Source organism: Mangrovibacter phragmitis, assembly GCF_001655675.1.
Classification (GTDB): Bacteria; Pseudomonadota; Gammaproteobacteria; order Enterobacterales; family Enterobacteriaceae; genus Mangrovibacter; species Mangrovibacter phragmitis.
This window is the reverse complement of the sequence record NZ_LYRP01000003.1, coordinates 1-115,343: the sequence shown is the minus strand read 5'-3', so window position 1 is coordinate 115,343 and position 115,343 is coordinate 1. Positions and strand designations below refer to the sequence as shown.

Here is a 115,343-nt window from a genome sequence, read left to right as displayed (position 1 = left end):
CCGTCTCCTGGGGTGTTGCACGGTGGCCATTTCATGCAACCCGGACTCCCCTATTGCGCAGGTGGCGGACATCGCTATTTCACCTGTCGTTGGTCCAGAAGCACTTACCGGGTCGACTCGCCTGAAATCCGGCACCGCGCAGAAACTGGTACTGAACATGATCTCTACCGGTGCGATGGTGCGGTTTGGCAAGGTCTGGCAAAACTTAATGGTGGATGTGAAAGCCACTAACGTGAAACTGGTTGACCGTACCTGCCGCATTGTTACCGAGGCGACAGGCCTGAGTTATGAGGCGGCAAAAGCCTTACTGGAACAAACAGGGTATGAAGCAAAGCCCGCTATTCTGATGGCGCTCTCCGGGCTCAATGCTCCAGCGGCAAAAGACAGGCTGGCTCTCCATAACGGTTTTCTGCGTGAGGCGCTGAATGATAAAACCTGAGGAAAATCAGCCAGTGGTAACACCACAATCTGCAGCGCGGCGTATTGTCTTTTTTGACCTGGACGGTACATTGCACCGGGAAGATCTATTCGGTGAATTTATGTTTTTTTTACTCCGCCGCCAGCCATTGAATGCCCTTTTATTACTCGTGGTGTTGCCGCTGGCGGCGGCTGGTTTTTTGTTGCAGGGCCGGGCTGTGCGCTGGCCAGTGAGCCTGCTGCTATGGAGTTTAACTTTTGGTCGCAGGCAGTCGCGGTTGTTAGCACTGGAACAACAGTTCACGCTGGCGTTTCGCGAACGGGCGACAATATTTGAGCAAGTTCAGGCAAGGCTCGAAGATTACGCCCGTCAGGAAGATGTCGACATCTGGTTAATTACTGGTTCACCGGAAAGCCTGGTACGCAAAGTGTATGGGCAGGCACCCTGGTTTGCATCCGTTAACCTGATAGGCAGCAAAATAACCCGGGAGTGTGGTGCCTGGTGCTTGTCCCGGCGCTGTTTTGGTAAAGAAAAAGTGACCCAGCTCAGGTTGCGTATTGGCGAACCTCTGGCGCTATACAGTGGTTACAGTGACAGTGTCCAGGATAACCCTTTGTTGGCTTTTTGCCAGCATCGCTGGCGTGTTACACCTGGTGGTGAACTGGAGCAATGGCGTTGAGCTTGCCTGCTTCATCTTATGCGCTGCCTGTGTATAATGCGCGGCGCCTGGTAAATTTAGCCTTGATTCTTGCATCGCGGGAGTAACCGCGTTGTTGTCCATGTACCAGGCTGGTGTCCCGAAGCCGGGTATCAGGCTGCTTGTTTAGTTCTGCCCGCCAGAACCATCATGTGGAGGCACCTGCCATGCCAATCTTTTTGCTACTCACTGGAGAGAACTGTGACCGAAAGTGAAACCGACCATATTCGCTGGATGCGCCATGCGCTTAGCCTTGCTCAGCGCGCCTGGGATGAAGGTGAGGTTCCGGTTGGGGCAGTGCTGGTTTACCAGGGACAGGTGATTGGCGAGGGCTGGAACCGGCCGATTGGTCACCATGACCCAACAGCCCATGCTGAAATGATGGCCCTGCGCCAGGGCGGAATTGTGCTGCAAAACTACCGTCTGCTTGATACCACGCTATATGTTACGCTCGAACCTTGTGTGATGTGTGCAGGGGCTATGGTACACAGCAGAATAGGGCAATTAATATATGGCGCCAGTGATGTCAAAACGGGGGCTGCGGGCTCGCTGATGGATGTACTCGGGCATCCGGGCATGAATCATAAAGTATCAGTGGCTGGCGGGGTGCTGGCGCAAGAGTGTGCTGGTTTACTGAGTGATTTCTTTCGTATGCGCCGCCAGGTGCACAAGGCTAATAAACAGGCAGCCCGGCAACCATCCGAAGACCAGTGATTATCAACGCAACCTTATCTCAGGCATCAATTCTGCCAGTTGCGTTTTGTCCTGGTTGCTCTGTGCCACTTTCTCTTTTTCACGCAGATATCCGGCAAGGCTCAACTGATAACGCCGGATATTTTCAACATACTTATAAGCTTCATCACCACGCGCATAGCCGTATGTCGTTTTACTGTAATAACGCTTCTGGCTAAGTAGTGGCAAACGCTGCTTAACATCAGACCAACTGTCAGGGTCTCCTTTCTGGCGGGCTGTAAGGGCTCTGGCATCCATCATATGCGCATACCCCATATTGTATGCGGCCAGCGCAAACCAAATCCGCTCATCTTCCGGAATAGTTTGCGGAATTTTGTCCATCAGTTTGGTCAGATAACGTGCGCCACCACTGATACTCTGCTCCGGGTCTAGCCGGTCTGACAGCCCCATGCTTTGTGCTGTGTTGCGGGTTAACATCATCAACCCACGCACACCGGTTGGCGACGTCGCCAGTGGATCCCAGTGGGATTCCTGGTAGGAAATCGCTGCCAGTAATTCCCAGTTCATACCTGTGGCATATTTCTCAAACAGGGGGCGTAAATCGGGTAATACATTGTCAATCGCGCGCAAAAAAGTTCGCGTATCAACATAATCAAAATCACCTACGTGGCCCAGGTATTTTTCTTCCAGGCGCGCAAGGGTACCGTCTTCGCCAATTTGGTTAAAGAAATCCAGCATAGCGGCAGGAAGGCTGCCATCATTTTCTTTGCGGCTGAACCAGGTGACAGGTTGTTCATCGGTGACATCCTGCACAATCGCCAGTTGTGGATGCACCCGCTGAAATACACTGATTGCGACGGAATCGGCAATAGTAAAGTTAATTTTCCCCTCAACCACTTGTTCCATCAACGTTGTCATGTTGTGCCGGGCATCGGTTTGCCAGGTCAGATCCGGGTAGTGGGTTTCCTTCAGCGCCTTCAAGTCATCAATTACTGCCTGGCCTGGGGAGAGCACCAGTTCACCGGGTTTGACACCACCCAGAGAACGTGGGTGTGGGCTACCCATGCGATACACCATTTGCTGTGAAACTGAATAGTAGGTTGGCCCTGCCTGGTAATTTTTAGTGCGCTGTGGGCTGTAGATAAGCCCGGCAGCAAGAATGTCTGCTTTACCACTGTCCAGGTCATCGAACAGTTGATTCACATTCTGGCGAACGGTTACTTCAAGTTTAACGCCCAGGTAATCGGCAAACGCGCTGGCAAGCTGGTAATCCAGTCCATCGGGTTTGCCATTGACGGAGTTCCAGGTAAGTGGTGAGCTAATTGTGCTGACGCGTAAAACTCCCCGGGACTGAATTCCGGCGATTTCATTTTCGGCTTTGCCTAACCAGGAAATTGAGGGCCACAATGCCACTGCAAGCAACAAGGTTACGACACCGATGAGAAGATAATTAATCTTTAACTTTTTCAATTAGTTAAATCTTTACGGTGTAAAACAGTCAGCTAACAATAGTCATTCAGTAGTGGTATCCAGTGAGGAACTGAGCGGCATTTTGCTTAACAAAACGCCAGTTGGCAACCCGTCCGCACAAATTGCCACAATAACAGACACCACTGCTGCGGGATTTTATTTCTGCGCAAACGGTTTCGTCAGCGGCTGGTATTCTCTATAATGACGCCCGTTTTCCCCCGAAATACCTGGCTAAGCGTCTATTGGCCCTTCGAAGACGAGAGATTTAATGATGGAAATTCTGCGTGGTTCGCCTGCATTGTCGGCATTTCGTATTAACAAACTGCTGTCCCGCTTTAAGGATGCTCATCTGCCAGTGAGCAATATTTACGCCGAGTATGTTCACTTTGCTGACCTCAAAGCACCACTCAGTGCCGATGAACTCGCCCGCCTGCAACGCTTGCTGAAATATGGCCCGACCCTGACAGAAAACGCACCGGTTGGGCAGTTAATCCTTGTCACTCCACGTCCTGGCACTATTTCTCCGTGGTCTTCTAAAGCGACCGATATCGCGCATAACTGCGCTCTGGTTCAGGTCAGTCGTCTGGAACGTGGTGTTGCTTACTATGTTCAGGGTTCACTGACAGAGCAACAGTGGCAGCAAGTGTCTGAGTTGCTGCATGACCGAATGATGGAAACCGTATTCAGCAATATGAACGATGCTGAGCGGCTGTTTGCTCACCACGAACCCGCACCCGTTCAGTCGGTCGATATCCTTAGTCAGGGGCGTCAGGCGTTGGTTGATGCCAATATCCGTCTTGGCCTTGCTTTAGCTGAAGATGAAATTGATTATCTGCAGGATGCGTTTACTCAGCTAGGCCGCAACCCGAACGACATCGAACTGTATATGTTCGCGCAGGCGAACTCAGAACACTGCCGCCATAAAATCTTTAACGCTGACTGGGTTATTGATGGTGAAAAGCAGCCTAAATCGCTGTTTAAAATGATCAAGAATACATTCGAAACCACGCCAGACCATGTGTTGTCAGCTTACAAAGACAACGCAGCGGTTATGGAAGGTTCAACGGTTGGGCGTTTCTTCGCTGAGCGCGGTTCTGACCATTATGATTTTCACCAGGAAGAAGCGCATATCCTGATGAAAGTTGAGACTCATAACCACCCAACTGCAATTTCGCCATGGCCGGGTGCTGCAACGGGTTCCGGTGGGGAAATTCGTGATGAAGGTGCCACAGGCCGTGGTGCAAAACCTAAAGCTGGGCTGGTCGGATTCTCAGTATCCAATTTGCGTATTCCCGGTTTTGAACAGCCGTGGGAAGAAGACTTCGGTAAACCTGATCGCATTGTTTCCGCTCTGGATATCATGCTGGAAGGCCCACTCGGTGGCGCTGCGTTTAACAATGAATTTGGTCGCCCGGCATTAAATGGTTATTTCCGTACTTATGAAGAGCGGGTAACCAGCCACAACGGTGAAGAACTGCGTGGTTACCACAAGCCAATTATGCTGGCAGGTGGTATTGGTAATATTCGTGCCGATCATGTTCAGAAAGGGGAAATTCCACCGGGGGCCAAACTGATTGTATTGGGTGGCCCGGCGATGAACATTGGTCTGGGTGGTGGCGCTGCATCTTCCATGACTTCCGGCCAGTCTGATGCGGACCTGGATTTTGCCTCTGTTCAGCGTGATAACCCGGAAATGGAACGCCGTTGCCAGGAGGTTATTGACCGCTGCTGGCAACTGGGTTCTGACAACCCGATTCTGTTTATTCACGATGTTGGCGCGGGTGGTCTGTCAAATGCGATGCCTGAGCTGGTCAGTGACGGCGGGCGTGGCGGGCGCTTTGAATTGCGCGATATTCTGAATGATGAACCCGGTATGAGCCCGCTGGAAGTATGGTGTAACGAGTCCCAGGAGCGTTATGTCCTGGCCGTGGCTCCAGAACAACTGGCCTTGTTTGATGAATTATGCCGCCGTGAGCGTGCGCCTTATGCAGTCATTGGCGAAGCCACTCAGGAACAACATCTGACCCTGAATGACCGGCACTTTGATAACCAGCCAATTGATATGCCGCTGGATGTGTTGTTGGGCAAAACACCGAAGATGACCCGCAATGTAACCCGTCTTAAAGCCGAAGGTAAGGCACTGGCATGTTCAGCGATTAATCTTGCCGATGCAGTAAAACGCGTAATGCATTTGCCGGTGGTTGCGGAGAAAACCTTCCTGGTCACGATTGGTGACCGTACTGTAACCGGAATGGTTGCGCGGGATCAGATGGTGGGTCCGTGGCAGGTTCCGGTGGCAAACTGTGCTGTTACCACCGCCAGTCTGGACAGCTACTATGGTGAAGCAATGTCCATGGGCGAGCGTGCTCCGGTAGCACTGCTGGACTTCGGCGCATCTGCTCGTCTGGCTGTTGGCGAAGCGCTGACTAATATCGCCGCTACGCACATTGGTGATATCAAGCGTATTAAATTGTCAGCAAACTGGATGGCCGCAGCCGGGCACCCGGGCGAAGACGCCGGGTTATACGAAGCAGTGAAAGCCGTTGGCGAAACGCTGTGCCCGCAATTAGGGCTGACCATTCCGGTGGGTAAAGACTCCATGTCAATGAAGACCCGCTGGCAGGAGGGCAACGAACAGCGCGAAATGACTTCTCCGCTGTCGCTGGTTATTTCCGCTTTTGCGCGTGTGGAAGACGTGCGCAGTACCGTAACGCCACAATTGCGCACTGGTGCCAACGCACTGTATCTGGTTGACCTGGGTGAAGGGGCAAACACCCTGGGCGCAACGGCACTGGCGCAGGTTTACCGCGGCCTGGGAGATAAACCGGCTGATGTCCGCGATGCCGCTAAGCTGAAAGGCTTTTACGATGCCATGCAGGCTCTGGTGGCTGAGGGTAAATTACTGGCCTACCACGACCGTTCAGATGGTGGCCTGCTGGTAACGCTGGCGGAGATGGCCTTTACAGGGCACTGCGGTGTTCAGGCGGATATTTCTGGGCTGGGTGACACATTGCCAGCCCTGTTCACTGAAGAGCTGGGTGCGGTTATTCAGGTTGCCGAAGCCGACCGTGCTGTTGTTGAGCAATGTTTGCAAAGCCATGGCCTTGGAACCTGCGTTCACTACCTCGGCCAGGCTGTGGAAGGGGACAACTTTACCCTGACCGCCAACGGTGACACTGTCTATAGCGAAAAACGCTCTCAACTGCGCATGTGGTGGGCGGAAACAACCTGGCAGATGCAGCGCCTGCGTGATAACCCGGATTGCGCTGACCAGGAACATAACGCGAAAGCCAACGAGCAGGACCCTGGCCTGAATGTAGCGTTGACCTTCGATATTAATGAAGATATCGCCGCCCCATATATTGCTACTGGCGCTCGTCCAAAAGTGGCAGTACTGCGTGAGCAGGGGGTCAACTCACATGTGGAAATGGCCGCAGCATTCCATCGTGCAGGTTTTGACGCTATCGATGTCCATATGAGCGACTTACTGTCTGGCAAGCGAGACCTGGAAGCTTTCCAGGCGCTGGTTGCCTGTGGCGGTTTCTCTTATGGTGATGTGTTAGGCGCCGGGGAAGGCTGGGCAAAATCCATTCTGTTTAACGAACGCGTTCGTGACACTTTTCAGGCTTTCTTCCACCGTCCACAAACCCTGGCTTTGGGGGTGTGTAACGGTTGCCAGATGATGTCCAACCTGCGGGAATTAATTCCTGGCAGTGAATTGTGGCCGCGCTTTGTTCGTAACCACTCAGATCGTTTTGAAGCACGTTTCAGCCTGGTTGAAGTGGCGCAGAGCCCATCATTGTTGCTTGAAGGTATGGTGGGTTCGCATATGCCAGTTGCCGTTTCCCATGGTGAAGGCCGTGTGGAAGTGCGTGATGCCGCACACCTGGCCGCGCTGGAAAGTAAAGGGCTGGTGGCGTTGCGCTTTATTGATAACGCAGGCAGCGTAACTGAAAACTACCCGGCTAACCCGAATGGTTCTCCTAATGGTATTACAGCCGTTACCAGTGAAAGTGGCCGTGCGACTATCATGATGCCACACCCGGAGCGCGTATTCCGTACTGTCAGTAACTCATGGCATCCGGATAACTGGGGAGAAGACAGCCCCTGGATGAGGATTTTCCGTAATGCCCGTAAGCAGTTAGGGTAATATCGTTTCAGGTAGCCAAATGGTATTCCGGTGATGTCAGCCGGTTTGTTATTTGTCTGAAGCCTTCCGCAGGGAAGGCTTCTTTTTGTTTTGCTGGTACAGTCTGGTTTGCTGTGTCGCTGGTGTGTCTCTTTTTGCCAACAGAATGAATATTGTAGTGTCTCCATTTGGAGACATTTAACTTATTGATTATAATAATTTTTATGGTTTTTATTATAAGCCGTCTCTTTTTGGCGACACCTCGTCCCGTCGGCTATGATGTTTCTTATCGCTTTTCTGACATTAATCTGATAACAATCAGTATATTAGGCTGTTTTTTTGAACATGGCATGGTATATGCATAAATAAAGCCAGTGGCTCATTCACCTGTTTATGTCAGCCCCATTTAGTTGGCCGCGCTACATAAAACTCGAATGACGCACAAAAAGGTGCCTGCCGTCCAACTACTGATTATTGCATTGCTTTATCAGGCTCAGGGCGAAACGTTGAGTTAGGCACCGCCTGAATTCTGAACAAAGGCAGGGGTTTTATTCCCTGCCTTTGCTGTTTCTCCGCCTGGCGCTTTTCACTGGCTTACTGGTCAGTTAGCATCGAATGATTCAGGATGATGTGAGACAACCATGTTACTACCCCGCCAGCTTACTCCCCGCTCACTACGCCAACTGGTTATTATGGCGTTCTTGTTAGTATTGGTCCCCTTGTTGGTTCTGGCCTGGCAAGCCTGGCAGAGTCTGAATGCTTTGAGCGACCAGGCCGCACAAACCAACCGCAATACTCTGGTGGATGCCCGCCGAAGTGAAGCGATGACCAGCCTGGCACTGGAAATGGAACGCAGTTACCGCCAGTTTTGCGTACTGGACGATGAGACATTGCGCAATGTTTACCAGACACAGCACAACCGATATCTGGCGTTGCTGGATGCGTGGAACAGTGGGTTGCCAGATAGCACAATTTTGCAGCAACTGCGGGGGAATCTGGATGCTCTTTCACACCTGCAGTGTACCAACAGTGTGCCGGAGAAGCGGTCAGCCCGGAATCTGGAGACCTTTGCCGATAACAATGCCTTACTGGTTCAGGCGACAAGGGCAATGGTTTATTCCCGCGGTCAGCAACTCCAGCAAGAAATTGCTGAGCGGGGTCAATTCTTTGGCTGGCAAGCCTTAATTTTATTTATTGTCACTCTGGTGCTGGTGATGCTGTTTACCCGCACTATCATCGGGCCGGTAAAAGCGATAGAAGCAATGATCAACCGGCTGGGTGAAGGGCAATTTCTTTCCAGTGAAGAAAGTGTCAAAGGGCCGAAAGAACTCCAGGTTATAAGCCAGCGTATAGTCTGGTTAAGTGAGCGCCTGGCCTGGCTGGAATCTCAGCGCCATGAGTTTTTGCGGCATATTTCTCATGAGTTAAAAACGCCTCTTGCCAGCCTGCGTGAAGGGACTGAATTACTTGCCGATGAAATTGCCGGGCCGCTCAACGCAGACCAGCAGGATATCGTACAAATACTGGATTCAAGTAGTATCCAGTTACAAAAGTTGATTGAGCAATTACTGGATTACAACCGAAAAATAGCAGAAAGCACGGTCGAACTTATGCCTGTCGATTTGGGGGTATTAATCAACCAGGTTGTCAGTGCTAATGCATTGCCTGCAAGAGCGAAAATGATGCATACCACAATTGAACTTGATGCGCCTTACTGCCTGGCTGATCCTGTTCAGCTCACCACTGCGCTGGACAATCTCTACTCCAACGCCGTGCACTATGGTAATGAATCCGGTAGTATTTACCTGCATTCAGCCCGCTCTGGTCAGTACATCAGTATTGATATAGTGAATACCGGTACGCCCATTCCTGATTCTGAAAAGAATATGATTTTCGAGCCCTTTTTTCAGGGCCGTCAGCAACGCAAAGGTGCCGTGAAAGGCAGTGGGCTTGGCCTCAGTATTGCTCGCGACTGTGTACATCGTATGCAGGGAGAACTGACCATAGTGGAACACGAAAAAGGTGATGTCTGTTTTCGCATTACGTTGCCTGTAGTTAAAACGGAAGTTGAGACGGAACACTTAAAAAATGCCTAATTCTTTTAGTACCTGTCGTTCACCTGTATGCAGGTTCCCTTTGCGGGCTATGTTATACCGGGTTTTATCGGGAGGTATCTTGCTGGTGCTGGCCGGTTGCCAGTCTGGTGGAGAAAATACTTCATCATCCGGCATATTCAAAGCGCCACCAGTACCGCGAACCGAACTGACAGATTACCTGGCCATGCGTTGCTCTGATTTGCTGCAAATGCGTAACCAGGATACAAATGTCATTGAGAACCCACTCTATTGGATGGCTTTTATTTCCTGTGCTCGCCAGACAGAGCCTGATACAGCCCGTGTTATTGCAAACCGCTGGGCTGAGTCTGGGTGGTATAACACTTTGCGTACCGCTATTGTGTTGTCCCGCTCTTTGCCGGAAAACACAGTACGCCAGAATTACCTTAACCAGGTATCGCTGGTACATGAACAGATTCCTGCCAGTGTCACTCCTTTATTCAACATGTGGTGGGACAATGAGCAACTGGCTTTTAAACTGGCAGAACAACAAAGCCAGTATGCTCTGTTGAAAAGCAACACCGACCAGGAGCTTGAAACGTTGCGCCAGCAGCAGCAACTCCTGCACCAGCAACTGGAAACTACAACACGCAAGCTGGAAAATTTAACGGATATTGAGCGCCAGCTTTCAACACGTAAAGCGGGAGGTGCCTATACCCCTGATACAGGCTCAGGCCATTCAGGTACTACGCACTCATCAGGCAGTACATCAGGGCCGGCAGGTTCTGATGGAGAGGAAACACCATGACATTAGTGGTCAACGCACATTTATTATTAGTGGATGATGATCCGGGATTATTGAAACTCCTGGGAATGCGGCTTGCCAGCGAAGGTTACCAGGTTTCGACAGCAGAAAGCGGTCAGGAAGGGTTACGGGTTCTGTCTCGCGAGAAGATTGATCTGGTAATTAGCGACTTGCGCATGGATGAAATGGATGGCCTGCAATTATTCAGCGAGATCCAGAAACGCAGCCCGGGTATGCCCGTGATCATTCTGACCGCTCACGGATCGATACCCGATGCCGTTTCCGCTACCCGCCAGGGCGTCTTCAGTTTTCTGACCAAACCGGTTGACAGAGAAGCACTGTATAAAGCAATTGACGAAGCGTTATCCCAGAGTGGAAGTGCGGTTGATGAAGCGTGGCGGGAAAACATTGTTACCCGCAGCCCACTAATGCAACGTCTGCTGGAACAAGCCCGAATGGTTGCGCAGTCTGACGTTAGTATTTTGATTCAGGGGCAAAGTGGTACTGGTAAAGAAGTGCTTGCCCGGGCCATTCATGCGGCCAGTCCACGGGCAGGCAAGCCCTTTGTCGCTATCAACTGTGGTGCGTTACCTGAACAACTCCTTGAGTCGGAACTGTTTGGTCATGCCAGAGGTGCTTTCACAGGGGCTGTCAGTTCTCGTGAAGGGTTATTCCAGGCGGCTCAGGGTGGTTCACTGTTTCTCGATGAAATAGGCGATATGCCACTGGCATTGCAGGTTAAGTTACTGCGAGTGCTCCAGGAACGTCAGGTGCGTCCGTTAGGGAGTAACAGCGATATTGCTGTAGATGTGCGTATTATTTCTGCCACGCACCGTGACCTGCCCAAAGCGATGGAACTGGGTGAATTCCGGGAAGATTTATTCTATCGGCTGAATGTTGTCAGCCTGAAAATACCGCCCTTACAGGCCCGCCCTGAAGATATTCCTTTGTTGGCAAACCACCTGTTGCGTCAGGCTGCTGGCCGCAATAAACCTTTTGTTCGCCGTTTCTCAACTGAGGCCATGAAATTGCTCGTCGCGGCTGCCTGGCCGGGGAATGTGCGTCAGTTGGTGAATGTGATTGAGCAGTGTGTGGCGCTGACTGCCGCACCGGTTATTAACGAGGCACTTGTCGCTCAGGCGCTGGAAGGGGAAAACACGGCATTACCAACGTTTGCAGATGCCCGCAGCCAGTTTGAACTCAATTACCTGCGCAAGTTACTACAAATAACTAAAGGGAATGTTACTCAGGCCGCGCGAATGGCCGGGCGTAACCGTACTGAGTTTTATAAATTACTGGCCCGCCATGAACTGGACGCCAGCGATTTTAAAGGTACATGATTTTTTTTGGCGCATTTACGTACCGCTGCCCACCCGGTATGTGGTACCGTTAGCGCCCGCTTATGCTGTTCGTTGTTGCCTCCCTGCGTGGCGTTTTAAGGAACCACCATGAAAAAGATTGATGCGATTATTAAACCGTTCAAACTGGATGATGTGCGTGAAGCTCTGGCTGAAGTGGGCATCACAGGGATGACGGTCACCGAAGTGAAAGGTTTTGGCCGCCAAAAAGGCCACACAGAACTCTACCGTGGCGCTGAATACATGGTGGATTTCCTGCCGAAAGTTAAAATTGAAATTGTCGTGACTGACGACCTGGTTGATATGTGTGTTGATACCATTACACGCACAGCTCAGACCGGTAAAATTGGTGATGGCAAGATTTTTGTCTTTGACGTGGCTCGCGTGGTGCGTATTCGTACCGGTGAAGAAGACGACGCTGCAATCTGATAATCAACGCTGGCGTTTACTGAATCATCATTTTTCCAGCCCTCGCAATATGCGAGGGCTTTTTGTATTTACAGCACCTTATGCGGGCCAAAGCATTCGTAGCGAATGCGTTCGGCATTCACACCGTTATCCATTAACTGCCGGGCAATAAACTGCATAAATCCAACCGGGCCGCACAACCACCAGGTCATTTGCGAGTCATTCAGGCTGGAAATGTAAGGGGTTAGGTCCATATGGCCTGCTTTAATGCTGCCCGTCCCGGTAATATCTGCCGGACCTGGCTTGCTGTACCATACTTGCTGTGTAAAGTGGCGCAGTTGTCCCCCTGTATTGTTTACATGGTCAGCAAATGCATGCCGGAGCCCATTTTCCGCAGCATGGAACCAGTTAACCTGGGCCTGGTGTTCGTGTCGTGCCAGTGAGCCCAGCATCGCGAGTAATGGCGTTTGCCCGGTACCTGCTGAAATTAAGCTCACCGGTGTCTTTGGTGTAACATCCAGGTAAAAATCGCCAGCCGGAGGAGCCAGATGGATAATATCACCGGGTTCAGCGCAATCATGTAGCCAGCGAGAAACCAGCCCTTTATTGTCACGTTTAACAGCAATGCTGTAGTGTTGCCCGTCAGGTTGGTGGGTGAGGGAATACTGGCGAATTTCCTGGTTCTCAAAACCAACAGGTTTGATCCATACAGCAGTATACTGGCCTGGCTGGTAAGGCATTACAGGGCCACCGTCTGCTGCGGCAAATCTAAAACCGGTAATGGTTTCACTTTCGCGTGTTTTGGCGACAAGGCGAAAAGGGCGTGTACCTTGCCACCCGCCATCCTGATTCTGGTTACTTTGGTAGATTTCAGCTTCCCGGCGAATAAATATCCCGGCCAGCGCCTGGTAAGCCTTTCCCCATGCATCCAGCACATCCTGCCCCGGGTTGAGCATCTCCTTGAGTGTTGCCAGTAAGTGATAACCAACAATGTCATATTGCGCTGGCTGGATACTGAAGCTGGTGTGTTTTTGGGCGATTTTCTCAACGGCGTTGGTTAGAACCTCCGGTGTTTCCAGGTGGCTTGCCCAGGCACAAATCGCATTGAACAGCGCTTCACGCTGGTCTCCATTACGCTGATTGCTCATATTGAATATTTCCTTGAGCTCAGGGTTATGGTTGAACATGCGCTGGTAAAAGTGTGCAGTCAGTGCCGGTCCGGTTTCAACAACGGCGGGAATGGTGGATTTCACAATGGCGATGGTTTTTGCGTCGATCATCAGATTGTCTCTATTCTATAACATGTATTTTATATGCATCTTATAGAATAAGCCGCAATGTTGTAAATGACTATTTTTTTGCTGGACATAGAGAGGGTGAAGATGAAATAACATGCATGGCATGTTGAGAAAATATCCTGTTCTTTATGCCTGTGATTGTTTTGTTGAAAGCCTTGTGTGGCGTGATGCCAAACGTTTGCGTAAAAACCTCCGTCAACCTCTATCTTCCCTTTGTGAATCGGTTTAAACTGTTGCCCGTTGCCCACAAGGGTCCCCTAAAGCAGTATATTTTTTACCGTTAGCTGAGTCAGGAGATGCGGATGTTAAAGCGAGAAATGAACATTGCCGATTATGATGCCGAACTTTGGCAGGCCATGGAGCAAGAGAAAGTACGTCAGGAAGAACACATTGAGCTGATCGCCTCCGAAAACTACACCAGCCCGCGCGTTATGCAGGCACAAGGTTCCCAGTTAACCAACAAATATGCAGAAGGCTACCCTGGCAAACGTTATTACGGTGGCTGTGAATACGTAGATATCGTAGAACAACTGGCTATTGACCGTGCTAAAGAATTGTTCGGCGCAGACTACGCTAACGTTCAGCCTCATTCAGGTTCTCAGGCAAACTTTGCCGTTTACACCGCATTGCTGCAACCGGGCGACACTGTGCTGGGTATGAACCTGGCTCATGGTGGTCACCTGACTCATGGTTCACCGGTTAACTTCTCCGGCAAACTGTACAACATCGTGCCTTATGGTATCGATGAAACCGGTCATATTGACTACGCTGATTTAGCCAAACAGGCAGAAACCCATAAACCCAAAATGATCATCGGTGGCTTCTCCGCATACTCCGGTGTGGTTGACTGGGCGAAAATGCGTGAAATCGCTGACAGCATTGGTGCTTATCTGTTTGTTGATATGGCGCACGTAGCCGGCCTGGTTGCTGCAGGTGTTTACCCGAACCCGGTTCCTCACGCTCACGTTGTAACAACCACTACCCACAAAACGCTGGCTGGGCCGCGTGGTGGTTTGATTCTGGCGAAAGGCGGCAGCGAAGAGCTGTATAAAAAACTCAACTCTGCTGTGTTCCCGGGTGGGCAGGGCGGTCCGTTGATGCATGTGATTGCCGGTAAAGCGGTGGCACTGAAAGAAGCCATGGAACCTGCGTTCAAAACTTACCAGCAACAGGTTGCTAAAAACGCGAAAGAGATGGTGTCTGTATTCCTGTCTCGTGGCTATAAAGTGGTTTCTGGCGGCACAGATAACCATTTGTTCCTGCTGGATCTGGTTGATAAAGAGATCACTGGTAAAGATGCCGATGCCGCTCTGGGGCGTGCCAACATCACTGTAAACAAAAACAGCGTGCCTAACGATCCGAAGAGCCCATTTGTGACTTCCGGTATCCGTGTTGGTACACCTGCGGTGACTCGTCGTGGCTTTAAAGAAGCTGAAGTGCGTGAACTGGCTGGCTGGATGTGTGATGTGCTGGATAACCTCAATGATGAAGCTACCATTGAGCGTATCAAACAAAACGTACTGGCAATCTGCGCTCGTTTCCCGGTTTACGCATAATTCCGTTTTCGCTTGTTAAAACGCATACAACAGGTCGCACAGTCGGCCTGTTTTTTTATGTATTATCACGCTGTTAATTACTACTTGCATGCCCGTTGCCCCTCAGCGAAACTATCGCCCTTGCACAGGGAGGCAAAATGGTTATGCAGTCTACGCGCTGGCTGGCGCTCAGTTATTTCACCTATTTTTTCAGTTACGGTATTTTCCTGCCTTTCTGGAGTGTCTGGCTTGAAGGCCGTGGGCTTAAGCCCGATACCATAGGTTTATTATTGGGCTGTGGGCTGGTTGCCCGCTTTCTGGGAAGCCTGTTGCTGGCTCCGCGTGTTAACGATCCTTCCCGTCTGGTTTTTGCTCTGCGCCTGCTGGCCTCACTGACCTTCTTCTGTGCACTTGGTTTTTGGGCCGGGAATCAGGTGGTTTGGTTGTTGCTGGTCATGCTGGGATTTAACGTTTTCTTCTCGCCACTGGTTCCCCTGACTGACTCTCTCGCCGGAACATGGCAACGGCAGTTCCCTCTGGATTATGGCCGGGTACGCCTTTGGGGATCGCTGGCATTTGTTATTGGCTCCGCACTGACGGGGAAACTGGTTAGCCTGTATCAGTCCGATGTGATTCTTATTATGCTGATGCTGGGGACGGGAGCAATGGTAGCAGGGATGATGCTCCGCCCGTCTGTCATGCCTCAAGGGGCGTTACGTCAGCAGGATCATACTGGCTTTGCCGGGTGGTGGGCGCTGGTTGTACGCTCATGGCGTTTTATTGCCTGTGTGTCACTGTTGCAGGGCGCGCATGCCGCATATTACGGTTTCAGCGCTATTTACTGGAAAGATGCCGGTTATTCTGCCGCGACTGTCGGGTATTTGTGGTCGCTGGGTGTGGTGGCGGAAATTGTCATATTTGCACTCAGTAACCGCCTGTTTCGCCGCTGGAGTGCCAGCCAGCTGTTATTACTTTCGGCATTCAGTGGTGTCATTCGCTGGTCAATTATTGCTGAAACTACCGCTTTGCCTTTTTTACTGGTGGCGCAGGTGCTGCATTGCGGCAGCTTTACAGTCTGTCATCTGGCAGCGATGCGGTATATTTCTGCCCGCCAGGGTGCTGAGGTCATTCGCCTGCAGGCTGTTTACTCGGCTGTTGCGATGGGAGGAAGTATCGCGCTAATGACGTTGTTTGCCGGTTTCCTGTACCAGCATCTGGGCGCGGGGATGTTCTGGGTGATGGCGGCCGTCGCCTTTCCGGCAATATTCATTCGTCCGGCGCGCCCGGTAGCTAACCAGTCTTAACCTTCGAGAATAGCGCGGATACGTTGTTGCTGGTGGAGTGTTAAAGGCTCCACCGCGTGAATCAGCGGGGGTGATACCAGTGGGAAATGTGTTTCATAGGGGCTAATCACCAGGTCAATTTCCCCTGATGTGCCCTCGTGGTGAAAGGCCTGAACGGTCTGGTACTGGATATTTAATGGTAATAGCGTTAATTCCCGCACCTGTTTTTCCAGTTCTTTTTCTCGTGGTGGATTATCACCCGTCAGTAACAGTACTTGTTTCTCATGTAATGCATCAGCCTGCATGAGCCATGCTCCAAAAATCACGGCAATCAGCCCTGTTTCCTGAGCGGAGAAATGCAACTGGTACTGCCCGGATAAAGGTTGCAGCACTTGTTGTGTTGTACCAATTAACCGCGGGTACAGGCGTACAATCTCATCAGGCAGGTTGGTTTCAATACCAATTCCCAGTATCACCCGTTCCAGCGCCTGAAACAGGTGAATATACAACTGCCGGTGCAGGCCTTCTTCATCACTAAAGTGCAGCCCCGTTTGTGTGCGAAAATCATGGATCATCCGCCGAATTGCGAAATGTAATTGCTCTTCATGCCGGCCTGATGTGCTGACTGGATCGGGGATTTTCAGTAATGAAAAGATAAAACCCAGCAGGTGAGAATGTCCGCTGTGCATCGGCACCGATAATTGCCGACTGATATGTTCGAAAACTTCACTGGCTGCTGAAAACTCGCAACGGCATTCAATCCATTCTCGCTGGAGGCGATTAAATTCAGGTAAACAGGCTGCCAACTGGTGATGCAGGCTGTAGAGTAGCCAGAATCGCAAAAAACGCGCATCACGCTCGCTAAACTGCCGGTTCAGGCGGCGGGCACTTAAAGAGACTAATGCATGCAGATTCATTTCATCATATAAAGCGCGAGCGATGCCTCGCTGTTTGAGGCCTGCTTTAACGCGGGGAATAATCTGGTTTTCGACGAAGTCTGGTGAGATACGCAATGCACGCCTTAACCAGTGAAACAGGCACAATTGTTTGTCGAGACTGGTTCCTTCAATAATGTAGCCGCCAGTGGCTTGTGGGCGGATAGCCAGCCGGTGGCAGGCATGAATTTCTTCATGTGTATCAGCAATATCGCTATGCAGTGTTTCTAAATCAGTATCATTAATGGTGCTAAGTAATTCTGCGGTGAAATGTTGTTCTGAGAGCAGTAGCAATAACAACAAGTGGCACTGGCGTTGCTGACGCGTAAGCACTGTTTTTGCTGGCGCTGGCGTCGTCGTTGTCATGCTGCCTCTCCTGAAGATACATTAAGTAAACTTAAGCATATACGCTGTCAGGCAGCCAGATACGTTTTTATCCGCGGAATTTTGACTGGCTCACAAAATTTTATGTTGAGGAAAGCTGCTTTGAGAAACGTCATGAAATATAAATGGATTTTGCTTGTGACGTTGGCCTGTACAGGCCTGCTTCTGGCGCATCCCCACAGTTTTACTGATATTTAAACTCATGTGGTGGGCAACACACAGCTATCCAGTCTGCAAATGCGCAGGGAGATGGAGATAAATGAAGTAATAGCGGCCGACTTGCCAGACGAGGCCGTCCAGGCGACAGAAGGTGGAGCTGTATGGCAGAAATTGGCGCAGGAAGTCATGGATACTATTCGTCAGCAACATGAGTTAACCTGGTCTGCACCAGATGAAGACCTGGCTTCAGGTGAGCATTTTGCCAAAAAAGTGGAGGTGACATGCCCTTGATCTTCACTCCACGCAGCCAAAGGAGCGGGGCTGGGGGAAAATCCACGGTCCCTTCTCTGCATGGCAGGGAAGGGACCGGCGTAACTTAGCGTTTCAGCGCTTCGCTCAGCTCATCGCGCATGGTAGACAGCATGTTTTTCACTACACGCGGGTTACCAGCAACGATGTTACCGGTGGTCAGGTAGTTGTGACCTCCAACAAAGTCGCAAACCAGGCCACCAGCTTCACGCACCAGCAATTCACCAGCCGCGAAATCCCACGGGCGCAGGCCAATTTCAAAGTAGCCATCTACGCGGCCAGCGGCAACGTATGCGAGATCCAGTGCAGCAGAACCGGTACGACGGAAATCAGCACATTCAATGAACAGTTTACCCATAATATTCATATAGGTGGTGGCATACTGTTTGGCCTTGAACGGGAAGCCGGTTGCCAGAATGGTTCCGTCCAGATCACGGGCAGTGCTGCCACGCAGACGGTAACCATTGAGCTGTGCGCCCTGGCCACGAACGGCAGTGAAAAGTTCATTGCGCATTGGGTCGTAAACAACAGCCACTTCAGTGCGGCCTTTGATACGAACAGCAATAGAAACGGAGAAGTGCGGTAAACGCTTAACGAAGTTGGTTGTACCATCCAGCGGATCGATAACCCATTGTACATCCTCGTCAGTACCGGCAAGTTCACCACTTTCTTCAGTAATAATGGTGTGCTGAGGGTAAGACTTTTGAATAACCTCAATAATCAGACTTTCGGCGGCTTTGTCCACGTTAGTCACGAAGTCGTTGGTGCCTTTCTGGCTGGTTTCAACGCTATCAGGGGTTTCGTAATTTTTGGCAATTAGGTTACCCGCCTTGCGTGCAGCGCGCACGGCGATATTGAGCATTGGATGCATCAGGTTTCTCTCGCTGGATGTTAAAGAACAGGAAAACGGGCGGAGTATAGCAGAGGGTTCGGAATATGTCTCAGGTTTATGCTAATATGGCCTGATATTCTTAATCTGCTGTGAACATTATGCTGCAAAACATACGCGTAGTACTGGTTGAAACGTCTCACACCGGCAACATGGGTTCAGTTGCCCGTGCCATGAAAACCATGGGGTTAACCAATCTTTGGCTGGTGAATCCATTGGTAAAACCTGACTCTCAGGCCATTGCACTTGCTGCGGGTGCCAGTGATGTCATCGGTGATGCACAGATTGTGGATACTCTGGATGAAGCCCTGGCAGGATGCAGCCTGGTGGTAGGCACCAGCGCCCGCTCAAGAACCCTTCCCTGGCCAATGCTGGACCCACGCGAATGTGGTCTGAAGGCTACAGAGGAAGCGCAACATGCGCCTGTTGCTATCGTGTTTGGCCGTGAGCGCGTTGGTCTCACTAACGATGAACTGCAAAAATGCCACTACCATGTTGCTATCGCGGCAAATCCGGATTACAGCTCCCTTAACCTGGCTATGGCGGTGCAGGTTATTGCTTATGAAGTGCGTATGGCATTTTTGGGGCAGAATGATGCCCATAAAAGTGAATCCGAACCCACTCCTTACCCTCTCGTGGATGACCTGGAACGTTTTTATACGCACCTGGAACAGGTGTTGCTCAATACTGGGTTTATTCGCGCTAACCACCCCGGCCAGGTAATGAACAAGCTGCGCCGTTTGTTTACCCGGGCGCGCCCGGAAAGCCAGGAATTGAACATTCTGCGTGGTATTCTGGCGTCGATTGAACAGGGTGAACATCCGCACGAAAAATAGTTGACTAAAATACTCAGGTAAATAGTTGACCAATTTACTCAGGAATGTCAGACTTGTCTCCGCTGTGCAAAACTATTCTAGGATAAACCCCCGGTTCGAGGGGCATTTTTGAGGTTAAGTAAGACATGAGACTGACATCAAAAGGGCGCTATGCCGTCACCGCAATGCTGGACGTTGCACTTAACTCCGAAGCGGGCCCCGTTCCGTTGGCTGATATCTCTGAACGCCAGGGAATTTCGCTCTCTTATCTGGAGCAGTTATTCTCCCGCCTGCGTAAAAATGGCCTGGTCTCCAGTGTACGTGGCCCGGGCGGTGGGTATCTGCTGGGTAAAGATGCCACATCCATCGCTGTGGGTGAAGTGATTAGTGCAGTAGACGAATCGGTAGATGCCACCCGTTGTCAGGGTAAAGGCGGCTGCCAGGGCGGAGATAAATGCCTCACTCATGCTTTATGGCGTGATCTGAGTGACCGCCTGAGTGAATTCCTCAACGGTATTACGCTGGGTGAACTGGTAAATAACCAGGAAGTGCTGGATGTTGCTGACCGCCAGCATGGCGATAACACCCTTCGCAGTTCGCGTCCGCAAGACGCCATCAATGTTAAATTACGCGCATAAAAACGTAATAATATAGTTATTTCGAATCAGGCCAGGGTTACCTGGCCGCTGATATTACGCCGATATTGGCCTGATTCGCCGCATTGAAGTGATGTACGGAGCTTAAGAGCGATGAAATTACCGATTTATCTTGATTACTCAGCCACAACGCCGGTTGACCCGCGTGTTGCTGAGAAGATGATGCAGTTTATGACAATGGATGGGACTTTCGGCAACCCGGCTTCCCGTTCTCACCGTTTTGGCTGGCAGGCAGAAGAAGCTGTGGATGTGGCGCGTAACCAGATTGCTGAACTGGTTGGTGCAGACCCACGCGAAATCGTCTTTACCTCTGGTGCAACAGAATCTGACAACCTGGCAATTAAAGGTGCTGCAAACTTCTATCAGAAAAAAGGCAAGCACATTATTACCAGTAAAACAGAACACAAAGCCGTTCTGGATACCTGCCGCCAGTTAGAGCGTGAAGGTTTTGAAGTAACTTACCTGGCACCGCAAAGCAACGGTATTATTGACTTAAAAGCACTTGAAGCAGCAATGCGCGATGACACCATTCTGGTTTCTATTATGCATGTGAATAATGAAATCGGCGTAGTTCAGGATATTGAAGCTATTGGCGAATTGTGCCGTGCGCGTGGCATTATCTACCATGTGGATGCGACCCAAAGTGTAGGTAAATTACCTATTGATCTGAGCAACCTGAAAGTTGACCTGATGTCTTTCTCTGGCCACAAAATCTATGGCCCGAAAGGTATTGGCGCACTGTATGTTCGCCGTAAACCCCGTGTGCGTATTGAAGCACAAATGCATGGTGGTGGTCACGAGCGTGGTATGCGTTCTGGTACTTTGCCGGTTCACCAGATTGTTGGTATGGGTGAAGCGTATCACATTGCTAAACAAGAAATGGCAAGTGAATCTGCGCGCCTTAGCGCACTGCGTGAACGTCTGTGGAATGGCATTAAAGACATTGAAGAAGTCTATCTCAATGGCAGTCCGGAACACACCGCACCAAACATCCTGAACGTCAGCTTTAACTATGTTGAAGGTGAGTCACTGATTATGGCACTGAAAGATCTTGCGGTTTCTTCCGGTTCCGCCTGTACGTCAGCAAGCCTTGAACCTTCTTATGTGCTGCGTGCTCTTGGTATGAGCGATGAGCTGGCTCACAGCTCGATTCGTTTCTCATTAGGGCGTTTTACGACAGAAGAAGAAATTGATTACACCATCGAACTGGTTCGTAAGTCTATCGGTCGCCTGCGTGAACTTTCTCCGCTGTGGGAAATGTTTAAACAAGGTATCGATCTGACCACCATCGAATGGGCTGAACATTAATCAATAAGCAGGACATAAGGAGAATTCACCATGGCATATAGCGAAAAAGTGATTGATCACTACGAGAATCCCCGTAACGTGGGTTCCTTTGATAACAACGACGAAAACGTTGGTAGTGGTATGGTTGGCGCCCCGGCATGTGGCGACGTCATGAAGCTGCAAATCAAAGTAAATGATAACGGCGTGATTGAAGACGCACGTTTTAAAACCTATGGCTGCGGCTCCGCAATTGCATCCAGCTCACTGGTTACTGAGTGGGTAAAAGGGAAATCCCTGGATGAAGCACAGGCGATTAAAAATACTGACATCGCTGAAGAGCTTGAGTTGCCACCAGTGAAAATTCACTGCTCAATTCTGGCTGAAGATGCCATTAAAGCCGCAATTGCTGATTATAAAAGTAAACGCGAATCAAAATAATGTCTTCCGGGCTTACCCGGAAATTTGAAAGCTTATTGAGGTTGTTGTATGTCGATTACCCTTAGCGACAGTGCTGCTGCTCGAGTTAACACTTTTTTAGCTAACCGCGGAAAAGGGTTTGGCTTGCGCCTTGGGGTGCGTACCTCGGGTTGCTCCGGCATGGCTTATGTACTGGAGTTTGTTGACGAGGCGGCCGCAGAAGATGTGGTATTCGAAGACAAAGGCGTCAAAGTGGTTGTCGACGAGAAAAGCCTGCGTTTTCTTGATGGCACTCAGTTGGACTTCGTAAAAGAAGGCCTGAACGAAGGGTTTAAATTCACTAACCCTAACGTGAAAAATGAGTGTGGCTGCGGCGAAAGTTTTAACGTCTGACAGCGCACCTTCCACCGACCCCATAGCGACATGTTTGCTGTGGGGTATTGCTTTTAGTCTGCAAACTCCGGAACGTTTATGGATTACTTTACCCTGTTTGGGGTGCCGGTAAGTTATTCGCTCGACAGCAGTCAACTGGCGGACCGGTACCAGGAACTGCAGCGTCAGTTTCATCCCGATAAATTCGCCAGCCGCCCACAAGCGGAACAATTACTGGCTGTTCAGCAGTCCGCCAACATCAATCAGGCGTGGCAGACCCTGCGTCATCCTCTTTCCCGGGCAGAATATATTTTGTCCTTGCATGGCTTTGACCTGGCAAGTGAACAACATACGGTGCGTGATACCGCGTTTCTGATGGAGCAACTGGAATTACGTGAAGAACTGGATGACATTGAGCAAAAACGTGATGAGGTTCGTCTGGAAGCGTTTTTAGCACGCGCTACGCAAATGTATAATTTGCGCCATAAAGAGATGGTGGCGTTACTGGATGCCGGGCAGTGGGATAACGCTGCAGACAGTGTGCGTAAGTTGCGTTTTCTCGATAAACTGCGCTCGCAGGCCGAACAACTCGAAGAAAAATTGCTCGATATTTGATGCTGGTGTTTTCCGGCAACCATCAACCACCTGGTAACCCTGGTGATGAATTTGGAAGCTTAACATGGCCTTATTACAAATCAGTGAGCCCGGCATGAGTGCTGCGCCGCATCAGCGTAAGCTGGCTGCGGGGATTGACCTGGGGACCACAAACTCGCTGGTGGCGACGGTCCGTAGTGGGCAAACCGAAACCCTGGCTGACCATGAAGGGCGTCATTTGCTGCCATCAGTGGTGCACTATAGCGCCACACAACATTTGGTTGGCTGGGAAGCGCGTGCAAATGCCGCACAAGACCCTGCCAATACCATCAGCTCAGTAAAACGCCTTATGGGCCGTTCATTGAGTGATATTCAGACTCGCTACCCGCATTTACCTTATCAATTCCAGTCCAGTGAAAATAGCCTGCCGCTAATCGTTACTCCGGCAGGCGCACTGAACCCGGTACGGGTTTCTGCTGATATTCTCAAAGCACTGGCGGCACGGGCGGTTGAAACGCTTAATGGCGAGCTGGATGGTGTGGTTATTACTGTACCGGCTTATTTTGATGACGCTCAGCGTCAGGCAACCAAAGACGCAGCCCGCCTTGCGGGTTTGCATGTACTGCGTCTGCTGAATGAACCTACAGCTGCGGCGATTGCGTATGGTCTGGATTCCGGCCAGGAAGGTGTAATTGCCGTATATGACCTGGGCGGTGGTACTTTTGATATTTCTGTTCTGCGCCTGAATCGCGGCGTGTTTGAGGTGCTGGCAACCGGTGGGGATTCCGCGCTGGGTGGTGATGACTTCGACCATTTGCTGGCAGACTGGCTCTGTGAGCAGGCTGGTCTGAATACTCCGCTGGATAGCCGCCTGCAACGCCAGGTGCTGGATACGGCGATTGCCACTAAAATAGCCCTGAGCGACGCGCAACAAACTGATGTGCGTATTGGCGACTGGCAGGGCACAGTTACGCGTTCACAATTTAACGAACTGATTAGCGCACTGGTTAAACGGACTTTACTCTCATGCCGCCGCACGTTGAAAGATGCCGGTATCGATGCCAGTGAAGTGCTGGAAGTCGTGATGGTGGGGGGCTCCACTCGTGTACCACTGGTGCGTGAACGGGTAGGTGAGTTTTTTGGCCGAACCCCGCTGACTTCAATCGACCCGGATAAAGTTGTGGCAGTTGGCGCAGCGATTCAGGCAGATATTCTGGTGGGTAACAAACCTGACAGCGAAATGCTGTTGCTGGATGTCATCCCCTTGTCGCTGGGTCTGGAAACGATGGGCGGCCTGGTGGAAAAAGTCATTCCGCGTAACACCACAATCCCTGTGGCCCGCGCCCAGGAGTTCACCACCTTTAAAGACGGCCAGACAGCAATGGCGATTCATGTCTTGCAGGGGGAACGTGAGCTGGTAAGTGATTGCCGTTCACTGGCTCGTTTCACCTTGCGGGGTATCCCGGCAATGCCGGCTGGTGGTGCGCATATTCGCGTCACTTTCCAGGTAGACGCTGACGGCCTGCTGAGTGTAACCGCAATGGAAAAATCGACCGGAGTAGAAGCGTCGATTCAGGTCAAGCCTTCTTACGGCCTGTCTGATGGTGAAATTGCGTCCATGATCCAGGATTCCATCAGCTTTGCTGAGCAGGATGTCAGCGCCCGCATGCTGGCAGAACAAAAGGTTGAAGCTGCCCGTGTTCTGGAAAGCCTGGCCGGAGCTCTTGATGCAGATGGTGCCTTGCTGGATGAAGAAGAGCGCCAGGCGATAGATGCTGCAGCAGCACAACTGCAGGATGCCGCTCAGGGAAATTCCCCTGACGCCATTGAAAATGCGATAAAAAATGTTGATAAGCAAACCCAGGAATTCGCTGCGCGCCGGATGGATGCCTCCATTCGTCGGGCGTTGAAAGGCCATTCCGTCGACGAGGTTTAATATGCCTAAGATTGTTTTTCTGCCTCATCAGGATCTTTGCCCGGATGGTGCAGTTCTGGAAGCACAGACGGGTGAGACGATTCTTGACGTTGCCTTGCGCAACGGCATCGAAATCGAACATGCCTGTGAGAAATCCTGCGCCTGCACTACATGCCACTGCATTGTGCGCGAAGGTTTTGATTCCCTGCAAGAAAGCAGTGAAGATGAAGACGATATGCTGGATAAGGCCTGGGGTCTGGAACCAGAAAGCCGCCTGGGTTGCCAGGCGAAAGTAACGGATGAAGACCTGGTGGTTGAGATCCCGCGCTATACCATTAACCATGCTCGTGAACACTAACAGGAGAACGACATGGGGTTAAAATGGACCGATAGCCGTGAAATTGGTGAAGCACTGTACGACAGCCGCCCGGATGTTGACCCGAAGACGGTACGCTTTACCGATATGCATCAGTGGATTTGCGAACTGGATGAATTCGACGATGATCCCAGTGCATCCAATGAAAAAATTCTTGAAGCCATTCTGCTGGTTTGGCTGGATGAAGCGGATTGATACCAGGTACGGGCTGCAGCTAGCGGCCCGTTTTTGCGTCTGTTTGCGGCCAATTTTTTGTGTGAATCGTTACACAAAGTGTTAAGGATACCAACAATGACAACTGAAGTGATGAACATCACGCTGTCCGGCACACCCGCCGATGCGCGCTGGGGCGAAAAAGCACTGTACAGCATCAATAATGAAGGAATCACCCTGCATTTAACCGGCAACAATGATAATGCGTTGATCCAACGCGCTGGTCGCAAAATTGATGGCCTTGGATTTAAACAGGTCGCTCTGGCTGGCGAAGGTTGGGATGTTGAAAAAAGCTGGGCGTTCTGGATGGGCTACCGTGCGCCAAAAGGTGTGCACAATGTTGCATGGCCGGTGCTTCCTGAAGCAGAGCAGCAGGAGCTTAATAATCGCCTCAAGATTATTGACTGGGTGCGTGACACCATTAACCTGCCGGCAGAAGACCTGAGCCCGGAACAACTGGCAACCCGTGCTATTGATTTATTAGTGGATGTGGCGGGTGACCAGGTGAGCTACCGTATTACTAAAGGTGAAGATTTACGTGAACAGAACTATGCCGGTATCCACACAGTTGGCCGTGGTTCTTCGCGTTCACCTGTGTTACTGACTCTTGATTTTAACCCGACAGGAAATGCAGACGCTCCGGTATATGCCTGCCTGGTGGGTAAAGGCATCACCTTTGATTCTGGTGGCTACAGCCTGAAACAAAGCAGCTTTATGGATTCCATGAAGTCTGACATGGGTGGTGCCGCGCTGGTGGCGGGCTCACTCGCTTTCGCAATTACTCGTGGCCTGCAAAAACGCGTCAAACTGCTGTTATGTTGCGCAGACAATATGGTGAGTGGTAACGCGTTTAAACTGGGTGACATCATTCGCTACCGCAACGGTAAAACGGTTGAAGTGATGAATACTGACGCCGAAGGCCGTCTGGTGCTGGCCGATGGCCTGATTGATGCCAGCGCATTAAAGCCAGAGCTGATTATTGATTGCGCGACATTAACCGGTGCGGCGAAAACTGCGTTGGGTAACGACTACCATGCACTGCTGAGCTTTGACGATGCACTGGTCAGTAAACTGATGACCAGTGCAACTGCGGAAAATGAAGCTTTCTGGCGTTTGCCGCTTGCGGAGATCCACCGCCATCAGTTGCCATCCAACTTTGCCGAGCTGAATAACACTGCCGGAGCCGTTTCCCCAGCGGGTGCCAGCACGGCTGCGGGCTTCCTGTCGCATTTTGTCGAAAACTACCAACAGGGGTGGTTGCATATCGACTGCTCGGCGACATACCGTAAGTCTGCCGTTGATCTGTGGTCTGCTGGTGCGACCGGGATTGGTGTGCGCACACTGGCTAATCTGCTGACCAACGACTGAGCTGCCTGTGTAATCCGGAGCCTGAGGGTATTATCCCTGGCTCCTTTCTTCCCTGTACTTGATGAAAAGCACGATGGCCGATAACCAATCTCAACCTACTTCTCAAAATCAACTGGAAACATTGCTGGAACAGGCTGCGACCGAACCAGCATGGCGTCCGGCATTTTTCCGTGAATTACTTGATGCCAGCGTTTGGGTGCCGGGCTCTTCGCCTGATGAAGCCGTGATTACGGCAGATTCTGTAGTCGATCTGCAGCACTGGGAAAAAGAAGACGGCACATCCGTGATTCCGTTTTTTACTTCTGTACAGGCGCTCGAACAGGTAGTGGCTCACGAGCAGGCTTTCATTGTTATGCCTGCCAGAGTGCTGTTTGAGATGACCCTGGGAGAAACCCTGTTTTTGAATGCTCGTTTACCAACCGGGAAAGAGTTCCTGCCCGGCGAAATCCGCCACTTGTTAAGTGAGCAAGGCTCACCACTGGCAGAGCACACGGTGCTGGAAGGTGGCAGCCAGTTGCAACTTTCTGCTGTGGAAAACCCACCGGCACAGTTAGTTGAATCGCTGACTACGTTATTTAAAAACCATAACCAGGTTAAACGCGCGTTTCTGTGCACGCTGAAAGAGTCACCTGAAGAGGCGGGTAATTACCTGATTGGTATTGAAGCAGAAGGGGATATTGAACCTATCATCTATGAAGCCGGGGATGTGGCTGCCGATACGCTTACGGGCGATGAGCCGGTAGACATTTGCCTGGTCGCTGAAGGCGAAGCGGGAATCAGCCACTTTATGCTGGCCCACCTGACGCCTTTTTATGAGCGGCGTTGGGGCAGTTTCCTGCGTGATTTGAAGACACAGCGTATTCTGTAAATCACTGCGCAAAATCACCCCGGCAGGGTTTCCGGTACAAACCGCCGGGGGAATCTGTTAACTCAGGGTTCAACCGGTAAATCTGTTCGGCTGCCCCATTCACTCCATGAACCGTCATACAGTGATACACCATTCACATCCAGTGAAGTCAGTGCCAGCACAATCACCGCGGCAGTGACGCCAGAGCCACAACTGGCAATAATCGGCTTGCCAAAATCCACACCTGCGCGAGTGAATATTGCGGCTAACTCTTCCGGCGCTTTTAATTTGCCATCCTCAACCAGAGTCCCCCAGGGCACATTTAACGAGCCCGGTATATGCCCGCGGCGTAAACCTGCACGGGGTTCATCAACTTCTGCGTTGAAACGCGCAGCTGCCCGGGCATCAACAATTTGGGCGGTGCCTTCGTGGCTTGCCAGCAACACATCCGTGACGTTTTTCATGACCTCCGGGTCGAAATGGACATCAAAATCGCTTTCTGGAAGAGACGCTACGCCCGTTTCCAGTGGCAAATTTTGTTTGCGCCATGCGGCCAGACCACCGGACAGAATCGAAACAGTTTCCACGCCAAATGCCCGCAACATCCACCAGGCCCGCGGTGCAGAGAACAGGCTGCCATCATCATAAATGACCAGGTGTTTATCCTGATGAATACCCAGTTCACGCATCGCAACCGCAAAGGTTTCCGGGCGTGGCATAGTGTGAGGCAACGGGCTGTTGTGGTCAGATAATGCCTCAATATCAAAAAAAGGCGCGTTGGGGAGATGGCCTGCCAGATACTCTTGCTGTATATCGCACTTTTCATTGCCCACGGCTGCCATGCGGGCATCAATGACCTGGACTTCCGGGTCGTCCAGGTGCTCAAGAAGCCACTCAGGGGTGACAAAAAAAACAGTACTCATGTTGGCCTCCTTTAATCATTTATCGGTTAATTCTCGGCGTTTACGTGCGTAATTACAACCAACATGCGCATGACATTGACCGGGCTAACATACCGAATCCAGGGATATGGCAAAAAGCGAATCTTTAGCATAATACTGGTTTATCTTTTTTACCGGCCTTTTTCGGCCAGGGATATCCTCATGAAATATGTCCGCTATGCTTGTGTGGCCGCCTTATTCTGTGCCCTCAGCGCACTAAGTGGTTGCGATGATAATACAACGCCTGCGTCAGGTTCAGTGCCGCAGTCACACGTTTCTGCCCCTCAGGAACAAAAAGCGGATGCTGCGCAACGGGAAAAATTGGCGAAAGCGAGTGCCGGAAAGCCGTTTACACTCCAGGATTCCTCTGAAATTCAGCTCGACGGAGCCAGCACTCTGGCTCTGACATTTTCCGTTCCCCTCGACCCTGACCAGGATTTTTCCCGGTTTGCACATGTAGTGGATAAAGAAAAAGGGAAAGTGGACGGTGCCTGGGAGTTATCAGATAACTTAACTGAACTACGCCTGCGTCACCTTGAGCCACGCCGTGAATTAACCATTACTCTCGACCCTGGTCTGAAAGATATTAATGGACAGGCTTTTGGGAAACGCTGGCAATCTTCACTAACCACGCGTGATATTGAACCGGTTGTGGGTTTTGCCAGCCGTGGCTCACTGCTCCCGACAAAAGTGGTAAAAGGCCTGCCAGTAATGGCGTTAAATATCAGTCAGGTTGACGTTAATTTCTACCGAGTAAAACCGGAGTCTCTGGCGGCATTTATCAGCCAGTGGGAATACCGTAACAGCCTGAGTAACTGGGAATCAGACACGCTGCTGAAAATGGCAGACCTGGTGTATACCGGGCGGTTTGAACTCAACCCGGCAGCCAATACCCGGGAAAAACTGTTGCTGCCGCTTGGGGATATCACTCCGTTACAGCAGCCCGGTGTTTATCTTGCAGTTATGAACCCGGCGGGGCATTACAACTATAGTAATCCGGCAACATTATTTACCCTGAGTGATATCGGGCTGTCACTGCACCATTATCACCAGCAAATGGACATTTTCACGCAAAGCCTGGAAAACGGCAGCGGGCAACAGTCCGTTGATATTCAGTTGCTCAATGAAAAAGGCCAGGTACTGGCGAATGCCACTACGGACAGTCAGGGCCACGCCAGCCTGAAAACCCCGGACGGTGCTGCACTGTTACTGGCAAAACATGACGGGCAAACCACAATGCTCGATTTGAGCCAGCCAGCGCTGGATCTTGCCGAGTTCAATATTGGTGGCAAACCGGGTTACAGCAAACAGTTTTTCATGTTTGGCCCGCGGGACCTTTACCGCCCAGGAGAGACCGTTGTCATCAATGGATTACTGCGTGACAGTGATGGTAAACCTGTGGCAGACCAGCCCATAAAACTGGACATCGTGCGTCCTGACGGGCAGGTAGCGCGCACCACTGTTTTGCAGCCGCAAAACGGCCTGTACCAGTACCGTGTCACTCTGGATAAAAATGCATTAACCGGCCAGTGGCATCTGCGCGCCAATGTGGGCGATAACCAGGCACGAAGCTGGGATTTTCAGGTTGAAGATTTTATGCCTGAACGCATGGCGTTGCGTGTGGATGTCCAGCCACAGCCTCTGGCTCCGGGAGCTGATGCGGTATTCCGTGTTCAGGGGCGCTATTTGTATGGTGCTCCGGCTTCGGGTAACACCCTGCAAGGGAAACTCTTCTTGCGCCCATTACGGGATGCCGTTCCTGCGTTGCCCGGTTTTGAATTTGGCAACATTAGTGAAGCAAACCTCAGCCGCAGCCTTGATGAAGTCCAGACCACACTGGATAACACTGGCCGGGTAGATATTTCTGAAACCAGCCAGTGGAGTGATACCACTTCGCCAGTAAAAGTGATTTTCCAGGCAAGCCTGCTGGAATCAGGTGGCCGCCCGGTTACGCGCCAGCGTGAACAGGCTGTCTGGCCGGCAGATGTGTTACCGGGTATTCGCCCGCAGTTCGCTAAAAAAAGCACTTACGATTACCGCACTGGCACTGAATCCAGCCAGGCGGTAGTTGATGAGAACAGTCAGGCCGGGTTCGATATTGTTTATGCCCGCCCTGATGGCACGCGTGTGGCAGTGAATGGGCTGGCAGTGCGCCTTATTCGCGAGCGCCGGGATTATTACTGGAACTGGTCCGAAGACGATGGCTGGACATCGCGCTACGATCAGAAAGACCTGGTGGAAGGGGAGCAAACCCTGAACCTTGCTGCTGGTGAAACCGGCAAAGTGAGCTTCCCGGTAAGCTGGGGATCTTACCGTCTTGAAGTGAAAGACCCGGAGGGGAACCTCAGTAGTGTTCGTTTCTGGGCCGGTTACAGTTGGCAGGATAACAGTGACGGCACCGGTGCCCAGCGCCCGGACCGCGTGACGATGAAAATCGATAAACCCTCTTATCAACCTGGCGACACTATTCAGTTGCATCTGGCAGCGCCACAAGCCGGGAAGGGATATATTATGGTGGAGTCCAGTGATGGCCCACTATGGTGGCAGGCCATTGATGTTCCCGCCGATGGCATGGATCTGAGTATTCCGGTAGACAAAACCTGGCATCGCCACGACCTCTATCTCAGTGCTCTGGTCGTCCGTCCTGGCGACAAAACACAGGCACTTACCCCAAAACGTGCAGTTGGCCTGCTTCATTTGCCACTGGGTGACCAAAGCCGTCGCCTGGATGTGGCGTTGCAGGCACCGGTTAAAATGCGCCCCAACCAGCCGCTTACTGTGAAGGTACAGGCCAAATCTGCCAACGGTGCTTTGCCGGATAAAATCTACGTTTTGCTCTCCGCTGTAGACAGTGGTGTGCTGAATATCACTGACTATGTTACGCCAGACCCGTGGCAGGCCTTCCTGGGCCGTAAACGGTATGGCGCCGATATTTATGATATCTACGGCAATGTGATTGAAGGCCAGGGCCGCATGGCGGCACTGAAGTTCGGTGGTGACGGTGACGACCTGAAACGTGGTGGTAAGCCGCCAGTGAATCACGTCAACATTATTGCCATGCAGGCCCAACCGGTGGCGCTGAATGCACAAGGGGAAGGTACGGTCACTTTACCCATCGGAGATTTTAATGGTGAACTGCGTCTGATGGCGCAGGTGTGGTCCGCTGACCGCTTTGGCAGTAGCGAAAGTAAAGTCGTTGTTGCCGCACCGCTGGTGGCTGAGCTCAGTACTCCGCGCTTTCTGGCCGGAGGCGATCACTCCCGCCTGATGCTGGATCTCACCAACCTGACCGACAAGCCCCAGCATTTAAATATCAATTTTGCAGCCAGTGGGTTGCTCAGCCTGGATGCCGGGAACACACAAAGTGTGGCGCTGGCACCACAGCAACGTACCGCGTTGTCTGTTCCGGTTCAGGCCGGACAGGGCTATGGCGATGGTGTGCTGGATGTGACGATTAGCGGTATTTCTCTGCCCGGCGAAACGTTCAATCCGCTGAGCAAACAGTGGAAAATTGGTGTGCGTCCTGCTTTTCCTGCACAAACTATCAGTGCCGGAACCCAGTTGATGCCGGGTGAACAGTGGCGCTTGCCTGCAGGCTGGCTGGACGGATTATCGGCATCAACACTGGAAGGTAAATTATTGATAAGTGGAAAGCCGCCGCTGAATCTGGCCCGTTATATCAGCGAACTGTATGCCTGGCCTTATGGCTGCCTTGAACAAACCACCAGTGGATTGTTCCCGTCGCTGTATACCAACCGGGCGCAGTTACAGTCACTGGGCATCAAAACGTCAAGTGATGAAAAACGTCGGGAGGCAGTAGAAAGCGGTATCGCTCATCTGATTGAAATGCAACTAGAAAATGGCGGCTTTGGTCTGTGGAGCAAAGACAGTGCGGAAGAATACTGGCTTACCGCTTACGCCACTGATTTCCTGATTCGCGCCAGTGAGCAAGGTTACAGTGTGCCAGTTGCCGCTCTGGAGAAAGCCAATAACCGGTTATTACGTTACCTGCAAGACCCTGGCATGATTAGTGTGCGCTACAGTGATAACCTGGCAGCCAGCCGTTTCGTGGTACAAAGCTATGCGGCTCTGGTGTTGTCCCGCCAGCAGAAAGCACCGTTGGGTGCTCTGCGGACTCTGTGGGATAAACGTGCTGCAGCGCCATCTGGTTTGTCACTGGTGCAGTTGGGCATTGCGCTCAAACGCATGGGGGATACAGAGCGTGGTGAGCAGGCACTGTTAAGTGGTATAGCTATGCCCCGTAAGACGCATGCCTGGTTAGGTGATTACGGTAGCCCGGTGCGTGATGAAGCACTGGTATTAAGCCTGCTGGAAGAAAATAACCTGATGCAAAACCAGCAGCCTGCCTTACTGTCAGCTCTTTCTCAGGCGGCATGGAGCGAATCCTGGTTGTCAACTCAGGAAAATAATGCGCTGTTCCTGGCAGCCCATAATACCGCACAGCAAGGAGCAGGCTGGAAGGTACAAAACCAGAACGGTGATACCCTGTCAGGCAAAACTGACCAGGTTTCTGTGCTGTCGGCGGCCCAGCAATCTGCTCTGAATCTTACTAACACGGGAACCGCGCCACTGTGGGTGCGTATGGACAGCACTGGTTACCCTGAACAATCACCTGCACCTTACAGTAATGTGGTACACATTGAGCGCCATTACCTGGATACGCAGGGCAACACCCGCTCACTCAGTAATTTGCACAGTGGTGAATTAGTGCTGGTATGGCTTGATGTCTGGGCGGATAAACGTGTTCCTGATGCACTGGTGGTTGATTTACTCCCCGCCGGGCTGGAGCTGGAAAACCAAAACCTGGCAAGCAGTTCGGCCTCGCTCAGTGAGAATGGTTCACAGGTGCAAAACCTGATTAACCAGATGCAACAGGAAGATATTCAGCATATTGAGTTCCGTGATGACCGTTTTGTTGCGGCAATGGCCCTTAGTGAAGGGCAACATTCAACACTGGTCTACCTTGCCCGTGCGGTGACACCAGGTGTTTACCAGGTACCAGTGCCTCAGGTTGAATCTATGTATGTGCCGCAGTGGCGCAGTACAGGAAATACGATGGGCCTGTTGCATGTGGTGCCCTGATTGATGCCACCAGGAAAATATAAAACTTGCTGGAAACTGTGGGGCGGCTGCCTGGCCGCCTTTTTCTTGCTAATTGCTGGTTTGTTGCTTGCGGACAGGCTTTGTCCTTTGCCATTACACAATGTTCGCCCTGCCCGTATTGTGGTGACAGAAGACGGCACCCCGCTGTGGCGTTTTGCGGATGAAAACGGAGTCTGGCGTTATCCGGTAGAGCCCGATGAAGTTTCCCCCCGTTACCTGGAAGCGTTAATCAATTATGAAGACCGCTGGTTCTGGCATCATCCTGGCGTGAATCCGCTCAGCCTGGTTCGCGCAGCCTGGCAATGGGTTCGCAATGGTGAAGTGGTGTCAGGGGGAAGTACGCTGACCATGCAGGTGGCACGCCTCATAGACCCGCAACCCCGTACAATCACTGGTAAACTGATTCAAACTGCCCGTGCGTTGCAACTGGAATGGCATCTTTCCAAAAAGCAGATACTGACACTTTACCTCAACCGTGCACCTTTTGGTGGCACGCTGGAAGGGGTGGGCGCAGCCAGTTGGGCATACCTTGGCAAATCGCCAGCACATCTGACAGATGCAGAGGCCGCATTACTGGCTGTGTTGCCACAGGCTCCCAGCCGGTTACGCCCGGACCGTTGGTCTGAACGCGCACAAAAAGCGCGCGATAAAGTGTTGGCGCGAATGCAGTCAGAGCATATCTGGTCTGCCAAACGGGTGCGTGAAGCTATGCAGGAACCTGTATGGCTTGCGCCCCGGCAAAGCCCGCAACTTGCACCATTATTGGCGCGTTACTTGCTGACCCAGGACAATCACCAGCGGATTGTCACCACGATTGATGCCACATTGCAGAGCCAACTGGAAACCCTGGCTCTCAACTGGAAACACCGCCTGCCACCGAAAACATCGTTGGCGATTCTGGTGGTTGACCACCAGACCATGAAAGTGCGCGGTTGGGTGGGCTCGGTCGATTTAAACGATGACAGTCGGTTTGGCCATGTTGATATGGTACGGGCAGTCAGGTCTCCGGGGTCATTACTGAAACCTTTTTTGTATGGCCTGGCGTTGGATGAAGGGTTAATACACCCCGGTTCATTACTTCAGGATGTACCCCGGCGCTTTGGCGATTATCGCCCGGGAAATTTTGACAGCGACTTTAATGGGCCGGTAAGCATGAGTGAAGCGTTGGTTCGCTCGCTTAACCTGCCCGCAGTGCAGGTTCTGGATGCTCTGGGGCCGAAAAACTTTGCTGGTCATTTGCGTAACATAGGGTTAAATCTGCGCCTTCCCGCCGCTGCGGAACCGAATTTGTCATTAATTTTAGGTGGGGCAGGAACCCGGCTGGATGAACTGGTCTCTGCTTACAGCGCGTTCGCCCGTGAAGGGAAGGTTGCCAGGTTGCGCCTGCAGCCACAGCAGCCGTTGGTTGAACGGAGGTTATTGTCACCCGGTTCAGCCTGGATAATTCGCCGCATCCTGGGCGGAGAAGAACAACCCTTGCCAGATGCCGCACTTCCTGCCGTTGCGCCTTTTGCCTGGAAAACGGGCACCAGTTATGGCTACCGCGATGCCTGGGCAATTGGTATTTCGCCCCGTTACCTGATTGGTGTCTGGACCGGGCGTCCGGATGCGACGCCGGTTGCCGGGCAGTATGGCTTTGCCAGTGCCGTACCCGTGATGAACCAGGTTAACACTCTGCTCAGGGCAAACACAGGCCTGGCACAAAACCGTGAGCCTGCAGACCCAAGACCAGGTAGTGTGACATCCGGTACTATTTGTTGGCCTGGCGGCCAGAGCCTGCCTGAAGGTGACAGTAATTGCCGTCGGCGGGTGTTCACCTGGTTACTGAATGACAGCCAACCACCAACCTTACTGGCTCCCGGCCAGGAAGGGCCTTCAGGTATAGTGCAGCGCCTTTGGCTGAACTCAAAAGGGTTACGTGTTGGGGCAGATTGCAAAGATGCACACTCGGCAACATTGCTGTTGTGGCCGTTGCCACTGGAGCCCTGGTTACCGGCAAGGGAGCGGCGTGACATGCGTTTGCCAGCAGTATCCACCCAGTGCCCGCCAGTAATGCAGACAAACCTCAGCCCACTGTTATTGCTCGGTGTCCGTGATGGCGCTATGGTGAAACCACCTGCAGGGCAGACGATGCTGAGTATGCCACTCTCCACGCAGGGCGGCGGGCATGAACAGTGGTGGTTTTTGAATGGTGATGCCCTGCCACAACAGGGTAATCATGTGACTTTGTCCTTGAAGCATTCAGGGGAATACCAGGTGCTGGTAATGGATGACAGCGGGCAAATTGCGGCAGCGCACTTTACTTTGCTGCCCAAATGAATGGCAAGGTCATCAGGTTGTGTGGGTTTGTTGCTAAAACGCAGCTTATTTTAAAAAAATGTTACCTTTATCCATAGGCAAGGCGGTAACAGGTCATTATAATCTGCGCCACTTTGTTGCCGGGTTTCCCTGGCATTTTTAGAGAACAAACAGAGGTAATCATGGCAATTGAACGTACTTTTTCTATCATCAAACCAAACGCTGTTGCAAAGAATGTGATTGGCAGTATTTTTGCGCGTTTTGAAACCGCCGGGCTGAAAATTGTTGCCACTAAAATGGTGCACCTGACTCAAGAGCAGGCGCGCGGTTTCTATGCTGAGCATGATGGTAAGCCGTTCTTTGATGGCCTGGTTGAGTTTATGACTTCTGGCCCTATCGTTGTTTCTGCACTGGAAGGTGAAGACGCAGTACGCCGTCACCGTGAAATTCTGGGTGCCACTAACCCGGCAAACGCACTGGCAGGTACACTGCGTGCTGATTACGCGGACAGCCTGACTGAAAACGGTACTCACGGTTCAGATTCTGTTGAGTCTGCTGCCCGCGAAATTGCATTTTTCTTTGCCGAAGGCGAAGTGTGCCCGCGCACTCGTTAATTACTGCCTTTATTTGTGCTGTGATGCGTTAAGGCGTAGCATCACTGGCAGAGAATTTGTACAATGCTGCGCCCCGGATGAGCGAGCCTGCTCACCCGGGGCGTATCTATTTACTCATTTACCTGGGGCCATAACGTGTAACAACGAGGCCGGAAAACTTTATGTCACAACAGATTACCGTACCTGAAACCGTCACCGTTTCTGACTTGTCAAATTCAAATACCGGCAAAATCAATCTGCTGGATCTCAACCGCCAACAAATGCGTGCTTTCTTCACTGAAATGGGTGAAAAACCGTTTCGCGCGGATCAAGTCATGAAGTGGATCTATCACTATTGCTGTGATGATTTTGACGAAATGACCGACATCAACAAAGTGTTACGTGGCCGGCTTAAAGCTGTCGCTGAAATTCGCGCACCAGAAGTTGCTGAAGAACAACGCTCTTCTGATGGCACAATTAAATGGGCAATTCAGGTTGGCAGCCAGCGTGTTGAGACCGTGTATATCCCTGAAGATGACCGGGCTACACTGTGTGTTTCCTCACAGGTTGGGTGCGCGCTGGAATGTAAATTCTGTTCCACCGCTCAGCAAGGCTTTAACCGTAATTTACGGGTATCTGAAATTATCGGACAGGTGTGGCGTGCCGCTAAAATTATTGGTGCGGCGAAAGTCACGGGCCAGCGCCCAATTACTAACGTGGTAATGATGGGAATGGGCGAGCCACTGCTCAACCTGACCAATGTGGTTCCTGCCATGGAAATCATGCTGGATGATTTTGGCTTTGGCTTATCCAAGCGCCGGGTAACGTTATCCACATCAGGTGTGGTGCCTGCACTGGATAAACTGGGCGATATGATTGATGTAGCGCTGGCAATATCGCTGCATGCGCCAACAGATGAAATCCGTGATGAAATTGTCCCGATTAATAAAAAGTACAATATTGAGACATTTCTGGCAGGTGTGCGCCGTTACCTGGAAAAATCAAATGCCAACCAGGGGCGTGTCACAGTTGAATATGTCATGCTCGATCATGTGAATGACGGTACTGAACATGCACATCAATTGGCGGAATGTTTGAAAGATACGCCATGTAAAATTAACCTTATTCCCTGGAACCCGTTCCCTGGGGCACCTTATGGCCGTAGCTCCAACAGCCGCATTGACCGTTTTTCCAAGGTGCTAATGGAGTATGGTTTTACCACCATCGTGCGTAAAACGCGTGGCGATGATATTGATGCTGCCTGTGGTCAGTTAGCCGGTGATGTTATTGACCGGACCAAGCGTACAATGCGGAAACGCATGCAGGGTGAACCGATTGCAGTGAAAAGTGTCTGACAGGCAGACCTGTGGGCGAAGGCCTGAATATTCAGGTTTTCGTTCACCGCTTGTGGGGTGTCATCAATTGTGACAACGAAAGTCTCTGTTGGCGCAATAATTACGGTGCGTTTTTTTGCACTTTGAGGCAGTATGTAGCGGCACAACAACAGTTTAGCCTCGTAGCTCACCAGGCAGGCGTTATTTGGTGAGAAAGTATCCAGATAAGGTGCGGGCATATGCCCGGAACCGTTGTAATGAGCCAGAGAGTTATCTGGCGCTGGGTATGCTGGGTGTTTCGGGCGAGCGGGGTGTAACACTTCGCAACAGGTAATTTCGCGGCGCGGGTCAGTGAGGTCGCTATTGGTGACAGTGCTGGCCGGAGCCAATTTTTTCATTCAAACAGTACCAGCAGTTGTAGCTAATGAATACTGAAGCCACTCACGAACAAAATATCGCACAAACCACGGGCGAACGCCTCCGGGCCGCACGTGAGCAACTTGGACTCAGCCAGCAAATTGTGGCTGAACGCCTGTGTTTGAAAGTTTCTACAGTTCGGGATATCGAGGACGATAAAGCGCCTTCGGATCTGGCTGCGACCTTTCTCCGTGGCTATATCCGCTCCTATGCCCGCCTCGTCCACGTTCCGGAAGAAGAACTCTTGCCTGCGCTGGCAAAACAAGCCCCCATCAGAACCGCTAAAGTTCAGCCAATGAAAGGTTATGCCATCGGGAAGAGCCGTAAAAAGCGCGATGGCTGGCTGATGGGCTTTACCTGGCTGGTATTACTGGTTGTTATTGGCCTGACTGGCGCCTGGTGGTGGCAAAACCATAAAGCACAGCAGGCAGAAATTAATTCAATGGCAGATCAGTCAGCCGCGCCGGGTGATACGCCTGCTGATAATGGGCAGTTTGTGCCTTTGCATAATGCAGGGAGCGATGGAAGCTCTGCTGCCGCGCAGGGTAATCCGGCGCCATCTTCTGATAACACCAGCACAGACCCGGCACAGGCGAATACGCCTGCTTCTGTGCCAGATAACAGTGCCGCGCCAGCCGATAATACGGCGGCGGTGGTTTCTCCTGGGCAGGCGAACACCGATTCTTTAACCAATACCGCACCTGCTACAACCAGTCAGGATTCCGGCTCATTACCTGCAGCTCAGGCAACCACGTCTCCTGCGGCCAGTGGTGATTTGGTAATGAATTTCACTGCTGACTGCTGGCTGGAAGTGTCCGATGCAACGGGCAAAAAATTGTTCAGTGGTCTGCAACACAAAGACAGCACCTTAAACCTGGCAGGTAAGGCACCCTATAAACTGAAAATTGGCGCACCCCGTGCGGTCACTATTCAGTTCCAGGGTAAACCCGTTGATATGAGCCGCTATATCCGGTCCAACCAGGTTGCCCGCCTGACGCTTAATGCAGAACCTTCTGCAACTCAGGTGCAGTAACGTCGCGTTTTCGGAGATTTTTATGCATAACGAAGCGCCCATTCAGCGCCGTAAATCAAAACGGATTTACGTAGGGAATGTGCCAGTCGGCGATGGTGCGCCCATCGCCGTTCAGTCTATGACAAATACCCGCACCACAGATGTTGACGCCACAGTACAGCAAATTAAGGCGCTGGAGCGTGTTGGTGCGGATATCGTCCGCGTATCTGTTCCCACGATGGATGCCGCAGAAGCCTTCCGGCTCATCAAGCAACAGGTTGCCGTTCCTCTGGTTGCTGATATTCATTTTGATTACCGCATTGCGCTGAAAGTTGCCGAGTATGGTGTGGATTGTCTGCGCATTAACCCCGGCAATATTGGCAATGAAGAGCGTATTCGCCAGGTGGTGGATTGCGCTAAAGACAAAAACATTCCTATTCGCATTGGTGTGAATGCCGGATCCCTTGAAAAAGATCTGCAGGAAAAATACGGTGAGCCAACACCACAAGCGTTGCTTGAATCTGCTATGCGTCATGTTGATTACCTGGACAGGCTCAATTTTGATCAGTTCAAAGTCAGTGTTAAAGCCTCAGATGTTTTTCTGGCTGTAGAAGCTTATCGTTTGCTGGCAAAGGCCATTGATCAACCTCTGCACCTTGGGATAACCGAAGCAGGCGGAGCAAGAAGCGGCGCAGTTAAATCAGCAATCGGGCTTGGCCTGCTGTTGTCTGAAGGGATTGGCGACACACTGCGTGTTTCGCTGGCAGCAGATCCGGTCGAAGAGATCAAAGTTGGCTTCGATATACTGAAATCCCTGCGTATTCGCTCGCGTGGGATCAACTTTATTGCCTGTCCAACCTGTTCACGCCAGGAGTTTGATGTTATTGGCACTGTGAATGCGCTGGAACAACGCCTGGAAGATATCATCACGCCAATGGATGTTTCTATTATTGGCTGTGTGGTGAACGGGCCCGGTGAAGCGCTGGCTTCAACACTGGGTGTCGCAGGTGGTAACCGCAAAAGTGGTTTCTACGAAGATGGTGTCCGAAAAGACCGTCTGGATAACGACAATATGATAGACCAGCTCGAAGCGAAAATTCGCGCCAGAGCATCGGTACTGGACGAAAGCCGTCGTATTGACGTGCAGCAAGTTGAGAAATAACAAAACATGGGAAGCCTGATGCTTCCCGTGTATGATTGAACCCACAAAGCAGCCTGGCAACGTATAACCGGGTTGATTCGGGTTCATTTTTTTGTATTCAGGAACTGAGATAACGTGGCAAAGAATATTCAAGCCATTCGCGGCATGAACGATTATCTGCCTGGCGAAACGGCCATCTGGCAGCGTATTGAACGCACATTAAAGCAGGTGCTCGGCAGCTACGGTTATAGTGAAATCCGTTTGCCGATTGTAGAGCAGACACCGCTATTCAAACGCGCGATTGGCGAAGTGACCGACGTGGTTGAAAAAGAGATGTATACCTTCGAGGATCGTAATGGCGACAGCCTGACACTGCGTCCGGAAGGTACGGCGGGCTGTGTGCGTGCCGGTATCGAGCATGGTCTGCTGTACAATCAGGAACAGCGCTTGTGGTACATCGGGCCGATGTTCCGCCATGAGCGTCCACAAAAAGGGCGTTATCGCCAGTTTCATCAGTTAGGTGCCGAGGTGTTTGGTCTTCAGGGGCCAGATATTGACGCTGAGCTGATTATGCTGACGGCGCGCTGGTGGCGTGCACTGGGTATCGACCAGCATGTCAGCCTTGAGCTGAACTCCATTGGTTCGCTGGAAGCCCGGGCAAATTACCGTGATGCACTGATTGCTTATCTGGAACAGTATAAAGATAAGCTGGATGAAGACTGCAAGCGCCGTATGTATACCAACCCGTTGCGCGTTCTTGATTCAAAAAACCCGGAAGTTCAGGCTCTGTTAAACGATGCGCCTGCGCTGGGCGACTATCTGGATGAAGAATCTCGTGAACATTTCGCCGGTTTGTGTGCTTTCCTGGACGACGCCGGTATCGGCTATACCGTCAATCAGCGCCTGGTGCGCGGCCTTGATTACTACAACCGCACTGTCTTTGAATGGGTAACCAACAGTCTTGGAGCCCAGGGGACTGTCTGTGCCGGTGGGCGTTACGATGGCCTGGTTGAACAACTGGGTGGGCGTGCGACGCCTGCTGTTGGCTTCGCTATGGGGCTGGAACGTCTTGTTTTGCTGGTTCAGGCAGTTAACCCGGAATTTACTGCAGATTCTGTTGTCGATATTTACCTGGTGGCATCTGGCAATGGTACCCAGTCTCCTGCAATGCAACTGGCGGAGCAGGTACGTGACAGCTTGCCTGGCTGTAAACTGATGACCAACTACGGTGGCGGGAACTTCAAAAAGCAATTTGCCCGGGCAGATAAATGGGGCGCTCAGGTTGCTCTGGTTCTGGGTGAAAATGAAGTCGCAAACCAGAAAGTCGTGGTGAAAGATTTGCGTTCAGGCGAGCAGGAAACCGTTTCTCAACGTGACGTGGCTGGCCATTTGAAAACGCTGCTGGGCTAATCCCGGTAACTTATCGTTAAGGAGAAGGATTGCGTGGAGATTTACGACAACGAGAACGAACAAGTTGAAGCAGTCAAACGCTTCTTCATCGAGAACGGCAAAGCGCTGGCTGTCGGCGTTGTGTTAGGTATTGGTGCACTGGTAGGCTGGCGTTACTGGGCAAGCCACCAGGTGGACTCCGCCCGTGAGTCATCTATGGTGTATCAGAACACGGTTCAGGCATTGAAAGCGGATAAACCTGGCAGCCTTGCTGCTGCGGAAAAATTTGTCGCTGATAATAAAGGCACTTATGGTGCTCTGGCATCACTGGATGTAGCAGAACAACTCGTCAACAAAAAGGATTTTGCCAATGCTGCCGCACAACTGAAGGCAGGGCTGGCTGATACCTCTGATGAAAACCTTAAGGCACTGATTGGCTTGCGTCTGGCGCGTATTCAGGTGGAGTTAAAACAGGCTGATGATGCGCTGGCAACACTTGGCAGCATTAAAGGTGCTGGCTGGAGTGCCATGGTTGCTGACATCAAAGGCGATGCACTGTTAAGTAAAGGCGATACCAAATCTGCCCGCGAAGCGTGGAGCAAAGGTGTGGGCATTGCAGATGCTTCGCCAGCACTGCGTAATATAATGCAAATGAAAATGAATAATTTGTCCAGCTGAGAGGGCACCGATGCAATTGCGTAAATTAGTTTTGCCAGGGCTGCTGTCTGTTACTTTGCTGAGTGGGTGCTCACTGTTTAACGGTGAGGAAGACGTAGTGAAAATGTCCCCACTGCCCACCGTTGAAAATCAGTTCACACCCTCTACTGCGTGGGATGTTTCTGTTGGAAGCGGTATTGGCAAGTATTATTCAAACCTTCACCCGACAGCAGATGCGGGCGTGGTTTATGCCGCAGACCGTCATGGTCGTGTAAAAGCGCTCAGTGAATCTGACGGCAAAGAAGTCTGGTCGGTTGACTTGTCAGAAAAAACAGGCTTTTTCTCCAGTAACCTGCCCGCTCTGCTTTCTGGTGGCCTGACTGTGGCAGGTGGTCATGTTTATGTGGGGAGTGAAAAAGCGAAAGTTTATGCGCTGAATACTTCCGACGGCAGCGTTGCCTGGCAGACGACAGTGGCTGGTGAAGCACTATCCAGTCCGGTTGTGAGTGATGGCGTAGTACTGATTCACACAGGTAACGGTATGTTGCAGGCACTGGATGAAAACAGTGGTGCCATCAAATGGACTGTAAACCTGGATATGCCTTCGCTGACACTGCGTGGCGAGTCTGCACCTGCTACAGCTTACGGTGCTGCGATTGTTGGTGGCGATAATGGCCGTGTTACCGCGGTATTACTGCAACCAGGTCAGATGATTTGGCAACAACGCATTTCGCAGGCTACCGGGCCGACTGAGATCGATCGCCTGAGTGACGTCGATACCACGCCAGTTATCGTTAACGGAGTTATCTATGCGCTGGCATACAACGGTAACCTGACAGCACTTGACCTGCGTTCCGGCCAGATAATCTGGAAACGCGACCTGGGTTCAGTGAATAACATAGTGGTTGACGCTGGTCGTATCTACATGGTTGACCAGAATGACCGTGTACTGGCTTTGAGCACTGATGGTGGCGTTACCCAGTGGACACAGAGTGATTTACTGCATCGCCTGTTGACTGCGCCAGTGTTGTATAATGGCTACCTGGTTGTGGGCGATAGCGAAGGGTATATGCACTGGATAGACCCTGACAATGGCCACTTCGTCGCACAACAGAAAGTGGACAGCTCAGGATTCCTGACCAATCCGATTGTCGCGGATGGTAAATTGCTGATTCAGGCTAAAGATGGCACGTTATATGCCATAACCCGCTAAACTATCCGGGTGTGATATCAGCTAAACGGCTCCTGATTTCGCCAGGGGCCGTTTCCTGTTTATAGTCAGGCGCACTTTTTGGGTGGTGCCTGGCTGGTTTTTTTTAAGTTATGAGGCTTTGAAAATGATACCTGTGGTCGCGCTGGTCGGGCGCCCGAATGTGGGTAAATCCACATTATTTAACCGTTTAACGCGCACCCGCGATGCACTGGTGGCGGATTTCCCTGGATTAACCCGGGACCGTAAATATGGTCGCGCTGAAATTGAAGGCCGCGAGTACATTGTAATTGATACTGGCGGCATCGACGGCACTGAAGACGGCGTAGAAACGCTGATGGCAGAACAATCACTTCTGGCAATTGAAGAAGCGGATGTGGTGTTATTTATGGTGGATGCTCGCGCGGGGTTGATGCCTGCCGATAAAGCCATCGCCAAACACCTGCGTAGCCGTGAGAAGCCTACTTTTGTCGTCGCAAACAAAACTGACGGTATTGATCCGGACCAGGCTGTTACGGATTTCTATGCTTTGGGCATGGGGGAAATTGTCCCTATTGCTGCAGCCCATGGACGTGGTGTTACCAGCCTGCTCGAACAGGTTCTCCTGCCCTGGATGGAAGATGTCAGCCCATCTGAACCTGTTGATGAAGATGCGGAGTATTGGGCTGCTCTGGCGGCAAAAGAAGCCGGTGAACCGGAAGAAGAGCCAGAGGATGATTTTGACCCGCAGTCTTTACCTATCAAACTGGCCATTGTGGGCCGCCCTAATGTGGGTAAGTCAACACTAACTAACCGTATTCTCGGTGAAGACCGGGTTGTGGTTTACGACATGCCTGGCACCACGCGTGACAGTATTTATATCCCGATGCAACGTGACGAGCGTGAATACGTGTTGATAGATACCGCGGGTGTGCGTAAACGCGGCAAAATCACCGACACCGTTGAGAAATTCTCGGTGATTAAAACTCTGCAGGCGATTGAAGACGCGAACGTAGTGCTGCTGGTTATTGATGCCCGCGAAGGGATTTCAGACCAGGATCTTTCCCTGCTGGGCTTTATCCTCAATAGTGGGCGTTCACTGGTTATTGTCGTGAACAAGTGGGATGGTCTGAGTCAGGAAGTACGTGAGCAGGTAAAAGAAACTCTGGATTACCGCCTGGGCTTTATTGACTTCGCCCGGGTTCACTTTATTTCCGCCCTGCATGGTAGTGGTGTGGGTAACTTGTTTGAATCAGTACGCGAAGCCTATGACAGCGCCACAAAACGTGTGAGCACCGCCATGCTGACCCGTATTATGACGATGGCAGTAGACGATCATCAGCCACCTCTGGTGCGTGGTCGCCGTGTGAAACTGAAATATGCCCACGCAGGTGGTTACAACCCACCTATTGTGGTAATTCACGGCAACCAGGTGAAAGACCTGCCGGATTCCTACAAACGCTACCTGATGAACTACTTCCGCAAGTCACTGGAAGTCATGGGCACGCCGATTCGTATTCAGTTTAAAGAAGGCGATAACCCGTATGCGAATAAGCGCAATACGCTGACCCCAACACAAATGCGTAAGCGTAAGCGTCTGATTCAGCACATTAAGAAAAGCAAATAAGCAGTCGAATATTGTTTATTGAACCAGAAAATACAGTGCCTGTGGGTGCTGTATTTTTTTAAGCTTTTGCAGCGCAAAATGTTACTGAACAGGCAGGCCAGGGCGCGTAAACTACCACCAGAAATACAGAATAACCAGGGAGTATAAATGGAGTATCGTTGCCCCGAATGCCAGGGTGAATGCACCCAACAGGGTGAACACTGGGTGTGTGAGAAATGCCATAAAACTATGGTGTTACAGCCGTTGTGCCCTGAATGCCATAAACCGCTTGAAGTCCTGAAAGCCTGCGGTGCAATAGATTATTTCTGCCAGAACGGCCACGGGCTGATTTCCAAAAAGCGCGTGGAGTGGCAACCTGCAGCCGGTTAATCCTGCGGTGTTTTACGTGCCCGCTGGCGGCCTTTCTTGACCGGGGAAATCGCAGTAACCTGGCTTTGTACCACGCCATCTTTGAGCCGGGTCGTTAAGGTCTCGCCAGCCTGAATTTGGGTAACAGCTTTAACCACTTCACCTTTCCCGGTGACAGTCACGCTGTAACCACGGGAGAGTGTTGCTAACGGGCTGACTGCTTCCAAATGAGTAACCGCCAGACCAAAGCGCTCACGGGTTTGCCCTAACTGGCTGCGAATTGCCTGGGTCATACGGAAGTTTGCCTGCTGCAGTGTAGCGCTGGCGCGCTGGATCCGCATGCCGGGGTGCTGCTGCTGTAAACGCTGGTTAAGGCGTTGTTGTTGCAACTGGCCGCGTTTCAGGCGAGTTTCCAGCGCGGAAGACAGGCGCTGGCGCAGAGCCAGCAACCGTGTTTGCTGGCGAGCCAGGCGCAACTGTGGGTGCTGTTGCTCCAGGCGGTGACGCAACTGGCTGAAATGCTGCTGGCGCTGCGCAATATAATAATCCATTGCCATTTCCAGCCGCTGTTGCTGGCTGGTGAGCTGGCGCACCAGTTCTTGTTGGTTACGGCTGACAACTTCGGCGGCTGCGGAAGGGGTAGGGGCGCGTAAATCGGCAACGAAATCGGCAATGGTGATGTCGGTTTCATGGCCGACTGCACTAACGACCGGGATGCTGCTTGCCACAATAGCCCGCGCCACCGCTTCTTCGTTAAAACACCATAAATCTTCCAGTGAACCACCGCCACGGCCAACAATCAGAACATCACATTCGGCCCGTTTATTGGCCAGTTCTATCATCCGCACTATTTGCCCGGTGGCATCTGCCCCCTGAACGGCTGTGGGGTAAATAACCACCGGCAATGCCGGGTCCCGCCGTTTGAGAATGTGCAGAATATCCTGCAAGGCCGCCCCGGTGGCTGAGGTCACGATACCAACACAGGTTGCCGGCGCAGGAAGCGGTTTCTTGAGAGCCGGGTCAAACAAGCCTTCATCAGCCAGACGTTGCTTGAGCTGAGCAAATTTTTGCTGCAGCAAACCTTCACCAGCAGGTTGCATGCTTTCTGCAATAAGCTGGTAGTCCCCACGGGGTTCATAGAGAGTGACACTGGCTCGCACTAATACTTGTTGCCCGTGTTGTGGGCGGAAAGTGACACGACGGTTGCTGTTGCGAAACATAGCGCAACGCACCTGGGCATTGTCATCTTTGAGAGTGAAGTACCAGTGCCCGGAAGAGGGCTGCGAAAGGTTGGATATTTCACCGCTGACCCAAATTTGCCCAAGGTCTTGCTCCAGCAACGTGCGCACTGCCTGATTCAGCCGGCTAACAGAAAAAATTGATGGAGAATTAAACTGTGACATGTGACCTGGATCAAATTCTAAATCAGCAAGTTATTCAGTCGATAGTAACCCGCCTGTCGGTGAAGGCAAGACTTTTTAGTAAAAAAATGTAGCCGCCACCCTTTATGCTCTGTATAATGCCGCGGCAATATTTTATCTGTTCTCATTCATCCCAGGTTGAGATATTGCCATGCTACGTATCGCTAAAGAAGCACTGACGTTTGACGACGTTCTCCTTGTTCCCGCTCATTCTACTGTCCTGCCGAATACTGCAGATCTCAGTACTCAATTGACGAAAACCATTCGCCTGAATATTCCTATGCTGTCTGCTGCCATGGACACCGTGACAGAAGCGCGCCTTGCTATTGCACTGGCTCAGGAAGGTGGGATTGGCTTTATCCACAAGAACATGTCCATTGAACGCCAGGCAGAAGAAGTTCGCCGGGTGAAAAAACACGAAAGCGGCATTGTTACTGACCCACAAACCGTTCTGCCAACCACCACCTTGCGTGAAGTAAAAGAACTGACCGAACGCAATGGTTTCGCGGGCTACCCGGTTGTGGCGGCCGATAATGAACTGGTCGGGATCATCACCGGGCGTGATGTCCGCTTTGTGACTGACCTGAACCAGGCTGTCAGCGTTTATATGACGCCGAAAGAACGACTGGTTACGGTTCGTGAAGGCGAGTCACGCGATGTTGTGTTGTCTAAAATGCATGAAAAACGTGTTGAGAAAGCGCTGGTGGTGGACGAAAGCTTCCATTTGCGCGGCATGATAACCGTTAAAGATTTCCAGAAAGCTGAACGTAAACCGAACGCCTGTAAAGACGAACATGGCCGTCTGCGTGTCGGTGCGGCGGTAGGTGCTGGTGCCGGCAACGAAGAGCGTGTAGATGCACTGGTTGCAGCTGGCGTTGATATTCTGCTGATTGACTCTTCTCATGGTCATTCTGAAGGTGTGCTGCAGCGTATTCGTGAAACTCGCGCTAAATATCCTAACCTGCAAATCATTGGTGGTAACGTGGCAACGGCTGCGGGTGCTCGTGCACTGGCAGATGCCGGTTGCAGCGCAGTGAAAGTAGGGATTGGCCCAGGTTCCATCTGTACTACCCGTATCGTAACCGGTGTGGGTGTACCGCAAATTACGGCTGTTTCCGACGCAGTAGAAGCGCTGGAAGGCACTGGTATTCCGGTTATCGCTGATGGCGGTATTCGCTTCTCTGGCGACATAGCGAAAGCGCTGGCTGCTGGTGCAAGTGCGGTTATGGTTGGTTCCATGCTGGCAGGTACTGAAGAATCTCCGGGTGAAATTGAACTCTATCAGGGCCGTTCTTTTAAATCCTACCGTGGGATGGGTTCTCTGGGCGCTATGTCCAAAGGTTCTTCAGACCGCTATTTCCAGAGTGATAACGCAGCGGACAAACTGGTACCAGAAGGAATTGAAGGCCGTGTTGCCTATAAAGGTCGGCTGAAAGAAATCGTTCATCAGCAAATGGGTGGCCTGCGTTCATGTATGGGCCTGACCGGCTGTGGTACTATTGATGAATTACGCACTAAAGCGGAATTTGTACGTATCAGCGGTGCCGGGATTCAGGAAAGTCACGTTCATGATGTGACCATCACCAAAGAGTCTCCGAACTACCGTCTGGGCTCATGATTATTCACGCCCGGCAATTGTGCCGGGCGATTCTTTATTCTCTGCCTCGGAATTAGCGTCAATGACGGAAAATATCCATAACCATCGCATCCTCATTCTTGATTTCGGTTCTCAGTACACTCAGTTGGTTGCGCGCCGCGTGCGTGAACTGGGCGTTTATTGTGAACTGTGGGCCTGGGATGTAACAGAAGAACAAATCCGCGCCTTTAATCCGAACGGGATAATCCTGTCTGGCGGCCCGGAGAGCACCACAGAAGAAAACAGCCCTCGTGCGCCGGAATATGTCTTCACGGCAGGCGTACCGGTACTGGGTGTATGCTACGGCATGCAAACCATGGCAATGCAGTTAGGCGGCCATGTAGAAGGTTCTAATCAGCGTGAGTTTGGTTATGCTCAGGTTGAAGTGATGACGGATTCTGCCCTGATTCACGGCATCGAAGACAGCCTGAGCGGCGAAAACCGCCCGTTGCTTGATGTCTGGATGAGCCATGGCGATAAAGTCACTGCAATTCCGTCTGACTTTGTGACTGTCGCCAGCACAGAGAGTTGCCCGTTTGCCATTATGGCTAACGAAGAAAAACGTTTTTATGGTGTACAGTTCCATCCGGAAGTAACGCACACCCGCCAGGGGCAGCGTATTCTGGACCGTTTTGTACGCGATATTTGCCAATGTGAAGCTCTGTGGACGCCTGCGCGAATTATTGATGACGCGGTATCCCGCATTCGCGAGCAGGTAGGTTCAGATAAAGTGATCCTTGGCCTGTCTGGCGGGGTGGATTCATCTGTAACGGCTATGCTGCTGCATCGCGCTATTGGTGAGAACCTGACTTGCGTGTTTGTAGATAATGGCCTGCTGCGACTTAACGAAGCCAGCCAGGTGATGGAAATGTTCGGTGACCGTTTTGGTCTCAACATTGTTCATGTGAATGCAGAAGAGCGCTTCCTGACTGCTCTGGCTGGGATTGATGACCCTGAAGCCAAACGTAAAACCATTGGTCGCGTGTTTGTTGAAGTTTTTGACGAAGAAGCACTGCGCCTGGAAGACGTGAAGTGGCTGGCCCAGGGCACTATCTACCCTGATGTTATCGAGTCGGCTGCTTCTGCAACCGGTAAAGCACATGTGATTAAATCACACCACAATGTGGGCGGCTTGCCGAAAGAGATGAAAATGGGCCTGGTTGAACCGCTCAAAGAACTCTTTAAAGATGAAGTCCGCAAAATTGGTCTGGAGCTTGGTCTGCCATACGATATGCTCTATCGCCACCCGTTCCCGGGGCCGGGCCTTGGTGTTCGCGTGCTGGGGGAAGTGAAGAAAGAATACTGCGATCTGCTGCGTAGTGCCGATGCCATCTTTATTGAAGAACTGCGTAAAGCCGATCTCTACGATAAAGTTAGCCAGGCGTTCACTGTATTCCTGCCGGTACGTTCTGTTGGTGTGATGGGCGATGGCCGTAAGTACGACTGGGTGGTTTCTCTGCGCGCTGTTGAAACTATCGATTTCATGACAGCACACTGGGCGCACCTGCCGTATGACTTCCTTGGCCGCGTTTCCAACCGGATTATTAACGAAGTGAACGGTATTTCCCGCGTGGTTTATGATATTTCCGGTAAACCGCCAGCTACGATTGAGTGGGAATGAGTTTCCAACCAGAAACGTCTGGCGCTCACAGGCACTAAATCAAGCTTAAGCCCGCGTAACTGCGGGCTTTTTTTGTTGTGCACAGAAAACCCCCAGCTAGGCTGGGGGTTCAGTAAAGCTTTCAGCTTTGGGCCAGTTATAAAAACCCCTTTTGATTTGTTAAAACAGGTTGCGGTCTGGCAACTGCAAACGTTCAACAAGAAATCAAAAGGGGGTCCCAATGAGGGACGAAAAGAGCTTAGCGCACACGCGATGGAACTGTAAATATCATATGGTTTTTGCGCCGAAGTACCGAAGACAGGTGTTCTACGGGGAAAAACGGCGAGTAATTGGCAGTATTTTAAGAAAGCTGTGTGAATGGAAAAACGTGAATATTCTGGAAGCGGAATGCTGTGTGGATCATATCCATATGCTTCTGGAAATCCCACCCAAGATGAGTGTCTCGGGATTTATGGGATACCTGAAAGGAAAAAGCAGCCTGATGCTTTATGAGCAGTTTGGGGATTTGAAGTTCAAATACCGAAACAGGGAGTTTTGGTGCCGAGGATATTACGTTGATATGGTAGGGAAAAATACGGCCAGGATACAAGAATACATAAAGCACCAGCTTGCAGAGGATAAAATGGGGGAACAGCTGTCAATCCCTTATCCGGGCAGCCCGTTCACGGGCAGTAAGTAATCGTTAGATGCAAATGTCAGATCGCGGTGCGCCTGTTAGGGCGCGGCTGGTAACAGAGCCTTACAGGCGCATATGAAAAACCTCCGGCTATGCCGGAGGATATTTATTGTTTTTGGCTTAGTCATTTTTAGCAATGTCTGGCAACGCCAGGTACGGTTTGACCGTGGTATTTTGATGGGGATGATTCATCGGTAATGCCATGGATTACGTCCGCTATCATGTTGAGTGTTTTTGATGGTGTATGGTAATAATCGGTCGAAAAATGCTGACTGATACCAGACTACGCAATCTTATACCCAAAGATAAACTGGCACATTCAGGTACATAGCCAAATCTAATTAGGCCGACTACTCTGTGTCAGAAGTGGACCTGAGTGGTACGTAAGCGTAGTAATTATTAAACACATATAAATTGCGAATCTTAAAGAGAATTAGGAAACATCATTCTACGCTTATCTTTTAAACTTGCTCTGGGGGATATTATCATTTTAAAAAAATGAATATCATTAGAACAGTTTGCTAGTTTTTATTTTTATATACATCTATTAATTCCTCTATTAACTCACGAGCCAGAATGGATGTCATAATATGGTCTTGTGCATGAACCATAATAAGAGTTATAGGTAATTTTCCACAGCCTTCATCCAGACCTATAAATTCAGTTTGGACCACATGCGCTTTATTAGCAGCTTGCTTTGATTTTTCTATTAACTCTTTTGCTTTCTCAAACTCTCCTCTCTTTGCATATGATAAGGCCTCAAAAGCATAGGACTTCGATTGCCCCGCATTTATAATGAGTTCCATGATCGCAGACTCTAAATTCATATGATTATACAAAATACCCCCTCAAACTAATTGAAAGTTATTAACTTATCTTTATACTGTTGCATTTATTAATGATTAATTCCGGAATGTTTTGGCCGATGCCTGGTCTGTCTGGAATAGTGATATAGCCATCAATCGGTTGGATATCATATTCCCCCAGGTTTCTACTGAAGTTACTTAAATTTCCTATATGGTGTTCATGAATGCAGAAATTAGGAATTGTTGCTTCTATCTGTAAAGCTGCCGCAACTGAAATTGGGCCACCACAAATATGTGGCTGAACTAACACATCATATATTCTCGCCATGTCACAGATTTTTTTGGCTTCCGAAATACCACCACAAGTAGCAATATCTGGTTGAATGACATCAAGAGAACGATTCTCTAAAAATGGCCGAAAACCATATCGAGAGAATATTCTTTCACCAGCTGCAAGTGGAACATCAACGTTATTACGTAGCTCTTTAAATAGTGCTGCATTTAGCGATACGCATGGTTCTTCCATATAAAGGATATTAAGATCCTTAATAAGTTTATTAATTTGCAAAGCCGAGTTGAAATCTGTCTTGGCATGTAACTCCAGTATAATATCTACATCGTCGCCAATCGCTTCGCGAATAGCAACTAGTCTATCCCTGCAAAGTTTCAACTTTTCATGAATTAAAAAACCATCATTTCTCTTATTTTTATTTCCATGAATATCTCTTTGTAAAGGATCGACTTTAATAGCTGTATAACCTTCACTTACTGCCTTCTTTGCAGCATCTGATAATTGTGTAATTCCTGGTAACGGTACTTCTTTATTATCCCAACCAAATTGAATTTGGCTGGCGTAGGCTCTAACTTTGTCTTGACTTTTCCCTCCTAATAATTCATATACGGGCACATTTAATGCCTTACCTTTGATATCCCAAAGGGCAATATCAATAGCACTAATGGCTGAAAAAATTATTGTACCTCCACCTTGTCCCCAGAAAGTATCTCTGTAAAGTTGATCCCAAATTTTTTCTATTGCAAAAGGATCTTGTCCGATGATCAACTTGCCAAAGTCCTGCAGTTGCCCAATGGCACCGAGTTTTGCATTACCATAGGCAACGCCTGCTTCACCAAAACCGCTAATTCCTTCGTCCGTATTAATTCTAATAAAAACAGGTTCGTTTGGTGAGGACGGTTCAAAATCCGCGCAAAAAATTTCTATATCTTTAATTTTCATCTTTCACCTTCTTATATTTTATATAATCGGAATTAAAAATTAGAATAGCAATTAATAAAAATTAATCAGCAGGCTCAAGAAACATTTTCATGGCAAAATTTAAAACCCTGGCACCATTCATTGAACCATAATCCAGCATATTTATGACATCACATGGTACATTAACTTTATTACATAATTGTTTTATCTCAGGTAATTTATAGCTAATCTGTGGTCCTAACAAAACAGCGTTTGCACCATCTAGATTTGATTTTAGTTGGTCAGCAGCTACTGCATATATTTCACATTCTATGTTTGCTTCATTAGCTGCACGCTGCATTTTAGCAACCAACATACTCGTGGACATACCTGCCATACAGCATAAAATTATCTTTTTCATCGTATAACCTCATCGGTGATTAAGTTCACATAAATTTTCTATTGTTAAACTGCAATATCTTGTTCTTTTTTGAGTTCTTCTTGACATTTTTGTCTGTCGAAGACTTTGAAAAAAGGATAATAAATAACACCAACAATCAGTAAGTTAACAGCGGTCAATATAACAGCAGCAACACTACCATTAGTAGCTAAAAAACCATACACTCCTATTGGAGTCGTCCAGGGGAGGGTGACCCCGGTCAATCTAGGGACAATATCTGTTGCCATAGCAAAATAGGTAGTCGTTGTAGCAATAAGCGGTGCAATAATAAAAGGGATAAGTAGTAATGGATTAAGTACAATTGGAACACCAAAAATAACAGGTTCGTTAATATTGAATATTCCTGGTACTATCGATAATTTACCAATTTCTTTCAAGTGTTGAGATTTCGCCAGAAATGCCATAAATAACACCAGTACTAATGTCGAACCAGCTCCTCCCATTTTTGTTGAGAAGTAAAAGAAATCAAAGGTAACTATATTGGGTATTTCTTTACCTGATTCGAAAGCAATCCTGTTTTGATCCATCAGGGTTAACCAAATCGGCATCATTACCGCCTGAACGATAGTTGAGCCATGAAGACCTACCGCCCATAGTATACTAATAAAAAAAGTAGTGAGCATTGCACCCCAATAGGAACCACCAGCATGTAAAAGTGGTTGTGATACGAATGTTTGAATGAGTATATGTATATTTTTCCAGCTGGTATTTTGGATTCCAATACGTAAAGCAAGAGCGAATAGAACTATAAAGAATATGGGTACTAATGCTGTGAATGATTTAGAGACAGCAGAGGGAACACTATCTGGCATTTTGATTACCAGATTTTTTCTAACAAAGAATCGCATTATTTCAACGGAAAATATAGCCATCAGAATAGATACAAACATTCCTTTGGCACCCATGTAATTTAGATTAATTCCAGATACATCTATGTTTTTACCTAACTCCTTAATAAAAACAGAAATTTCGTATGGTGAAACAATCATGAAGGCAGTTACCGAAGCAAGAGCAGAGGTAACGGCATCCAAAGAATATTTCTCAGCCAATCTGTAAGCAACCCCAAAACTAACAAATAAACCGAGCAGGCCAAAGGTAGCACCTACAGGTATAGATAGCGCCTCTTTCCAGCCATTGCCGAAGATAGATGCCATTAGGTTGGCATATCCAGGAATCGGTATATTACCGATAATTAAAAAAATTGAACCAACGATAACTAACGACATAGACATAACTAAGCCATCTCTGATAGCTTGTAGATGTCTTTGATTAGCAATTTTTGCCGCATATGGGACAAAATGCCGATCCAGAAATGATGTTAATTTATCCATAACTCTTGTCATGTTTGAACCTTTAGATTTAAAAGCAAGCTATCATTCAATTCTTAACAACACTGAAATATTTATATGTAAATTAAATAAAGTGTTATTGGTTCCTAATTAATTAAAATTTAACTTTTGTCAAACATCCAGAGAAATTGAGGCATGTATTCTTGGTTTTCAAATACCGTTTCTTTGAGAGCCTCATCCAATATCGTACCAGTATTTACGATTGGATTTAGAATTAGACCTCGTTTTGCTGCAACAAGATCGCCCTTTACTGCGGCTTCAACTGTCAGCGTTTCGAATTCTTTCATAAGCTGGATAAGCCGTAGTGTATCATCAGGAAATGGCTCGACATTAAGAGGCAATGGACCATTTTTAGTGATGATTGAGCTGACTTCAACGACACAGTCGTTGGGCAATCCGCTGATTGCGCCATTGTTTCGAGTATTAACATGCATGATTTTTCGTTTATCATTATATATGGAGGCCATTAGCTCACATGCGGCCTCGGAATAATACTGTCCACCTCTTTTCTCGAGTTCCTTAGGTTTTTCTTCAAGTGCTGGGTTCTTATAAATATCAAAAAGTTTTTTCTCTATTTCTTTAACTACTTCACCACGAGTTCCTTCACCATTTGCCTCAATTTGCTCCTGCTTCATAATGTCATCACTCATGTAATAATATCGTAGATATGCACATGGGATCATTCCCATTTTCCTCAGGAGATCGTCAGGCCATTCAAACGGAGGAATATTGGAAGGAACCAGAGGATCATTACCTTTAAGTATTTCATCCATGACAAAATCTAACTTATCATCGCCTTGGTATAGTACTTTACGCGCCCATATCAAATGATTAAGGCCAGCCACTTGCATAATAAACTCACCTTCTCGGGCATTAATTAGTTGAGAAATTCCTTTCTCCATAATTACTGGTACATTACATAATCCAATGGCTTTTATTTTTGTGTACTTCAGAATTGCCTCGGTGACCATTCCTGAAGGGTTCGTGAAGTTAAGAAACCAGGCATCTGGACAAAGTTCTTCCATTTCTCGACAGATTTCAAGTGTTACAGGAATAGTACGACATGCATTGGCAAAACCACCCAAACCATTAGTTTCCTGGCCAATCATTCCGTACTTAAGAGAGATGCGTTCATCTCGAATACGGCCATCCAGACAACCTGCTCTAAATTGAGAACAAACAAAGTCGGCATCTTTGAGAGCAAGGCGGCGATCAAGGGTAACTTTAATATCGATATGTAACCCTTTATGTTTTATCATTCGCTTTGCAAGTTCAGAAATGATATTAACTTTTTCTCTTCCTTCTTCTATATCTACTAGCCATAATTCACTGACTGGAAACTCAGTATGACGACTTATTAGGCCATCAATCAGTTCTGGTGTATAGCTGGAGCCTCCTCCAATAACGACAACTTTTAAGTTATTACTCATTATGGTTATTCCTTAGATAGATTGTTATGTTAATCTTTCATAAAACAACCAATATCGACAAACAACATCGCGTAGCTTATGCATTAAAATAGCTTATACATGGAAGCGAATACCTATGGCCAACAAAGAGAATGTTTTAGCAAATCTGTATACTTTCAGTGTGGTAGCTAAATTTCTTAGTTTTACCCTTGCTGCAGAAGAATTGTGTTTAACGCAGAGTGCTGTAAGTCAAAGAGTGAAAAAACTTGAAGTAGATCTCGGTTTTGCACTTTTTATACGTTTGACAAGGAAACTTGAATTGACAGCAGAAGGTGAACGGATGTTGAGAATCTTAACAAAATCTGTTTCAGCTATTTTTTCTGAAATAGATGATATTAGATTTAACGAATTAAGAGGTGAGTTATATATTGGAGTGGCTCCAACATTTGCACATTTGTGGCTGGTTCCCAGATTATCCACCTTTCAATGCTTATATCCACACCTTGATGTTAAAATTAGAGTTAAGGCCAGTAAACTGGATTTTCAAAATCAACCTGTAGATATTGCTATTTATTATGGAAATGAAAAACATCCTGATTTCTATCATGTGCGTTTATTTGATGAGTTTCTAACTCCTGTTTGTACACCTGAATATGCTAAACGTTTTCACTTACTTGAAAACGATAATCACCTCAAAGATGTAACTTTTCTTCACTGCACTGAATCGTTGGAGTTTTTGTCACCCCTTAACGAGTGGCAACATTGGTTGATATCGACAAATAGAAACCCAAATATATTAAAACACAAATACGTTTTCAATCATGAGGAGCTTACAATGGTTGCAGCCAGAAACTCCATGGGGGTGGCATTAGGTAGATATCATATTATCAAACCATATGTAGAATCGGGTGAACTTGTTGCACCTTTTGAGCATGTGTCTTCTGGTTTTGGATATGATCTTATCTGCCGTAAAAGTGATGAAACCAGACCAAAGATTCACGCATTTTTAAAATGGATTAAAGAGATGGTTTAATGTGTTTTTCCGAGAAAAGATATCAGACGTAAAATGATATTATCCCATTTTTACAATCTTGATATCTTTACTTATATTGTATGAGCCTTTGGGTTGTTTTTCACTCGTGAGGAACCACCATAACCAATTCTCCCATACTGCGGCAGGAACGCGAAAATACATCGCTTTGTTAAGCTACTCACCCTCTCTGAGAAAGATAAATCAGAATTGACACTATCGCGGGCTATCTGCGGTGTGCTGTTGTAGGGGCACACCCGGTTATCGCATATATTCTCACTCAGTTTGCGAGTACCCCCTGGTCAGTTTCCGTTGGAGTGCCAGATTTGTCCTGAACTGCTGAAAATAGGCTGTACGAAGTACCTGGGGTTTAACCATGCGCAAGGCTGCCGGGGGTTGTCTGCGGTGAAAGTGTTGCCCCCCGTGCATAGCGTGCGGGAGGCAGGCCAACATACCTGGCAAAGGCAACACTAAAGCTGCTTGCCGAGCGGTAACCCACCTGTATGGCAACTTGTTCAACGTTCAGTTGCTGCTCCCGCAAATACTGCTTAGCGAGTGTCATACGCCAGGCCAGTAAATATTCCATTGGCGGCAAGCCGACGATACGGTTAAACCTCGCGAAGAAGGCTGAACGGGATAAAGCGGCCTCGGTAGCAAGTTCTGCAATAGTCCAGGTCCGTTGCGGGTGGGAATGCATTGAACGCAGCGCGGCAGCAAGCCGTTCGTCCCCCAGTCCACGAATCAGCCCGGGTGCAGATGTGGTTTCCGTTCTGGATCGTAACGCCTCAATCAACAGCACCTCCAGCAACCGTTCCAGGACGGGTTCTTTTGCTGCCCATTGTGCACGCATTTCCTCGTTGATGAGCTGCATGAGTGTGGTGAGCCGGGGCTGATTGTGTACCACAACGACCTCAGGTAATAACGAAACAAGCAGTGCAGCATCCAGCGCGCCGAAACTACAATGCCCAACCAGCATGCGTAGATCAGCCGGGCCATCCTGGCTTCCCACGCGGAAATACCCTTCGCTTATTTGTATTGGGTGGGTAAAAGGCATGCTTTCAGGGGCGTCAAGGCTGGCACTGACCATATCCTTCATTGCCGGCGCGAGTATAAAGTCTCCGGCATGCAGGGTGAATTGTTGATCCCCACCGAAGGTCATACGGCAACTACCCTCAAGAATTGCGCAATATAAAGGCTCACCGGTTTCCTCACGGTGAATTCGCCACAGGCTGCTACATTCCACCAGTTTTGTAAAACGTGCAGCAGGCTGTAGCAAAGTGACAATTTGAGCAAGAGGATCTGTAGTCATTATCGAGACTATTTCTAAAGTAATGGCGATTCTTGATTATATAACGTCCAATCATTAAGTACTACTCTGTCAGTGTTAACTTCTAGTGGAGACGATTATGCCTAAGGTATTGATTACAGGTTGCTCATCAGGTTTTGGCCTGGAAACAGCGAAGTTGTTTATTGAAAAAGGCTGGGATGTTATTGCAACGATGCGAACGCCGCGTGAAGGTTTATTACCCTTATCTGACAGGCTTCGCTTGATAAAACTCGACATAACTGACCCGGCAAGTATTGCACAGGCAGCGGAGGCCGCAGGGGCTGTCGATGTGCTGGTAAATAACGCGGGGTTCGGGGCCCCAGCTCCGGTTGAATTGACTGACCCTGAAACAATTTATGCTTTGTTTCAGACTAACGCGGTTGGAACACTGGCTATGATACAGGCTTTTGTTCCACAAATGCGCCATCGTCGCTCTGGGGTTGTTATTAACGTGACATCTACGGTAACCCTGAAAACATTGCCGATTGTTGGTGTTTACCGGGCAAGTAAAGCAGCGGTAAATGCGTTTACTGAATCTCTGGCAATGGAAGTGAAACCTTTCGGTGTCCGGGTGCATATTGTTTTGCCTGGTCGTTCTCCCGAAACCCGTTTCGGTGACAATGCCCGTCCACATATACGTGGTATAGATGACCCTGATTATGCTCCGGTGTTTGAGCAATTCGTAAAGAATGTACAGCAAGATAACGGTCCGGTGACTCATGCATCTGATGTGGCTGAAGCTGTTTGGCAGGCTGCAACAGATAGCACCGCTTCACTGTATATCCCTGCTGGCGAAGATGCTGAACAGTGGATGGCCGAATCCAGTATCCATCGGGAATAGAACGCTGAAATAGCTAATTGCAGAAGAGGAGATAATAGCTGGCGTTTTACAATATGATAATCCGGGGCCTGTTATCCGTTATTCCGCAAGTGTGCACAGATAACGGATAACTGCTCCATTACCGGGCCACCACATTATTGGTATCAACCAGGTAACACATATCGCCAGAATGCGAAAAGCCACTGTATTTGTATTAATCTACTGGCCAGGAGAATGCAAAGCCCGTTGTTATCAGTGTATCTTCGTCCTGATTGCTACAAGTATGATATGGTTTTGTATCGCAGCCATTGTTTGGGTTGCCCTTTCAGTTATGGCGAAAATGTATAGGGAGTGTCGGGTGGATTATAAAGATAAAACACTATGTAACATACGGACGATAACGGCATTTTTATCTTTAAATAAGGATAAAGAAAGCTGGAAAAATGAAATTAGCAAAGCATCGAGGTTTTTATCAGAGTTAACTGCTGAGTTTCAAAGTCATCACTATACAGTACAATCTGTTCGTATTGTGACAAATCCATTTGGGGAGTATCTCAATTTAAGCAGTTTAGAGAGCGCCCGGACTGATTTACGTTATATTAGTGAGTTACTGGCTGAGCATAGCCAGTCAGGAATACGGGTCAGATTTGCTGTTGGTGAAGCTAAGACAGCAAGAGAAATTGAGTTGCTTCCGGCGCTTATTAATGAATTTGGTGATTTATGCAATGCGTGCGTGAATGTTCCTCTTGATGAGTCTGGCATTCTCGATAATGAGCTCATAAGCGCGGCTGCTCTGTGCGTGAAAGAAATCAGTGCGATAACGCCCCGTGGGGAAGGTAATTTTAATTTCACCGTTAACTTCAACTGTAAACCGCTCATTCCTTATTTCCCGGCAGGGTATCATCAGAGTGAGTCAGGCGATTGTTTTGTCATTGGCCTTGAAACACCAGACTTGCTGGTCAGCACACTGAAAGCTTTTAATGCAGAAACAAAAGCCACCAGCCATAACGAAAGGTTCAGTAGTTATTATAAAATACTGCATACCGCTCTTCAGTATCATATCTCTGCAATTCAACAAATTATTACTGATGCCGAAATAGAGTTACCTTTCAAATTTTCAGGTTTTGATAGCTCAGCTGCGCCATCAAAAAATTGCGCCAGTATGGCTGAAGTCTATGAACAAATGGGCGTGGAATACTTTGGTGCAGCAGGTACCGTTGAAGTTTCTGGCTTATTAACAAAGGTATTTAAATCAATCAAGGAAACCGATTTAGTGGGTTTTTCCGGGTTAATGCTTGCGTTAACTGAAGATAAGGGATTAGCGGATGGCTCTGTAAAATCAAACTTTGATATTCGTGCTTTGCTGACATACAGCGCTGTTTGTGGAATTGGTCTGGATACTGTTCCCGTCCCTGGTGATGTCTCTGTTGAAAAACTCGCTGCTTTAATGAGAGATACCGGGACGATGGCTTTTCGTTTAAACAAGCCACTTACTGTGCGCGTATTTCCGGTTCCCGGGTTACAGGCCGGTAATATTACTCAGTTTGAAAGCGATGACCTGTGTAATTGCGCGGTGCTTGCTGTTCCCTGATTATTGCACAGATATATATTTGGCGGTGTATTACGCCGCCATTGAAATCACACGGAAGATAACTCACCTCGCTTTATCTCGCCTCATAACGGACTTTCCTGCTATGGGCGTCTTATTATAAGACCTGATTCTCAACTAAACCACGTACCCGAACGGGTTCCTGAACAGCACCAAGGTCCAGTAGCCTTTTCAGCGCTGATATTGCTGTGTCTGTCAGCTCATGGCCTTTAGTCAGTACCATCAAACCATTTGTTGTTCGGATGTCTTCATCCACTACCCAGCCTGGCATTAATTCATGGATGTTCGCACTGCGCGTAACAACAGCATTAATACGAAAATCACCCAGCACTTTAATGATATATTCAGGCAGAGCAGGGCGCACTGCACGTAAGATATTCCATTGGTTATCCTTGGTATGACCTCTGGAAACATGGCGTTCCAGTTCCAGTGCGGCACGCAATAAATGTGCTCCCCGGCTAACTTCAATGGCACTATCCGGCGGAGCACATTTATTCTGATAGCGTATAATTTCCGCAACCTGCTCCAGGCGAGGGATTTGCTCAGTCAACCGGGCGGCAATTTCAGGGTGATCATGAAGAAGTCGCTGTTCATCTTCACTAAGTTTACGCTGCGCCGCGTCAGCCTGGACAATATCTGCGGGAATACCAACACAACCAATTTGGCTTAATGATGCAGCAATGGTGTAAATCCATTCATCTGGCCAACCCAGTTTTGGTAACGCGAACTGAACACAAGCCTGTGCATAGGCTGCCCGCTGAAAGGCCCAGGGCGCAACCATGGCAAGGACTTCAGTGAGCGTCTTCACGGAGGCTGTGAGCGTGGTCGCCAGCAATGTTTTTTCCGCACAAATGAGCCGGTATTGATTGACAGCTTCACTTAATACAGAAACCAGTTCATCTTTGGGGCAGGGTTTACAGAGGTAGCGGAAAATAGCCCCTTTATTGATTGCGGCAATTGATGAAGCAAGATCTGCCTGCCCGGTCAAAAGTAGCCGAACGCTGTCAGGGCAAATGGCTTTCGCTCGTGAAAGAAAAGTGGCGCCATCCATACCAGGCATGCGCATGTCAGACATTATTACTGAGAAAACCTCTCCACGGCCGAGCAGGGCCAAACCCTCTTCACCACTGTTGGCTGTCACCACATCAAACTCACCAAAAAGATTGCGTTCCATTGCTGCCAGTACATTAGGTTCATCATCCACGCAGAGTACTCTGGGCAAAGTGGTTTCAGTCATTAGTCGTTTCCTGTAATTCAGTTAGCATTGCCTGCCACTGTGGCAGTTTATTCAGCATGCCTGTTTGTTCCAGATAACTCAGGTCTGGGGAGCAATCATTTGCGAGCATAACGGCGACATGAACCACGCCAGTGATACCAAATGTTTCATTTTCCAGGCGGGCAGGGTGCTGGTGATGAGCAACGGCATCAGTAATTTCTGCGGGCAACCCCCACAGGGTTAAAAGATATGCACTGATCGCAGCACTTAATGGGGTATTGCACGCGGTCGTTTCTTTCACATACTCAGGTGTGCGTAATTCAGGGATAAGCAACCCTGTATTAGCAAGCAAGGATGCGGTTTGTTCTGGCCCTTGTTTGCCAGCAATGCGAGTGGCAAGCCCTGAAGCAAGCATTGCCTTTTGCTGAAGTTGTTCAACATAAGGATCAGTTTTTGCCTCAGTAAAAACATGCGAGGCGAGCACAAGTAGCTTTACTTGTTCCAGACCAAGGTTCGTTATCGCTTTTCCAATGTCACTAACCTGGTTTCCACGGGAAAACCAGGCTGAATTTGCCAGTTGCATGATTCTGGCAGTCAGGGCCGGGTCGCTACTCAGTAAGTCAATAATCTTCCGGGTATCTGCCCCAGGGTTGTTGATGTGCCGAGATATTTCAAGAAACAGTTTTGGTGCCGGGGGAAGATAGTTGATGCGGCCTACGATTTCAGCGACCTTCGGATCCAGAAACATATTGCGTAGCGCGAGCGCATTCTCAACTGTTGCCAGGAGCGTTTTACTATCGCAGGGCTTCGCCACAAAACGGTGAGCAACATCCAGCATTCTCAATGTCGCTTCGGCATCCGAATAGCCGGAAAGTATGATTCGAATAGCTCTGGGCCAGCGTTCCCGCACTTGTGCCAGCAATTCTGCTCCATCCATAAATGGCATGCGCATATCAGATACCACTACATCTGCAGGGTGTTCTTCTAGCATGGCAAGCGCATCCTGACCACTGGTGGCAAAACGGTAAAACCACCCCGTATCCTGCATCATGAGTGCTCGTTCAATTCCTGAAAGCACACGGCTTTCATCATCGACAAACATTACTTGCATGCCTCATTACCCTCCGCAATGTAGTGCAAGGGAAGCTCAATTATGAAGGTAGTACCAATACCAGGTTCAGATTCACAACGGATTTGCCCGTGATGTTTATCAACAATGGTTGAATACACAATAGCCAACCCCTGGCCTGTGCCTTTTCCGACTGCTTTGGTAGTAAAGAAAGGTTCGAAAATACGGTTACGAATATTTTCAGGAATACCAGTGCCATCATCCTTAACTTTTACTTCAAGATAATCATTTTTCGGTATAACTGAAATCTCAATGTTTCCTTTTTCTTTGACTCCTGCTTGTACTTTATCTGCGATGGCATGAGCAGCGTTGATAACCAGATTAAGAATGACCTGGCCAATCATATCTCGCAGGCAAGGGACTTGTGGTAGATTATCTGCGAAATAAGTATTGAGAGTGGCAACATATTTCCACTCATTACGTGCTACCGTTATTGTAGTATTAATAATTTCACGGATGTCTGCATATTCTTTTTCATTTTGTGATGGATGGGAAAACTCTTTCATCGCAGAAACAATTTTAGTAATACGCCCCAGTCCTTCGAGTGATTCATCCAGTGCATTTGGAACTTGTTGGCGAAAAAAATCAACTTTAGTTTTTTTTAACGCAGTATCAAATGCCTGTAATGCAGGCATTTCTGTCATTTGCTCACGAACTGAATCTGCCAGTATTAACGCAGCATCGAGTAGGTGTAACAGAGAATCTGAGGCTGATTTTACGAAACCAACATTGTCTGAGACATATTGAGCAGGTGTATTAATTTCATGGGCAATCCCTGCGGCAAGTTGGCCAATAGATTCCATTTTTTGTGCCTGGAGTAGCTGAGACTGAGTAATACGTAATTCATCCAGCGCTGTTTCCAGTTCTCGACGTTTCTTTTCAAGCTCCTGCGTCTTGAGGGCCACAACTTTTTCCAAACCTACATTTTGCTCAAGGATAGCAAAAGGCGTGGTATTGCTTAGATGGGATTCCCGTGCTATTCGCCGTTTAAGCACTTCAATCGTTTTGTCGCGGGCAGCGAGTTTTCTGGCGAATTCACCGGATAGAATCGCGCTTACTGGTTCTGCATCAACTCTGTTTTCAGACATATTACTCCCCAATCGCGATTCCCGTGAAGGTCTGATTCACATGTAACCCGTTGAACTGCTCCCCATAGGTAGAAAACCCAATAACGCGGTTTTGAACCATTACCTTGCCAATCTCCTGGTCAATCCCTTCCTGTTCAAACTGCAGTCTTCGCAGAATACAGTCACAACCAATAATTACGCATGGGTTGTCTATTGTTTCTTTAACGTGTTCAAACGCCTGATGTAATGTATCGACTGGGTCTTCGGCCACACCAATGGCGACGATTAATCCTTCTTCAATTGCGCAATAGCAGGTCAGTGAGAAATCATCGTTTACTTTTTGAATTGAACGGACATAAGGCTCATCTCCAAATGTCAGTACTAATGGATTACGCGAAAAAACAACAGGTGTCAGATCCTGTACGGTGAGCCCAAGCGCTTCTGCATAAGCTTGTGCCGCCGGTTCGCCATTAATCTCTATAATAAGCCGTTTTTCCGGGTCAGCTTCAGTAATAACCAGCTCTGTCTCACCAGGAATAAAGTGTTGAACTTTGAATGTCGTAATCTGTGACTTAGTTGAAATAACAGAAAATATGGCTGCATTGGGAATAAACCGACCATTTCCGTCATAAATCATGGTTTGTTCAAAGCGCAGGTCATCACCTGCAGAACCACCAATAATGGGTACATCGCCAATTTGCTGGTACAGGTTAGCGACCAACCGCTCCTCGGCCATAGAAAGCCCATCTATGAGTAAAAGTCCAAAACGATGCAAATCAGGGTGGACCTCACTGTCAACTCTCAGTGCCTCAGCAATGTGAGCAATAGCTTCGCTATAGTCAGTCAGTGGTTGAATGAGGAATGAATGTGTCTGAAAACCGCCTGTGAGTCCAAGCCCCACAATACCTGAGTGCTGAAAACCATTGGTACCTATCTGCCCTGATGCGGTACAACCAATACATGGGCAGTCAAATGTGTTTTTTAATGCTTTCCCTAATATATCAAGGTCATAATCTGGCGAGCAGAAAAAGATAACCAGATCAATATCTTTACTGCCAATTTTATTAGCAAACTCGCTAACCGCCAGTGTAGGGTCCATCAATTCGCTACAGGCATATTCAGGCTGTATCTTCACTCTCATCTCCCCGGGTAACAGAATGTTGGGTAGATAATAAACGGGCATACACCTTACTGAGTGACTGCCTGATTATTGTTTTCTAAAAGATTAGGAGTGGATGGCACAATAATCAAATGAACGGTGTGTCTTAATCTGCTCATGAAGAACCTTTAATGTTCACTTCATCATGATTTTAGTCATAAAGAATGATACTCAGTTTTCGTTTTCTTCTTTAATTTGACTTTAAGTTAACTATATTTAGCGGGTTATTTTTACTGTACCTTTCTGCCAGTGGTTACTTACCCTTCTGCCTGACCAGACAATGCCAGGCTATTGTATTACCTGGTTTATTAGCATGCTGTGTTATTTTTAAATTAAGTTTCTTCAGCAATTCAATATATTAACGCTGAATAACAATATTATCTCTACGATGGTTTTTTCTGCGCTACAACACAGTTTGTTGCCATGTTCTGGATAAGCGTATTCAGAAAACAGAATTTTCTACTGGCGCTGTACTGCGTACCAGGATTCAGCAAACGTCACCTGAAACGCCTGAAGTACATCTGGAACCATTGCTAACTGTGGAATGAAGCCCGGACAACACTAAAACCAGAGCTATACTGGCTGGTGTAGTTTACCGGGCGGTATGACTCAGCAGGCTTCATTCCACTGACTGAGTGTCATGGCACTCTTGCTTGATTAGGCAGCCAGCCAATATCTGTGAACCGGGTCTTTACCCTGAAGCATTTTCAAATCATTGCGTGCTACTGCTGTGATTGTTGCTGGGAAGTGGCATCAATACTCAGGCTTGATTGCTGAGACTGAATTTTGTTTTGGTGGTGATACCATGCGCCAATAGCTGAATAAACAAAACGACCAAAGAAGAATAAAAAGCTGATTAACAACACAGTTCGTGCTATTCGGCTGTTAAATCGGTGTCGTCTGCGCATAGTGGTGGCGTTTGTCACGAAATGGAACCTGTAGTAAACCCAAACGGGCGATATGCTTATTTAGGCACAGCTCTGTTATAAGGTCAATTCTTAATCACTAAAAAGACATCTCACGCGCCAGATATGTGGTGTGCAGTTCAGATAATTCGAAAGGGAAATATCTGTATTTTCGCCAAAACCGTGCATTCAGCGCCTGCGCTGGTTAACAATCCAGCATGAATTGATCTGCATCAAATTAAATGGGGGAGAGGGCACTAGAATTGCACGCCATTTCAGTCAGGCTCCTGGCGCAACAAAGGAAGCCCTGGCCATCACAGATTTTTGGGTAAGATTAAGCGGGTAATATGAAGAGTTGGTATCAACGTAATAAAAACCAGTGGTGGGCGCTACCGGGTTTTCTGCCATTGTTTTTTTTACCACTCGCAGCATGGTGCAATACTTTCACCATTCTTGATGATGGGCGCACTGTGCTCTATTACCTGCCACATGCATTGTTCATGGCACTGATGCTGATTTTTGACTGGGCTGCGCTGCCGGGTATAGCGCTGGCTATCTTTGTGCGTTATTTCCCCGGCTATGGTCTTACCTATACTCTGAACGCCATTATGTTAATGGTGGTTCCTCTGGCGTTGTGCTGGTTCGGTTACCGGGTGTTTGTCTGGCGGCGCTACCGGGTCATATTTGGCTCGCTGAGCCTTACTTTTTCGCGTTGCATGTGGCTGGTGTTAATTTATTCCTCCACCTTTCTGGTCTGGTATCAGCTGGCTGTTTTCCTTGGTTTTCTGGATGGTTATTACAGCCTTAACGGTGCGGAGCCGCTGAACATTCGCACGCTGATTAATTTCCAGTCATTAATGGTGGGCACACTCTCCGGGATGCCCTTATGCTATTTCATTATTCGTGCCATTCGTAACCCGTCCTTTTGCCGAATTTTTTGGTGGCGGCTAAAAAAACAGTTTCATCCACATGTGCATCTGCCTGAAATACTGACCTGGTTTTTTCTCACCGGCGTGCTGATGGCATTGATGATTTCCAAACCGGGGCCTTCCAGCACGATTTTTAATACCAGCTATACCTTTACGTTGTTATTACCACTGATGCTGTGGGCGGCTATGCGTTTTGGTTATTTGTTTATCACTACTGTATGGGGTATTTCCCTGATAGTGTTGTGCCGCTATTTTGGCAACTATGTACCTGCTGGCGAAGATTTTGCTCTGCAACTGGCGATTACCTCTTCCTGCTGGATGGTCTTTTCTTTCACTATTGCGCTAATGGCGGCGATGACCACTCGCCAGCGTACGGTATTTTTTCATGTGCGCCAGTTAGCATTAATTGACCCCGTTTTTCAGCTCCATAATTTACGGGCTCTGACACGCGATACCAGTAAATATGCCAGCTCTCTGTTGTGCTTTATCCGCATACCGGAACTGGAAATTCTGGGGCGCAACTATGGTCTGCTGTTTCGCATCCACTATAAACAGCATTTGGGAATGTATTTACGCCAAAGCCTGAGGGAAAACGAAAACCTGTATAACCTCTCCGGGCATGACCTGGTATTGCGTTTGAATAACAGTGATGGTGATGAGCAGCGCCTTAATCACCTGAGTGAAGCAATTCAACAATTTCGCTTCTTATGGGATGGCATGGTTTTTCAACCGCAAACCGGTATTAGTTATTGTGTTGCTTTACCGCCAGTAAATCATCTGCCTTTGTTACTGGGGGAGTTGAGCACCATGGCCGAATTTTCGCTCACCACGCACCGTGTGGAAGGTTTACTGGACAGCCAACTGCACCCATTGCAGGAAGATATGCGAAAAAAAGTGGCCATGATGAATATGCTACAGGAAGCGCTGGAACATGATCATTTCCGTTTACTGGTGCAGCCCATTCAGGGGGTACGCGGGGATACCTGGTATGAAGTGCTTCTGCGTATGTCGGGGCCAGGTGGCAAAGTGATATCTCCGGAGGTATTTTTCCCGGTAGCCTGCGAATTTGGCCTGTCTTCTCGCCTGGACTTCTGGGTACTGGAACATAGCCTGGCATTTATACAGTGCCATAAAGACCGCCAGCGCGGCATACGGTTATCTGTCAATTTATCACCTGCATCAGTTTGCCATAATGGTTTGGTGCGAGAAGTTTCCCGTCAACTGACTCGTTTTGATGTGGAGCCGTGGCAACTGGTGCTTGAAGTGACGGAGACAGATGAATTAACCAATGTGGAACAGGCAAGGCATAATCTTTCCGGGTTACAGGCCCTGGGGTGCAGTGTCGCGATTGATGATTTCGGTTCAGGGTATGCAAGCTATGCGCGTCTGAAAAAAATGAACGCCGATATTCTTAAAATTGACGGCAGCTTTGTGCGTAACATACTAACCAGTAGCCTGGACTACCAAATCGTTGAGTCTATTTGCCAGTTAGCACGGGTAAAGCGAATGAAAGTCGTTGCGGAATATATTGAAAACGAAGCAATTTGCGAGGCGGTCAAACAGATGGGGGTCGATTACCTGCAAGGGTATTATATTGGCCACCCGGAGCCTATTGAAAAATTATTTGGCCATGATAAACGGGCTCACTGCGGTGTAGCGGAGCCTGTGTAATACATAATACACTGGGCAAAAATAATGGCGGGCAAAGAACATATTGCCCACCATTAAGTAACAACTGTAACCAGTGCGGGTCAGGCCGCGGAAGCTTCTTCTGGTTGTGCTTCTTCAATGGTCAGTTTCCAGCCCGTCACGGCTTCCCAATATTGCTGTTCTTTTTCCAGATCCAGTAATACCAGCGCATTCTGGCTGAACCAGTCATGCGGGAAGCACAGTGTCCAGTGGTTCTCGTCTGTTGTCAGCACCAGCGACGGAGGCGTGGTGGTTGCCTGGCGCTGGTTATTCAGTAATACGCCCAGGCGCAGTAACTGAATCAATGGCAGGTACTGTTTCTTTTTAAACAGCGTAAATCGTGGTAGCTCATCCAGTTTGATGGCTTTACGATGAAAACGCACCAACAGCGCCATCAGCGTTTGTTGCTCCTGGTTAAAACCAGGCAGGTTGCTGTTTTGCAGGATATAGGCAGAATGGCGGTGCATACCACTATGGTTAATATTGAGCCCTATCTCATGTAACATGGCGGCCCATTTCAAGAGTGCTGCCAGTTGAGGGTTGGAGAGTTTCGGGTTAGCAGCCTGCCATTGATCAAACAAATATGTGGTTGTTTCCAGTACTCGCCGGGCCTGATCATCGTCAATATTGTACTGATTCGCCAGGCTCTGGGCCGTGCGAATACGAATATCCTGGTGGCGGAAACGGCCTTCCATTTCATACAGAACACCTTCGCGCAGCGCCCCATCAGATAAACGTAGTTCTTTAATTTTCAGTGCATCAAACACCCCGCACAGAATGGCGAGGCCTGGCAGGAAGACTTCCCGACGTTCATCAGAAAGACCTGGCAATGAAAGGCTGAGTACATGGTTATACTTCAGCACTTCAGTGGTCAGTCGGTCCAGGCGCTCCGGGGTTATCATGCCGTCTTTTTCCCCCATGGCGAGTAAGACTTCGCAGGCCGCTTTAATTGTGCCTGATGCTCCCATCGCCACATCCCAACCTTTCAGGCGGTACTGCCACGCCAGCGTTTCCAGTTTCTGCACTGCGGCGAGCCTTGCCCGGTTAAATGCTGCCGGGCTGATAACTCCGTTAGGAAAGAAGGTTTGACCAAAGCTCACACATCCCATCCGTCGGCTTTCCACCAGAACCGGGTCGAAGTTTTCACCAATAACCAGTTCAGTTGACCCACCACCGATATCCACAACCAGCTTGCGGCCTTTTTCCGGTTGCGTATGTTCCACACCCATAAATATTAAACGGGCTTCTTCATTACCTGGAATAATTTCAATCGGGAAGGGAATCACTTTTTCCGCACGTTTGAGAAATTCCGTGGCATTGCGTGCCTGACGCAAGGTATGCGTGCCGACAATACAAACATTATCAGGGCTGAACCCTTGCAGGCGCTCGGCGAACAGCGCCAGGCAGGATAAACCACGCTCCATCGCTTCTTCGTTCAGCATGCTGTTATCATCCAGGCCATCTGCCAGATGTACACGTTGTTTTAACCGGCCGATGATTTGCATCGCACCATCGACCACACGCGCGATAACCATATGGAAGCTGTTGGAGCCAAGGTCGACCGCCGCAAATTCTTCAGGGCGGGGAGTATGTTTGGTTATTGGCATAGATTAATCAGGTTGTTCCAGGGATTTGAGATAATCGTAAATCGCCAGTTGCGCCTGCACCTTGCGGCGGTTACCGCGGGGCACATAGCGATTGCTCAGTTCTTTATCAATAAAACGCGCTTTCACTGTATCACTAAATAGTATCTCAATAATATCCAGAACGCGCTGTTTCAACACCGGGTCCAGTAACGCGACAGCCACTTCGATACGGTAGTCAATATTGCGCGTCATCCAGTCGGCAGAAGACAAATAGACTTTTTTGTCACCACCATTCTCAAAAATATAGACCCTGTCGTGCTCAAGGTAGCGGTCAACAATACTGATAACGCGAATATTTTCGCTAATCCCTTCCAGGTCAGGGATTAATGAACACATGCCGCGAATAAGCAGGTTGACTTTCACCCCGGCAGAGGACGCTGCATACAGCCGGTCCACCAGACCTTTATCAACCAGGTTGTTGATTTTCAGAGTAATGGCTGCAGGTATACCTTGCTGTGCGTTAGCAATTTCCTGGTCAACCAGTTTGTAGAGCATGTTCCTGGAGTTTTGCGGTGACACAATCAGGTAGTCGAAATTTACCGGTCGGTAGGGGTTTTCAATGAAATTAAATACGCGCCGTACTTCATTGGTTATCCGCTGGTCAGCGGTAAGCAAAGCATAATCGGTATACAATCGGGCAGTTTTTTCGTTGAAGTTACCTGTACCGATATGGGCATAGCGCACCACTTCATCACCTTCACGGCGAGAAATCAGGAACAGTTTGGAGTGAATTTTTAACCCTGGCGCCGAGAAAATAACATGCACACCGGCTTCAGTAAGCCTTTTTGCCCAGTGAATATTCGCAGCTTCGTCAAACCGCGCCTGCAATTCCACTACCACTGTGACTTTTTTGCCGTTGTGCGCCGCGTGAATCATGGAGTCAATCAGGCGCGAATCTTTGGCAACCCGGTAAATGTTTATCTTGATAGCCAGTACATTGGGGTCAAACGAGGCCTGGCGGAACAGTTCAAGCACATGTTCAAAAGTGTGGTAAGGGTAGTACAGCAATACATCCCGCTCACGGATGGCATCAAACCCATTGCGGAATTTATCGAACCACAAATGGCGCAGGCGAGGTAAAGGTTTATTGAGCAGGTTGGGTTTGCCAATATTCGGGAAACCAATAAAGTCTTTAAAGTTGTGGTAGCGCCCACCAGGAATAATGGAGTCGTAACGCGAGATAGAGAGTTTTTCGCGCAATAACTCCACCATTTCTGCTGGCATATCGCGCTGGTAAACAAAACGCACAGGTTCTGCGGTTAAGCGTTGCTTCAGGCTGGAGGACATCAGTTCCAGCAAGCTGGATTCCATTTCTGTGACCAGGTCATATTCTGCATCACGGGTCATCTTCATGGAGTAAGCATTCAGTTCGTCATAATCAAAAAAGCCTTTAAAAATATCATCCAGACAATAACGAAGAATGTTATCAAGTAAGATCATTGGCTTGCGCCGACGAGGTGTTTCTGGTGGCAGGTTGACGAACCGTGGCGCTTTATCTGAAGGGATCTCCAGCAGCGCATAGTTCACCACATCGCCATTAATTATTTCGATTGCAAGATAGGTGAAGTCATCTTTAAGAAATTGCACCAGGTCGGTTTCGCGGGTGATAAGAATAGGCGCGATATAGGGGCGCAAATGTTGCCTGAAGTATTCTCTTAACCAGACTTGCTGGTTATCTGACAACTGACGTTCGTTAATGAGAAATATTTGGTTGCGCGCCAGCTCCAGCAGCAGTTCATTGTACAACCCATCAAACTCCTGATCGGTCTTTAATACCCTGGACTGAATCTTGCCCATCAGGTGGCGATAGTGAGCATTGCTGCCTTGCTCTTCACTGATAAGAATGCGCCGTTTTAACTCCGCGAAACGTACTTTGTAAAATTCGTCGAGGTTGTTGGAGTAGATGCCTAAAAAGCGCATACGCTCAATGAGTGGGTTGTTTTTGTCTGCGGCTTCCTGGAGTACGCGTTCATTGAAAGCCAGCCAGCTCAGTTCTTTATCAATATATAACTTATCCAGACCCATGAATCCTTCAACTCCGGTAAATAAAACAGAGGACACGCCAGACCATCCTGCAATAACTATTATGGCGAGCTTTGTCCGGGAATGTCCAATAATGTCATAACAGTATGACAAGAAAGCGAGCGATTTGATTGACTAATAAAAGCGCAAAAAAGAACCGGCAGAGTGGGTGACGATAAGAAGAAAGAGAGTAACTGGCGTGCTTTCGCAAATTAAGCAGAGGGCAAAAGCTGCACCTCTGCCAGTAATTTAATTATTCGTCACCTGCGTAGCCATGAGCAGGCAGGCGCTGACCGTCGAGCCAGGCATGGTTACTGTGCATCACCAGACGTTCTGAAAGAAACCAGTTAATGACCAGTGGGTAAATGGCATGTTCCTGAACCTGAACCCGTGCGGTGATAATCTCCTCATCATCACCATCGAAAACAGGTACTTTCGCCTGCAAAATGACCGGCCCACCATCAAGCTGCTCAGTGACAAAATGCACGGAAGTTCCGTGTTCTTTATCTCCATTCTCCAGTACCTGGCGGTGCGTGTGCAGCCCCGGGTACTTAGGCAGTAATGACGGATGGATGTTGATCATTTTGCCCAGGTAGTGGCTGACAAAGGCCGGGCTTAAAATACGCATGTACCCGGCCAGCACAACGACATCAGGCTGGTAAGCATCAATCTGCTCCATCAACGCGTTATCAAAAGCTTCCCTGCTTTCAAACGACTTTGGGTCGAGAGAAAAGGCCGGAATACCTGCCTCGCTGGCACGGGTTAGCCCATACGCACTGGCTTTATTACTGAAAACAGCAGAAAGGGTGCCATTGATTTTTTTCTGGTCACAGGCATCAATAATGGCCTGCAAGTTGCTGCCATTACCTGAAATCAGCACCACAATCTTTTTCATTATGCAATAACCACACGCTGTTCATCACTGGATGCTTTAATCGTGCCAATCTCCCAGGCATTTTCGCCAAGGTTGCGTAGCAGCTCCAGGGATTTTGCGGCATCTGAGGCAGCAACGGCAATCACCATTCCCACACCACAGTTAAAGGTGCGATACATTTCATGACGGCTGACATTGCCTGCCTGTTGTAGCCAGCCGAAAACAGCAGGCCACTGCCAGGAGGCTTCATTGATAACCGCCTGAGTGTTGTCCGGTAGCACGCGTGGGATATTTTCCCAGAACCCGCCACCCGTTAAGTGGGCAATCGCATGCACATCAACTTTGCTGATTAATTCCAGTACCTGTTTAACGTAGATGCGCGTAGGTTCCAGTAAATGGTCGGCCAGAGGTTTGCCTTCCAGTTGAGTGGTTAACGGGTCGCAACCACTCACTTCAACAATTTTGCGTACCAGTGAGTAGCCATTGGAGTGCGGGCCGCTTGAACCCAACGCTATCAGTACATCACCGTCAGCCACTTTACTGCCATCAATGATTTCTGATTTTTCTACCACACCAACACAGAAACCAGCGACATCATAATCTTCACCGTGGTACATACCTGGCATTTCTGCCGTTTCGCCACCAACCAGTGCACAACCCGATTGCAGACAACCTTCAGCGATACCTGTGATAACAGAAGAGGCTGTATCCACATCCAGCTTACCTGTAGCGTAGTAATCAAGGAAAAATAGCGGTTCAGCACCTTGCACCACCAGGTCATTCACACACATAGCAACCAAATCGATACCAATGGCATCGTGGCGTTTAAGATCCATCGCCAGACGCAGTTTGGTGCCAACACCATCAGTCCCGGAAACCAGTACAGGCTCACGATATTTCTGTGGCAAAGCGCACAGTGCGCCGAATCCGCCCAAACCACCCATAACTTCAGGACGGCGGGTTTTTTTTACGACACCTTTGATTCGGTCGACCAGAGCGTTACCTGCGTCAATATCAACACCGGCATCTTTATAGCTGAGAGAGGTTTTGTCGGTCACTGCTAAGTCCCCACGCGGTTGCGGTTGGTGCGCTACCCAGGCCAGCATTCAGGCAAGCTTGCGCGTACAAATGTGGCGTGTTCCGGGTAGTGCGCTAAAAATCGCGGCAATTCTAACAGTGCAGGCAAACGTTTGCGAGCCTATTCTGAAACCTGAACGCAGAAATCTTTGCTACTGACCAATTCCACCGCAGTTGATCCCGATCAAGCCTTAACCGGGAGTGAAAGGTGGAACCGTTCACAAAAAGCGGTATAATCCGGCGATTTTTTTTGTGGCTGCTACCTGTCTGGGGGAGAAAGAGTATGAAGATTGTGGAAGTGAAACACCCACTCGTCAAACATAAGCTGGGTCTGATGCGTGAGCATGATATTAGCACCAAGCGCTTTCGGGAGTTGGCCTCTGAGGTGGGTAGTTTGCTGACTTACGAAGCAACAGCCGATTTAGAGACAGAGAAAGTTACCATTGAAGGCTGGAATGGCCCGGTGGCTGTTGAGCAAATCAAAGGAAAGAAAATCACCGTTGTACCCATTTTGCGTGCAGGCCTTGGCATGATGGAAGGCGTGCTTGAGCATGTGCCCAGTGCCCGAATCAGTGTTGTCGGTATCTACCGTAATGAAGAAACACTGGAGCCGGTTCCTTATTTCCAGAAGCTGGTGTCTAACATTGACGAACGTATGGCGCTGGTGGTTGACCCGATGCTTGCAACGGGTGGTTCGATGATTGCCACTATAGACCTGTTGAAGAAAGCAGGCTGCCACAGTATTAAAGTGCTGGTGCTGGTTGCTGCGCCAGAAGGCCTTGCGGCACTGGAGAAAGCCCATCCGGATGTTGAGCTTTACACCGCATCTATTGACCAGGGGCTCAACGAGCACGGTTACATTATTCCCGGTCTTGGCGACGCGGGCGATAAGATTTTTGGAACGAAATAATTATTCAATAAGCCGACTAATGAGTCGGCTTTTTTTTGGTGAAATCACCACGCTATTACACAACATAACTTCACTGAGGAACACACTATGACGCGCCGTGCTATCGGGGTGAGCGAAAGACCACCGTTGTTGCAGACCATCCCCCTTAGTTTACAGCACTTGTTTGCCATGTTTGGCGCAACCGTGCTGGTGCCTATTCTGTTTCATATTAATCCGGCAACCGTTTTGCTGTTCAATGGCGTGGGGACATTGCTCTATTTATTTATCTGTAAGGGCAAAATTCCGGCATACCTTGGGTCAAGCTTTGCGTTTATTTCACCGGTGCTGTTGCTGTTGCCTTTAGGTTATGAAGTGGCTCTGGGTGGTTTCATTATGTGCGGCGTGTTGTTTTGTATTGTCGCGCTGATTGTGAAACAAGCCGGAACAGGGTGGCTGGATGTGATGTTCCCACCCGCGGCGATGGGGGCAATTGTTGCCGTTATCGGGCTGGAGCTTGCCGGTGTGGCGGCAAATATGGCCGGGTTATTACCGGCAGATGGTAAGCCTGCAGACAGCACCACCGTGATTATTTCTGTCTCGACTTTAGCTATAACTATCCTCGGGTCAGTGCTGTTTCGGGGTTTTCTTGCCATTATCCCCATTCTGATTGGGGTTCTGGCCGGGTACGCACTTTCATTTGCCATGGGCGTGGTGGATACCACAGCCATTCGTGAGGCTCACTGGTTTGCCTTACCAACTTTTTATACTCCGCGTTTTGAATGGTTTGCGATTTTCACTATTTTACCTGCGGCGCTGGTGGTTATTGCGGAGCATGTCGGGCACCTGGTCGTGACTGCGAATATCGTTAAAAAAGATTTGATTCGTGATCCGGGCCTGCACCGTTCTATGCTGGCGAATGGGCTATCCACAATACTTTCCGGGTTCTTTGGCTCCACGCCTAACACCACTTATGGGGAAAACATTGGTGTGATGGCTATTACCCGTGTTTACAGCACCTGGGTTATTGGCGGTGCAGCAGTGTTTGCGATTCTGCTGTCCTGCGTGGGTAAACTGGCCGCAGCGATTCAAATTATACCTGTTCCTGTAATGGGGGGCGTTTCACTGCTGTTGTACGGCGTAATCGGTGCATCCGGTATCCGGGTGCTGATTGAATCTAAAGTGGATTACAGTAAAGCGCAAAACCTTATCCTGACAGCGGTAATTTTGATTATCGGGGTGAGTGGCGCGAAAGTGCATATCGGTGCGGCAGAGTTAAAAGGGATGGCGCTGGCAACGATTGTTGGTGTCTGCCTGAGTCTGATTTTCAAAGTAATTTCTGTATTCCGCCCGGAAGACGTTATCGAAGACGAAAGTGGTGATGATAACGCCCCGGCGAAGTCCTGATAAGATAACGGGCAGCCCTGTGCTGCCCGGTTCATTCGCCATGTGATTCTGTGTTACACTGCGTCTGTTTTTTGGTAAGCCCAAACTGAGGTCCTTCTGAACACGCCGGCACAGCTCTCTTTGCCTCTTTATCTGCCTGACGATGAAACTTTCGCGAGTTTCTGGCCGGGCGATAACCCTTCTTTGTTAGCAGCAGTACAAAATGTTCTGCGGCAGGAACATAGCGGGTATATCTATTTTTGGTCACGAGAAGGTGGTGGGCGCAGCCACTTGCTGCACGCTGCATGTGCGGAGCTTTCTCAGCGAGGTGAAGCGGTTGGGTATGTCCCGCTGGATAAACGCACCTGGTTTGTACCGGAAGTACTGGATGGCATGGAGCAACTATCGCTGGTCTGCATTGATAATATTGAGTGTATAGCTGGTGATGCATTGTGGGAAATGGCGATTTTTAACCTGTATAACCGCATTCTGGAATCAGGTAAAACGCGCTTATTTATTACGGGCGACCGCCCTCCACGCCAGCTTAACCTGCAACTGGCTGACCTTGCCTCGCGCCTGGACTGGGGGCAAATCTACAAGCTTCAGCCACTTTCTGATGAAGATAAACTGCAGGCTTTGCAATTGCGGGCCCGGTTGCGTGGTTTTGAATTACCCGAAGACGTAGGCCGTTTTCTGCTTAAACGCCTTGACCGGGAAATGCGAACCCTGTTCCAGACGCTGGATCATTTGGATAAAGCCTCGATTACTGCACAGCGAAAACTGACAATCCCTTTCGTTAAAGAAATTCTCAATCTGTAGTACGCTGAACAGCTATGCCTGTATGAAAACGCAGCGCCAGGCGCTGCGTTAATCTCTGTTAAATAATATCCAGTACTTGTTCAGGCGGCCTGCCCAGCCGGGCTTTCCCGTTGCTGATTACAATTGGACGCTCAATTAACTTCGGGTGTTTGGTCATTGCGTCAATCAGCGCATCTTCACTGGTTTCATCTGCAAGACTCAGTTCTTTATACAGCGTTTCTTTCGTGCGCATTAACTGACGGGCACTGCTCATACCTAACTGGCTTAGCAGCTCTTTTATTGTGCTGGCAGAAGGTGGCGTATCCAGATAAAGCACCACTTCTGGTTCAACCTGTTTTTCTTTCAGCAATGCCAGAGTTTCACGGCTTTTGGAGCAACGCGGGTTGTGATAAATAGTGACTGCCGGTTTCATTGTGCTGTGTTACCTCTTTTCATATGTCCGAAAACGCTGCTGTAACTGGCGCAACTGGTCAATGCGTGCGTCATAGCGTTGTTGTTGCAGGCTACCCAGTTTTACTTGTGAACTTGCTGAACTGAGCGTTGTGATGGCCTGGTCTATTTTACCGGTGAGCGCCAGGTTTTCCGCCCGTGCAGCCAGTTCCTGGTCACGATGCCCAAGGGCTGCTTCTGCCTGGGCCAGCAAATCCCAGCCATTGGTGTCGTTGGGGTTGCTGAAGGTGTAGCGGTTTAACATTTGTGCTGCCTGCTCATTCTGGCCGGACTGAATCAGCGCGTTAGCCAGGTTGAGCTGAAGTACCGGGTCGTTACGTAAATCGGGTGCTTTTTGTAACCTGGCTATGGCTTCGGCGTTTTTTTTCAGTCCAAGATCTATATCGGTCGCGAGATCGAGATACCAGGGATCGTTTGGTTGAGCAGACAGTAGTGGTTGCAGAAGTTTATTGGCATCAGCATATTTGTTAGCTTCCAGTGCCAGAATTGCCCGGCCATACTGAGCAGCATGTTGCTGGCGAATATTCCCTTTTGACCAGCTATCCAACAGGTCACTGGTCAGTTGGTTTTGCCCCGAATTATACATGCCCAGCACGCGGGCTTTCGCCATGTAGAAATCTTCAGACGAGTGCACCACGACATGGGGCATTTGGTTAGCCCGGTTACGCGCATCAGCCAGGCGGCTTTCGGGCAATGGGTGAGTCAGTAAAATTTCTGGTGGGCGCGATGCATAACGCGACTGGTCGAGCAATTTTTCCATAAAAGCGGGCATTGCCTGAGGATCAAAGCCTGCGCGTTGCAGCACCTGAATACCGATACGGTCAGCTTCCTGTTCATTTTGTTGTGTGAAGCTGATAATACCTTGTTGCGCGCCCGCCAGGGTTCCGGTCAGTGCTGCCATCCCGGCCTGAGGGTTCGCCATTGCCAGCAGAATAGAACCCAACGCACCCACCCAGGTGAGAGGAGCATTGCGTTTCTGGTCTTCCATGGCACGGGCCAGGTGGCGCTGTGTGACGTGAGAAATTTCATGCGCCATAACTGAGGCTAACTGGCTTTCGTTATCTGTAAAACGAAATAAGGCAGAATGCAGAACAACGTTGCCGCCGAAAAATGCGAAAGCGTTGAGTTCATCGCTGTTAATTAAGTAGAAGTGGAACGGTGTTCTTACTGAGTTGGCATGTGAAACCAGGCGCATACCCAACTTGTTAATGTACTGGCTTAATAGTGGATCATTGATAAGCGGCGCACTGCCTCGCAACTGGCGGACATAGTAATCCCCCATCTCCATTTCCTGGCCGATTGATAATGTGCTGCCCGCTGAGGTGCCCATATCTGGTAAATCATCGGTACCACTGGCAAATGCCGGAGCGACCTGCCCGGCAAGCGTGCTCAGCATCAGCGATGCAACCAATGATTTTTTTAACACACTGAACATAACTTTCTTCCTGTTGTTATGGTGTAATCAGGTCTTCTACTCTGGCTATGCCACTTTACAGATAGCGCCAGCAGTATGGCACAGTCGTCCAGGGTAACAAGAGCAATTACATAACACTACTGTATCGATATATAAAGAATATCGCGTGGCGCAAAGAAACAAAAAACGAAGTCTTTTTTGAGACATTTAGATACAATTCGTCAGATGCCTTGCTAATGAGAACAGGGAAGAAAGCTATGCTCGAAATGTTAATGCAGTGGTATCGTCGCCGGTTCAGTGACCCGGAAGCGATTGCATTGTTGGTAATTCTGGTTTGTGGTTTTGGGATCTTATTCTTTTTCCATAGTTTGCTGGCACCGCTACTGGTTGCCATTGTGCTCGCCTACTTACTGGAATGGCCCACAACACGCCTTGAACGCATGGGGTGTTCACGCCGTTTGGCAACCTCGGTGGTGCTGATTCTCTTTGCCGGTATTCTGCTGTTGATGGTCTTTTTTGTCGGCCCGGTGGCGTGGCAGCAAGGTATAAACCTGATTCGCGACATGCCAGGTATGCTCAATAAGTTGTCGGACTATGCGGCGACACTGCCCAAGCGTTATCCGGCATTAATGGATGCCGGTATTATTGATGCGATGGCGGAAAACTTACGTGCCCGGATGATAACGGTGGGCGATTCTGTCGTGAAATTTTCGCTGGCTTCATTAGTGGGGTTACTCACATTATCCATTTATCTGGTGTTGGTGCCGTTGATGGTCTTTTTCCTGTTGAAAGATAAAGACCAGATGATTAACGCGGTACGCCGTGTGCTACCCAAAAATCGTGGTCTGGCAGGCCAGGTGTGGATAGAAATGAACCAACAAATCACCAATTATATTCGCGGTAAAGTGGTAGAAATGGTGATAGTAGGGGTCGTGTCGTATATCTGCTTCCTGCTATTTGGCCTGAATTATTCGTTGCTCCTCGCTGTGCTGGTTGGGGTGTCAGTACTGATCCCTTATATTGGCGCTTTTGTGGTAACTGTGCCTGTGGTTGGGGTGGCAATGTTCCAGTTTGGCCTCGGTACCGAGTTCTGGACCTGTTTTGTTGCCTATCTGATTATTCAGGCTCTCGATGGTAACTTGCTGGTGCCGGTATTATTCTCTGAAGCGGTAAACTTACATCCACTGGTGATTATTCTTTCGGTGGTCATTTTTGGTGGGCTGTGGGGCTTCTGGGGCGTTTTTTTCGCGATTCCTCTGGCAACATTAATAAAAGCCGTTGTCCACGCATGGCCGGAGAGTGTAAGCCGTGAAGAACACTTGTCCTGAAAAGGCGTGAATGCGTAAGACAAAAGCCGGCATACAGCCGGCTTTATATTTATTCAGTGCCCAGTGCCAGAAGGCAGGAATCAGCTATTTGCTTTCAGCCATCCCAGCACGATGTCGTGGTGATTGCTGGTTTTAAAATCATCAAAGACATGCTCAATAATACCGTCGGCATTAACCAGAAAACTAATGCGGTGTATACCGTCATAGGTTTTCCCCATGAAACTCTTTTCCCCCCAGATGCCAAATTGTTCACAAACCTGGTGGTCTTCATCAGAGAGCAGCGTAAAGTTCAGAAGTTCTTTCTCTGCGAAGCGTGAAAGCTTCTCTGGCTTATCTGTACTGATGCCCAAAATTTCAACATTGAATTGTTTTAATTCATCCATGTTATCGCGCAAGCCACAGGCCTGTACGGTGCATCCTGGCGTCATTGCTTTGGGGTAGAAGTAGACCAGAACACGCTGTCCCTGGAAGTCGGTCAAATTTACTTGTTCACCATCCTGATCAGGCAAACTAAATTTCGGTGCGGTATCACCGGCTTTCAGTGGGTTCATTACGACTCTCCGTCTTTATTCATCTTGCTGTTGGTAATTCACCACGTTAATAGTGCCTTGTGCATCGAGTTCTGTACACAGGTCTTTGAATGCCTGCTCGATTTCTGATGCATTTTGCGACGCCGGACTGTGCGCCGTAATTTGAATATATAACTGTGGCGGCAAATTATCCTGTGCAGGTTGGGTGCGGGAGACCAGTTCAGCAATATTCATGTGCCACTCATCAAATAAAGCGGTGAAGCGCTCAATGATATGCGGTGAGTCTTCAACTTCCACCTGAACCCACACGGTTGATGGCATCGCTTCGCGGTCGTGAGCAACCGTGCGCTTCATTACAATCAGTAAATCCAGTTCGGCCCCTTTCAGCGGCAGAGTTGACTCAATCAGCGTAATGGCATTCCAGGAGCCAGAAAGCAGCATGATGAAAGTGAACTCTTCTCCCAGCATTGCCAGCCGGCTGTCTTCAATATTACAGCCGCAACTACTGACATGGCGGGTAATTGTGTTCACGATCCCTGGGCGGTCTGTGCCCAAAGCTGTGATGACCAGATAGTGTTGTGATGAAGGCGTCAAACGAAATCTTCCTGCGAAACGATGGAGTTACATAAGGAAAGCACAAAAAAAACCTGTGTACAACCGCGCATAAGCCTTTGTGCGCTTGCTTTTCTGACATTACAAAACGTACCATTGACGCACTTGTTTGCGGAGAGGATGGGCAATGTTCACGGGAAGTCTTGTTGCGCTTATTACACCGATGGATGCTAAAGGTAATGTCTGTCGGTCAAGCCTGAAAAAACTGGTTGATTATCATGTCGATAACGGAACGTCGGCGATTGTTTCAGTAGGGACAACTGGCGAATCTGCCACACTGAGTCATGATGAGCATGGTGATGTCGTCATGTTGACACTGGAACTGGCTGATGGCCGTATACCGGTTATTGCAGGTACGGGTGCCAATGCCACTTCTGAGGCCATCTCTTTAACGCAACGCTTTAACGATTCTGGCGTTGTTGGCTGCCTGACAGTCACGCCTTATTACAACCGTCCTACCCAGGAAGGTGTATACCAGCATTTTAAAGCTATCGCAGAAAATACGAGTTTGCCGCAAATTCTGTATAATGTGCCGTCCCGAACCGGGTGCGATATGTTGCCAGAGACAGTAGCGCGTTTGTCTGAAATAAAAAATATAATCGGGATTAAAGAAGCAACCGGGAACTTAAGTCGCGTTAACCAGATCAAAGAGCTGGTTCAGGATGATTTCATCCTGTTAAGTGGTGATGACGCCAGCGCACTGGATTTTATGCAACTTGGTGGTGATGGTGTGATTTCCGTAACAGCTAACGTTGCGGCGCGTGAGATGGCTGAAGTTTGCCGTCTGGCTGCCGAAGGTCATTTTGCGCAGGCGCGCGAAATCAATAAACGTTTAATGCCGTTGCACCATAAATTATTTGTAGAACCCAATCCAATCCCGGTGAAATGGGCCTGTAAGGCGTTGGGTCTTGTAGCAACCGACACGATGCGTTTGCCAATGACACCACTGACAGATGCCAGTGTACCGGTCATTACCAACGCACTCAAACATGCCGGTTTGCTGTAACGTTAGGGAGATTTGATGGCTTATTCAGTACAGAAATCGCAGGTCGCCAAAGTTGTCAGCCTTTCGCTGGTTATGCTGTTGGCAGCCTGTAGTTCCGATTCCCGTTATAAACGCCAGGTAAATGGCAATGAGGCTTACCTCTCTGCCACACCGCTTGCTGAATTGCACGCGCCATCGGGCATGATTTTACCGATTGAAAGCGGTGATTACACCATTCCGCCAGCTGCCAGCAAAGGCACTGTTGGTCTGGCTCTGGATATCCGCCCGCCTGCACAGCCTCTGGCGCTGGTCAATGGTGCGCGTACTCAGTTTACGGGCGATACAGCCACATTATTAGTGGAACGTGGTAGCGATAACGCACTGTGGGCGCAGGTTGTCAGTGCGGTTCAGGCACAAAATTACCCGATAATGAAGCGTGATGATGCAGGTAAAACCCTGACGACTGACTGGGTTCAGTGGCATCGTGCCGATGAAGACGAACAATATCGTGGTCGCTATCAAATCAGTGTGAAACCTCAAGGTTACCAACAAGCTGTTGTTGTCCGCCTGCTTAACCTTGAGCAAAATGAAAAGCCGGTGGCAGATGCCGCATCTATGCAGCGTTACAGCACTGAAATGCTGAACAACATTGCTGCGGGTATTGATAAATCTCAGAATGCGCAATTGAATGCCAATAACCATGGGATTCGGGAAATCGATGTCCAGAGTGGCGCGGATGATACCGGGTTACCGATGTTGGTGGTGCGTGCGCCATTCAATATGGTCTGGGATAAACTGCCAGCCGCACTGGAAAAAATGGGCATGAAAGTAACAGACAGAACACGTTCCCAGGGGAGCCTGTCTGTGACGTATAAACCTGTTTCTGATAGCGCATGGCGTGAACTGGGTGCCCGGGATCCAAACTTGCCTTCCGGGGATTACAAACTCCAGGTGGGTGATTTAGATAACCGCAGCAGCCTGCAGTTTACTGACCCGAAAGGGCACATACTTACGCAGTCGCAAAACGATGCGTTGGTGGCGGTTTTCCAGGCCGCATTTAATAAGTAATTCACAGGGCCGGTTTATCCGGCCCTTTGTATCTTGATTTCGCGTTAAGAGTCTGGCTACCTGGCTCAACATCATCAGGCCACTCAGTGGTCGTTAAACCTGGAGTAATTAAAGATGCAAAAGCAAGCTGAGTTGTATCGTGGCAAAGCGAAGACCGTATACAGCACCGAGAATCCGGATCTGTTGGTACTCGAGTTCCGCAATGATACGTCAGCAGGGGATGGCGCGCGTATTGAACAGTTTGATCGTAAAGGTATGGTGAATAATAAATTCAACCATTTCATTATGACCAAACTGGCAGAAGCGGGCATTCCAACCCAGATGGAAGCGCTGTTGTCCGACACTGAGTGTTTAGTGAAAAAACTGGATATGGTTCCTGTTGAATGCGTTGTGCGTAACCGTGCCGCTGGCTCTCTGGTAAAACGCCTTGGTATTGAAGAAGGCATTGAACTGAACCCGCCGCTGTTTGACATGTTTCTTAAGAATGACGCCATGCATGACCCGATGGTGAACGAATCTTACTGTGAAACCTTCGGTTGGGTGAGCAAAGAACATCTGGCTCAGATGAAGGCACTGACCTACAAAGCCAATGACGTACTGAAAAAGCTGTTTGATGACGCCGGGCTGATTCTGGTGGATTTCAAACTGGAATTTGGGTTGTTCAAAGGCCAGGTTGTACTGGGTGATGAGTTTTCACCGGATGGTAGCCGTCTGTGGGATAAAAACACTCTCGACAAAATGGATAAAGACCGTTTCCGCCAAAGCCTTGGTGGTTTGATTGAAGCGTATGAAGAAGTCGCACACCGTCTGGGTGTTAATTTAGACTAACAACGCAATCGTTTTCGTTGCAGGCCGGCACACTGTTTTGTGCTGGCCTGGCTTGCCGCCTTCGCTTTCTCCTAAGTTCATTTCCTTTTCCTGGTCTATTTTCAGTGGTAATCACCGGCCAAATAATCCAGGATCTTGTTATCTCATACGCACCAAAAGGGGATGTTATGCGTTGGCAAGGGCGTCGCGAGAGCGATAACGTAGAAGACAGGCGCAATCAACAACGCAGCTCGCCGTATCAGGGAAGGGGCCGTGGCCTGCCTTTACCTCGGGGGAAAAGCGGCCTGGTTATTTTGGCTCTGGTTGCGGTGGCGGGGTACTACGGTGTCGATCTTACGGCATTGATAACCGGTGAACCGGTGTATTCACCGGCTCATCAGCAAACAACACGACCCAGCGCCAAACAGGATGAAGCTGCGAAATTCACTTCGGTTATTCTGGCTACCACGGAAGATACATGGCAAGGCCTGTTCAAAAAAATGGGCAAAAACTGGCAACCACCACGCCTGGTAATGTACCGGGGATCCACACATACCGGTTGTGGTACCGGGCAGTCTGTGATGGGGCCGTTTTATTGCCCGGCAGATGCCACGGTTTATATTGACCTCTCATTTTATGACGATATGAAACATAAACTGGGTGCCGCAGGGGATTTTGCTCAGGGGTATGTTATCGCTCATGAAGTAGGGCACCATGTGCAGAAACTGCTGGGTGTGGAAGCGAAAGTGCGCCAGTTGCAGCAGCACGCTACAAAAGTTGAGGCAAACCGGCTGTCAGTGAAAATGGAATTGCAGGCAGACTGCTTTGCAGGCGTTTGGGGCCATGCGATGCAAAAAGAAGGTGTACTGGAAGCTGGTGACCTTCAGGAAGCGCTGAACGCTGCCGAAGCTATTGGCGATGATCGCCTGCAGCAGCAAAGCCAGGGAAGGGTGATCCCTGACAGTTTCACTCATGGTACTTCTGAGCAGCGTTATACCTGGTTCAGCCGTGGTTTCCAAAGCGGTGATCCGGCTGTATGTAATACATTCGGCAACACCCGGATATAATTTTTCGTGGCACATCTTTTCCCCACCGGCAACTGGCTCGCTTTGACACAACAAATGGCACTGGCTGGTCAGCGCCGCTTACTGGTGCTGGCCGGGGATGACGCCTGGAGTGAAAAACAGGCCGCGCACCTGCAACATCACCTGCCGGGTGACTGGCTATGGGTGAGTGATAAAGTTAATCAGGCACGGGCCTGTTCCCCACGCAATGCCCGGACGTTATTAGGGCGGGAATTTCACCACGCGGTTTTTGACGCCCGTTTAGGGTTTGATGCTGAAGCATTCGCCATTCTTGCCGGTACCTTGCGTGCAGGCAGTTGGCTGGTGATGCTGACTCCACCGTTTGCGGGTTGGCCAAACCAGCCTGACTGTGACAGCCTGCGCTGGAACGATCAACAACAACCCACCACTTCACCACAGTTTGTTGCCCGCTTTCTTGCTGTGCTGAAAAAACAGTCGGCTGTGATGCTGGTGTGGCAGCAGGGGCAGGCACCCGAATTCCCGGCGCAGCACCCGCTGGCTTGCTGGCACCCCGTGCAAGGAGAGCCTCTACAGGAGCAGGCAGCTGTTCGCGATGAGTTACTGGCGATGGCATCCGGTATTGCTGTGGTAACTGCCGGGCGAGGGCGGGGAAAATCAGCACTTGCCGGTATGTTGATTCGTGCCTGGCCGGGGACGGTTTTAGTGACTGCCCCTGCACGAGTTGCAACAGATGTCATGGCTGAACACGCTCATAAACCACTGGCGTTTATTGCTCCGGATGCTTTGCTGGAACAAATACATTCCGGTAAAACTCCGCATGCCGACTGGCTGGTGGTGGATGAAGCCGCCGCCATTCCCTTGCCACAACTGGCCGCCATGATTGGCGGTTTTTCACGGGTATTACTAATCAGTACGGTTCAGGGATACGAAGGAACCGGGCAGGGGTTTATTCTCAAACTTTGTAGCCAGTTGCCGGTATCTCGCCGCTATGTGCTAAATACGCCAGTACGCTGGGCTCCTGATTGCCCCCTTGAAACGTTTGTCTCCAGTCTGTTGTTGTTTGATGAATCAGGCGCGGATACAACGCCAGTTTATGGTGGTGCGCTTCCTGCGCCCGATTTTTGCACTGTTTCACCCGGCGAACTGACAGACGTATACCGGTTATTGTCCAGTGCGCATTACCGCACGTCTCCTCTGGATTTACGCCGGTTACTGGATGCGCCGGGCCAGCATGTAATTGCCGCGAAAGTTGGCGGTAAGCCCGTTGGGGCAGCCTGGCTGGTTAAAGAAGGCGGGTTATCTCAACAGCTAAGTGAAGCTGTATGGGCCGGATTTCGCCGCCCGCGAGGAAACCTGGTCGCTCAGTCTCTGGCTGCCCATGGTGGCTCTCCCCAGGCGGCAATGTTAACGGGCTGGCGGGTATCTCGTATTGCCGTTTATCCCGGAGTTCAGCGTAAAGGTGTGGGCCAGGCATTGATTGCTGAAGTAAAACGCCGGGCACCAACCGGTTGTGATTATCTCTCTGTCAGCTTTGGGTATACCCAGGCGTTGTGGCGCTTTTGGGAACGCTGTGGTTTCCGGCTGGTGCGGATGGGAACCAGTCTTGAAGCCAGTAGTGGGTGTTATACGGCAATGGCGCTTTTGCCGCTCACACCGGAAGGAGAAGCACTGGCCACAAGTGAAGCCCGGCACTTGTCGCGCAATTTGGCCTGTTTGCAGCCCTGGCTGCCATTTCCACTACCCGGTGAGCCGGATACCGGTCGCAACCTGTTACCCGGTGACTGGCGGGAGCTTGCCGGTTTTGCCTGGGGATACCGGCCGTTAATGTCCTGCCTTGCGAGCCTGGTGCGGGTGCTTGCTATCTGCCCGTTAGCATTGCCTGCTTTGCGTGGTGAATTGCGGTCACGTCAGCCAGTTGCCGTTCTTTGTCGTAATTTGGGGTTGTCCGGTCGTAAAGCTTTGCTATTACAACAACGGCAGGAAGCCGCGCAAATACTATTCTGGCATGACGAAAACCAGGCCCACACCCTGAAAACCTGGCTGGCGCAATTGCAATTTTTCGATTAACTCCTTCAAGAGAGAGCCATGGTTATCGCCGGAAGGTGGCGTAAACTTAGCATATTGATGAAGGAGAACCCGATGAAACACCAACATGTCGTTGTACAAAGTCCTGTGTTCCCGGCAAAACAACTGTTGCTGTTGTTTCACACGGCGGGTGATAACCCGGTTTCCATGGCAGAAATAGGCCGCTGGTTTGCGCCGGTCTTTCCTGACGCCATGGTTGTCTGCCTCGCCGGGCCATTAGCCAGTGGCCCTGCGCCTGGCAGGGCATGGTTTGCGCCAACGGGTGAGCTAAATGAACCTGATGAACAGGCATTACAGGAAAAAATTGATGCAGTGATGCCTGGTGTGGTTAACGAGGTGAAGTACTGGCAACGTGAAAGTGGTGTGGATGCGGGGGCAACGGCCCTGATTGGTTTTTCCCAGGGCGCGACAATAGCACTGGAAGCTATCAAGGCGAGCCCGGGGCTTGCCAGTCGGGTTATCAGCTTCAGTGGCCGTTTCGCTTTACTTCCTGAGCATGCCTCGACGCAGACCACCATCCACCTTATTCATGGGGAATATGATGATGTGGTTGAAGTTCGCACGGCGCAGCAAGGCTATGTCGCATTGCTGCATGCCGGTGGCGATGTGACGCTGGATATTGTTGATGATCTTGGCCACGCTATTGACGAACGAGGGATGAAGTTTGCGCTGGATCATCTGCGTTATACCATCCCCCGCCGTTACTTTGACGACGCGTTAAGCGTTTCGCCCGGTAAAGATGATGTGATTGGTTTGCGTTAACGAGATGTTTTGTTGCCTGCCATAGCTGTAGCCCCTGTCTGAACAGGGGCTACAAACCTTATTTGCTCTATTTGCTTTTTTTATCCGGCCAGTTATCGTCATCGTCCCACTTATCATTACAATCACGATGTGGTGGCAAATCAGGTTTATTGGCGAGGAATTTTTTGTGATCAACGCGCATCAAATCTTTGATAACGTTGATGAACACTCCAAGTAAAAACACCAGTACAATAATCCACCAGTATTTTGATAACCATTCCATTGTTTGTTCCTCTTTCAGTGGAAGCTGTTACGCAACCAGGTGTTCCATAATACGCTGATACATGCGGGCAAGGAGCTGCAGGTCAGAAGCTTTTACGCATTCATTAATTTTATGAATGGTCGCGTTAACCGGCCCCAGTTCAACTACCTGGGCACCCATACGCGCAATAAAACGCCCGTCAGATGTACCGCCATTAGTCAGCAACTGCGGTTTAATTTCATTATAATGTTCGACAGCATTAACTACCGCATCCACCAGTTTACCGCGTGAAGTAAGAAAAGGCTGCCCGGATAACCACCATTCCATGGTGTAGCGCAACTGGTGTTTATCCAGCAGTGCTGTTACCTGGTTTTTGATGTCTTCATCTGTCAGTTCAGTACTAAAACGAAAGTTAAACTGCACGAACAAATCACCGGGAATAACATTGTTGCTGCCTGTGCCAGCCTGAATATTGGCAATCTGCATACTGGTGGGCGGGAAGAACGCATTGCCATCATCCCAGTTGATGTTCACCAGCTCATTGAGCATGGGCGCTGCGCGGTGCACCGGGTTGTCCGCCAGATGCGGATAGGCAACATGGCCCTGGACACCATGGATTGTCAGGTTACAGGTCAGAGAACCCCGACGGCCATTTTTGACTACATCGCCGACCACTTCGCTACTTGAGGGTTCACCAACCAGGCAGTAATCCAGACGCTCATTGCGCGCCATCAATGCCTCAACAACTTTTACTGTGCCATTTGTGGCACTGGCTTCTTCATCGGACGTAATCATAAATGCCAGACGGCCTTTATGATTGGGGTGGTGGGCGACAAAACGTTCAGCTGCAACAACCATTGCCGCCAGTGAGCCTTTCATATCAGCCGCACCACGGCCAAATAGCATGCCATCACGAATGGTTGGTTCGAAAGGCGGGTTAATCCAGCGGTCATAATCGCCAGCCGGTACTACATCAGTGTGCCCTGCAAAAGCCAGTGTTTCACCTTTGCCACGCCAGGCCCAAAAATTCTCGGTATCGCCAAAATTCATCGGCTCAACTGTAAAACCAATTGCCCGCAACCTTTCTGCCAGTAGTGCCTGGCAACCGGCATCATCCGGGCTCAGGGAAGGGCGACGAATAAGTTGCTGAGTCAGTTCAATAACCGGGCAGGACATACACTACACCTCACTCACAAACTGCTGATATTTTTCTTCACTAAAGCCCAGCAGCATAGGCTTACCGGGGGCACAGAGCAATGGGCGTTTAATGATGGCTGGCATTTCTTTCATCAATTGTTTCGCAGGTTCAGCGGATGTGATTGACGCCCGATGCGTTTCATCCAGCTTGCGCCAGGTTGTGCCACGGGTATTGAGCAGCGCTTCCCATCCCAATTCTGCTATAAAGCTATCCAACAGCACATCGTCCAGACCATCAGCACGGTAATCATGAAACTGATAAGTCACCTGATGTGCGTCCAGCCAGCGGCGGGCTTTTTTAATCGTGTCGCAATTTTTAATGCCGTAAAGTATTAATGTTGTCGAGTTTGCCGGGGTTACCATGAATCTGTGTCACCTGTTATATAGGATGTTTGTGCTTTGTCTTTATCTCATAGGTAAAAACCTGACCGTTGATAATGCCGTACACACCGCGGCAGATCCATAACTGAACGATAGATTGATTAAATAATCCCTGGCTGTTTGCCGCCACAGCAGGGTATTCACAGGGTCAGTTGCCTGTGAAAGCAGCCAGTTAGCACTTACCATGTGAGGAAGAACCTGGTGCGAGCGCAAACTAATAACCACTTTATATATATTGTTATTACATGTTTTCTCATATTATTGGCTGAGAATGACAACGATAAATCAGGCGGAAATACTTGCACCTGAAATCATCATCAAAATAATTAACCATGCCGTTCAAATAACATGACAAACTTTTCATCGAATATATCCGTTTTTCCGTAGAGTGAATAAGTTTTCACTCTTATCGCATACCATTCCAGTTAACAATACACAAAAGCCGTGCTTTTCATAAAAGGGTATTTTATCTGGTACTGCATAAATGAAAGTTTTGCCGTAAGGTGACAAGGTTTCTTTAATCATAAGCATCAGTTGCTTTCCCAGTCCGGTACCCTGAAAGGCGGGGGAAACAACGACATCAGCCAAATAACTCGCCCAGGTTAAGTCACTGATTGCACGGGCAGTAGCGACCAGTTCCCCTGCTTCAAAGCCAAACCAGGTAAAGGTGCTGTGCATAAATGCGTGCTCTACCTCACAAGGGTTACGTTTATTTAACCCTCCTGACTCAATAAGGTTTGCCACTTCTTGCCAATTAATTTTGGCATCATTTTTATCGGTTAAAATAATCATATCTGGATCACCTTTTTTTTCATTTCATAGCGTAATTATTGCGTTGCGTCACATAATGTTTTCCATCATAAGCCGATATTATTAGCAAGACGCAAAGGTAATCACCAGCGAACACTGAAAAAACTTATCACAACCATTGGATAAATTTTCTTCACATCATTGATAATTTTTTGTATTATTAAGTCAATTATAAGAGAGGTTGTTATGATTGAACGCGAACTGGGGAACTGGAAAGATTTTATCGCAGGCATGTTGCGTAAATAATCTTTCTGTTTTTAAAGAAGAAGCAGTGTGGTGATCGTCCATCGCTGCTATAGCGAACAAACGGTCAAACAATGAAATGAAAAAGGCGACGTGAATGTCGCCTTTTTGTTTTCTGCCCGAACTGCGCCAGTTATCTGTCAGTCGTCATAAGACGGTGGCAGCGGGAAGCGGCGCCGAATAAGCGTAAAGAACAGCGGGACAAAGAAAATAGCCAGAATAGTGGCGGAAATCATCCCTCCCATCACCCCGGTGCCAACTGCATGCTGGCTGGCAGAGCCTGCGCCAGAACTCATTGCCATGGGTAATACCCCAAATACAAAGGCCAGTGAGGTCATTAGAATAGGGCGCAGGCGCTGGCGACAGGCTTCCAGAGTGGCGTCCAGCAATGTTGCCCCACTGGCGTTGCGCTCATTGGCAAACTCCACAATCAGGATGGCATTCTTCGCGGATATCCCAATCACAGTCAACAGCCCGACCTGGAAGTAAACATCGTTCTCCAGCCCGCGTAACCAGGTGGCAACCAGTGCGCCAATTACCCCCAGGGGAACCACCAGCATGACTGAGAAGGGCACTGACCAACTTTCGTAGAGTGCTGCGAGGCACAGGAAGATAACCAGTAAGGATAAACCATATAATGCTGGTGCCTGCGCACCAGACAGGCGCTCCTGATACGACAAGGCTGTCCATTCAAAACCAAAATTACCCGGTAGTTTTCTCACCAGGTCTTCCATGATATTCATGGCCGTCCCGCTACTGACGCCCGGTGCCGCTTCGCCGAGGATCTCCACCGCAGAATAACCATTGTAACGTTCAAGCCTTGGTGAGCCGGTTTCCCAGTGAGAAGAGGCAAAAGCAGAAAACGGCACCATACCGCCACTACTGTTACGAACATACCACTGGTTGATGTCATCAGGCAGCATGCGATACCGGGCTTCGCCCTGCACATAAACTTTTTTCACGCGCCCACGATCCATAAAGTCATTCACATAGCTGGAACCCCAGGCAGTTTGCAAAATACTGTTGATGTCATTGACTGAAACACCTAAAGCCTGAGCTTTACGCTGGTCAACATCAATACGTAGTTGCGGGCTGTCGTCCAGCCCATTGTGGCGCACTCGCACCAAATCGGGATTGTTGGCAGCCATGGCAAGAAGCTGGTCTCTGGCCTGCATCAGTGCATCGTGCCCGGTGCCAGCGTGATCCTGTAGCTCCATATCGAACCCGGCAGCGCTCCCCAGCCCACTGATAGGGGCGGGGTTATTCACAAAAATACGCGCTTCACGAATATGTGACAGCGCTTTTGTCGCGCGTTGAATGATGGCAGATGCGGTGTCCGTTTTAGATTCCCGCTCACTCCAGTCTTTCAGGCGAATAAACAACCGTGCGACATTTTGCCCGTTCCCCCCCGGCCCTGCGCCAACTGTGGCAAAAACAGAAACGACATTCTTCTTCTCGTCTTGCAGGAAGTAGTGCTCTATTTTTTCAACCACCTTCAGGGTCTGGTGTTGCGTGGAGCCACTGGGGAGCTGTACTGAAGCCAGGAACATCCCCCGGTCTTCTGTGGGTAAAAACGAAGTGGGTAAGCGTAAAAACAGGACAGCCATTGCGCCAATCAGTAGCACATAAAGCAGCATCCAGCGCAGGCTGCGTTGCAGAATGCGACCAACGGCGCGCTCATAGCGTAACGTGCTTTTGGTAAATGTGCGGTTGAACCAGCCAAAGAAACCTTTCTTCCCTTGGGAATGCCCTTGAGAATGTGGCTTAAGCAGCGTTGCACACAGTGCGGGCGTAAGAATCATCGCAACCAGAACCGACAGCACCATGGCGGTAACGATAGTAACGGAAAACTGCCGGTAAATAGCACCAGTGGTACCACCAAAAAACGCCATGGGAATAAACACCGCGCTAAGCACCATGGTTATCCCGACCAGCGCACTTTGGATTTGTTTCATCGATTTACGGGTGGCGGCTCTGGGAGAGAGCCCTTCTTCCGCCATAATACGTTCGACGTTTTCCACCACCACAATGGCATCATCAACCAATAGTCCAATTGCCAGCACCATCGCAAACATAGTGAGTGTGTTGATGCTGTAACCAAAGGTGTACAACACCGCAAACGTACCGGACAACACAACAGGAACAGCAATGGTGGGGATTAACGTTGCCCTGAAGTTTTGCAAAAACAGGTACATGACTAAAAATACCAGGAAAACCGCTTCGACCAGGGTTTTCACAACATCGGTAATCGATGCTTTAACGAATGATGACGTTTCGTAGGCAACCCGATATTCCAGACCGTGCGGGAAATAAGGAGAGAGTTCATCAAGTTTAGCCAGCACGCGTTTCGCCGTTTCCATTTCATTGGCACCGGATGCCAGTTTAATTCCCAGACCAGATGCCGGCTGCCCATTGTAACGGCTTAAGTAGTCATAACTTTCCGCTCCCAGCTCCACTTTGGCGACATCACCGAGCGTGACCATCGAACCATCCTGGTTAACTTTCAGCGTGATGGCTCTGAACTGTGCCGGAGTTTGTAACAACGACTGTGCATTAATTGTGGCGTTCAGCGCCTGTGTGTCGAGGGAAGGTAACCCCCCCAATTGCCCGACTGCAATCTGGCTGTTCTGGGAAGTAATTGCACTGACCACATCAGCGGTAGTGAGCTGGTAACTGTTGAGTTTTACCGGGTTGAGCCAGATGCGCATGGAGTATTGGGAACCATAGGCATCAATATCACCCACGCCATCAATACGGCTGATCGGGTCCTGAATATTACTGGCGACGTAATCGGCAATATCCTGTTTACCCATACTGCCATCGGTTGAAACAAATGCGATAGTCAGAATATTGGTATCACCTGTTTTACGTACGGTTACTCCCTGGTTCTGGACGGCCTGAGGTAATTTACGCATTGCAGTTTGCAACTGGTTCTGGACCTGTTGCACGGCTTCATCCGGATTGGTTCCGGCCTCAAAACTGAGGGTAATAATCGCCTGACCAGAACTGGTACTCTGCGAAGACATATACATCAGGTTATCGATACCCGTTAAGTTCTGCTCAATAATCTGCGTGACGGTGTTTTCCATGGTTTGCGCAGAAGCGCCGGGGTAATTCGCAGTGATACGAACATTTGGCGGGGCTAAACTGGGATATTGTTCAACAGGAAGGGAAATGATGGCCATTAACCCTGTCAGGCACAACAGAATGGCGATAACCCAGGCAAAAATTGGGCGATTAATAAAAAAGTTCGCCATGTTGGCGGAATCCTCAAAGAAGATAATTCATTATTATCAGTTACCTGTGCATGCCAACTTCATACTGGAGTCACAGCATGCAGAAAACAGGGAATCAGTGTATGTGTTTTTTAGAAATAACGTTTTATTTTTACAATTATTTTCCTGGAGCAATTAAATAACATATTTGCAAAAAAGCAAAAAGTGATAAAAGTGCGATTTTTCACAAAGTGGTGTTTGTTATTTTTGCTGGTGATGGCGGCGCTCCCGCCCTCTTTCTGCGCCTGTTTTAATTGCGGAAAGCAATAGTTCCGGGTCGTTATCTTTAACCAGGTAATCATCAGCACCTGCAGCCAGCGCTGCCTGCATATCTTCCGGAGCATCTGAGATAGTAAGAATCAATACATGGGCAATAGTTTGCTGAGCGCGCAAAATGCGTAAAGCTTCCAGCCCACTCATACCACTCATATTCAAATCAAGAATGATTAAATCCGGCATTAGTGCAGCAACCTGATCAAGTGTCTGTTGCCCGTCTTCTGCTTCACCAATGATAACCAGATCGTCTTCCAGTTCGATAAGCTGGCGAACCCCTTTGCGAATTAATGGGTGATCATCAACAACTAAAATACGGCATGGATCTGTGTGTGGCATAATTCCCCCTGCGATAATCACGATGTTGTAGCACCGGTTGTGTTGCCGGCATCGGTTGAAAAACTCAGGCTTACCAGCGTCCCACCCGTTACCGGGCATGAGATAGCCAGTTTGCCACCAAGACGTTGTGCCCGTTCATGCATAATATTTAAGCCGTAATGCCCGGCAGGTTCTTCAAGGCTTTGAATCCCCCGGCCATTATCACGAACATAAACAGCGTGGCCGCCGTCGGGAGAAGAAATACAACTTACCGATATTTCACTGGCATTGGCGTGTTTAATGGCATTGAGTACCGCCTCCCGTATCAGTTGCAGTAAGTGTACTTGTTGCTGTGCGTCCAGGGCCTGGGTGGGCATCCGGCAGTCCAGGTGGATTTGTGCCGTAGTTTGTGCTCGTAAAGGTTCAATCATTTCATGCAGGGCAGCAGACAGATCGGCCTGTTGCAGTGTCAGGCGGAATGTTGACAACAGTTCGCGCAATTGCCGGTAGGCATCATTCAGCGCTTTAGAAAAATCCTCAATGATTTGTCGCGCCATCGGGTTTTCCTGAGGAACACTCCGGTTGAGCAGCGCCATCTGAATGCGCAGGTAAGAAAGCACCTGAGCCAGGGAATCATGCAATTCGCGGGCAATAGTAGCTCGTTCCTCCATTAACAACAGTTGCTGATAGTGTTTTTGCGCCTGGTTGAAAAACAGCCCCCGGCCTAACATATTAGCGATACTTTCCATCATCTGTGCAGGTGGGGTTTTGGGCTCAGCCTGCCAGCGTAACTGGCCAAACACTGTATCCTGCATGGTGACCGGAATGGTCTGCCAGTCGCAATCTGGTACTTCGCTACCTTCACGTATGGACCAGTTTTCCCCTACCAGCATTTCAATACACTCAACATGTTCATGCTGGCGGATTATTTGCAAAATGTGGCGAAAGCTCAGCGGGTCCATCGAGCTGGTGTTCATTGCCTGGGAGCAGTTGTACAACACTTCCAGCATACGGTTGGCTTGCTGTAAATCCAGTGTCTTCTCCGTGACCTTTTCTTCCAGCGAACGGTAAAACTTATTTAACTCATCTGTCATGGCAGTAAAACTGCGCGACAGCATACCCAGTTCATTCGGTAAGTCGGTACGCAGTGGAGGAATGTGGAACACGCCACTCTGAATTTTTTTACTGGCAGTAACCAGTGACTCAAGCGGAGACACGACATGCAGGCGGATGCGTTCCAGCGTAAAAAAGATAACCAGTAAGATGGTCATAAAACCGAGTGCGGCAAAGATTGCCACCAGCATCACTTTCTTTTCCGCATACAGTTGCAGAGCAAAAACGAATTCGTTGATGTTGCTAACATAGTTGGCAATATTTTGGTGATACCAGTCGTGGTTTCCCGCCTGAAGCTGGCGTTGCATTTCCTTCCACGCAGCCTGAATTTGAGCATACTGTTTGCGTACATTGGTGGGAACATACCAATGGTCCAGCGCGTGAAAAACAGGGGAGTTAAGAGAAGCAGTATATTTCTTCTGGTGCTCAGGCAGCATGTCGGGCGCAGCCTGCAAATCATAGCCCATCCGGTAACTTTGCATGCGTAATGAACCGGCAATATTCACAGCTTGCGCATCTCGCAGACTACTGGAAAGCGTTACCAGTGCCAGACCAGTGGACAGCAGTGAAACCAGAACAATATACAGGAATGCACGGGCAAGGGTTGAAGATACTGATTGCTTAACGATCACATGCCGTCCTTTTAACAAACGTATCAGTAAAGCGTTACCTGAAAGTAATTATGTCGGAAGAATCGCCACTTTTGCAGGATCTTTTTTGATATCGCTGCATCCAGTGATACAGAGGTACCCTCATAAAATTCCATATTAAATAAAACTATGTTTTATAAAAAATGACAATTATTTGATCCAACACAGTATAACTGCATTTTCCAGATAAACCTGGACAACTGAACATTGCCTTACCACAAACAGGTCGAGTAATTAAATGAGTTTATACCCTTATGGCTTTTCGTGAAGGGTACCGTGACCTGCAAGGGGAAGGTGGCAGTCTGGTCTGCTGGTGGTTCTTCTGCTGAAGTGCGGGCGCTTATAAAAACTGTACCTGTTAATAATGGCCAGAATAAATGATGAATCGTTTTGTTATTGCCAACACCCAGGATTGCCTGGGATGCCATGCCTGTGAAGTCGCCTGCGTGATGTCCCATAATAATGAACGCCATGTTGCCGCGCCGGAACAGTTTTTGCCGCGAATTCATGTAATTGCGCAAGGTGAGCAGCGCAGTGCAGTAACCTGCCGCCACTGCGAAGATGCCCCCTGCCTGCAAAGCTGCCCAAACGACGCAATTTATCGTGAAGCTGGCACTATCCAGTTGCGTAACCAGAGATGTATTGGTTGCAAGTCTTGTGTTGTCGCCTGTCCGTTCGGGGCGATGGACATTGTGGTTGATGCACCGGAAGCCGCAGGCCGGGGTATTGCTCAGAAATGTGATTTATGTGCGGGGCGGGAGTCTGGCCCCGCCTGTGTGGAAAATTGCCCAAGCGGGGCATTAAAGCTGATTACTCCACAAACGCTTACATCCCTTACCAGACAACGCCGCCAGCAAGCTGCCGGGCGTGAAGCCGGTGGCGGTGTTCCGATGAAAGCGGGTGTGAATACCAAAGTTCAGCAAATGCGCACTACTGCCCACCGTGAAGAAGCTGCCAAACTTGATGCAGAGCGGCGTAAACGCTGCTTTGATGAAATTTACCTGACTTATGACCGCAACCAGGCCAGCAATGCGGCTCGTCGTTGCCTGACTTGTGGCGAACATAGCATCTGTGAGTGGACCTGCCCGTTACATAACTCTATTCCACAGTGGATAGAGTTGGTCAGAGAAGGCAGGGTGATGGAAGCCGTTGAACTCTCACACCAGACCAACAGCCTGCCTGAAATTACCGGGCGTGTATGCCCGCAAGACCGCCTGTGCGAAAGCCAGTGCACACTGCGTGACAAATCCGGAGCCGTCACCATTGGTAACATCGAGCGTTATATTACCGATCAGGCCTTCTCCGCGGGCTGGAAACCTCAGCTGGGTAATATTTCACCCGCTAATAAATCTGTCGCTGTGATTGGCGCAGGCCCGGCAGGGCTTGCCTGCGCGGATGTTCTGACTCGCAACGGTGTCTCGGTAACTGTGTTTGATCGCCATCCTGAAATTGGTGGGTTGCTCACATTTGGTATTCCGGCGTTTAAACTGGATAAAGCGTTGTTACAACGCCGCCGGGAGATCTTCACTGAAATGGGGGTGACATTTCATCTGAATTGCGAGGTGGGGGCGGATATTACGCTACAACATATTCTCGATGAGTACGATGCGGTTTTTGTTGGTGTAGGAACCTATCGCTCAATGAAGGCTGGGTTGGCAAATGAAGATGCGCCAGGCGTCCATGATGCACTGCCGTACTTAATTGCCAGCACGCGTAATGTTATGGGGCTGCCCGAATCACCTAATGCGCCATATGCGAATCTGGCCGGGAAAGATGTCGTGGTACTGGGGGGCGGGGATACCGCAATGGATTGTGTGCGCACTGCTTTGCGGCAGAATGCGGCCAGTGTCACCTGTGCCTACCGGCGTGATGAAGCCAATATGCCTGGTTCGAAAAAAGAGGTGAAAAATGCACGGGAAGAAGGCGCGGCTTTTGAGTTTAATGTTCAGCCACTGGAAATTGTGCTTAATGAGCAAGGTGGTGTTGCAGGCATTCGCATGCAGCGTACCTGCATGGGCGAGCCAGACAGTGCCGGGCGGCGGCGTCCCGTACCCATTGAAGATAGTGAGTTCGTGTTGCCAGCTGACGCCGTGTTAATGGCATTTGGGTTTCATCCACACAGTTTACCGTGGCTGGAAGAACAAGGTGTTTCTCTGGATAACCGGGGGCGTATTCTGGCACATGTCACCAGCACTTACCGTTACCAGACCAGCCATCCGAAAATCTTTGCCGGTGGTGATGCAGTACGCGGAGCCGATCTGGTAGTAACAGCAATGGCGGAAGGGCGTCATGCGGCGCAGGGGATTATGAATTACCTCAGTATTGTACCCCAGCAGTCATGGCTGTAATCGCGCTTTAACGGTAATAAAACGGCAACGACAAATTGCCTCTGGCGGCGTAGTATGGTGACTCTTGTCTGATTTCGGGAGCTGCTATGCCGCCAAAAATTACTATCATCAAAGACAAAGTCCTCTCTGATAATTATTTTATTCTGCGCAATATCACCTACGAACTGACCCGTAATAATGGTGAAGTTATTCGCCAAAAACGCGAAGTCTATGACCGGGGAAACGGTGCAACAATCTTGCTGTATAACCGCGACCAGCGCAGTGTGGTGTTGACCCGCCAGTTTCGTGTGGCAACCTGGGTGAATGGCAACGAGGATGGACGGCTGATTGAAGCCTGTGCCGGGTTACTGGACAACGATGCACCTGAAGCCTGCGCCCGTAAAGAAGCGATGGAAGAAACCGGTTACCAGGTAGGCGAGGTCGAAAAAGTCTTTGAACTGTATATGTCTCCTGGTGGGGTAACGGAAGTGGTTTATTTCTTCATTGCACCCTATAACGCGCAACTGAAGAAAAGTGCCGGGGGCGGCGTTGATGATGAAGCTATTGATGTTATTGAAATGGCTTTTGATGATGCGATGGAAAAAGTACGTAACGGCGAGATTCGCGATGGCAAGACAGTGATTTTACTGCAACATCTTAAATTAAGCGGCTATATGGATTAACGGTCACCTTCATTTTGAGATTCGTTTTTTTTCAATCCGACAAATCTTATTGAGCCAGCCCACAAGGGGAACGAAGATACGGCGACATTATTTTGCTTTTCTGGTTTACAGGATTGTCTGTGCGCTTATCATCCGGTCATCTCTTTTTTCTGGGTATTTTATTATCCGGCATGTTGCCGGGGCTCGCTTTGGCTGGCCCCGTGCAGCAGCAATTTGCTGACTGGCTGGTCACCTGTAATAACCAAAATTTTTGCCAGGCGCGTAATGTCAGCCACCATCACGGGTTGATAATGGCGCTATCGCGCAGTGCTGGTGCCAAAGACGATATGTCTTTACGTATCGAGCTGGGTTCGCTTTATGCGCCACCAACAAAGCTCCCGGCGATTAATGGCCGCCTGTTATGGCGAGGAAAGCCCTTACAACTGGATAAAAAATCCTGGCAAATTACCCCTCATCGGTTAAAAACCACCAATCCGGGGGTAATAACGGCTCTGCTACGCAAACTGGCGGCAGACACGGATAATTCCCCCATCACGCTTGCTCATGCTCAGGGTTCGGTTTCCCTTGATGGCCTGAAACGTGCTCTGGAATTTATCGATACCACGCAGAAACGCCAGGGTAACCAAAGCGCCTGGATTGATCCCGGTGACTTACCGCCACAGAAAACTCCCCCTGCACCAGGGTTAGTGACTATCGATAAACCTGAACTTCCCGTAGCCCCACTCAGCGCGACTGAGCTCAACGGCCTGCTTGATTATGGATCCTGGCGCATGGCAAACAGCCATTGTTCAATGGATCCTTCACAACGTGAAGTTCGTGTTGCTCCGCTGTCCGGTAATAAAGCCATTCTGATGGTGAGTTGTGAATCCGGCGCCTATAACGTGGTTGATCTGGTCTGGATACTCAACCGTGAAAAACCGTTCCATGCACGGCGTATCCGTCTGCGCCTGCCTTTTAACTGGGAAGGCCACGACAGGGATGTGGAACTGATGAACACCCGTTTTGATGATCATGACCAGGTGTTTGTTACCCTGAATAAAGGGCGCGGGTTTGCTGATTGCGGGGTGACAACTCGTTGGCGCTATACTGATGAGCAGTTCAGGCTGGTGCGCCTGGCTTCCCAGCCGGTGTGTGACGGGCAGGAAACCGCAGATGCCTGGCCGACGCTGTGGGTGGCAAACTAAAACCTGAGCTGGCAAGGTGGCTGAGGCCGGACAGAATAACGGCCCCGCCACCTGTTGAACCTGTTACTGCTGGTTTTTGGCTGCCAGTAAATCTTCCAGTTTGCGCTGGTCAGCGGCGAATAATCTTATTCCCTCCGCCAGTTTATCCGTTGCCATTTCATCCTGGTTTTGTTCCCAGCGGAATGCAGCTTCACTCAACGGTTGTGATGTTGAGAAAGTTTCAGAAGACGGGATCAATTTACGGATAACCGGTTCATCACTATTCTGCAATTCTTCCAGCAATGCCGGTGAAATGGTTAACCGGTCGCAACCGGCCAGGGCCAGAATTTGTTCAACACGACGGAAGCTGGCACCCATGATAATGGTCGGGTAACGGTGGCGTTTCATGTAATCATAAATATTACGCACCGATTTCACACCCGGGTCTTCTTCCACGATGTAAGGCGATAACGGTGTACGGGCCTGGAACCAGTCATAAATACGCCCGACAAAAGGCGAGATAAGAAAAACCCCTGCCTCAGCGCAGGCCCTGGCCTGAGCCAGTGAAAACAACAAAGTGAGATTACAGTGAATACCATCTCGCTCCAGGTGTTCTGCCGCGAGAATGCCTTCCCAGGTTGCCGCCAGCTTGATAAGAATACGCGACGTATCGAATCCCTGAGCGGCATACATTTCCACTAACTCATGTGCCTTACGAATGCTTTTTTGTGTATCGAAAGAGAGGTGCGCGTCCACTTCGGTAGAAACCCGGCCCGGGATATTTTTCAGAATTTCCGCACCAACATTAACTGCCAGTTTGTCGCAGGCGGCCTTAATTTGAACTTCCTGGGTTGTACCTTGCTGATTGCCCCAGGCCAGCGCATCTTCAATCAAATGTTGATATTGCGGCAAGCTGGCAGCCTTGAGCAACAAAGAAGGGTTGGTGGTTGCATCCTGCGGCTGGTAGTGCAGGATAGATGAGATGTCGCCACTGTCGGCGACGACGGTCGTAAACTGTTTAATTGCATCAAGTTGGTTCATGTTGACTTCTCCTGTATTCAGAACCGACGCTTTCTCCACACGCCAGGTAAAAAAGCGAGACCTGGTTTACAAAAAGAGTAGCAAACAACCCATGCAGTGGCTCTGCAGCCGGGTAACATACGATTTATAATTAGCTAACAAATCTTTGACTATTTTCAGGAATCTAACTGCCTTCAAAGTTTAGGTTGCACCGCCAGGTAATACTTGTCGGGCCTGGCGGGTTATATCGTACCGCTTCTTTTCATCGCCTGCTTGAAACTAACAGGATTACAAAATGGACGAACAACTAAAGCAAAGTGCTCTCGATTTTCATGAATTCCCTGTTCCGGGGAAAATTCAGGTTTCGCCAACCAAACCACTGGCAACCCAACGAGACCTCGCGCTGGCTTATTCACCTGGAGTGGCAGCACCCTGTCTGGAAATTGCCGAAAATCCACTTGCTGCGCATAAATATACTGCGCGTGGCAACCTGGTGGCAGTAGTTTCTAACGGTACAGCCGTTCTGGGGTTGGGGAATATCGGTGCACTGGCCGGAAAACCCGTAATGGAAGGTAAAGGCGTTCTGTTTAAAAAATTTGCCGGTATTGATGTGTTCGATATTGAAGTGGACGAACACGACCCGGATAAATTGATCGACGTGGTAGCGGCCCTGGAGCCAACGTTTGGCGGGATCAACCTGGAAGATATTAAAGCGCCTGAGTGTTTCTACATTGAGAAGAAACTTCGCGAACGCATGAAGATCCCTGTCTTTCATGATGATCAGCACGGTACGGCTATCATCTGCACCGCGGCGGTATTAAATGGTTTGCGGGTAGTGAAAAAGAATATTGGCGATGTTCGTCTGGTGGTTTCCGGGGCTGGAGCCTCCGCGATTGCCTGTATGAACCTGCTGGTGGCGCTGGGCATGCAGAAACACAATATTGTGGTGTGTGATTCCAAAGGCGTTATCTACCAGGGGCGTGATGCGAATATGGTGGAAACTAAAGCAGCCTACGCTGTGGTGGATGATGGCCGTCGTACACTGGATGATGTCATTGCCGGTGCTGATATTTTCTTGGGATGTTCTGGCCCGAAAGTTCTGACACAGGACATGGTGAAAAAAATGGCTGAAGCGCCATTGATTCTTGCCCTGGCGAACCCGGAGCCAGAAATTCTCCCACCACTGGCTAAAGAAGTTCGCGCCGATGCCATTATTTGTACAGGCCGCTCCGATTACCCCAACCAGGTGAACAATGTTTTGTGTTTCCCGTTTATTTTCCGCGGTGCGCTGGATGTGGGGGCCACGGCCATTAACGAAGAGATGAAACTGGCTGCGGTGCGTGCTATTGCTGAACTTGCTCATGCAGAGCAAAGCGAAGTTGTGGCATCGGCTTATGGCGACCAGGAGCTGAGTTTTGGCCCGGATTACCTGATCCCGAAACCTTTTGATCCCCGCCTGATTGTTAAGATTGCCCCAGCGGTGGCGAAAGCCGCGATGGATTCTGGTGTGGCTACACGCCCTATTGAAGACATGGACGCTTACCGGGAAAAACTGACTGAGTTTGTCTATAAAACAAACTTGTTCATGAAGCCTATTTTCTCTCAGGCGCGTAAAGACCCAAAACGTATTGTGCTGGCTGAAGGGGAAGAACCACGCGTTCTGCATGCTACACAGGAGCTGGTCACCCTTGGTCTGGCCCGCCCGATTCTGATTGGTCGCCCGGGCGTTATCGACATGCGTATCAAAAAACTGGGCCTGCAAATTGAACTGGGTAAGGATTTCGATATTGTTAACAATGAATCCGACCCGCGGTTTAAAGCCTACTGGACAGAATACTACAACCTGATGAAACGCCGTGGCGTGACTCAGGAACAGGCTCAGCGTACCGTTATCAGCAACACCACTGTGATTGGTGCGATTATGGTACATCGTGGTGAAGCAGATGGACTGATTTGTGGCACAGTAGGGGAATACCACGAACATTTCACCATTCTGGAAAAATTGTTTGGCTACCGTGATGAAGTGAAAGCAGCTGGGGCGATGAATGCGTTGTTGCTGCCCAGCGGTAACACCTTTATTGCTGACACTTACGTCAATGATGATCCCAACCCGGAACAACTAACAGAAATCACTTTGCTGGCGGCTGAAACAGTACGCCGGTTTGGGATTGAACCACGCGTGGCGCTGCTGTCGCACTCAAATTACGGATCTTCTGATGCGCCTGCCGCGATGAAAATGCGTGAGACCCTGAAACGAGTACGCGAGCGAGCACCTGACCTGATGATTGATGGTGAGATGCATGGCGATGCGGCGTTGACGGAAAGTATCCGCCATGAGCGGATGCCAGACAGCCCACTGAAAGGTGCGGCCAATATTCTCATCATGCCGAACATGGAGGCTGCACGTATCAGCTACAACCTGTTGCGGGTATCCAGCTCAGAAGGCGTCACCGTTGGGCCGGTACTGATGGGCATAGCCAAACCGGTGCATGTGCTGACACCTATTGCCTCTGTACGGCGTATTGTGAATATGGTGGCACTGGCTGTGGTGGAGGCGCAAACGTCACCTATTTAACCAACCCGGGGATACTTTGCTGTGGTTGCCTGTAACTCGGTAATCCGTAGCGTATCCCTGTTACTGAACTGGCACAGCCAGGTTTTATAACGCGCTTTACGTTTTACAACGTTGATGTCTGTTTGCCCCACTTTGTAGTGGGGCTTTTTTGGTGTTATTACAGCCACTCCCTGACGGGCAGAAAATCCGTATACAGCGCGGCTTCCGGGCTACCTTCTTCTGGTGACCAGTCATATTCCCAGCGCACTAATGGTGGCATGGACATTAAAATTGACTCCGTGCGCCCGCCACTTTGCAAACCAAATAACGTGCCACGGTCCCAGACCAGGTTAAATTCAACATAACGCCCGCGGCGGTACAACTGGAACTGGCGTTCACGTTCGCCAAAGGGAATACCTTTACGCCGTTCAACAATGGGCAGGTAAGCCTGAGAGAAGCCTTCACCTACCGCCTGAGTAAAGCGAAAACACTGCCCGAAGTTGGGGGTGTTCAGGTCATCAAAAAATAAGCCGCCAATTCCCCGGGCTTCGTTACGGTGGCGCAGCCAGAAGTACTCATCGCACCATTTTTTATAACGTGGATACACCTCACTGCCAAATGGCGTACATAAGTCGTATGCAGTGCGATGCCAGTGCACGGCGTCTTCTTTAAAACCATAGAACGGCGTGAGGTCAAACCCGCCACCAAACCACCATACCGGGTCTGCTCCCGGTTTTTCTGCCATAAAAAAGCGCACATTGGCATGGCTGGTGGGCACGTAAGGGTTGTGAGGATGAATAACCAGCGAAACCCCCATAGCTTCAAAGCTCCGCCCGGCCAGTTCTGGCCGGTGCGCTGTAGCTGAGCCAGGCATTGTGTCGCCATGAACATGAGAGAAATTCACACCAGCCTGTTCAAACACAGTGCCGCGCAGCACACGGCTCCGCCCACCGCCGCCGCCCTCACGAACCCAGTTATCTTCACTAAACTCTGCTGTGTCCTGGGCGCTTAATTGCTGGCACAGGTGGTCCTGTAACCCCAGCAGCCAGTTTTTAACGGCATTGAAATCAGGCTGTTCCATAAGTTATCCGTGCCGCGTATGGGCTTTGTGGTTATCAAACCAGTTAAAGTAGCTGTCAACACCATCGGAAATGGCGGTGGCTATCTTTTTGCGAAACGCTGTGGTACCAAGCTGGCGCTCTTCAGCCGGGTTGGTGATAAACGACGTTTCAACCAGAACTGAAGGAATAGATGGTGATTTTAACACGACAAACGCGGCCTGCTCAGTATGGTTACTGTGCAGGTGGTGGATTGGTTTTATCTGGCGAATGATATGTGAGCCGAGCGTCAGACTGTTTTTAATCGTATCTGTCTGCACCAGGTCAAACAGCACCTGCTGTAAATAGTGGTCGCGGTCTTTTACTTGCTTACCGGCGACATCATCTGCAGCGTTTTCACGGTCGGAAAGATATTTCGCCATGGCACTACTGGCACCACGGTTGGAAAGTGCAAACACCGAAGCACCGGAAGCCTGTGGGCTGGTAAACCCATCGGCGTGAATGGATAAAAACAGGTCAGCGCCATGTTTGTGCGCTATCTCAACCCGGTCATACAGCGGAATAAACGTATCGGTAGTCCGGGTCAGACGGGCATCGAAACCTTTCTGGCGCAACATACCCCGCACATATTTGGCGATAGCCAGCACGACATGTTTTTCTTCCGAACCATGATGGCCAATGGCTCCTGAATCAATACCACCGTGCCCCGGGTCAATCATAACAATGCGCCGGGCGCGTATATGGCTGGTTTTTGCCTTGCTGTGGGCATTGTGTGTTTTCAGTGGCTGAGCCGTTTCTTTTGCAAGTGCTTTTGTAGTGCTTGCTACGGTCAGCGCCGCCAGGCCCGTCAGAAGTAACTGGCGGCGGGAAGTAAGTTGTTTAAGCAGTTTTAATTTACTCATGCGGCCTGAAATATATGCTAAGTGGATTCCTGAATTATTGTTATATCGTATCGTCAACACATGAACGACAATCGCCGCATTAAAAAAGTTTTACTTTTCATTTCAATGGATGACGGCCGGGCATTATGCCATTTTTACAACATAGATGTGTCTGATATTGGCTATTGCTGCGCTAACGTTCATAATCATCTCTTTGGGTTAACTTAGTGAGGATAACCATGGAGATACGCGTTTTTCGCCAGGACGACTTCGAAGAGGTGATCACCCTGTGGGAACGTTGTGATCTTTTGCGCCCATGGAATGATCCGGAAATGGATATTGAACGCAAGATGAATCACGACCCGGAGCTTTTTTTGGTAGCCGAAGTGGGTGGTGAAATCGTCGGTTCTGTCATGGGGGGTTATGACGGCCATCGCGGCGCAGCCTATTATCTGGGGGTTCACCCTGAATTCCGTGGGCGCGGTATTGCCAATGCATTATTGAATCGCCTGGAGAAAAAGTTAATTGCCCGAGGCTGCCCAAAAATTAATCTGATGGTGCGTGAAGAAAATGACAGTGTGCTGGCAATGTATGAACATTTAGGTTACGAAGTGCAGGATTCTATTAGCATGGGGAAACGTCTGATTGAAGACCAGGAATATTAAGCCTGTTCGTGCTGAATATTGTTATATTTCGTGGCGTTTTCTTACATCTGTTAGCAGGTGAATTACTCTTTTATCCTTTGTTTTAATAAGGGTAAAGCCCGTTGGTCACGGTGCTTATTTATCCCTTCGGCCCCAAGTTGAGTACCATGAAAAGTAAATATACTCAGGTTACGCCCGATGATTACGATGCTGCAGGGCGTTTGCGCTTACCTGTATTATTTTGGGGCGTGTTACTGCTACAGGCCCGAACCTGGGTATTGTTTATTATGGCTGGCGCCTCCCGCCAGCAAGGTGATACCTTACTTACGCTTTTTTACCCCGATCATCAGGCATTCTGGGGCGGCTTATTAATGGGGCTGCCTGCGCTCGCGGGTTTTTTCTTATGTTCATGGCGCCAGCATTTTCTGAGGCTTTGGCACCATGCATACTGGGTTTTGCTGGTGGCTCAGGTGGTTATCATGTGCCAGACGGCGCGCCATTTTTTTCAGGACGATGCCAGTTCACTGGTATCGTTGCTGTTTTGTGTTGCTGACTCGGTTGCGCTTTTCTGGTGGGTGACAAACCCCCGCTTACGGCGGTGCTTTTTTGCACCCATGGAGTAAAGCCTGAAGTACAGCAATACAAGCAGGATAAGGAACCTTGTAAATGAATAAACAACGCATTCTGATTTGTGCAATACCGCTGTTGTTGAGTGGTTGTGCCTCTTTCTCCTCCTTTCAGTGGTCTTCTCTTGCCCCATGGAACTGGTTTGGCAGTGATTTATCTGTAACAGAGCAAGGGCTTGGCACACTGACCGCCAGTACGCCATTAACCAGTGAAAGGATCAGTGCTGCTATTGGTAGTGGCTACCACTTGCGTGAAGGAATGAAAATGCAAAGTGGCGAAGTGGTGCGCTACTTTGAAGCGCTCAAAGATAGCAAGGTGATGTTAGTCATTAGTGGCGACAAAGGTGCTCTGGCGCGTATTGTGGTTACCGACCCTTCAATCACCAGTGACACCGGGGTGGAGATAGGTTCTCCCTTTAGTAAAATTTTTGACAAAGCACAGGGGCACTGTCTGGCCGGAACCGGAGATGAACGGGGAAATGTAGATTGCCAGGCTCCCGGCAGCCAGCATATTCATTATATCTTCAGTGGTGAATGGCAGGGGCCGGAAGGGCTTATTCCACCGGATGAGACACTCAGGAACTGGACTGTTTCGCAAATTGTATGGGCGCGATGAAACCCTGATTTGCGCAGTCGCAAAAAGTGTTACTCAAAAAAGAATATAATCATGCCCAAAAGTGCCGCATCAGGCGGCGCAATTTTATTCAGGAGGCGTTATGTCTGAGGCACAAAGTGGTATTTTGCCTGAACATTGTCGGGCCGCAATCTGGCTGGAAGGCCGGGTTCAGGGAGAGGTTGGCGCATTACGTGAAGCGAGCAAACGCTTCAGCGAAAAATTGGGTGAACTGGAAGCACAGTTCCCGGATGCGCATTTGGGCGCGGTTGTGGCATTTGGGCATGACACCTGGCGTGAATTAAGTGGCGGCAAAGGCGCAGAAGAGCTGAAAAACTTTACCCCTTTAGGCAAAGGGCTGGCACCCGCAACTCAGCACGATGTAATGATTCATATTATGTCATTGCGCCATGACGTGAATTTTACTGTGGCGCAGGCTGTGGTGTCACTGTTCAGCCCTGTGGTGAATTTTGTCGAAGAAACTCATGGCTTTCGTTGGGTTGAAGACCGTGACCTGAGCGGCTTTGTCGATGGTACAGAAAACCCGGCAGGTGACGCGCTTCGCCGTGAAGTCGCTGTTATCAATAGCGGCATTGATGCGGGTGGCAGCTATGTTCTGGTGCAACGTTGGGAGCACAACCTGGAACAACTGAACCACATGGCGGTTTCTGAGCAGGAAATGGTGTTTGGGCGAACCAAAGTCGCTAATGAAGAAATTGACCCGGATGAGCGCCCGGTGACTTCGCACCTGACCCGTGTTGATTTGAAAGAAGACGGCAAAAGCATGAAAATTGTGCGCCAGAGCCTGCCTTATGGCACCGCCAGTGGTACTCATGGCCTCTATTTTTGTGCTTACTGCGCACGGCTACACAACATTGAAGCACAACTGTTGAGTATGTTTGGCGAGGCAGACGGAAAACGCGATGCGATGTTGCGTTTTACCCGGCCAGTTACCGGGGGCTACTATTTCGCGCCTTCGCGTGAGCGCCTGGCTAACCTGTAATTGACATTGCATAACACACCGGCGTGTGAAAGGCCGGTGTGGAATAAGCGAACGCTCAAATACACACACCAAAAAAAGATTTTTCTTTTCCGTGCTCTGGTAAAAATAAGCCTGAATCACTAACCTGGTGCTCAGGGTTGTGATCCGGTAAATCAGCCTGCTGAACCTGTGCTTACGGTTTTCACCCGGTAAAGTCCCTCCTCACCTGAAAATAGCCCTTCTCAAAGCTGACCACTTTTAGGTTCCACGTTCCTGTAATCCCCCGCTAAAACACTTGTGTGCATTTTCTAAGCCAGTGGTTATGGTTTTGCGTTACCCATTTTTCTTATCTCCGTTTTTTGCATGAGATTTTTTGGTGTTTAAGTCTAAGGAATTCCTTATTTACAATACAAAGATCTAAATATTTGATCAAAAATATAATGTTGCTCTATTATCACTGTCGCTGTGTGAAACCTATACACAGCTTCCTGTCGTGTCTGGTCAACAGAAATCAGGCGTGACAGTAAGGTGAAGGAGAACAGGGATGAAGATTTATCGCCCGCTTTGGGAAGACGGGGCCATACTGGCACCACAGCAGTTTCAGCAGCAGGCTAACTGGCAAGAGTATCTGGTTGATTCGCAGGCCCGTATGGGGGTTTCGCACCCGTGGGGCGTAGTGGCTGCTGAATTTGATGACTCTGCGCTGGAGGTGTCGCGCCTGAATATGACACGCCTGGTGGTGCGGTTTCAGGATGGTACTCTTGTGGATACAGGTCTTGCAGACAATCTGCCGCCAGTTTGCGAGATACCTTCTGTAACCGGAATCGAAGCCATTGAGGTAGTCGCAGCGTTACCGTTATTAAGTGCCAGTGGGGGTAATCTGGCTGCCGGGCAGGGCAGTGATCGTCCACAGCGCTGGAAGTCCGAGCGGGTTGTGGTACAGGACCTGGCAGGCCATGAGCGCACAGAACTGGCCGTATTGCGCCATGCCATCACGCTGCGGTTGTCTGGCCAGGAAAATACCGCATACCTGACCTGTCCGGTTGCCCGTCTGGTGCGCAACGCCCAGGGGCAGTGGTGCCGTGACAGCGCATTTATCCCACCATTACTCTCTGTTGCAGCAAGCCCCATCCTGGTTTCAGCCCTGAATGAACTGCTGGTACGTTTGCAGGCCCGCCGCCGTCGCCTGATGGCAATGCGCCGTGAGAGCAATGCACGTATGGCCGATTTTGCGGTGGCGGATGTGTCCCTGTTTTGGTTGCTTAATGCCCTGAACAGTGCTGAGCCTGTACTGGCTGCGTTGCTACAGGCGCCATCGCACCATCCGGAGTTGTTCTACCGTGAACTGGTGCGCCTCGCGGGCAGTCTGCTCACCTTCTCACTGGCGCATGAAGCCGCCGATATTCCCGCATACCAGCATAATGCGCCTGAACAGGTGTTTCCCCCGTTACTGGCACTGCTCGACAAACTGCTGGAAGCCAGCCTGCCATCGCGGGTTATCAGTATTCAACTTGAGCATGCCGACCAAATCTGGAAAGGCTCCCTGCATGATGCCCGCCTGCGAGAGGGGGCAGATTTTTACCTCTCTGTACGCGCGTCTGTGCCCAATCATGAGTTACAGGTGAAATTCCCACAACTGTGTAAGGCAGGCAGTTTTGGTGATGTGTCTGATGTAGTGAATGTGGCGCTGAGTGGCATCGTCATCATTCCGCTTTCCCATGTTCCCGCCGCTATTCCATTACGCCTGGAGAATCAGTATTTCGCGCTGGATCTGCACTCGGATGCCGCAAGAGAAATGCTGGTAACAGGCAACTGCTCTTTTTACACCCCGGCTTCACTGGGAGATGTGCAACTTGAACTTTACGCGGTACTGCGCACATGAATAAAACTGAACAACGCGAGCTCGAACGTATCTTCTACCCGGGGTGGCTGATGGCCAGCCAGCTACGTAGTGGTCAGGTGGTGCATGATGGCAAAGGTCTCTATCGCCGGGCATGCCAGGTGGTAGAAGAGGCGCGAACAGCGCTTACTGAAGCGGGTTACAGTGATACCCGACGTGACCATATGGTCTATGCCCTGTGCGCACTGCTTGATGAGAGTGTGATGAACAGGGGAACAACTGATGACGGCTACCAGGCCTGGTACCACGACCCGTTACAGGCACATTTCTTTGGCTCACTGAATGCGGGTGAGGCGGTGTGGGCGCTTATTCGTGAAAAGCGCAATGATCCCGAGCCAGATACCGCAGTCCTCACCTGTCTGTATCGCACATTACAACTTGGGTTTGTCGGGCACTATCGCTCGCAAGATGATGAACAGCGCGAGGACGTAGTCAAAGCACTTGGCGAGCGGGTTCCCGGGTTCACCCAGGCTCAGGATGCACCCATTGTGGTCATGCCTTCTCAACAGCACAGCAACAGGCATAGCTACTGGTTGTTCTGGGTAGCCGGGGCCGGGGTGCTGGCTGCATTGTGGTTTGTGCTTTCCTCCTCTCTCACTAAACTGGTTAACCAGATAATCCTGCCGGGGTAAACGATGCGTGATCTTTACCCGCGGCTGTTAACCGCACTCGGCGCAGTGCTTGCATTGTGGCTTATTCTGGGCTTTTGGCCGCTTTCCGAAGCCAGCAAGGCTGTGCTTAGTCTGTTGGTTGTGCTGGTGTGTGGTGTCATGCTCTGGCGCCAGCAGGGAACTAACCGGGCACTGGCAACCAGGGTTAAGGGCACCAGGCAGGAACACTTACCGCCGGAAGGCTACCAGGGCGCTGTCATTCTGGTTTGTGGCGATAATACGGCCTTGTTCGCCCCTGATTCCTGGCAGCGTGAAACCTGCCACGGCTGGTATTTGCGTGTGGAGGATGCGCCACAATTACCATTGTTGGTACAACTCTTCAATCAGTACCGCCCTGCACTGGTACCACAACTCTCTATTTTGCTGGCAACCTTTCCAGAGCACCATTGCTGCGAAGGCGATTTCATCCACCGCCTGCGCGGGTGGCAGCGCGCGGTGGGGCAGTGCCATTTACCCCTGGGCTGCGCACTTCCTTTATGGGGTGTCACCTGGGTGTCGCCGCCAGTGGCTGGTACGTGGGCAGAGCCAGTCTGGTTTTCAGCCCTCAACCACCATCCGGAAATGCAGGTGCACCAGCCCGGCCAGGTGAACCTGCCGTTATCTCAGTGGGTGAATGATGCACACGGCCGTTCACGCCAACCATGCGTGAGCATGGCGCTGTGGCTGGGCAGCCTGTTGGCCTGGCGCGAACGCACCATCCAGCCGGTATTGTCGGTGCCAGCAGGGGATTTACCCGCTCTGGAATTCTGCCAGCAGGGCGTTTGCGTGGCACCAGTGCAAGGTGAGCAGAGTAATCTGTGGCAGCAGCATATCGCTTCATACACCACACTGCCGCCAGGTGCTGCTGCCACTGAATCTTCATTACCTTTACCGGACTTGTTTTTGCCTGAGTTACCACACCGCCCGGGTATTACACCGCAATCGGTTTTCTGGCGTTATGCCGGGTTACTGGGCGGCGCTTTTCTTGCCCTGGCGATGCTGGCATCCTGGGTGAACAACCAGCAATTTATCCGTGATATTGGGGACCACCTCGCCCTGTACCAACGCACTTCTGGTGAATGGGCTGAGCCCGTGTTACGCGCACAGCAACGCCTGCAGGCTGATGCCGCTCAATTGGGCACCTGGCAGCGCCAGGGTGTGCCACAGCGTTATAGCCTGGGCCTTTATCAAGGCGAGCGCCTGTTACCGCTACTGGAAGCGGCGCTTACCGACAAAGCTCCACTGCCATTACCTCATCCTGTTGTCACAACCACTATTCCTGAGCCAGAGACTCTGAACCTGGACAGCCTGTCGCTGTTCGATTCCGGGAAATACAAACTCAAACCTGGCTCCACTTCTGTGCTGGTGAGTGCGCTGGTTGCTATTCGGGAAAGACCTGGCGGGTTGGTTGTTATTGCCGGGCACACGGATAACACCGGCAATCCAGCGCATAACCAGTTGCTCTCGCTGAAGCGTGCCGAAGCAGTGCGTGACTGGATGCGCGATACCGGTGGGGTGCCGGAAAGCTGCTTTGCAGTGCAGGGCTATGGTGAAAGCCGCCCTGTCGCACCGAACGGCACACCGGAAGGGCGGGCACGCAACCGCCGGGTTGAAATCACGCTGTTACCCGGGGCTAATGCCTGCCAGATACCGGGTTCAAACATAAATACAGCAGCATAACGCACTACCCAACATCCCCAACAGCTGCCATGTGGGGCTCACAACCCGGAAACCACGCCTGATGTGCTTTGGCTCCCAGTGAAGGGGAAAGCAACGGGCGGTAGCGTGCCTGCAGGGGCGCCGCACAAATGAAACGTTCAGATGCCCGCTCCTGCTACTTACCCGGCCCGGCGGCTGGGTAGCGGCCCGCATCAAGAGCAACCTTACTGATATAAAGGGAGTTAACACCATGAATCTGACAGGGATGCGCAACACGCTCACCCGCAACACCCTGAACCGCTACCGCCTCACCATACCTTCCTGCAGCGCTGACACCGATGTGGAAGATTTCCGTGGCGAAGAGGCGATGAGCGCGCTTTACCGCTACACCATCAGGTTTACCAGTACCGACAAAAACATTGATGCCCGCCAGCTCCTGGCCAAACCCGCAACACTGACGATGGGCGCAGGCAACCTGCTTTCCCTGGCAGACCGCAAAGTGGTGCACGGGGTTATCACGCATTTCACCCGCACCGGCGGCTCTGCAGATGAAGCGAAGTACAGCATTGTACTGGAACCCTTTATTGCACTGCTGGCTAACCAGTTTCGTACTCACCGCTTTTTCGTCAACAAATCGGTGCCGGAAGTGGTGGAAGAGGTCCTGCGGGAGCACCGCCTGAATGGCTGGGAATATGAGTTTATCCTCAGCCACGACTACCCGAAACGTGAACAGATTAACCAGTACCAGGAAAACGACCTGGCGTTTATTGAACGCCTGCTGGCTGAACTGGGGATTTTTTACTTCTTCACCCTGCACCCGGAAACACAGACTGAAGTGGTGAACTTTGCCGACAGGCCGGGCGCCTGGTTCTTCGGGAAAAAACTGCCGTTAAACAGCCCGTCCGGCGCTAACGATAATGGCGCAGACTCGGTATGGGATGTTCATGTTACGCAGAATGTGGCGGTGCGCTCGGTTACCGCCGGTGACTACAACCACCGTGAAGCACAACGGGTGTTGCTCTCGGAACCCGCCGACATGACCCGGGGCGACGGCGAGGGTGTCACCTGGGGAGATGTCTAC

General features: G+C 49.7%; 98 protein-coding genes and 1 pseudogene (1 of these 99 running past the window's edge). 64 read left to right on the top strand and 35 right to left on the bottom strand.

The window, feature by feature from the left end; genetic code table 11:
• The 3 genes from murQ to tadA all read left to right on the top strand — a co-directional run.
• A protein-coding gene (murQ, locus tag A9B99_RS06955; RefSeq protein ID WP_064596039.1) for an N-acetylmuramic acid 6-phosphate etherase crosses the window boundary here: on the top strand, positions 1–439 show its end. 461 nt of this gene lie to the left of the window's left edge; the window shows 439 of its 900 coding nt (coding positions 462–900); the start codon falls outside the window, past its left edge; it ends in the stop codon at positions 437–439.
• Positions 426–1,097 (top strand): phosphatidylglycerophosphatase C, encoded by a 672-nt coding sequence (yfhb, locus tag A9B99_RS06950; RefSeq protein WP_064596037.1) that lies wholly within the window; start codon positions 426–428, stop codon positions 1,095–1,097. Before murQ ends, yfhb begins: the two co-directional genes overlap by 14 nt.
• Before the next feature lie 219 nt (positions 1,098–1,316).
• The gene (tadA, locus tag A9B99_RS06945; RefSeq protein ID WP_064596035.1) at positions 1,317–1,829 is read left to right on the top strand and encodes a tRNA adenosine(34) deaminase TadA; all 513 of its coding nucleotides are present in this window, start codon (positions 1,317–1,319) and stop codon (positions 1,827–1,829) included.
• Positions 1,830–1,832: 3 nt separating this feature from the next.
• Here tadA and mltF read toward each other — a convergent pair whose 3' ends face one another.
• Positions 1,833–3,278 carry a membrane-bound lytic murein transglycosylase MltF gene (gene mltF, locus A9B99_RS06940; RefSeq protein WP_082917835.1) on the bottom strand — a complete coding sequence of 482 codons (1,446 nt, stop codon included), beginning with the start codon at positions 3,276–3,278 and terminating at the stop codon, positions 1,833–1,835.
• 268 nt (positions 3,279–3,546) lie between these two features.
• On the opposite strand from mltF, the gene purL reads away from it, so the two are divergent.
• From purL to glnB, 5 genes are all read left to right on the top strand, one after another.
• On the top strand, positions 3,547–7,428 hold the full coding sequence (gene purL / locus A9B99_RS06935) for a phosphoribosylformylglycinamidine synthase (RefSeq protein ID WP_064596033.1): 3,882 nt from the start codon (positions 3,547–3,549) through the stop codon (positions 7,426–7,428).
• A gap of 620 nt (positions 7,429–8,048) precedes the next feature.
• Positions 8,049–9,503: a sensor histidine kinase gene (locus tag A9B99_RS06930; protein ID WP_064596031.1), complete on the top strand. Its 1,455-nt coding sequence runs from the start codon at positions 8,049–8,051 to the stop codon at positions 9,501–9,503.
• Positions 9,504–9,552: 49 nt separating this feature from the next.
• Positions 9,553–10,269: a hypothetical protein gene (locus A9B99_RS06925; RefSeq protein WP_064596029.1), complete on the top strand. Its 717-nt coding sequence runs from the start codon at positions 9,553–9,555 to the stop codon at positions 10,267–10,269.
• Positions 10,266–11,606, top strand: a complete 1,341-nt coding sequence (glrR, locus tag A9B99_RS06920; protein WP_064596027.1) for a two-component system response regulator GlrR — start codon at positions 10,266–10,268, stop codon at positions 11,604–11,606. The genes A9B99_RS06925 and glrR overlap by 4 nt, the downstream gene beginning before the upstream one ends.
• A gap of 108 nt (positions 11,607–11,714) precedes the next feature.
• Entirely contained in the window at positions 11,715–12,053 is a 339-nt protein-coding gene (gene glnB / locus A9B99_RS06915) for a nitrogen regulatory protein P-II (RefSeq protein WP_036116390.1), read from the top strand.
• A gap of 68 nt (positions 12,054–12,121) precedes the next feature.
• Here the strand turns inward: glnB and hmpA are convergent, their stop codons facing one another.
• Entirely contained in the window at positions 12,122–13,312 is a 1,191-nt protein-coding gene (hmpA, locus tag A9B99_RS06910) for an NO-inducible flavohemoprotein (RefSeq protein ID WP_064596024.1), read from the bottom strand.
• Between the two features lie 320 nt (positions 13,313–13,632).
• Here hmpA and glyA point away from each other — a divergent pair, with 320 nt between their 5' ends.
• Together glyA and A9B99_RS06900 are read left to right on the top strand one after the other, a co-directional pair.
• Positions 13,633–14,886, top strand: coding sequence for a serine hydroxymethyltransferase (glyA, locus tag A9B99_RS06905; RefSeq protein WP_064596022.1), 1,254 nt, complete (start codon positions 13,633–13,635; stop codon positions 14,884–14,886).
• 137 nt (positions 14,887–15,023) lie between these two features.
• Positions 15,024–16,169, top strand: coding sequence for a 3-phenylpropionate MFS transporter (locus tag A9B99_RS06900; protein WP_064596019.1), 1,146 nt, complete (start codon positions 15,024–15,026; stop codon positions 16,167–16,169).
• Here the strand turns inward: A9B99_RS06900 and csiE are convergent.
• Positions 16,166–17,449 carry a stationary phase inducible protein CsiE gene (gene csiE / locus A9B99_RS06895; RefSeq protein WP_064596016.1) on the bottom strand — a complete coding sequence of 428 codons (1,284 nt, stop codon included), beginning with the start codon at positions 17,447–17,449 and terminating at the stop codon, positions 16,166–16,168. The two genes, A9B99_RS06900 and csiE, sit on opposite strands and share 4 nt — an antisense overlap.
• Positions 17,450–17,716: 267 nt before the next feature.
• Between csiE and A9B99_RS06890 the strand changes: the two genes are divergently transcribed.
• Entirely contained in the window at positions 17,717–17,917 is a 201-nt protein-coding gene (locus tag A9B99_RS06890) for a hypothetical protein (RefSeq protein ID WP_064596012.1), read from the top strand.
• Between the two features lie 85 nt (positions 17,918–18,002).
• Here A9B99_RS06890 and suhB read toward each other — a convergent pair whose 3' ends face one another.
• A complete protein-coding gene (gene suhB, locus A9B99_RS06885; RefSeq protein ID WP_064596009.1) occupies positions 18,003–18,806 on the bottom strand; it encodes an inositol-1-monophosphatase in 804 nt (267 codons plus the stop codon).
• Between the two features lie 119 nt (positions 18,807–18,925).
• Here suhB and trmJ point away from each other — a divergent pair, with 119 nt between their 5' ends.
• The 11 genes from trmJ (at position 18,926) to sseB (ending at position 27,705) form a co-directional block, all read left to right on the top strand.
• On the top strand, positions 18,926–19,660 hold the full coding sequence (trmJ, locus tag A9B99_RS06880; RefSeq protein ID WP_064596098.1) for a tRNA (cytosine(32)/uridine(32)-2'-O)-methyltransferase TrmJ: 735 nt from the start codon (positions 18,926–18,928) through the stop codon (positions 19,658–19,660).
• Between the two features lie 125 nt (positions 19,661–19,785).
• Complete coding sequence (gene iscR, locus A9B99_RS06875) at positions 19,786–20,277, top strand: Fe-S cluster assembly transcriptional regulator IscR (RefSeq protein WP_036116374.1); 492 nt, start codon at positions 19,786–19,788, stop codon at positions 20,275–20,277.
• Positions 20,278–20,388: 111 nt separating this feature from the next.
• Positions 20,389–21,603 (top strand): IscS subfamily cysteine desulfurase, encoded by a 1,215-nt coding sequence (locus A9B99_RS06870; protein ID WP_064596006.1) that lies wholly within the window; start codon positions 20,389–20,391, stop codon positions 21,601–21,603.
• Positions 21,604–21,633: 30 nt separating this feature from the next.
• The gene (gene iscU, locus A9B99_RS06865) at positions 21,634–22,020 is read left to right on the top strand and encodes a Fe-S cluster assembly scaffold IscU (protein ID WP_036116369.1); all 387 of its coding nucleotides are present in this window, start codon (positions 21,634–21,636) and stop codon (positions 22,018–22,020) included.
• Between the two features lie 48 nt (positions 22,021–22,068).
• Positions 22,069–22,392 (top strand): iron-sulfur cluster assembly protein IscA, encoded by a 324-nt coding sequence (gene iscA, locus A9B99_RS06860; RefSeq protein ID WP_064596003.1) that lies wholly within the window; start codon positions 22,069–22,071, stop codon positions 22,390–22,392.
• 78 nt (positions 22,393–22,470) lie between these two features.
• A complete protein-coding gene (gene hscB / locus A9B99_RS06855) occupies positions 22,471–22,986 on the top strand; it encodes a co-chaperone HscB (RefSeq protein WP_064596000.1) in 516 nt (171 codons plus the stop codon).
• 64 nt (positions 22,987–23,050) lie between these two features.
• Positions 23,051–24,901 (top strand): Fe-S protein assembly chaperone HscA, encoded by a 1,851-nt coding sequence (gene hscA, locus A9B99_RS06850; RefSeq protein WP_064595998.1) that lies wholly within the window; start codon positions 23,051–23,053, stop codon positions 24,899–24,901.
• Position 24,902: 1 nt separating this feature from the next.
• Entirely contained in the window at positions 24,903–25,238 is a 336-nt protein-coding gene (gene fdx / locus A9B99_RS06845; protein WP_036116360.1) for an ISC system 2Fe-2S type ferredoxin, read from the top strand.
• Positions 25,239–25,250: 12 nt separating this feature from the next.
• A complete protein-coding gene (iscX, locus tag A9B99_RS06840; protein ID WP_036116357.1) occupies positions 25,251–25,451 on the top strand; it encodes a Fe-S cluster assembly protein IscX in 201 nt (66 codons plus the stop codon).
• 96 nt (positions 25,452–25,547) lie between these two features.
• Positions 25,548–26,837 carry an aminopeptidase PepB gene (pepB, locus tag A9B99_RS06835; protein ID WP_064595995.1) on the top strand — a complete coding sequence of 430 codons (1,290 nt, stop codon included), beginning with the start codon at positions 25,548–25,550 and terminating at the stop codon, positions 26,835–26,837.
• A 73-nt stretch (positions 26,838–26,910) separates the two neighbouring features.
• Positions 26,911–27,705, top strand: a complete 795-nt coding sequence (gene sseB / locus A9B99_RS06830) for an enhanced serine sensitivity protein SseB (RefSeq protein WP_156519014.1) — start codon at positions 26,911–26,913, stop codon at positions 27,703–27,705.
• Positions 27,706–27,767: 62 nt separating this feature from the next.
• Here sseB and sseA read toward each other — a convergent pair whose 3' ends face one another.
• Positions 27,768–28,607 carry a 3-mercaptopyruvate sulfurtransferase gene (gene sseA / locus A9B99_RS06825; protein ID WP_064595989.1) on the bottom strand — a complete coding sequence of 280 codons (840 nt, stop codon included), beginning with the start codon at positions 28,605–28,607 and terminating at the stop codon, positions 27,768–27,770.
• Positions 28,608–28,787: 180 nt separating this feature from the next.
• Here sseA and A9B99_RS06820 point away from each other — a divergent pair, with 180 nt between their 5' ends.
• The 11 genes from A9B99_RS06820 (at position 28,788) to A9B99_RS06765 (ending at position 45,775) form a co-directional block, all read left to right on the top strand.
• A complete protein-coding gene (locus A9B99_RS06820; protein WP_064595986.1) occupies positions 28,788–33,728 on the top strand; it encodes an alpha-2-macroglobulin family protein in 4,941 nt (1,646 codons plus the stop codon).
• 3 nt (positions 33,729–33,731) lie between these two features.
• Entirely contained in the window at positions 33,732–36,068 is a 2,337-nt protein-coding gene (gene pbpC, locus A9B99_RS06815; RefSeq protein ID WP_064595983.1) for a peptidoglycan glycosyltransferase PbpC, read from the top strand.
• A gap of 161 nt (positions 36,069–36,229) precedes the next feature.
• The gene (gene ndk / locus A9B99_RS06810) at positions 36,230–36,661 is read left to right on the top strand and encodes a nucleoside-diphosphate kinase (RefSeq protein WP_036116345.1); all 432 of its coding nucleotides are present in this window, start codon (positions 36,230–36,232) and stop codon (positions 36,659–36,661) included.
• 161 nt (positions 36,662–36,822) lie between these two features.
• Complete coding sequence (gene rlmN / locus A9B99_RS06805) at positions 36,823–37,995, top strand: dual-specificity RNA methyltransferase RlmN (protein ID WP_064595980.1); 1,173 nt, start codon at positions 36,823–36,825, stop codon at positions 37,993–37,995.
• 403 nt (positions 37,996–38,398) lie between these two features.
• Positions 38,399–39,424, top strand: coding sequence for a cytoskeleton protein RodZ (gene rodZ / locus A9B99_RS06795; RefSeq protein WP_064595974.1), 1,026 nt, complete (start codon positions 38,399–38,401; stop codon positions 39,422–39,424).
• Between the two features lie 22 nt (positions 39,425–39,446).
• On the top strand, positions 39,447–40,565 hold the full coding sequence (gene ispG, locus A9B99_RS06790; protein ID WP_064595971.1) for a flavodoxin-dependent (E)-4-hydroxy-3-methylbut-2-enyl-diphosphate synthase: 1,119 nt from the start codon (positions 39,447–39,449) through the stop codon (positions 40,563–40,565).
• A gap of 114 nt (positions 40,566–40,679) precedes the next feature.
• Positions 40,680–41,954 carry a histidine--tRNA ligase gene (gene hisS, locus A9B99_RS06785; RefSeq protein WP_064595968.1) on the top strand — a complete coding sequence of 425 codons (1,275 nt, stop codon included), beginning with the start codon at positions 40,680–40,682 and terminating at the stop codon, positions 41,952–41,954.
• A gap of 33 nt (positions 41,955–41,987) precedes the next feature.
• Positions 41,988–42,611, top strand: a complete 624-nt coding sequence (locus A9B99_RS06780; protein ID WP_064595965.1) for a YfgM family protein — start codon at positions 41,988–41,990, stop codon at positions 42,609–42,611.
• 10 nt (positions 42,612–42,621) lie between these two features.
• Positions 42,622–43,803, top strand: coding sequence for an outer membrane protein assembly factor BamB (gene bamB, locus A9B99_RS06775; RefSeq protein ID WP_064595962.1), 1,182 nt, complete (start codon positions 42,622–42,624; stop codon positions 43,801–43,803).
• 124 nt (positions 43,804–43,927) lie between these two features.
• A complete protein-coding gene (gene der, locus A9B99_RS06770) occupies positions 43,928–45,406 on the top strand; it encodes a ribosome biogenesis GTPase Der (RefSeq protein ID WP_064596096.1) in 1,479 nt (492 codons plus the stop codon).
• A 147-nt stretch (positions 45,407–45,553) separates the two neighbouring features.
• Positions 45,554–45,775 carry a zinc ribbon domain-containing protein gene (locus tag A9B99_RS06765; RefSeq protein ID WP_064595959.1) on the top strand — a complete coding sequence of 74 codons (222 nt, stop codon included), beginning with the start codon at positions 45,554–45,556 and terminating at the stop codon, positions 45,773–45,775.
• On the opposite strand, the gene xseA is transcribed toward A9B99_RS06765, so the two are convergent.
• A complete protein-coding gene (gene xseA, locus A9B99_RS06760) occupies positions 45,772–47,157 on the bottom strand; it encodes an exodeoxyribonuclease VII large subunit (RefSeq protein WP_064595956.1) in 1,386 nt (461 codons plus the stop codon). The genes A9B99_RS06765 and xseA overlap by 4 nt on opposite strands.
• A 169-nt stretch (positions 47,158–47,326) precedes the next feature.
• Here xseA and guaB point away from each other — a divergent pair, with 169 nt between their 5' ends.
• From guaB to tnpA, 3 genes are all read left to right on the top strand, one after another.
• Entirely contained in the window at positions 47,327–48,793 is a 1,467-nt protein-coding gene (guaB, locus tag A9B99_RS06755; protein WP_064595953.1) for an IMP dehydrogenase, read from the top strand.
• A gap of 61 nt (positions 48,794–48,854) precedes the next feature.
• A complete protein-coding gene (gene guaA, locus A9B99_RS06750) occupies positions 48,855–50,432 on the top strand; it encodes a glutamine-hydrolyzing GMP synthase (protein ID WP_064595950.1) in 1,578 nt (525 codons plus the stop codon).
• Positions 50,433–50,652: 220 nt separating this feature from the next.
• Entirely contained in the window at positions 50,653–51,111 is a 459-nt protein-coding gene (tnpA, locus tag A9B99_RS06745) for an IS200/IS605 family transposase (RefSeq protein WP_064595947.1), read from the top strand.
• Between the two features lie 518 nt (positions 51,112–51,629).
• Here tnpA and A9B99_RS06740 read toward each other — a convergent pair.
• The 5 genes from A9B99_RS06740 to A9B99_RS06720 form a co-directional block, all read right to left on the bottom strand.
• Positions 51,630–51,935: a PTS lactose/cellobiose transporter subunit IIA gene (locus A9B99_RS06740; protein ID WP_064595944.1), complete on the bottom strand. Its 306-nt coding sequence runs from the start codon at positions 51,933–51,935 to the stop codon at positions 51,630–51,632.
• Between the two features lie 40 nt (positions 51,936–51,975).
• The gene (locus tag A9B99_RS06735) at positions 51,976–53,148 is read right to left on the bottom strand and encodes a mandelate racemase/muconate lactonizing enzyme family protein (RefSeq protein WP_064595941.1); all 1,173 of its coding nucleotides are present in this window, start codon (positions 53,146–53,148) and stop codon (positions 51,976–51,978) included.
• Positions 53,149–53,209: 61 nt separating this feature from the next.
• The gene (locus A9B99_RS06730) at positions 53,210–53,527 is read right to left on the bottom strand and encodes a PTS sugar transporter subunit IIB (RefSeq protein WP_064595938.1); all 318 of its coding nucleotides are present in this window, start codon (positions 53,525–53,527) and stop codon (positions 53,210–53,212) included.
• 44 nt (positions 53,528–53,571) lie between these two features.
• Complete coding sequence (gene celB, locus A9B99_RS06725; RefSeq protein ID WP_082917833.1) at positions 53,572–54,909, bottom strand: PTS cellobiose transporter subunit IIC; 1,338 nt, start codon at positions 54,907–54,909, stop codon at positions 53,572–53,574.
• 107 nt (positions 54,910–55,016) lie between these two features.
• Positions 55,017–56,345, bottom strand: coding sequence for a 6-phospho-beta-glucosidase (locus tag A9B99_RS06720; RefSeq protein ID WP_064595935.1), 1,329 nt, complete (start codon positions 56,343–56,345; stop codon positions 55,017–55,019).
• Between the two features lie 115 nt (positions 56,346–56,460).
• Between A9B99_RS06720 and A9B99_RS06715 the strand changes: the two genes are divergently transcribed.
• On the top strand, positions 56,461–57,357 hold the full coding sequence (locus tag A9B99_RS06715) for a LysR substrate-binding domain-containing protein (protein ID WP_064595934.1): 897 nt from the start codon (positions 56,461–56,463) through the stop codon (positions 57,355–57,357).
• A 200-nt stretch (positions 57,358–57,557) separates the two neighbouring features.
• A pseudogene (locus tag A9B99_RS24135) lies at positions 57,558–57,828 on the top strand (hypothetical protein).
• Here the strand turns inward: A9B99_RS24135 and A9B99_RS06710 are convergent.
• Positions 57,725–58,663, bottom strand: a complete 939-nt coding sequence (locus A9B99_RS06710) for an AraC family transcriptional regulator (RefSeq protein WP_064595931.1) — start codon at positions 58,661–58,663, stop codon at positions 57,725–57,727. The pseudogene A9B99_RS24135 and the gene A9B99_RS06710 sit on opposite strands and share 104 nt — an antisense overlap.
• A 97-nt stretch (positions 58,664–58,760) precedes the next feature.
• Here A9B99_RS06710 and A9B99_RS06705 point away from each other — a divergent pair, with 97 nt between their 5' ends.
• On the top strand, positions 58,761–59,522 hold the full coding sequence (locus A9B99_RS06705) for an SDR family oxidoreductase (protein WP_064595927.1): 762 nt from the start codon (positions 58,761–58,763) through the stop codon (positions 59,520–59,522).
• A 337-nt stretch (positions 59,523–59,859) separates the two neighbouring features.
• A complete protein-coding gene (locus tag A9B99_RS06700) occupies positions 59,860–61,092 on the top strand; it encodes a DUF711 family protein (RefSeq protein WP_064595924.1) in 1,233 nt (410 codons plus the stop codon).
• Between the two features lie 115 nt (positions 61,093–61,207).
• Here A9B99_RS06700 and A9B99_RS06695 read toward each other — a convergent pair whose 3' ends face one another.
• The 5 genes from A9B99_RS06695 to A9B99_RS06675 form a co-directional block, all read right to left on the bottom strand.
• Entirely contained in the window at positions 61,208–62,347 is a 1,140-nt protein-coding gene (locus A9B99_RS06695; protein WP_064595920.1) for an HD domain-containing phosphohydrolase, read from the bottom strand.
• Positions 62,340–63,437, bottom strand: coding sequence for an HDOD domain-containing protein (locus tag A9B99_RS06690; RefSeq protein ID WP_064595918.1), 1,098 nt, complete (start codon positions 63,435–63,437; stop codon positions 62,340–62,342). Before A9B99_RS06690 ends, A9B99_RS06695 begins: the two co-directional genes overlap by 8 nt.
• Positions 63,428–64,543: a sensor histidine kinase gene (locus tag A9B99_RS06685; protein WP_064595915.1), complete on the bottom strand. Its 1,116-nt coding sequence runs from the start codon at positions 64,541–64,543 to the stop codon at positions 63,428–63,430. Before A9B99_RS06685 ends, A9B99_RS06690 begins: the two co-directional genes overlap by 10 nt.
• A gap of 1 nt (position 64,544) precedes the next feature.
• A complete protein-coding gene (locus tag A9B99_RS06680; protein ID WP_156519013.1) occupies positions 64,545–65,657 on the bottom strand; it encodes an FIST N-terminal domain-containing protein in 1,113 nt (370 codons plus the stop codon).
• A 746-nt stretch (positions 65,658–66,403) separates the two neighbouring features.
• A complete protein-coding gene (locus A9B99_RS06675; protein ID WP_369792679.1) occupies positions 66,404–66,589 on the bottom strand; it encodes a YfgG family protein in 186 nt (61 codons plus the stop codon).
• Positions 66,590–66,933: 344 nt separating this feature from the next.
• Here A9B99_RS06675 and A9B99_RS06670 point away from each other — a divergent pair, with 344 nt between their 5' ends.
• A complete protein-coding gene (locus A9B99_RS06670) occupies positions 66,934–69,186 on the top strand; it encodes a sensor domain-containing phosphodiesterase (protein ID WP_064595910.1) in 2,253 nt (750 codons plus the stop codon).
• Between the two features lie 80 nt (positions 69,187–69,266).
• Here A9B99_RS06670 and ppx read toward each other — a convergent pair whose 3' ends face one another.
• The 4 genes from ppx to purM form a co-directional block, all read right to left on the bottom strand.
• Entirely contained in the window at positions 69,267–70,811 is a 1,545-nt protein-coding gene (gene ppx, locus A9B99_RS06665) for an exopolyphosphatase (protein WP_064595907.1), read from the bottom strand.
• 3 nt (positions 70,812–70,814) lie between these two features.
• Complete coding sequence (gene ppk1 / locus A9B99_RS06660) at positions 70,815–72,875, bottom strand: polyphosphate kinase 1 (RefSeq protein WP_064596090.1); 2,061 nt, start codon at positions 72,873–72,875, stop codon at positions 70,815–70,817.
• Positions 72,876–73,125: 250 nt separating this feature from the next.
• Positions 73,126–73,767 (bottom strand): phosphoribosylglycinamide formyltransferase, encoded by a 642-nt coding sequence (gene purN, locus A9B99_RS06655; RefSeq protein WP_064595904.1) that lies wholly within the window; start codon positions 73,765–73,767, stop codon positions 73,126–73,128.
• On the bottom strand, positions 73,767–74,804 hold the full coding sequence (purM, locus tag A9B99_RS06650) for a phosphoribosylformylglycinamidine cyclo-ligase (RefSeq protein ID WP_064596088.1): 1,038 nt from the start codon (positions 74,802–74,804) through the stop codon (positions 73,767–73,769). The genes purN and purM overlap by 1 nt, the downstream gene beginning before the upstream one ends.
• A gap of 302 nt (positions 74,805–75,106) precedes the next feature.
• On the opposite strand from purM, the gene upp reads away from it, so the two are divergent.
• The 3 genes from upp to A9B99_RS06635 all read left to right on the top strand — a co-directional run bounded on the left by upp (position 75,107) and on the right by A9B99_RS06635 (position 77,914).
• Positions 75,107–75,733: a uracil phosphoribosyltransferase gene (upp, locus tag A9B99_RS06645; protein WP_064595901.1), complete on the top strand. Its 627-nt coding sequence runs from the start codon at positions 75,107–75,109 to the stop codon at positions 75,731–75,733.
• Positions 75,734–75,820: 87 nt separating this feature from the next.
• Positions 75,821–77,116, top strand: coding sequence for a uracil permease (gene uraA, locus A9B99_RS06640; RefSeq protein WP_064595898.1), 1,296 nt, complete (start codon positions 75,821–75,823; stop codon positions 77,114–77,116).
• Positions 77,117–77,212: 96 nt separating this feature from the next.
• The gene (locus A9B99_RS06635; protein WP_072007010.1) at positions 77,213–77,914 is read left to right on the top strand and encodes a DnaA inactivator Hda; all 702 of its coding nucleotides are present in this window, start codon (positions 77,213–77,215) and stop codon (positions 77,912–77,914) included.
• 58 nt (positions 77,915–77,972) lie between these two features.
• On the opposite strand, the gene arsC is transcribed toward A9B99_RS06635, so the two are convergent.
• Together arsC and bepA are read right to left on the bottom strand one after the other, a co-directional pair.
• Positions 77,973–78,326: an arsenate reductase (glutaredoxin) gene (arsC, locus tag A9B99_RS06630; RefSeq protein ID WP_064595895.1), complete on the bottom strand. Its 354-nt coding sequence runs from the start codon at positions 78,324–78,326 to the stop codon at positions 77,973–77,975.
• Between the two features lie 9 nt (positions 78,327–78,335).
• Positions 78,336–79,799, bottom strand: a complete 1,464-nt coding sequence (bepA, locus tag A9B99_RS06625) for a beta-barrel assembly-enhancing protease (RefSeq protein ID WP_064595892.1) — start codon at positions 79,797–79,799, stop codon at positions 78,336–78,338.
• A 236-nt stretch (positions 79,800–80,035) separates the two neighbouring features.
• Here bepA and A9B99_RS06620 point away from each other — a divergent pair, with 236 nt between their 5' ends.
• On the top strand, positions 80,036–81,106 hold the full coding sequence (locus tag A9B99_RS06620) for an AI-2E family transporter (protein WP_064595889.1): 1,071 nt from the start codon (positions 80,036–80,038) through the stop codon (positions 81,104–81,106).
• Between the two features lie 80 nt (positions 81,107–81,186).
• Here the strand turns inward: A9B99_RS06620 and bcp are convergent, their stop codons facing one another.
• Together bcp and A9B99_RS06610 are read right to left on the bottom strand one after the other, a co-directional pair.
• Positions 81,187–81,657, bottom strand: a complete 471-nt coding sequence (gene bcp / locus A9B99_RS06615) for a thioredoxin-dependent thiol peroxidase (RefSeq protein WP_064595886.1) — start codon at positions 81,655–81,657, stop codon at positions 81,187–81,189.
• 15 nt (positions 81,658–81,672) lie between these two features.
• Positions 81,673–82,230: a glycine cleavage system transcriptional repressor gene (locus tag A9B99_RS06610; RefSeq protein WP_036116300.1), complete on the bottom strand. Its 558-nt coding sequence runs from the start codon at positions 82,228–82,230 to the stop codon at positions 81,673–81,675.
• Between the two features lie 145 nt (positions 82,231–82,375).
• Between A9B99_RS06610 and dapA the strand changes: the two genes are divergently transcribed.
• The 6 genes from dapA to ypfH all read left to right on the top strand — a co-directional run bounded on the left by dapA (position 82,376) and on the right by ypfH (position 89,001).
• A complete protein-coding gene (dapA, locus tag A9B99_RS06605; RefSeq protein WP_064595883.1) occupies positions 82,376–83,254 on the top strand; it encodes a 4-hydroxy-tetrahydrodipicolinate synthase in 879 nt (292 codons plus the stop codon).
• A gap of 15 nt (positions 83,255–83,269) precedes the next feature.
• Positions 83,270–84,301, top strand: a complete 1,032-nt coding sequence (bamC, locus tag A9B99_RS06600) for an outer membrane protein assembly factor BamC (protein WP_064595880.1) — start codon at positions 83,270–83,272, stop codon at positions 84,299–84,301.
• Between the two features lie 114 nt (positions 84,302–84,415).
• A complete protein-coding gene (gene purC / locus A9B99_RS06595; protein WP_036116295.1) occupies positions 84,416–85,129 on the top strand; it encodes a phosphoribosylaminoimidazolesuccinocarboxamide synthase in 714 nt (237 codons plus the stop codon).
• A 167-nt stretch (positions 85,130–85,296) separates the two neighbouring features.
• On the top strand, positions 85,297–86,175 hold the full coding sequence (ypfJ, locus tag A9B99_RS06590; RefSeq protein WP_064595877.1) for a KPN_02809 family neutral zinc metallopeptidase: 879 nt from the start codon (positions 85,297–85,299) through the stop codon (positions 86,173–86,175).
• Positions 86,176–86,229: 54 nt separating this feature from the next.
• Positions 86,230–88,221 (top strand): tRNA(Met) cytidine acetyltransferase TmcA, encoded by a 1,992-nt coding sequence (locus A9B99_RS06585; protein WP_064596086.1) that lies wholly within the window; start codon positions 86,230–86,232, stop codon positions 88,219–88,221.
• A gap of 72 nt (positions 88,222–88,293) precedes the next feature.
• Entirely contained in the window at positions 88,294–89,001 is a 708-nt protein-coding gene (ypfH, locus tag A9B99_RS06580) for an esterase (RefSeq protein WP_064595874.1), read from the top strand.
• 67 nt (positions 89,002–89,068) lie between these two features.
• On the opposite strand, the gene A9B99_RS06575 is transcribed toward ypfH, so the two are convergent.
• The 4 genes from A9B99_RS06575 to A9B99_RS06560 all read right to left on the bottom strand — a co-directional run bounded on the left by A9B99_RS06575 (position 89,069) and on the right by A9B99_RS06560 (position 91,612).
• Positions 89,069–89,263 carry a YpfN family protein gene (locus tag A9B99_RS06575; protein WP_064595870.1) on the bottom strand — a complete coding sequence of 65 codons (195 nt, stop codon included), beginning with the start codon at positions 89,261–89,263 and terminating at the stop codon, positions 89,069–89,071.
• Positions 89,264–89,290: 27 nt separating this feature from the next.
• Positions 89,291–90,418, bottom strand: a complete 1,128-nt coding sequence (dapE, locus tag A9B99_RS06570) for a succinyl-diaminopimelate desuccinylase (protein ID WP_064595867.1) — start codon at positions 90,416–90,418, stop codon at positions 89,291–89,293.
• 3 nt (positions 90,419–90,421) lie between these two features.
• Complete coding sequence (locus A9B99_RS06565) at positions 90,422–90,802, bottom strand: ArsC family reductase (protein ID WP_064595865.1); 381 nt, start codon at positions 90,800–90,802, stop codon at positions 90,422–90,424.
• Between the two features lie 378 nt (positions 90,803–91,180).
• Entirely contained in the window at positions 91,181–91,612 is a 432-nt protein-coding gene (locus tag A9B99_RS06560; RefSeq protein WP_064595862.1) for a GNAT family N-acetyltransferase, read from the bottom strand.
• A 204-nt stretch (positions 91,613–91,816) separates the two neighbouring features.
• On the opposite strand from A9B99_RS06560, the gene ypfM reads away from it, so the two are divergent.
• Positions 91,817–91,876, top strand: coding sequence for a protein YpfM (gene ypfM / locus A9B99_RS23795; RefSeq protein ID WP_110025756.1), 60 nt, complete (start codon positions 91,817–91,819; stop codon positions 91,874–91,876).
• A gap of 137 nt (positions 91,877–92,013) precedes the next feature.
• Here ypfM and acrD read toward each other — a convergent pair whose 3' ends face one another.
• The 3 genes from acrD to narQ form a co-directional block, all read right to left on the bottom strand.
• Positions 92,014–95,130, bottom strand: a complete 3,117-nt coding sequence (gene acrD / locus A9B99_RS06555; RefSeq protein WP_064595860.1) for a multidrug efflux RND transporter permease AcrD — start codon at positions 95,128–95,130, stop codon at positions 92,014–92,016.
• A 219-nt stretch (positions 95,131–95,349) separates the two neighbouring features.
• The gene (locus A9B99_RS06550; protein ID WP_064595858.1) at positions 95,350–95,760 is read right to left on the bottom strand and encodes a response regulator; all 411 of its coding nucleotides are present in this window, start codon (positions 95,758–95,760) and stop codon (positions 95,350–95,352) included.
• A gap of 17 nt (positions 95,761–95,777) precedes the next feature.
• Positions 95,778–97,484 carry a nitrate/nitrite two-component system sensor histidine kinase NarQ gene (gene narQ / locus A9B99_RS06545; RefSeq protein WP_156519012.1) on the bottom strand — a complete coding sequence of 569 codons (1,707 nt, stop codon included), beginning with the start codon at positions 97,482–97,484 and terminating at the stop codon, positions 95,778–95,780.
• 398 nt (positions 97,485–97,882) lie between these two features.
• Here narQ and aegA point away from each other — a divergent pair, with 398 nt between their 5' ends.
• The 3 genes from aegA to A9B99_RS06530 all read left to right on the top strand — a co-directional run bounded on the left by aegA (position 97,883) and on the right by A9B99_RS06530 (position 101,696).
• Positions 97,883–99,850 carry a formate-dependent uric acid utilization protein AegA gene (aegA, locus tag A9B99_RS06540; protein WP_064595857.1) on the top strand — a complete coding sequence of 656 codons (1,968 nt, stop codon included), beginning with the start codon at positions 97,883–97,885 and terminating at the stop codon, positions 99,848–99,850.
• An 86-nt stretch (positions 99,851–99,936) separates the two neighbouring features.
• On the top strand, positions 99,937–100,512 hold the full coding sequence (gene nudK / locus A9B99_RS06535) for a GDP-mannose pyrophosphatase NudK (RefSeq protein ID WP_064595855.1): 576 nt from the start codon (positions 99,937–99,939) through the stop codon (positions 100,510–100,512).
• Positions 100,513–100,682: 170 nt separating this feature from the next.
• Positions 100,683–101,696, top strand: a complete 1,014-nt coding sequence (locus A9B99_RS06530) for a DUF1176 domain-containing protein (protein WP_064596083.1) — start codon at positions 100,683–100,685, stop codon at positions 101,694–101,696.
• Between the two features lie 63 nt (positions 101,697–101,759).
• Here the strand turns inward: A9B99_RS06530 and tal are convergent, their stop codons facing one another.
• Entirely contained in the window at positions 101,760–102,716 is a 957-nt protein-coding gene (gene tal, locus A9B99_RS06525) for a transaldolase (RefSeq protein WP_064595852.1), read from the bottom strand.
• A gap of 274 nt (positions 102,717–102,990) precedes the next feature.
• Between tal and maeB the strand changes: the two genes are divergently transcribed.
• The gene (maeB, locus tag A9B99_RS06520) at positions 102,991–105,270 is read left to right on the top strand and encodes an NADP-dependent oxaloacetate-decarboxylating malate dehydrogenase (RefSeq protein WP_064595843.1); all 2,280 of its coding nucleotides are present in this window, start codon (positions 102,991–102,993) and stop codon (positions 105,268–105,270) included.
• A 157-nt stretch (positions 105,271–105,427) separates the two neighbouring features.
• Here maeB and hemF read toward each other — a convergent pair whose 3' ends face one another.
• Both hemF and amiA read right to left on the bottom strand, forming a co-directional pair.
• On the bottom strand, positions 105,428–106,330 hold the full coding sequence (gene hemF, locus A9B99_RS06515) for an oxygen-dependent coproporphyrinogen oxidase (RefSeq protein WP_064595841.1): 903 nt from the start codon (positions 106,328–106,330) through the stop codon (positions 105,428–105,430).
• A gap of 3 nt (positions 106,331–106,333) precedes the next feature.
• Complete coding sequence (gene amiA, locus A9B99_RS06510; protein ID WP_064595840.1) at positions 106,334–107,209, bottom strand: N-acetylmuramoyl-L-alanine amidase AmiA; 876 nt, start codon at positions 107,207–107,209, stop codon at positions 106,334–106,336.
• A 218-nt stretch (positions 107,210–107,427) separates the two neighbouring features.
• Between amiA and A9B99_RS06505 the strand changes: the two genes are divergently transcribed.
• The 8 genes from A9B99_RS06505 to A9B99_RS06470 form a co-directional block, all read left to right on the top strand.
• Entirely contained in the window at positions 107,428–107,853 is a 426-nt protein-coding gene (locus A9B99_RS06505) for a GNAT family acetyltransferase (RefSeq protein ID WP_064595839.1), read from the top strand.
• 146 nt (positions 107,854–107,999) lie between these two features.
• Positions 108,000–108,455, top strand: a complete 456-nt coding sequence (locus A9B99_RS06500) for a DUF2919 domain-containing protein (protein WP_064595838.1) — start codon at positions 108,000–108,002, stop codon at positions 108,453–108,455.
• A gap of 43 nt (positions 108,456–108,498) precedes the next feature.
• Positions 108,499–109,074: an RpoE-regulated lipoprotein gene (locus A9B99_RS06495; protein WP_064595837.1), complete on the top strand. Its 576-nt coding sequence runs from the start codon at positions 108,499–108,501 to the stop codon at positions 109,072–109,074.
• 100 nt (positions 109,075–109,174) lie between these two features.
• Positions 109,175–110,074, top strand: coding sequence for a Dyp-type peroxidase (locus A9B99_RS06490; RefSeq protein ID WP_064595835.1), 900 nt, complete (start codon positions 109,175–109,177; stop codon positions 110,072–110,074).
• A gap of 523 nt (positions 110,075–110,597) precedes the next feature.
• A complete protein-coding gene (gene tssK, locus A9B99_RS06485; protein ID WP_064595833.1) occupies positions 110,598–111,935 on the top strand; it encodes a type VI secretion system baseplate subunit TssK in 1,338 nt (445 codons plus the stop codon).
• Positions 111,932–112,585: a type VI secretion system protein TssL, short form gene (gene tssL / locus A9B99_RS06480; protein WP_064595831.1), complete on the top strand. Its 654-nt coding sequence runs from the start codon at positions 111,932–111,934 to the stop codon at positions 112,583–112,585. The genes tssK and tssL overlap by 4 nt, the downstream gene beginning before the upstream one ends.
• 3 nt (positions 112,586–112,588) lie before the next feature.
• On the top strand, positions 112,589–114,283 hold the full coding sequence (locus tag A9B99_RS06475) for an OmpA family protein (protein WP_064595829.1): 1,695 nt from the start codon (positions 112,589–112,591) through the stop codon (positions 114,281–114,283).
• Between the two features lie 229 nt (positions 114,284–114,512).
• Positions 114,513–115,343: type VI secretion system Vgr family protein (locus A9B99_RS06470; RefSeq protein WP_156519011.1), on the top strand; the 831-nt coding region annotated here is incomplete at its 3' end.

Coding starts and splice junctions, on each gene's coding strand:
- A9B99_RS06560 (WP_064595862.1), bottom strand. CDS start 91,612: ATGATTATTTTAACCGATAAAAATGATGCCAAAATTAATTGGCAAGAA.
- acrD (WP_064595860.1), bottom strand. CDS start 95,130: ATGGCGAACTTTTTTATTAATCGCCCAATTTTTGCCTGGGTTATCGCC.
- upp (WP_064595901.1), top strand. CDS start 75,107: ATGAAGATTGTGGAAGTGAAACACCCACTCGTCAAACATAAGCTGGGT.
- A9B99_RS06900 (WP_064596019.1), top strand. CDS start 15,024: ATGGTTATGCAGTCTACGCGCTGGCTGGCGCTCAGTTATTTCACCTAT.
- purC (WP_036116295.1), top strand. CDS start 84,416: ATGCAAAAGCAAGCTGAGTTGTATCGTGGCAAAGCGAAGACCGTATAC.
- celB (WP_082917833.1), bottom strand. CDS start 54,909: ATGACAAGAGTTATGGATAAATTAACATCATTTCTGGATCGGCATTTT.
- iscX (WP_036116357.1), top strand. CDS start 25,251: ATGGGGTTAAAATGGACCGATAGCCGTGAAATTGGTGAAGCACTGTAC.
- der (WP_064596096.1), top strand. CDS start 43,928: ATGATACCTGTGGTCGCGCTGGTCGGGCGCCCGAATGTGGGTAAATCC.
- ypfJ (WP_064595877.1), top strand. CDS start 85,297: ATGCGTTGGCAAGGGCGTCGCGAGAGCGATAACGTAGAAGACAGGCGC.
- A9B99_RS06820 (WP_064595986.1), top strand. CDS start 28,788: ATGAAATATGTCCGCTATGCTTGTGTGGCCGCCTTATTCTGTGCCCTC.
- ypfH (WP_064595874.1), top strand. CDS start 88,294: ATGAAACACCAACATGTCGTTGTACAAAGTCCTGTGTTCCCGGCAAAA.
- bepA (WP_064595892.1), bottom strand. CDS start 79,799: ATGTTCAGTGTGTTAAAAAAATCATTGGTTGCATCGCTGATGCTGAGC.
- A9B99_RS06575 (WP_064595870.1), bottom strand. CDS start 89,263: ATGGAATGGTTATCAAAATACTGGTGGATTATTGTACTGGTGTTTTTA.
- A9B99_RS06730 (WP_064595938.1), bottom strand. CDS start 53,527: ATGAAAAAGATAATTTTATGCTGTATGGCAGGTATGTCCACGAGTATG.
- A9B99_RS06530 (WP_064596083.1), top strand. CDS start 100,683: ATGTTGCCGGGGCTCGCTTTGGCTGGCCCCGTGCAGCAGCAATTTGCT.
- maeB (WP_064595843.1), top strand. CDS start 102,991: ATGGACGAACAACTAAAGCAAAGTGCTCTCGATTTTCATGAATTCCCT.
- A9B99_RS06695 (WP_064595920.1), bottom strand. CDS start 62,347: ATGACTGAAACCACTTTGCCCAGAGTACTCTGCGTGGATGATGAACCT.
- hscB (WP_064596000.1), top strand. CDS start 22,471: ATGGATTACTTTACCCTGTTTGGGGTGCCGGTAAGTTATTCGCTCGAC.
- hscA (WP_064595998.1), top strand. CDS start 23,051: ATGGCCTTATTACAAATCAGTGAGCCCGGCATGAGTGCTGCGCCGCAT.
- purL (WP_064596033.1), top strand. CDS start 3,547: ATGATGGAAATTCTGCGTGGTTCGCCTGCATTGTCGGCATTTCGTATT.
- A9B99_RS06740 (WP_064595944.1), bottom strand. CDS start 51,935: ATGAATTTAGAGTCTGCGATCATGGAACTCATTATAAATGCGGGGCAA.
- glrR (WP_064596027.1), top strand. CDS start 10,266: ATGACATTAGTGGTCAACGCACATTTATTATTAGTGGATGATGATCCG.
- A9B99_RS06720 (WP_064595935.1), bottom strand. CDS start 56,345: ATGAGTAATAACTTAAAAGTTGTCGTTATTGGAGGAGGCTCCAGCTAT.
- A9B99_RS06765 (WP_064595959.1), top strand. CDS start 45,554: ATGGAGTATCGTTGCCCCGAATGCCAGGGTGAATGCACCCAACAGGGT.
- A9B99_RS06490 (WP_064595835.1), top strand. CDS start 109,175: ATGTCTGAGGCACAAAGTGGTATTTTGCCTGAACATTGTCGGGCCGCA.
- A9B99_RS06705 (WP_064595927.1), top strand. CDS start 58,761: ATGCCTAAGGTATTGATTACAGGTTGCTCATCAGGTTTTGGCCTGGAA.
- glnB (WP_036116390.1), top strand. CDS start 11,715: ATGAAAAAGATTGATGCGATTATTAAACCGTTCAAACTGGATGATGTG.
- A9B99_RS06500 (WP_064595838.1), top strand. CDS start 108,000: ATGAAAAGTAAATATACTCAGGTTACGCCCGATGATTACGATGCTGCA.
- arsC (WP_064595895.1), bottom strand. CDS start 78,326: ATGAAACCGGCAGTCACTATTTATCACAACCCGCGTTGCTCCAAAAGC.
- dapE (WP_064595867.1), bottom strand. CDS start 90,418: ATGTCCTGCCCGGTTATTGAACTGACTCAGCAACTTATTCGTCGCCCT.
- ppk1 (WP_064596090.1), bottom strand. CDS start 72,875: ATGGGTCTGGATAAGTTATATATTGATAAAGAACTGAGCTGGCTGGCT.
- A9B99_RS06890 (WP_064596012.1), top strand. CDS start 17,717: ATGGAGATAAATGAAGTAATAGCGGCCGACTTGCCAGACGAGGCCGTC.
- A9B99_RS06565 (WP_064595865.1), bottom strand. CDS start 90,802: ATGGTAACCCCGGCAAACTCGACAACATTAATACTTTACGGCATTAAA.
- sseB (WP_156519014.1), top strand. CDS start 26,911: ATGGCCGATAACCAATCTCAACCTACTTCTCAAAATCAACTGGAAACA.
- iscU (WP_036116369.1), top strand. CDS start 21,634: ATGGCATATAGCGAAAAAGTGATTGATCACTACGAGAATCCCCGTAAC.
- A9B99_RS06735 (WP_064595941.1), bottom strand. CDS start 53,148: ATGAAAATTAAAGATATAGAAATTTTTTGCGCGGATTTTGAACCGTCC.
- glyA (WP_064596022.1), top strand. CDS start 13,633: ATGTTAAAGCGAGAAATGAACATTGCCGATTATGATGCCGAACTTTGG.
- nudK (WP_064595855.1), top strand. CDS start 99,937: ATGCCGCCAAAAATTACTATCATCAAAGACAAAGTCCTCTCTGATAAT.
- bcp (WP_064595886.1), bottom strand. CDS start 81,657: ATGAACCCACTGAAAGCCGGTGATACCGCACCGAAATTTAGTTTGCCT.
- tssK (WP_064595833.1), top strand. CDS start 110,598: ATGAAGATTTATCGCCCGCTTTGGGAAGACGGGGCCATACTGGCACCA.
- aegA (WP_064595857.1), top strand. CDS start 97,883: ATGAATCGTTTTGTTATTGCCAACACCCAGGATTGCCTGGGATGCCAT.
- guaA (WP_064595950.1), top strand. CDS start 48,855: ATGACGGAAAATATCCATAACCATCGCATCCTCATTCTTGATTTCGGT.
- A9B99_RS06690 (WP_064595918.1), bottom strand. CDS start 63,437: ATGCAAGTAATGTTTGTCGATGATGAAAGCCGTGTGCTTTCAGGAATT.
- A9B99_RS06685 (WP_064595915.1), bottom strand. CDS start 64,543: ATGTCTGAAAACAGAGTTGATGCAGAACCAGTAAGCGCGATTCTATCC.
- pepB (WP_064595995.1), top strand. CDS start 25,548: ATGACAACTGAAGTGATGAACATCACGCTGTCCGGCACACCCGCCGAT.
- A9B99_RS06475 (WP_064595829.1), top strand. CDS start 112,589: ATGCGTGATCTTTACCCGCGGCTGTTAACCGCACTCGGCGCAGTGCTT.
- A9B99_RS06670 (WP_064595910.1), top strand. CDS start 66,934: ATGAAGAGTTGGTATCAACGTAATAAAAACCAGTGGTGGGCGCTACCG.
- A9B99_RS06505 (WP_064595839.1), top strand. CDS start 107,428: ATGGAGATACGCGTTTTTCGCCAGGACGACTTCGAAGAGGTGATCACC.
- A9B99_RS06495 (WP_064595837.1), top strand. CDS start 108,499: ATGAATAAACAACGCATTCTGATTTGTGCAATACCGCTGTTGTTGAGT.
- sseA (WP_064595989.1), bottom strand. CDS start 28,607: ATGAGTACTGTTTTTTTTGTCACCCCTGAGTGGCTTCTTGAGCACCTG.
- ndk (WP_036116345.1), top strand. CDS start 36,230: ATGGCAATTGAACGTACTTTTTCTATCATCAAACCAAACGCTGTTGCA.
- dapA (WP_064595883.1), top strand. CDS start 82,376: ATGTTCACGGGAAGTCTTGTTGCGCTTATTACACCGATGGATGCTAAA.
- bamB (WP_064595962.1), top strand. CDS start 42,622: ATGCAATTGCGTAAATTAGTTTTGCCAGGGCTGCTGTCTGTTACTTTG.
- tal (WP_064595852.1), bottom strand. CDS start 102,716: ATGAACCAACTTGATGCAATTAAACAGTTTACGACCGTCGTCGCCGAC.
- tnpA (WP_064595947.1), top strand. CDS start 50,653: ATGAGGGACGAAAAGAGCTTAGCGCACACGCGATGGAACTGTAAATAT.
- pbpC (WP_064595983.1), top strand. CDS start 33,732: ATGCCACCAGGAAAATATAAAACTTGCTGGAAACTGTGGGGCGGCTGC.
- rodZ (WP_064595974.1), top strand. CDS start 38,399: ATGAATACTGAAGCCACTCACGAACAAAATATCGCACAAACCACGGGC.
- csiE (WP_064596016.1), bottom strand. CDS start 17,449: ATGACAACGACGACGCCAGCGCCAGCAAAAACAGTGCTTACGCGTCAG.
- A9B99_RS06710 (WP_064595931.1), bottom strand. CDS start 58,663: ATGACTACAGATCCTCTTGCTCAAATTGTCACTTTGCTACAGCCTGCT.
- amiA (WP_064595840.1), bottom strand. CDS start 107,209: ATGAGTAAATTAAAACTGCTTAAACAACTTACTTCCCGCCGCCAGTTA.
- A9B99_RS06675 (WP_369792679.1), bottom strand. CDS start 66,589: ATGCGCAGACGACACCGATTTAACAGCCGAATAGCACGAACTGTGTTG.
- purN (WP_064595904.1), bottom strand. CDS start 73,767: ATGAAAAAGATTGTGGTGCTGATTTCAGGTAATGGCAGCAACTTGCAG.
- hemF (WP_064595841.1), bottom strand. CDS start 106,330: ATGGAACAGCCTGATTTCAATGCCGTTAAAAACTGGCTGCTGGGGTTA.
- fdx (WP_036116360.1), top strand. CDS start 24,903: ATGCCTAAGATTGTTTTTCTGCCTCATCAGGATCTTTGCCCGGATGGT.
- A9B99_RS06585 (WP_064596086.1), top strand. CDS start 86,230: ATGGCACTGGCTGGTCAGCGCCGCTTACTGGTGCTGGCCGGGGATGAC.
- bamC (WP_064595880.1), top strand. CDS start 83,270: ATGGCTTATTCAGTACAGAAATCGCAGGTCGCCAAAGTTGTCAGCCTT.
- iscR (WP_036116374.1), top strand. CDS start 19,786: ATGAGACTGACATCAAAAGGGCGCTATGCCGTCACCGCAATGCTGGAC.
- yfhb (WP_064596037.1), top strand. CDS start 426: ATGATAAAACCTGAGGAAAATCAGCCAGTGGTAACACCACAATCTGCA.
- hmpA (WP_064596024.1), bottom strand. CDS start 13,312: ATGATCGACGCAAAAACCATCGCCATTGTGAAATCCACCATTCCCGCC.
- guaB (WP_064595953.1), top strand. CDS start 47,327: ATGCTACGTATCGCTAAAGAAGCACTGACGTTTGACGACGTTCTCCTT.
- xseA (WP_064595956.1), bottom strand. CDS start 47,157: ATGTCACAGTTTAATTCTCCATCAATTTTTTCTGTTAGCCGGCTGAAT.
- A9B99_RS06715 (WP_064595934.1), top strand. CDS start 56,461: ATGGCCAACAAAGAGAATGTTTTAGCAAATCTGTATACTTTCAGTGTG.
- A9B99_RS06925 (WP_064596029.1), top strand. CDS start 9,553: ATGTTATACCGGGTTTTATCGGGAGGTATCTTGCTGGTGCTGGCCGGT.
- ppx (WP_064595907.1), bottom strand. CDS start 70,811: ATGCCAATAACCAAACATACTCCCCGCCCTGAAGAATTTGCGGCGGTC.
- A9B99_RS06550 (WP_064595858.1), bottom strand. CDS start 95,760: ATGCCACACACAGATCCATGCCGTATTTTAGTTGTTGATGATCACCCA.
- uraA (WP_064595898.1), top strand. CDS start 75,821: ATGACGCGCCGTGCTATCGGGGTGAGCGAAAGACCACCGTTGTTGCAG.
- A9B99_RS06620 (WP_064595889.1), top strand. CDS start 80,036: ATGCTCGAAATGTTAATGCAGTGGTATCGTCGCCGGTTCAGTGACCCG.
- A9B99_RS06870 (WP_064596006.1), top strand. CDS start 20,389: ATGAAATTACCGATTTATCTTGATTACTCAGCCACAACGCCGGTTGAC.
- rlmN (WP_064595980.1), top strand. CDS start 36,823: ATGTCACAACAGATTACCGTACCTGAAACCGTCACCGTTTCTGACTTG.
- A9B99_RS06930 (WP_064596031.1), top strand. CDS start 8,049: ATGTTACTACCCCGCCAGCTTACTCCCCGCTCACTACGCCAACTGGTT.
- suhB (WP_064596009.1), bottom strand. CDS start 18,806: ATGCATCCAATGCTCAATATCGCCGTGCGCGCTGCACGCAAGGCGGGT.
- trmJ (WP_064596098.1), top strand. CDS start 18,926: ATGCTGCAAAACATACGCGTAGTACTGGTTGAAACGTCTCACACCGGC.
- ispG (WP_064595971.1), top strand. CDS start 39,447: ATGCATAACGAAGCGCCCATTCAGCGCCGTAAATCAAAACGGATTTAC.
- tssL (WP_064595831.1), top strand. CDS start 111,932: ATGAATAAAACTGAACAACGCGAGCTCGAACGTATCTTCTACCCGGGG.
- iscA (WP_064596003.1), top strand. CDS start 22,069: ATGTCGATTACCCTTAGCGACAGTGCTGCTGCTCGAGTTAACACTTTT.